103 protein-coding genes and 3 pseudogenes (2 of these 106 cut by a window edge) are annotated in these 110,844 nt (G+C 72.8%); 56 read left to right on the forward strand and 50 right to left on the reverse strand.

Annotation, left to right across the window (positions count from 1 at the left end; genetic code table 11):
• Both ACIGAQ_RS25145 and ACIGAQ_RS25150 read left to right on the forward strand, forming a co-directional pair.
• Positions 1 to 2,779, forward strand: the 3' portion of a protein-coding gene (locus tag ACIGAQ_RS25145) for a sarcosine oxidase subunit alpha family protein (RefSeq protein ID WP_399786317.1). It extends 56 nt beyond the left edge of the window; 2,779 of the gene's 2,835 nt are visible here — the last part of the coding sequence; its start codon lies beyond the left edge, outside the window; the stop codon is at positions 2,777 to 2,779.
• Complete coding sequence (locus tag ACIGAQ_RS25150; RefSeq protein ID WP_399786320.1) at positions 2,772 to 3,380, forward strand: sarcosine oxidase subunit gamma; 609 nt, start codon at positions 2,772 to 2,774, stop codon at positions 3,378 to 3,380. The genes ACIGAQ_RS25145 and ACIGAQ_RS25150 overlap by 8 nt, the downstream gene beginning before the upstream one ends.
• A gap of 36 nt (positions 3,381 to 3,416) precedes the next feature.
• On the opposite strand, the gene ACIGAQ_RS25155 is transcribed toward ACIGAQ_RS25150, so the two are convergent.
• Positions 3,417 to 4,079, reverse strand: coding sequence for a LysE family translocator (locus ACIGAQ_RS25155; protein ID WP_399786323.1), 663 nt, complete (start codon positions 4,077 to 4,079; stop codon positions 3,417 to 3,419).
• A 111-nt stretch (positions 4,080 to 4,190) separates the two neighbouring features.
• Here ACIGAQ_RS25155 and ACIGAQ_RS25160 point away from each other — a divergent pair, with 111 nt between their 5' ends.
• Positions 4,191 to 4,643: an Lrp/AsnC family transcriptional regulator gene (locus ACIGAQ_RS25160; protein WP_094054221.1), complete on the forward strand. Its 453-nt coding sequence runs from the start codon at positions 4,191 to 4,193 to the stop codon at positions 4,641 to 4,643.
• Positions 4,644 to 4,738: 95 nt separating this feature from the next.
• Positions 4,739 to 5,395 carry a DUF5701 family protein gene (locus tag ACIGAQ_RS25165; protein WP_399786326.1) on the forward strand — a complete coding sequence of 219 codons (657 nt, stop codon included), beginning with the start codon at positions 4,739 to 4,741 and terminating at the stop codon, positions 5,393 to 5,395.
• 54 nt (positions 5,396 to 5,449) lie between these two features.
• Here the strand turns inward: ACIGAQ_RS25165 and proP are convergent, their stop codons facing one another.
• Positions 5,450 to 6,946, reverse strand: a complete 1,497-nt coding sequence (gene proP, locus ACIGAQ_RS25170; RefSeq protein ID WP_399786329.1) for a glycine betaine/L-proline transporter ProP — start codon at positions 6,944 to 6,946, stop codon at positions 5,450 to 5,452.
• Between the two features lie 232 nt (positions 6,947 to 7,178).
• Between proP and ACIGAQ_RS25175 the strand changes: the two genes are divergently transcribed.
• Positions 7,179 to 8,693 carry an MFS transporter gene (locus tag ACIGAQ_RS25175; protein ID WP_399786332.1) on the forward strand — a complete coding sequence of 505 codons (1,515 nt, stop codon included), beginning with the start codon at positions 7,179 to 7,181 and terminating at the stop codon, positions 8,691 to 8,693.
• A gap of 4 nt (positions 8,694 to 8,697) precedes the next feature.
• Here the strand turns inward: ACIGAQ_RS25175 and ACIGAQ_RS25180 are convergent, their stop codons facing one another.
• On the reverse strand, positions 8,698 to 9,411 hold the full coding sequence (locus ACIGAQ_RS25180) for a hypothetical protein (RefSeq protein WP_399786335.1): 714 nt from the start codon (positions 9,409 to 9,411) through the stop codon (positions 8,698 to 8,700).
• A 193-nt stretch (positions 9,412 to 9,604) separates the two neighbouring features.
• Here ACIGAQ_RS25180 and ACIGAQ_RS25185 point away from each other — a divergent pair, with 193 nt between their 5' ends.
• Both ACIGAQ_RS25185 and ACIGAQ_RS25190 read left to right on the forward strand, forming a co-directional pair.
• Positions 9,605 to 10,072: a MarR family winged helix-turn-helix transcriptional regulator gene (locus tag ACIGAQ_RS25185; protein ID WP_399786338.1), complete on the forward strand. Its 468-nt coding sequence runs from the start codon at positions 9,605 to 9,607 to the stop codon at positions 10,070 to 10,072.
• 80 nt (positions 10,073 to 10,152) lie between these two features.
• The gene (locus ACIGAQ_RS25190; RefSeq protein ID WP_399786341.1) at positions 10,153 to 11,139 is read left to right on the forward strand and encodes a pirin family protein; all 987 of its coding nucleotides are present in this window, start codon (positions 10,153 to 10,155) and stop codon (positions 11,137 to 11,139) included.
• 40 nt (positions 11,140 to 11,179) lie between these two features.
• Here ACIGAQ_RS25190 and ACIGAQ_RS25195 read toward each other — a convergent pair whose 3' ends face one another.
• A complete protein-coding gene (locus tag ACIGAQ_RS25195) occupies positions 11,180 to 12,091 on the reverse strand; it encodes an NAD(P)-dependent oxidoreductase (protein ID WP_399787141.1) in 912 nt (303 codons plus the stop codon).
• 136 nt (positions 12,092 to 12,227) lie between these two features.
• Here ACIGAQ_RS25195 and ACIGAQ_RS25200 point away from each other — a divergent pair, with 136 nt between their 5' ends.
• Entirely contained in the window at positions 12,228 to 12,824 is a 597-nt protein-coding gene (locus ACIGAQ_RS25200; protein ID WP_311681994.1) for a TetR/AcrR family transcriptional regulator, read from the forward strand.
• Positions 12,825 to 12,887: 63 nt separating this feature from the next.
• On the opposite strand, the gene ACIGAQ_RS25205 is transcribed toward ACIGAQ_RS25200, so the two are convergent.
• The 3 genes from ACIGAQ_RS25205 to ACIGAQ_RS25215 form a co-directional block, all read right to left on the reverse strand.
• On the reverse strand, positions 12,888 to 15,383 hold the full coding sequence (locus ACIGAQ_RS25205) for a SpoIIE family protein phosphatase (RefSeq protein WP_399787143.1): 2,496 nt from the start codon (positions 15,381 to 15,383) through the stop codon (positions 12,888 to 12,890).
• Between the two features lie 103 nt (positions 15,384 to 15,486).
• Positions 15,487 to 19,755: a HAMP domain-containing protein gene (locus ACIGAQ_RS25210; protein WP_399786344.1), complete on the reverse strand. Its 4,269-nt coding sequence runs from the start codon at positions 19,753 to 19,755 to the stop codon at positions 15,487 to 15,489.
• A 288-nt stretch (positions 19,756 to 20,043) separates the two neighbouring features.
• Entirely contained in the window at positions 20,044 to 20,433 is a 390-nt protein-coding gene (locus tag ACIGAQ_RS25215) for a VOC family protein (RefSeq protein WP_362278837.1), read from the reverse strand.
• A 153-nt stretch (positions 20,434 to 20,586) separates the two neighbouring features.
• Here ACIGAQ_RS25215 and ACIGAQ_RS25220 point away from each other — a divergent pair, with 153 nt between their 5' ends.
• Complete coding sequence (locus tag ACIGAQ_RS25220) at positions 20,587 to 21,351, forward strand: VanZ family protein (RefSeq protein ID WP_399786347.1); 765 nt, start codon at positions 20,587 to 20,589, stop codon at positions 21,349 to 21,351.
• On the opposite strand, the gene ACIGAQ_RS25225 is transcribed toward ACIGAQ_RS25220, so the two are convergent.
• The 6 genes and pseudogenes from ACIGAQ_RS25225 to ACIGAQ_RS25250 form a co-directional block, all read right to left on the reverse strand.
• Complete coding sequence (locus ACIGAQ_RS25225; protein WP_399786350.1) at positions 21,264 to 22,121, reverse strand: hypothetical protein; 858 nt, start codon at positions 22,119 to 22,121, stop codon at positions 21,264 to 21,266. The genes ACIGAQ_RS25220 and ACIGAQ_RS25225 overlap by 88 nt on opposite strands.
• Before the next feature lie 302 nt (positions 22,122 to 22,423).
• A complete protein-coding gene (locus ACIGAQ_RS25230; protein WP_399786353.1) occupies positions 22,424 to 24,076 on the reverse strand; it encodes an MFS transporter in 1,653 nt (550 codons plus the stop codon).
• Positions 24,077 to 24,212: 136 nt separating this feature from the next.
• Positions 24,213 to 24,692, reverse strand: coding sequence for a MarR family winged helix-turn-helix transcriptional regulator (locus tag ACIGAQ_RS25235; protein ID WP_399786356.1), 480 nt, complete (start codon positions 24,690 to 24,692; stop codon positions 24,213 to 24,215).
• A 126-nt stretch (positions 24,693 to 24,818) separates the two neighbouring features.
• Positions 24,819 to 24,967: pseudogene (locus ACIGAQ_RS25240) on the reverse strand (dehydrogenase); the annotation flags it as partial.
• A gap of 63 nt (positions 24,968 to 25,030) precedes the next feature.
• Positions 25,031 to 25,753 (reverse strand): cation transporter, encoded by a 723-nt coding sequence (locus ACIGAQ_RS25245; RefSeq protein ID WP_399786359.1) that lies wholly within the window; start codon positions 25,751 to 25,753, stop codon positions 25,031 to 25,033.
• Complete coding sequence (locus ACIGAQ_RS25250) at positions 25,750 to 26,088, reverse strand: ArsR/SmtB family transcription factor (RefSeq protein WP_399786362.1); 339 nt, start codon at positions 26,086 to 26,088, stop codon at positions 25,750 to 25,752. The genes ACIGAQ_RS25245 and ACIGAQ_RS25250 overlap by 4 nt, the downstream gene beginning before the upstream one ends.
• A 247-nt stretch (positions 26,089 to 26,335) precedes the next feature.
• On the opposite strand from ACIGAQ_RS25250, the gene ACIGAQ_RS25255 reads away from it, so the two are divergent.
• Complete coding sequence (locus ACIGAQ_RS25255; protein WP_399787145.1) at positions 26,336 to 26,794, forward strand: SPW repeat protein; 459 nt, start codon at positions 26,336 to 26,338, stop codon at positions 26,792 to 26,794.
• Positions 26,795 to 26,861: 67 nt separating this feature from the next.
• Positions 26,862 to 27,104, forward strand: a complete 243-nt coding sequence (locus ACIGAQ_RS25260) for a hypothetical protein (protein WP_399786365.1) — start codon at positions 26,862 to 26,864, stop codon at positions 27,102 to 27,104.
• 185 nt (positions 27,105 to 27,289) lie between these two features.
• Here the strand turns inward: ACIGAQ_RS25260 and ACIGAQ_RS25265 are convergent, their stop codons facing one another.
• Complete coding sequence (locus tag ACIGAQ_RS25265) at positions 27,290 to 28,759, reverse strand: non-reducing end alpha-L-arabinofuranosidase family hydrolase (protein WP_311681983.1); 1,470 nt, start codon at positions 28,757 to 28,759, stop codon at positions 27,290 to 27,292.
• 417 nt (positions 28,760 to 29,176) lie between these two features.
• Here ACIGAQ_RS25265 and ACIGAQ_RS25270 point away from each other — a divergent pair, with 417 nt between their 5' ends.
• Positions 29,177 to 30,616, forward strand: a complete 1,440-nt coding sequence (locus ACIGAQ_RS25270) for an endo-1,4-beta-xylanase (RefSeq protein WP_399786369.1) — start codon at positions 29,177 to 29,179, stop codon at positions 30,614 to 30,616.
• A 31-nt stretch (positions 30,617 to 30,647) separates the two neighbouring features.
• Complete coding sequence (locus ACIGAQ_RS25275) at positions 30,648 to 31,976, forward strand: RICIN domain-containing protein (protein ID WP_399786372.1); 1,329 nt, start codon at positions 30,648 to 30,650, stop codon at positions 31,974 to 31,976.
• A 71-nt stretch (positions 31,977 to 32,047) separates the two neighbouring features.
• Here ACIGAQ_RS25275 and adh read toward each other — a convergent pair whose 3' ends face one another.
• Both adh and ACIGAQ_RS25285 read right to left on the reverse strand, forming a co-directional pair.
• Positions 32,048 to 33,565 carry an aldehyde dehydrogenase gene (gene adh, locus ACIGAQ_RS25280; RefSeq protein WP_399786375.1) on the reverse strand — a complete coding sequence of 506 codons (1,518 nt, stop codon included), beginning with the start codon at positions 33,563 to 33,565 and terminating at the stop codon, positions 32,048 to 32,050.
• 119 nt (positions 33,566 to 33,684) lie between these two features.
• Positions 33,685 to 34,911 (reverse strand): GAF domain-containing protein, encoded by a 1,227-nt coding sequence (locus tag ACIGAQ_RS25285; protein WP_399786378.1) that lies wholly within the window; start codon positions 34,909 to 34,911, stop codon positions 33,685 to 33,687.
• Between the two features lie 283 nt (positions 34,912 to 35,194).
• On the opposite strand from ACIGAQ_RS25285, the gene ACIGAQ_RS25290 reads away from it, so the two are divergent.
• On the forward strand, positions 35,195 to 35,491 hold the full coding sequence (locus ACIGAQ_RS25290; protein ID WP_399786381.1) for a hypothetical protein: 297 nt from the start codon (positions 35,195 to 35,197) through the stop codon (positions 35,489 to 35,491).
• Here the strand turns inward: ACIGAQ_RS25290 and ACIGAQ_RS25295 are convergent.
• On the reverse strand, positions 35,457 to 35,945 hold the full coding sequence (locus ACIGAQ_RS25295; protein ID WP_094054390.1) for a hypothetical protein: 489 nt from the start codon (positions 35,943 to 35,945) through the stop codon (positions 35,457 to 35,459). The two genes, ACIGAQ_RS25290 and ACIGAQ_RS25295, sit on opposite strands and share 35 nt — an antisense overlap.
• Before the next feature lie 269 nt (positions 35,946 to 36,214).
• Positions 36,215 to 36,598: a DUF5997 family protein gene (locus ACIGAQ_RS25300; RefSeq protein WP_311681975.1), complete on the reverse strand. Its 384-nt coding sequence runs from the start codon at positions 36,596 to 36,598 to the stop codon at positions 36,215 to 36,217.
• A gap of 58 nt (positions 36,599 to 36,656) precedes the next feature.
• On the opposite strand from ACIGAQ_RS25300, the gene ACIGAQ_RS25305 reads away from it, so the two are divergent.
• Entirely contained in the window at positions 36,657 to 37,472 is an 816-nt protein-coding gene (locus ACIGAQ_RS25305) for a LysR family transcriptional regulator substrate-binding protein (protein ID WP_399786384.1), read from the forward strand.
• A 266-nt stretch (positions 37,473 to 37,738) separates the two neighbouring features.
• Here ACIGAQ_RS25305 and ACIGAQ_RS25310 read toward each other — a convergent pair whose 3' ends face one another.
• The 3 genes from ACIGAQ_RS25310 to ACIGAQ_RS25320 all read right to left on the reverse strand — a co-directional run bounded on the left by ACIGAQ_RS25310 (position 37,739) and on the right by ACIGAQ_RS25320 (position 39,995).
• Positions 37,739 to 38,503: a DUF4142 domain-containing protein gene (locus tag ACIGAQ_RS25310; protein ID WP_311681972.1), complete on the reverse strand. Its 765-nt coding sequence runs from the start codon at positions 38,501 to 38,503 to the stop codon at positions 37,739 to 37,741.
• Between the two features lie 300 nt (positions 38,504 to 38,803).
• Positions 38,804 to 39,499, reverse strand: a complete 696-nt coding sequence (locus ACIGAQ_RS25315; protein WP_399786387.1) for an HAD family hydrolase — start codon at positions 39,497 to 39,499, stop codon at positions 38,804 to 38,806.
• Between the two features lie 19 nt (positions 39,500 to 39,518).
• Positions 39,519 to 39,995, reverse strand: coding sequence for an Lrp/AsnC family transcriptional regulator (locus ACIGAQ_RS25320; protein WP_362278852.1), 477 nt, complete (start codon positions 39,993 to 39,995; stop codon positions 39,519 to 39,521).
• 216 nt (positions 39,996 to 40,211) lie between these two features.
• Between ACIGAQ_RS25320 and ACIGAQ_RS25325 the strand changes: the two genes are divergently transcribed.
• A complete protein-coding gene (locus tag ACIGAQ_RS25325; RefSeq protein ID WP_399786391.1) occupies positions 40,212 to 41,702 on the forward strand; it encodes an FUSC family protein in 1,491 nt (496 codons plus the stop codon).
• Positions 41,703 to 42,000: 298 nt separating this feature from the next.
• Positions 42,001 to 43,026, forward strand: a complete 1,026-nt coding sequence (locus tag ACIGAQ_RS25330) for a lactonase family protein (RefSeq protein ID WP_399786394.1) — start codon at positions 42,001 to 42,003, stop codon at positions 43,024 to 43,026.
• A gap of 82 nt (positions 43,027 to 43,108) precedes the next feature.
• Here the strand turns inward: ACIGAQ_RS25330 and ACIGAQ_RS25335 are convergent, their stop codons facing one another.
• From ACIGAQ_RS25335 to ACIGAQ_RS25350, 4 genes are all read right to left on the reverse strand, one after another.
• Positions 43,109 to 44,032 (reverse strand): sirohydrochlorin chelatase, encoded by a 924-nt coding sequence (locus ACIGAQ_RS25335; RefSeq protein WP_399786397.1) that lies wholly within the window; start codon positions 44,030 to 44,032, stop codon positions 43,109 to 43,111.
• 110 nt (positions 44,033 to 44,142) lie between these two features.
• Positions 44,143 to 45,144, reverse strand: a complete 1,002-nt coding sequence (locus ACIGAQ_RS25340) for an N-acetylglucosamine kinase (protein ID WP_399786400.1) — start codon at positions 45,142 to 45,144, stop codon at positions 44,143 to 44,145.
• Entirely contained in the window at positions 45,141 to 45,818 is a 678-nt protein-coding gene (locus tag ACIGAQ_RS25345) for a uracil-DNA glycosylase (protein ID WP_311681964.1), read from the reverse strand. Before ACIGAQ_RS25345 ends, ACIGAQ_RS25340 begins: the two co-directional genes overlap by 4 nt.
• A gap of 87 nt (positions 45,819 to 45,905) precedes the next feature.
• Complete coding sequence (locus tag ACIGAQ_RS25350) at positions 45,906 to 47,063, reverse strand: WD40/YVTN/BNR-like repeat-containing protein (protein ID WP_399786403.1); 1,158 nt, start codon at positions 47,061 to 47,063, stop codon at positions 45,906 to 45,908.
• A gap of 177 nt (positions 47,064 to 47,240) precedes the next feature.
• On the opposite strand from ACIGAQ_RS25350, the gene ACIGAQ_RS25355 reads away from it, so the two are divergent.
• A complete protein-coding gene (locus tag ACIGAQ_RS25355; protein ID WP_399786406.1) occupies positions 47,241 to 47,834 on the forward strand; it encodes a hypothetical protein in 594 nt (197 codons plus the stop codon).
• A 98-nt stretch (positions 47,835 to 47,932) separates the two neighbouring features.
• The gene (locus ACIGAQ_RS25360) at positions 47,933 to 49,291 is read left to right on the forward strand and encodes a cytochrome P450 (protein WP_399786409.1); all 1,359 of its coding nucleotides are present in this window, start codon (positions 47,933 to 47,935) and stop codon (positions 49,289 to 49,291) included.
• A gap of 127 nt (positions 49,292 to 49,418) precedes the next feature.
• On the opposite strand, the gene ACIGAQ_RS25365 is transcribed toward ACIGAQ_RS25360, so the two are convergent.
• Together ACIGAQ_RS25365 and ACIGAQ_RS25370 are read right to left on the reverse strand one after the other, a co-directional pair.
• Positions 49,419 to 51,452 (reverse strand): HEAT repeat domain-containing protein, encoded by a 2,034-nt coding sequence (locus tag ACIGAQ_RS25365; protein WP_399786412.1) that lies wholly within the window; start codon positions 51,450 to 51,452, stop codon positions 49,419 to 49,421.
• A gap of 116 nt (positions 51,453 to 51,568) precedes the next feature.
• Positions 51,569 to 53,236, reverse strand: coding sequence for a DNA alkylation response protein (locus ACIGAQ_RS25370; protein WP_399786415.1), 1,668 nt, complete (start codon positions 53,234 to 53,236; stop codon positions 51,569 to 51,571).
• A 79-nt stretch (positions 53,237 to 53,315) separates the two neighbouring features.
• Here ACIGAQ_RS25370 and ACIGAQ_RS25375 point away from each other — a divergent pair, with 79 nt between their 5' ends.
• Positions 53,316 to 54,074, forward strand: coding sequence for a PaaX family transcriptional regulator C-terminal domain-containing protein (locus ACIGAQ_RS25375; RefSeq protein WP_399786418.1), 759 nt, complete (start codon positions 53,316 to 53,318; stop codon positions 54,072 to 54,074).
• A 72-nt stretch (positions 54,075 to 54,146) separates the two neighbouring features.
• Here ACIGAQ_RS25375 and ACIGAQ_RS25380 read toward each other — a convergent pair whose 3' ends face one another.
• Entirely contained in the window at positions 54,147 to 54,935 is a 789-nt protein-coding gene (locus ACIGAQ_RS25380; protein ID WP_311681956.1) for a pectate lyase, read from the reverse strand.
• Between the two features lie 316 nt (positions 54,936 to 55,251).
• Between ACIGAQ_RS25380 and ACIGAQ_RS25385 the strand changes: the two are divergent.
• Positions 55,252 to 55,563 (forward strand): annotated as a pseudogene (locus ACIGAQ_RS25385) (cellulose binding domain-containing protein); the annotation flags it as partial.
• 94 nt (positions 55,564 to 55,657) lie between these two features.
• On the opposite strand, the gene ACIGAQ_RS25390 reads toward ACIGAQ_RS25385, so the two are convergent.
• The gene (locus ACIGAQ_RS25390) at positions 55,658 to 56,737 is read right to left on the reverse strand and encodes an NADH:flavin oxidoreductase/NADH oxidase (protein ID WP_399786421.1); all 1,080 of its coding nucleotides are present in this window, start codon (positions 56,735 to 56,737) and stop codon (positions 55,658 to 55,660) included.
• Positions 56,738 to 56,826: 89 nt separating this feature from the next.
• Here ACIGAQ_RS25390 and ACIGAQ_RS25395 point away from each other — a divergent pair, with 89 nt between their 5' ends.
• Positions 56,827 to 57,207, forward strand: a complete 381-nt coding sequence (locus ACIGAQ_RS25395; protein WP_399786424.1) for an ArsR/SmtB family transcription factor — start codon at positions 56,827 to 56,829, stop codon at positions 57,205 to 57,207.
• 304 nt (positions 57,208 to 57,511) lie between these two features.
• Positions 57,512 to 57,970 (forward strand): DUF6214 family protein, encoded by a 459-nt coding sequence (locus ACIGAQ_RS25400; RefSeq protein WP_311681953.1) that lies wholly within the window; start codon positions 57,512 to 57,514, stop codon positions 57,968 to 57,970.
• Between the two features lie 68 nt (positions 57,971 to 58,038).
• Here the strand turns inward: ACIGAQ_RS25400 and ACIGAQ_RS25405 are convergent, their stop codons facing one another.
• The 4 genes from ACIGAQ_RS25405 to ACIGAQ_RS25420 all read right to left on the reverse strand — a co-directional run bounded on the left by ACIGAQ_RS25405 (position 58,039) and on the right by ACIGAQ_RS25420 (position 61,437).
• The gene (locus ACIGAQ_RS25405) at positions 58,039 to 58,797 is read right to left on the reverse strand and encodes a TetR/AcrR family transcriptional regulator (protein WP_399786428.1); all 759 of its coding nucleotides are present in this window, start codon (positions 58,795 to 58,797) and stop codon (positions 58,039 to 58,041) included.
• Between the two features lie 272 nt (positions 58,798 to 59,069).
• Entirely contained in the window at positions 59,070 to 59,765 is a 696-nt protein-coding gene (locus ACIGAQ_RS25410) for a phosphatase PAP2 family protein (protein WP_311681950.1), read from the reverse strand.
• 76 nt (positions 59,766 to 59,841) lie between these two features.
• The gene (locus ACIGAQ_RS25415; RefSeq protein WP_399786432.1) at positions 59,842 to 60,777 is read right to left on the reverse strand and encodes a M56 family metallopeptidase; all 936 of its coding nucleotides are present in this window, start codon (positions 60,775 to 60,777) and stop codon (positions 59,842 to 59,844) included.
• A gap of 99 nt (positions 60,778 to 60,876) precedes the next feature.
• Positions 60,877 to 61,437 (reverse strand): DUF5134 domain-containing protein, encoded by a 561-nt coding sequence (locus tag ACIGAQ_RS25420; RefSeq protein ID WP_399786435.1) that lies wholly within the window; start codon positions 61,435 to 61,437, stop codon positions 60,877 to 60,879.
• Positions 61,438 to 61,599: 162 nt separating this feature from the next.
• Between ACIGAQ_RS25420 and ACIGAQ_RS25425 the strand changes: the two genes are divergently transcribed.
• Positions 61,600 to 63,264 (forward strand): FUSC family protein, encoded by a 1,665-nt coding sequence (locus tag ACIGAQ_RS25425; protein WP_399786438.1) that lies wholly within the window; start codon positions 61,600 to 61,602, stop codon positions 63,262 to 63,264.
• Between the two features lie 281 nt (positions 63,265 to 63,545).
• Positions 63,546 to 64,136: a MarR family winged helix-turn-helix transcriptional regulator gene (locus tag ACIGAQ_RS25430; protein WP_399786441.1), complete on the forward strand. Its 591-nt coding sequence runs from the start codon at positions 63,546 to 63,548 to the stop codon at positions 64,134 to 64,136.
• A gap of 37 nt (positions 64,137 to 64,173) precedes the next feature.
• Here ACIGAQ_RS25430 and ACIGAQ_RS25435 read toward each other — a convergent pair whose 3' ends face one another.
• Entirely contained in the window at positions 64,174 to 64,935 is a 762-nt protein-coding gene (locus ACIGAQ_RS25435; protein ID WP_362278872.1) for a VOC family protein, read from the reverse strand.
• Between the two features lie 162 nt (positions 64,936 to 65,097).
• Between ACIGAQ_RS25435 and ACIGAQ_RS25440 the strand changes: the two are divergent.
• Positions 65,098 to 66,061: pseudogene (locus tag ACIGAQ_RS25440) on the forward strand (N-acetyltransferase).
• On the opposite strand, the gene ACIGAQ_RS25445 reads toward ACIGAQ_RS25440, so the two are convergent.
• Positions 66,043 to 66,435 carry a VOC family protein gene (locus ACIGAQ_RS25445; RefSeq protein WP_362278874.1) on the reverse strand — a complete coding sequence of 131 codons (393 nt, stop codon included), beginning with the start codon at positions 66,433 to 66,435 and terminating at the stop codon, positions 66,043 to 66,045. The pseudogene ACIGAQ_RS25440 and the gene ACIGAQ_RS25445 overlap by 19 nt on opposite strands.
• Before the next feature lie 71 nt (positions 66,436 to 66,506).
• On the opposite strand from ACIGAQ_RS25445, the gene ACIGAQ_RS25450 reads away from it, so the two are divergent.
• Positions 66,507 to 67,046 (forward strand): GNAT family N-acetyltransferase, encoded by a 540-nt coding sequence (locus ACIGAQ_RS25450; RefSeq protein ID WP_311681941.1) that lies wholly within the window; start codon positions 66,507 to 66,509, stop codon positions 67,044 to 67,046.
• 3 nt (positions 67,047 to 67,049) lie between these two features.
• On the opposite strand, the gene ACIGAQ_RS25455 is transcribed toward ACIGAQ_RS25450, so the two are convergent.
• Positions 67,050 to 67,733: a glycerophosphodiester phosphodiesterase family protein gene (locus ACIGAQ_RS25455; protein ID WP_311681940.1), complete on the reverse strand. Its 684-nt coding sequence runs from the start codon at positions 67,731 to 67,733 to the stop codon at positions 67,050 to 67,052.
• Positions 67,734 to 67,983: 250 nt separating this feature from the next.
• On the opposite strand from ACIGAQ_RS25455, the gene ACIGAQ_RS25460 reads away from it, so the two are divergent.
• The 3 genes from ACIGAQ_RS25460 to ACIGAQ_RS25470 are packed head-to-tail and all read left to right on the forward strand — an operon-like array spanning position 67,984 to position 71,239.
• Positions 67,984 to 69,381 carry a DUF6421 family protein gene (locus ACIGAQ_RS25460; protein ID WP_399786446.1) on the forward strand — a complete coding sequence of 466 codons (1,398 nt, stop codon included), beginning with the start codon at positions 67,984 to 67,986 and terminating at the stop codon, positions 69,379 to 69,381.
• A gap of 41 nt (positions 69,382 to 69,422) precedes the next feature.
• Complete coding sequence (locus tag ACIGAQ_RS25465; RefSeq protein WP_311682308.1) at positions 69,423 to 70,172, forward strand: SDR family oxidoreductase; 750 nt, start codon at positions 69,423 to 69,425, stop codon at positions 70,170 to 70,172.
• Complete coding sequence (locus ACIGAQ_RS25470) at positions 70,169 to 71,239, forward strand: low specificity L-threonine aldolase (protein ID WP_311682306.1); 1,071 nt, start codon at positions 70,169 to 70,171, stop codon at positions 71,237 to 71,239. Before ACIGAQ_RS25465 ends, ACIGAQ_RS25470 begins: the two co-directional genes overlap by 4 nt.
• Positions 71,240 to 71,262: 23 nt before the next feature.
• Here ACIGAQ_RS25470 and ACIGAQ_RS25475 read toward each other — a convergent pair whose 3' ends face one another.
• Positions 71,263 to 72,639: a hypothetical protein gene (locus ACIGAQ_RS25475; RefSeq protein WP_399786448.1), complete on the reverse strand. Its 1,377-nt coding sequence runs from the start codon at positions 72,637 to 72,639 to the stop codon at positions 71,263 to 71,265.
• A 175-nt stretch (positions 72,640 to 72,814) separates the two neighbouring features.
• On the opposite strand from ACIGAQ_RS25475, the gene ACIGAQ_RS25480 reads away from it, so the two are divergent.
• Together ACIGAQ_RS25480 and ACIGAQ_RS25485 are read left to right on the forward strand one after the other, a co-directional pair.
• Positions 72,815 to 73,387 (forward strand): transglutaminase domain-containing protein, encoded by a 573-nt coding sequence (locus ACIGAQ_RS25480; protein ID WP_399786451.1) that lies wholly within the window; start codon positions 72,815 to 72,817, stop codon positions 73,385 to 73,387.
• Between the two features lie 9 nt (positions 73,388 to 73,396).
• On the forward strand, positions 73,397 to 74,098 hold the full coding sequence (locus ACIGAQ_RS25485) for a B3/4 domain-containing protein (protein WP_399786454.1): 702 nt from the start codon (positions 73,397 to 73,399) through the stop codon (positions 74,096 to 74,098).
• A gap of 18 nt (positions 74,099 to 74,116) precedes the next feature.
• Here the strand turns inward: ACIGAQ_RS25485 and ACIGAQ_RS25490 are convergent, their stop codons facing one another.
• Positions 74,117 to 74,845, reverse strand: coding sequence for a lysophospholipid acyltransferase family protein (locus tag ACIGAQ_RS25490; protein ID WP_311681934.1), 729 nt, complete (start codon positions 74,843 to 74,845; stop codon positions 74,117 to 74,119).
• Positions 74,846 to 75,033: 188 nt separating this feature from the next.
• Positions 75,034 to 75,450, reverse strand: coding sequence for a DUF4395 domain-containing protein (locus ACIGAQ_RS25495; protein WP_311681933.1), 417 nt, complete (start codon positions 75,448 to 75,450; stop codon positions 75,034 to 75,036).
• A 78-nt stretch (positions 75,451 to 75,528) separates the two neighbouring features.
• On the opposite strand from ACIGAQ_RS25495, the gene ACIGAQ_RS25500 reads away from it, so the two are divergent.
• From ACIGAQ_RS25500 to ACIGAQ_RS25515, 4 genes are all read left to right on the forward strand, one after another.
• On the forward strand, positions 75,529 to 75,942 hold the full coding sequence (locus tag ACIGAQ_RS25500) for a thioredoxin family protein (RefSeq protein ID WP_399787148.1): 414 nt from the start codon (positions 75,529 to 75,531) through the stop codon (positions 75,940 to 75,942).
• A gap of 83 nt (positions 75,943 to 76,025) precedes the next feature.
• Positions 76,026 to 76,517, forward strand: a complete 492-nt coding sequence (locus tag ACIGAQ_RS25505) for a flavin reductase family protein (protein WP_399786458.1) — start codon at positions 76,026 to 76,028, stop codon at positions 76,515 to 76,517.
• Between the two features lie 218 nt (positions 76,518 to 76,735).
• Positions 76,736 to 77,524 (forward strand): electron transfer flavoprotein subunit beta/FixA family protein, encoded by a 789-nt coding sequence (locus ACIGAQ_RS25510; protein ID WP_362278880.1) that lies wholly within the window; start codon positions 76,736 to 76,738, stop codon positions 77,522 to 77,524.
• A gap of 52 nt (positions 77,525 to 77,576) precedes the next feature.
• Positions 77,577 to 78,539: an electron transfer flavoprotein subunit alpha/FixB family protein gene (locus ACIGAQ_RS25515; protein WP_311681931.1), complete on the forward strand. Its 963-nt coding sequence runs from the start codon at positions 77,577 to 77,579 to the stop codon at positions 78,537 to 78,539.
• Between the two features lie 56 nt (positions 78,540 to 78,595).
• Here the strand turns inward: ACIGAQ_RS25515 and ACIGAQ_RS25520 are convergent, their stop codons facing one another.
• Positions 78,596 to 79,501: an endonuclease/exonuclease/phosphatase family protein gene (locus ACIGAQ_RS25520; protein ID WP_399786461.1), complete on the reverse strand. Its 906-nt coding sequence runs from the start codon at positions 79,499 to 79,501 to the stop codon at positions 78,596 to 78,598.
• Between the two features lie 194 nt (positions 79,502 to 79,695).
• On the opposite strand from ACIGAQ_RS25520, the gene ACIGAQ_RS25525 reads away from it, so the two are divergent.
• Together ACIGAQ_RS25525 and ACIGAQ_RS25530 are read left to right on the forward strand one after the other, a co-directional pair.
• Positions 79,696 to 80,997: a DUF6986 family protein gene (locus ACIGAQ_RS25525; protein WP_399786464.1), complete on the forward strand. Its 1,302-nt coding sequence runs from the start codon at positions 79,696 to 79,698 to the stop codon at positions 80,995 to 80,997.
• 137 nt (positions 80,998 to 81,134) lie between these two features.
• Positions 81,135 to 82,964, forward strand: a complete 1,830-nt coding sequence (locus ACIGAQ_RS25530) for a serine/threonine-protein kinase (protein WP_399786466.1) — start codon at positions 81,135 to 81,137, stop codon at positions 82,962 to 82,964.
• Here the strand turns inward: ACIGAQ_RS25530 and ACIGAQ_RS25535 are convergent.
• Positions 82,910 to 83,725, reverse strand: coding sequence for a hypothetical protein (locus ACIGAQ_RS25535; protein ID WP_399786469.1), 816 nt, complete (start codon positions 83,723 to 83,725; stop codon positions 82,910 to 82,912). The two genes, ACIGAQ_RS25530 and ACIGAQ_RS25535, sit on opposite strands and share 55 nt — an antisense overlap.
• 7 nt (positions 83,726 to 83,732) lie before the next feature.
• Positions 83,733 to 84,797 (reverse strand): LacI family DNA-binding transcriptional regulator, encoded by a 1,065-nt coding sequence (locus tag ACIGAQ_RS25540; RefSeq protein ID WP_399786471.1) that lies wholly within the window; start codon positions 84,795 to 84,797, stop codon positions 83,733 to 83,735.
• Positions 84,798 to 84,992: 195 nt separating this feature from the next.
• On the opposite strand from ACIGAQ_RS25540, the gene ACIGAQ_RS25545 reads away from it, so the two are divergent.
• From ACIGAQ_RS25545 to ACIGAQ_RS25600, 12 genes are all read left to right on the forward strand, one after another.
• Positions 84,993 to 85,946 carry an ROK family protein gene (locus ACIGAQ_RS25545; RefSeq protein ID WP_399786474.1) on the forward strand — a complete coding sequence of 318 codons (954 nt, stop codon included), beginning with the start codon at positions 84,993 to 84,995 and terminating at the stop codon, positions 85,944 to 85,946.
• Positions 85,947 to 86,124: 178 nt separating this feature from the next.
• The gene (locus ACIGAQ_RS25550) at positions 86,125 to 86,571 is read left to right on the forward strand and encodes a helix-turn-helix transcriptional regulator (RefSeq protein ID WP_311681923.1); all 447 of its coding nucleotides are present in this window, start codon (positions 86,125 to 86,127) and stop codon (positions 86,569 to 86,571) included.
• Positions 86,572 to 86,581: 10 nt separating this feature from the next.
• On the forward strand, positions 86,582 to 86,998 hold the full coding sequence (locus tag ACIGAQ_RS25555; protein WP_311681921.1) for a VOC family protein: 417 nt from the start codon (positions 86,582 to 86,584) through the stop codon (positions 86,996 to 86,998).
• A 99-nt stretch (positions 86,999 to 87,097) separates the two neighbouring features.
• On the forward strand, positions 87,098 to 89,494 hold the full coding sequence (locus tag ACIGAQ_RS25560) for an ATP-binding cassette domain-containing protein (RefSeq protein WP_399786478.1): 2,397 nt from the start codon (positions 87,098 to 87,100) through the stop codon (positions 89,492 to 89,494).
• Positions 89,495 to 89,694: 200 nt separating this feature from the next.
• Entirely contained in the window at positions 89,695 to 89,931 is a 237-nt protein-coding gene (locus ACIGAQ_RS25565; RefSeq protein ID WP_311681919.1) for a hypothetical protein, read from the forward strand.
• A gap of 66 nt (positions 89,932 to 89,997) precedes the next feature.
• Entirely contained in the window at positions 89,998 to 90,198 is a 201-nt protein-coding gene (locus ACIGAQ_RS25570; RefSeq protein WP_094052079.1) for a hypothetical protein, read from the forward strand.
• A 143-nt stretch (positions 90,199 to 90,341) separates the two neighbouring features.
• On the forward strand, positions 90,342 to 91,385 hold the full coding sequence (locus ACIGAQ_RS25575) for an NUDIX domain-containing protein (RefSeq protein WP_362278888.1): 1,044 nt from the start codon (positions 90,342 to 90,344) through the stop codon (positions 91,383 to 91,385).
• Positions 91,386 to 91,685: 300 nt separating this feature from the next.
• A complete protein-coding gene (locus ACIGAQ_RS25580) occupies positions 91,686 to 92,717 on the forward strand; it encodes an ABC transporter permease (RefSeq protein ID WP_362278889.1) in 1,032 nt (343 codons plus the stop codon).
• A 76-nt stretch (positions 92,718 to 92,793) separates the two neighbouring features.
• Positions 92,794 to 94,479 (forward strand): ABC transporter substrate-binding protein, encoded by a 1,686-nt coding sequence (locus tag ACIGAQ_RS25585; protein WP_399786483.1) that lies wholly within the window; start codon positions 92,794 to 92,796, stop codon positions 94,477 to 94,479.
• 77 nt (positions 94,480 to 94,556) lie between these two features.
• Entirely contained in the window at positions 94,557 to 95,549 is a 993-nt protein-coding gene (locus ACIGAQ_RS25590; protein ID WP_362278891.1) for an ABC transporter permease, read from the forward strand.
• A gap of 27 nt (positions 95,550 to 95,576) precedes the next feature.
• The gene (locus tag ACIGAQ_RS25595) at positions 95,577 to 96,677 is read left to right on the forward strand and encodes an ABC transporter ATP-binding protein (RefSeq protein ID WP_399786486.1); all 1,101 of its coding nucleotides are present in this window, start codon (positions 95,577 to 95,579) and stop codon (positions 96,675 to 96,677) included.
• Between the two features lie 26 nt (positions 96,678 to 96,703).
• The gene (locus ACIGAQ_RS25600) at positions 96,704 to 97,789 is read left to right on the forward strand and encodes an ABC transporter ATP-binding protein (RefSeq protein WP_399786489.1); all 1,086 of its coding nucleotides are present in this window, start codon (positions 96,704 to 96,706) and stop codon (positions 97,787 to 97,789) included.
• Positions 97,790 to 97,797: 8 nt separating this feature from the next.
• Here ACIGAQ_RS25600 and ACIGAQ_RS25605 read toward each other — a convergent pair whose 3' ends face one another.
• Both ACIGAQ_RS25605 and ACIGAQ_RS25610 read right to left on the reverse strand, forming a co-directional pair.
• Positions 97,798 to 98,499: an MBL fold metallo-hydrolase gene (locus ACIGAQ_RS25605; RefSeq protein ID WP_362278894.1), complete on the reverse strand. Its 702-nt coding sequence runs from the start codon at positions 98,497 to 98,499 to the stop codon at positions 97,798 to 97,800.
• A gap of 61 nt (positions 98,500 to 98,560) precedes the next feature.
• A complete protein-coding gene (locus ACIGAQ_RS25610; protein ID WP_399786493.1) occupies positions 98,561 to 99,916 on the reverse strand; it encodes a dipeptidase in 1,356 nt (451 codons plus the stop codon).
• 134 nt (positions 99,917 to 100,050) lie between these two features.
• On the opposite strand from ACIGAQ_RS25610, the gene ACIGAQ_RS25615 reads away from it, so the two are divergent.
• Complete coding sequence (locus ACIGAQ_RS25615; RefSeq protein ID WP_311681906.1) at positions 100,051 to 101,292, forward strand: geranylgeranyl reductase family protein; 1,242 nt, start codon at positions 100,051 to 100,053, stop codon at positions 101,290 to 101,292.
• Here ACIGAQ_RS25615 and ACIGAQ_RS25620 read toward each other — a convergent pair.
• Positions 101,276 to 101,725, reverse strand: coding sequence for a nitroreductase family deazaflavin-dependent oxidoreductase (locus tag ACIGAQ_RS25620; protein WP_399786496.1), 450 nt, complete (start codon positions 101,723 to 101,725; stop codon positions 101,276 to 101,278). The two genes, ACIGAQ_RS25615 and ACIGAQ_RS25620, sit on opposite strands and share 17 nt — an antisense overlap.
• A gap of 150 nt (positions 101,726 to 101,875) precedes the next feature.
• On the opposite strand from ACIGAQ_RS25620, the gene ACIGAQ_RS25625 reads away from it, so the two are divergent.
• The 3 genes from ACIGAQ_RS25625 (at position 101,876) to ACIGAQ_RS25635 (ending at position 104,608) form a co-directional block, all read left to right on the forward strand.
• Positions 101,876 to 102,586 carry a TetR/AcrR family transcriptional regulator gene (locus tag ACIGAQ_RS25625; RefSeq protein ID WP_399786499.1) on the forward strand — a complete coding sequence of 237 codons (711 nt, stop codon included), beginning with the start codon at positions 101,876 to 101,878 and terminating at the stop codon, positions 102,584 to 102,586.
• Positions 102,587 to 102,686: 100 nt separating this feature from the next.
• Positions 102,687 to 103,946: a sensor histidine kinase gene (locus tag ACIGAQ_RS25630; RefSeq protein ID WP_311681903.1), complete on the forward strand. Its 1,260-nt coding sequence runs from the start codon at positions 102,687 to 102,689 to the stop codon at positions 103,944 to 103,946.
• The gene (locus tag ACIGAQ_RS25635; protein WP_311681902.1) at positions 103,943 to 104,608 is read left to right on the forward strand and encodes a response regulator transcription factor; all 666 of its coding nucleotides are present in this window, start codon (positions 103,943 to 103,945) and stop codon (positions 104,606 to 104,608) included. Before ACIGAQ_RS25630 ends, ACIGAQ_RS25635 begins: the two co-directional genes overlap by 4 nt.
• On the opposite strand, the gene ACIGAQ_RS25640 is transcribed toward ACIGAQ_RS25635, so the two are convergent.
• On the reverse strand, positions 104,569 to 104,853 hold the full coding sequence (locus ACIGAQ_RS25640) for a DUF6332 family protein (RefSeq protein ID WP_399786504.1): 285 nt from the start codon (positions 104,851 to 104,853) through the stop codon (positions 104,569 to 104,571). The genes ACIGAQ_RS25635 and ACIGAQ_RS25640 overlap by 40 nt on opposite strands.
• Positions 104,854 to 104,933: 80 nt before the next feature.
• On the reverse strand, positions 104,934 to 106,415 hold the full coding sequence (locus ACIGAQ_RS25645) for an MFS transporter (protein WP_399786507.1): 1,482 nt from the start codon (positions 106,413 to 106,415) through the stop codon (positions 104,934 to 104,936).
• A gap of 86 nt (positions 106,416 to 106,501) precedes the next feature.
• On the opposite strand from ACIGAQ_RS25645, the gene ACIGAQ_RS25650 reads away from it, so the two are divergent.
• Entirely contained in the window at positions 106,502 to 106,897 is a 396-nt protein-coding gene (locus ACIGAQ_RS25650; protein WP_311681897.1) for a MarR family transcriptional regulator, read from the forward strand.
• A gap of 51 nt (positions 106,898 to 106,948) precedes the next feature.
• Here the strand turns inward: ACIGAQ_RS25650 and ACIGAQ_RS25655 are convergent, their stop codons facing one another.
• From ACIGAQ_RS25655 to ACIGAQ_RS25665, 3 genes are all read right to left on the reverse strand, one after another.
• Positions 106,949 to 107,677, reverse strand: coding sequence for a maleylpyruvate isomerase family mycothiol-dependent enzyme (locus ACIGAQ_RS25655; protein WP_311681895.1), 729 nt, complete (start codon positions 107,675 to 107,677; stop codon positions 106,949 to 106,951).
• Positions 107,678 to 107,721: 44 nt separating this feature from the next.
• Positions 107,722 to 108,600: an SDR family oxidoreductase gene (locus ACIGAQ_RS25660; protein ID WP_311681892.1), complete on the reverse strand. Its 879-nt coding sequence runs from the start codon at positions 108,598 to 108,600 to the stop codon at positions 107,722 to 107,724.
• Between the two features lie 142 nt (positions 108,601 to 108,742).
• Positions 108,743 to 109,921, reverse strand: a complete 1,179-nt coding sequence (locus tag ACIGAQ_RS25665; RefSeq protein ID WP_399786513.1) for an MFS transporter — start codon at positions 109,919 to 109,921, stop codon at positions 108,743 to 108,745.
• 122 nt (positions 109,922 to 110,043) lie between these two features.
• Between ACIGAQ_RS25665 and ACIGAQ_RS25670 the strand changes: the two genes are divergently transcribed.
• On the forward strand, positions 110,044 to 110,844 hold the 5' portion of the coding sequence (locus tag ACIGAQ_RS25670; RefSeq protein WP_399786516.1) for a glutamate--cysteine ligase. Its footprint extends 678 nt past the window's final position; only the first 801 of its 1,479 coding nucleotides appear in the window; it begins with the start codon at positions 110,044 to 110,046; its stop codon lies off the right edge, out of view.

The following is a 110,844-nucleotide window of genomic DNA, read 5'->3' on the forward strand; positions in this document are numbered from 1 at the left end:
GCTGCGGTTCACCGTCGACGGACGGGAGCTGACCGGCCACCCCGGCGACACCGTCGCCTCCGCCCTGCTCGCCCACGGCCTCGCCGGGGCCGCTCCCTCCCTGTACCGCGGGCGCCCGCGCGGCATCGTCGCCGCGGGCGTCGAGGAACCCAACGCCCTGCTGCGACTCGACGGGCCGTGCGCGGAGAGCATGCTCCCGGCCACGACGGTCGAGCTGTACGACGGTCTGTCCGCCACCACCCTCTCCGGCCGGGGCCGGCTCGATCCGAGCCCCGACCCGGCCGTCCACGACAAGAAGTACGTCCACACCGACGTCCTGGTCGTGGGGGCCGGACCGGCCGGTCTTGCCGCCGCCGCCACGGCCGCCGGTTCCGGGGCCCGCGTGCTGCTCCTCGACGACCAGCCGGAGCCGGGCGGTGCGCTGCTGTCCGGCGGCCTCGACCGGGTCGCCGGGCTGCGCGCCGCGCTCGACGCCGCCGACGAGGCCGTCGTCCTGCCGCGCACCACGGCCTTCGGCTCGTACGACGACAACTACGTGCTGGCCCTCCAGCGGCGCACCGACCACCTGGGGCCGGCCGCCCCCGAGGGCGTCTCCCGCCAGCGGCTGTGGCACATCCGGGCCCGTCGGGTGGTGCTGGCCACCGGGGCGCACGAGCGGCCGCTGGTCTTCGCCGGCAACGACCGGCCCGGGGTGATGCTCGCCGGGGCCGTCCGCACCTACCTGGGCCGCTACGGCGTCGCGGCGGGTTCACGGGCCGTGGTCGGCACCACCGACGACAGCGCCTACGACACGGTCGCTGACCTGCATGCCGCCGGTGTGGCCGTGGCGGCGGTCGTGGACACGCGCGCCGAACGGTCCGCCCGGGCCGCCGAGGTCGCCGCCGCGACCGGCGTACGGATCCTCACCGCGAGCGCGGTCACCGGTACGGCCGGCGCGCCGCGGATCACCTCGGTCACGGTCCGCGGGATCGACGCGGACGGCGAACCCACGGGAGCACCCGAGTCGTTCGACTGCGACCTGCTCGCCGTCTCCGGCGGCTGGAACCCGGTGGTGCACCTGCACAGCCAGCGCCAGGGCCGGCTCCGCTGGGACGAGGACCTCGCCGCCTTCGTCCCCGACGGGACCGTCCGGGACCAGTGGATCGTGGGCGCGGCCAACGGGACGTACGACCTGGACGGCTGTCTGGCCGAAGGAGCCCGGGCCGGGGCGCTGGCCGCGGCGGAGGCCGGCTTCCCGGTGCCCGTGCCGCCACCGCCCGCCGCCCCGCCCACCGCTGCGACGCGCCCCCTGTGGCTCGTCCCCGGCACCGACGGCACCTGGGACACCCACTTCGTGGACCTCCAGCGTGACGTCACGGTCGCCGACGTGCGGCGGTCCACCGGTACCGGCATGCGCGGGGTCGAGCACGTCAAGCGCTACACCTCGCTCGGCACGGCCAACGACCAGGGAAAGACCTCCGGCGTCAACGCCATCGGAGTGATCGCGGGCATCCTCGGCGGTTCGCCCGGCGAGATCGGCACCACGGCCTACCGGGCGCCGTACACGCCGGTCGCCTTCGCCGCCCTGGCCGGGCGTGAGCGCGGTGAGCTGTTCGACCCGCAGCGGACGACCTCCCTGCATGCCTGGCACGTCGCGCACGGGGCGGTGTTCGAGAACGTGGGGCAGTGGAAGCGGCCCCGGTACTACCCCCGGCCCGGCGAGGACATGGACGCGGCGGTGGCCCGCGAGTGCCGCGCGGCGCGCGAGGGCGTGGCGTTCATGGACGCCTCCACCCTCGGCAAGATCGAGATCCGGGGCGCGGACGCGGGCGAGTTCCTCAACCGCGTCTACACCAACGCCTTCAAGAAGCTGAAGCCCGGCACGGCCCGCTACGGCGTGATGTGCAGGCCCGACGGCATGATCTTCGACGACGGCGTGACCCTGCGCCTCGACGACAACCGCTACTTCATGACCACCACCACCGGCAACGCCGCCGCGGTCCTGGACTGGCTGGAGGAGTGGCTGCAGACCGAGTGGCCCCACCTCGACGTGTACTGCACCTCGGTGACCGAGCAGTGGGCGACCATCGCGGTGGCGGGCCCGCGCTCGCGCCAGGTCCTCGCCCCGCTCGCACCGGAGCTGGACCTGTCGCCCGAGGCCTTCCCCTTCATGGCCTTCCGCGAGACCACCCTGGCAGGCGGCATCCCCGCCCGCGTCTGCCGCATCTCCTTCTCCGGTGAACTCGCCTACGAGATCAACGTCTCCGCCTGGTACGGCCAGGCCGTCTGGGAGCGGGTGCACGCGGCCGGGCAGCCGTACGGCATCACCCCCTACGGCACCGAGGCCATGCACGTGCTGCGGGCCGAGAAGGGCTACATCATCGTCGGGCAGGACACCGACGGCACGGTCACCCCGCAGGACGCGGGCATGTCCTGGGTGGTGTCGCAGCGCAAGGAGTTCATCGGCAGACGCTCCTTCTCCCGTGCCGACACCGCCCGTCCGGACCGCAAGCAACTGGTCGGCCTGCTGCCGGCCGACCGTGCGACCCGGCTGCCCGAGGGCACACAACTGGTCGCCCCGGACGTCTGCCTGGAGACGGTGCCCGTGCCGATGCTCGGGCACGTCACCTCCAGCTACCACTCCCCGGCCCTCGGCCGTCCCTTCGCCCTCGCGCTCGTCGCCGGCGGGCGGTCACGGATCGGCGAGACCCTGCTCGCCCCTGTGGGCGAGGACCTGGTGCCCGTCGAGGTGACCGACTGCGTCCTCTACGACCCGGAAGGGACCAAACGCGATGGCTGAGCCCATGACCGACGCACGGGTGAGCCCCCTGGCCCACCTGGCGGAGCGGATGCGCGCCGCCGCCGTCACCGGGCCGCGCGGCGTGTCCCTGACCGAACTGCCGTTCCACACCATGGTGAACCTGCGCGCCGACCCCGCCTCCGAAGCCGCCGAACGCCTGGCGAAGACCCTGGGTGCGCGGCTGCCGGACCACTGCGGGCACACCACCGCGTCCGGACGCCACACGCTGTTCTGGCTCGGCCCCGACGAGTGGCTGGTGCTGTCCCGGGCCGACGGGGCGGCCCTGACCGCCGAGTTGCGGGAGGCGCTCGGGCCGGACCCGGGGTCCGTCGTCGACGTCTCCGCGCACCGCACCACCCTGGAACTCGGCGGCCCGGCCGCCCGGCAGGTGCTGGAGAAGGGCTGCCCGCTGGACCTGCACCCCCGGGCCTTCGGTCCCGGCCGGGCGGTGTCGACCACGGTCGGCCAAGTCGCCGTGCTGCTCTGGCAGGTCGACGACCGGCCGGTCTACCGCCTGTTCCCGCGCTCCTCGTTCGCCGACCACCTGGGTCGCTGGCTCATCGACGCGATGGCCGAGTTCCGCGGGCCGCAGGTGCCGTGACCGGGGTGGTCGCGCCGCTCGGGCCGAGGCGGGGCGTCAGCCTGCCAAGCGCTCCACCAGCAGCAGACCGCCGATGACGATCATCAGCACACCGGAGGCCCGGGTGACCGCCCGGGCCACGGCCGGCCGGGCCCTCAGGACCGTGCGGGCCAGCACCCCGACCGCGAGGTAGACACCGGCGCAGGCGGTCATGTGCAGGGCGCCGAGCAGACCGGTCTGCGTGGCGACCGGCCAGCCGCCCTCCGGGTCGATGAACTGCGGGAACAGCGAGAAGTACAGCAGCAGTGCCTTGGGGTTCAGCCCGCTGGTCCCGGCGCCCTTGAGCATGACCCGCAGCCGCGAGGAGCCGTCGGCGCCCGCCCCGTGCCCGGCGCCCGCCCCGTGCCCGGCGCCCGTCTCGGCCCCGGCCGCCGTCAGCACGGTCGGCTGCCGCAGCGCGTCCCAGCCCAGCCACACCAGGTACCCGGCCCCCGCGACGGTCAGCGCGGTGAGCAGGGTCGCCGAGCTCGCCACCACCACGACCAGGCCCGCCACGGCGAGCACCGTGTAGCCCGCGTACCCGGCGATCAGCCCGGCGACCGCCGGGACGACCGACCGGTCCCTGAGCCCCGCCGTGATCGCGAAGGCCCAGTCCGCGCCGGGCGTGAACACCAGCAGCAGATCCATGGCCAGGAAGGCCGCCAGCGTCGTCGTGTCCATGAAGCGATCCCTCTCACGTGCCGTGGTGCGAGAGGAAGGCTAGATCGGATCGGTGCGAAGGTGTTCCCGGATTTACTCCATGATCGCGTCTTCTGGGGCAGAATCTTCGCCATGGATGCCCTCGACCGGAAAATTCTGACCGAGCTGCAGCGGGACGGCCGTCTGACCGTCACCGAGCTGGCCGCGCGCGTGCAGCTGAGCGTCTCCCCGTGCCACCGCCGACTGCGCGACCTCGAACGCGAGGGCGCGATCCGCGGGTACCGGGCGGTCGTGGACCCGGCCGCGGTGGGACTCCACTTCGAGGCCCTCGTCTTCGTCACCCTGCGCTGGGAGGACGCCGACACCGTCTCCGCGTTCGAGGAGGGCGTGGCGGCCGTCCCGCACGTGCTGCAGGCCCAGCGCCTGTTCGGCGACCCCGACTACCTGCTGCGCGTCGCCACCACCGACCTGGCCGCCTTCCAGCAGCTCTACGACCAGCGCCTCGCCCGGCTGCCCGGTGTGCAGCGCCTGAACTCCACGCTCGTCATGAAACACGTGGTGGACGACCGCCCGCTGCCCGAGTGACCGGACGCGGGCAGCGGTCGGCCCGGGCGGGAACGCCCCGAAGTGCCCGGTCGTTGCACAGGAGTTCGTCCGCGTCGCCGATCCGAGGGAGCATCGTGCCCGACACCCTGCCCGACCCGTCCACCGCCCTCCCCGCACTCCCGGCCCCGAGCGCGCAGGCCGAGCGGCTGATCGAGCTGGGGGTGCACGAGATCGCCGGGCTGTCCGCCGACGAGGTCCGTGCCGTCGCCGCCGGGGCCGGGGGAGAGGGCGCCCTGCTGGCCGTGCACCCGGACCGGGCACCGGCCTCGGCCCTCGCGCCGCTGCTGTGCCGCGACGGCAAGCCGGGCTTCGTCGTCGTCGACATGCCGGACGTCGACGACTTCACGCCCTGCGGCGTCGAGCTGCCCGACGCGCCGCTCTACGTTGTCGCAGGTGTCGACCGGGGCGACCGCATGGCCAACTGGAGCCCCGACGAGGCCCTGCCGGCGCTCACCGGCGAGGGCCGCACCCCGCTCGTCCTGACCGAGGGCATCCACTGGCTGCTCCAGCAGCCCGAGGCCCTGGAGCGCAACCGCTGCTTCATGACCATCGGCTCCCGGCTGCGCAAGGCCGACGGCACGCTGGACGCCCGTACGCCGGCGATCTGGATCAGCAACGGCACCGGCCGGGACGGCCGCGAGCGCCGCAACGCCCCCAAGGTCGGCTGGTGCTGGTGGAACAACCGCCACACCTGGCTCGGTTTCGCCTCGGCGACCCACCGCGGGGCGTAGCCGGCGGTCCCCGGGCGCCGCGGTGCCCGGGGACCACCCGCCGGGAAGCGGGGCTCAGAACCTGGGGCGCGGCGCCTGGGCCTCGACGAGTTCCGCGGCCTCCGCCTCCGTCTCGACGGACGGCGGGGAGCCGGCCAGGGGCTTGTTCGCGGTCTCCCGCATGCACAGGACGGCGATCACGCCGACGGCCGCCGCGCCGGTGGCGTAGTACGCCGGCATCAGGGTCGAGTCGAAGGCGCTGATCAGCGCCGTGATCACCAGGGGAGTCGTGCCGCCGAACACCGAGGTCGCCAGGTTGTAGGCCACCGACAGGGAGCCGTAGCGCACCTGGGTGGGGAAGATCGCCGGGAGCGCCGCCGACATCGTGCCGAGCATCGCCACCAGCGACAGCCCCATCAGCAGCAGCCCCAGAGAGATCAGCACGACGCTGCCCTGCCGGATCAGCAGGAACGCCGGCAGCGACAGGAAGAGGAAGCCCAGCATTCCCGTCATCAGCAGCGGCCTGCGCCCGAAACGGTCCGAGAGCCGCCCGACCCGGGTGATGACGCACATCTGCAGCACCATCACGAGCAGCAGGATCAGCAGCCCGTGGTTCGTGCCGTAGCCCAGCTCGTCGGACAGGTACGTCGGCATGTACGACAGCAGCATGTAGTCGGTGATGTTGTACGCCGCGACCAGCGCCAGGCACAGCAGCAACGGCCGCCAGTACCGGGTGAAGATCTTGCCGAGATCGGCCGCGGCCGAGGTCTCCACGGCCTCGGCGGCCTCGCTCGCCTGGACCTGGCTGCCCTCCAGCTTCCGGAACGCGGGCGTCTCGTCCAGCTTCAGCCGCAGATACAGCCCGATGAGACCCAGCGGTGCCGCGACCAGGAACGGGATCCGCCAGCCCCAGGAGAGCATCTGCTCGTCGCTGAGGAGGGTCTGCAGCACCACGACGAGACCGGAGGCCCCGACGTAGCCCGCGAGCGTGCCCAGCTCCAGGAAGCTGCCGAAGAAGCCGCGCCGCTTGTCCGGCGCGTACTCCGCGATGAAGGTGGAGGCGCCGCCGTACTCCCCGCCGGTCGAGAAGCCCTGCACCAGCCGGAAGAAGATCAGCAGGGCCGGGGCCCACAGGCCGATGACGGCGTGCGAAGGGATGACGCCGATGGCGAAGGTGCCCACGGCCATCATGATCATCGTCAGGGAGAGGATGCGCTTGCGGCCGACCTTGTCACCGAGCGGCCCGAAGACCATGCCGCCCAGCGGACGCACCAGGAAGGCAACCGCGAACGTCGCGAAGGAGCTCAGCAGCTGGGCGGTGTCGTTCCCGGACGGGAAGAAGACCTGCCCGATGGTCGAGGCCAGATAGCTGTAGATGCCGAAGTCGTACCACTCCATCGCGTTGCCCAGAGCGGCCGCCTTGGTGGCGCGCTTGACCGCCGCCTCGTCGGTCACCGTGATGTCGCTGCGGCGCAGCTTCGGGTGGCGTCGCTTCTCGATCGCCCGGAACAGCACCCGGTGCCGTCTCACCGCCGCCGGATCCGGCGATGCGTCGTTGTCGGGCGCCGCCATCGGTCGTTCCTTTCGCCGGGTGGTCCATTCCAAGCAGAACGCCTGCACAGATCTCGCGTCCTCAAACGACTCCCTTCGCGCGGCGTCCGGCCGATCACCGCGCGTGAGGAAGGGCGGCCACCGGGAGCACGGAGCGCCCGGCGCGGTCGCGGGCGGTCGCCCGGTCGTGTGTGCTGGTGCCCTGGTGGGGAACCTGGTTCGCCCGGGTCGGCCCTTGGCGGAAGGAGCTCATGTGACGGCATCGGCGCCGGGCGGCGGCAGCCAGGGCGCACCGGAGAGCGACCACGAACCGGATCCGCGCCGGTGGCGGGCTCTGTGGGTCACCCTGGTCGCCGGCTTCATGAGCCTGCTGGACGTGTCGATCGTGGCGGTGGCCCTGCCCACCATCCAGCGGGAGCTGCACGCCTCCGCCGCGCAGGTGCAGTGGGTGGTGTCCGGCTACGCCCTGAGCTTCGGGCTGGCCCTGGTCACCGCCGGCCGCCTCGGTGACGCCCTCGACCGGCGTCGCATCTTCCTGCTCGCCCTCAGCGGTTTCGTGCTGTTCAGCGCGGCCTGCGGAGCGGCCCCCAGCATCGCCCTGCTGGTGGCGGCCCGCCTCGCCCAGGGCCTGGCCGCCGGGTTCATGGCACCGCAGAACTCCGCGCTCATCCAGCAGATGTTCCGGGGTGCGGAGCGCGGACGCGCCTTCGGCTTCTTCGGTGCCACCGTCGGCATCTCCTCCGCGGTCGGCCCCCTCGCCGGCGGTCTGATCCTGGCGCTGGCCGACGGCCCCCAGGGCTGGCGGTGGATCTTCTACATCAACGTCCCCATCGGCATCCTCGCCGTGCTCCTGGGCCGTCGTCTGCTGCCCCGCACCCGGCGGTCGGGCCGGGAACACGTGGACCTGCCGGGCGTGCTGCTCCTCGGCCTGGGCGTCCTCGCGCTGATGTATCCGCTGGTGCAGGCCGAGGCCGGCGGTCTCACCCGCCTGTGGTGGCTGTTCCCGGCCGGCGCCGTCCTGCTCGTCGTCTTCACCCTGTGGCAGCGCCGGCTGCTGTCCCGGGGCACCCAGCCGCTGCTCGACCCGCGCCTGTTCACCGAGGTGCGGGGCTACGCCGTCGGCGCCGGCGTCGGCACCCTCTACTTCATCGGCTTCAGCGGCATCTGGCTGGTCTTCGCCCTCTTCTACCAGCACGGCCTCGGCTTCTCGCCGCTGCGGTCCGCCCTCGCCGTGACGCCGTTCGCCGTCGGCTCGGCCTGCGCGGCCGCCGTCTCCGGCCGGCTGGTGGACCGGCTCGGGCGGCTGCTGACCGTGGGCGGGCTCACGGGCGTGATCGTCGGGCTCGGCGGCACCGCGCTGCTGCTGCGCTTCGCGCCCCTGGACGTCGCGCCCTGGCTGACGGCACCGGCCCTGTTCCTCGGCGGTCTCGGCGGTGGGTGCGTGATCTCCCCGAACATCACCATGACCCTGCGGGACGTCCCCGTGCACATGGCCGGCGCGGCGGGCGGCGCGCTGCAGACCGGGCAGCGGCTGGGCGCCGCCGTGGGCACCGCCGCCCTGCCCGGCCTGTTCTACCTGGTGCTCGGCCACCGCGACGACGACTACCGCGGCGCCCTCTTCCTCGCCCTGGTCGCCGGCATCGTCGGCATGGCGGCGTCGCTCGCCCTGGCCGCGTTCGACTGGCGACGCGACCGGCGTGCCCGCCAGTCGCACCGCACCTGCCCGGACGACGTCGCCAACAGCCCGGTGCACGCCCGGCAGAGCTGAGCCGTCAGGCGTCGGCGGGGGCGGGGTCCGACAGCTCACCGCGCAGGGCGGCCAGGACGAAGGCCGTCATCGACGCCACGCCCAGCACGGCGAGCGGCCCCCAGATCGCCGGGATCGCCCAGAGCGGCCAGTCGTTGGCGGACCGCGCCCAGAGCGTCAGGATCGCCAGCACGCCCAGGACGGCACCGTGCCACCGCACCACCTGCCCCGCCGTCGCGTGCCGGCGGTCGCCGCGCCGGAACAGCGGCCACACCACGCCCACCAGTCCGGCCAGGCCGAACGAGAGACAGGCCAGCGCCCCGCCCAGCCGGTCCGCCGGCCACCCCACGGGCCCGTCGGCCGTCTGCTGACGCCGGCCCTCGGCGTCCCGGACCTCGACGAGCCGCCCGCGCCAGATCACCCCGACGACCCGCTCCCCGGGCGCCGCCTCGGACAGCACGGGCTCCGTGGTGGGGAACGTCACATGCCAGGCGGAGCCGGAGGGCGGCACCAGCACCGCCTCGGGGGACTCGTGGCGCTCCCCGCGGTTCAGCTCGGCCGAGCGCACCGTGAACTCCTGCTCCCACCGGCACTGGGCCGCCCGCGCCGGTGCCGCGTCACAGACCGGCGTCGCCTCGTACGCCCGCTCCCGCTCCAGCGCGCCGCGCACCTGGACGGCGGACACCACCCCGACGGCGAGTGCCACGGCCGAGAGCACCAGCCACACGACGGACCGCATCGCGCCGCTCCCCGACGATCTCACCGTTCCCCGCCCCTTCAGCCGCCGTCACCAGGTGAGGGTCAGTGAACCCCCGACCGGCAGATCGTGCCGACGATCGGCCCACCCGTCGAGCCGGGGCACCCGGTTCTGCCTCGCGCAGTGGATGATGCGTCGCAGTGGGTGATGTGTCAACCATGCGTAGACTGCGCCCATGGCAGAAGAACCGCGATGGCTGACGCCTGAGGAGCAGCGCGCCTGGCGGGGGTTCGTCCGGCTGCAGGAGCGGCTCATGGGGCGCCTCGGGCGGCTGTTGCAGTCCGAGTCGAACGTGTCGCCCGCCGACTTCGCGGTCCTGGTGCACCTGACGGACGCCCCGGACGGACGCCGCCGTCACCAGGACCTGGCCCGCGCCCTGGAGTGGGAGAAGAGCCGGATGTCCCACCACATCGCGCGCATGGCCGGGCGCGGCATGGTGGTGCGCGAGGAGTGCCCGGAGGACGGCCGCGGCGCGTTCGTGGTGATCACGGACGCCGGGCGGGCCGCGATCGAGGCGGCCGCCCCGCGCCACGTCGCCGCCGTGCGTGACCTGTTCGTCGACCACGTCACGCCGGCGGAGCTGCGGGTCCTGGCGGAGATCTCCGAGCGTGTGCTCGCCCGGATGGACGAGGACGGGCCCTGACGAGGGCCGCCGTGGCCGTCCACCCGCCCGCGTGACATAGTAGTTGATACGACAACTAGCACGGGTGAGGGGTGGTCCCGGTGAGCAACGTGGAAACCGCGCCGGAGGCGCTGGGCTGCGGCGCGACCGCGGACGGCGGGGCGGCCGCCGGGACGCCGCACGTCGAGGTGCTGTCCGCGCGGGAAGTGCCGCTGGGCGGCCCGCGGGCCCTGCCCGTGCGCCGGACGCTGCCCCAGCGGGCCAGGTCGCTGATCGGCGCCTGGTGCTTCGCCGACCACTACGGCCCGGTCGACGCCACCACGACCGGCATGGTCGTGCCCCCGCACCCGCACACCGGCCTGCAGACCGTGAGCTGGCTCTTCAGCGGGGAGATCGAGCACCGCGACAGTCTCGGCACCCACGCCCTGATCCGTCCCGGCGAGCTCAACCTGATGACCGGCGGACACGGCATCGCCCACTCGGAGGTCTCCACCCCGGCGGCGACCGTCCTGCACGGGGTCCAGCTGTGGGTGGCCCTGCCCGACGAACACCGCGACACCGCCCGGGACTTCCAGCACCACGTGCCCGAAGCCGTACGCGTCGACGGCGCCGTCATCAGCGTCTTCCTCGGCTCGCTCGCCGGCAGCACCTCCCCGGTGCGGACGTTCACGCCCCTGCTCGGCGCCGAGATCACCCTCGCACCGGGAGCGACGCTCACGCTTTCCGTGGACACCGCCTTCGAGCACGGCCTGCTCGTCGACAACGGGGACGTCCGCCTCCTCGGCACCCCCCTGAAGCCGGCCGAACTCGGCTACGTCCCCTGCGGATCCGGCACGCTGACACTCGCCAACGACTCCGACGCCCCCGCCCGGACGATCCTGCTCGGCGGACCTCCCTTCGAGGAGGAGATCGTCATGTGGTGGAACTTCATCGCCCGCTCGCACGAGGAGATCGCGCGGGCCCGCGAGGACTGGACGCGGGGCACGCGGTTCGGCGTCGTCCAGGGCTACGACGGCGACCCCCTCCCGGCACCCGCCCTGCCGAACATGCCGCTGAAGCCCCGGGGAAGGGCGCGCGCGGCCGGGTAGGCCACGGACCCGGCCGGGCCCGTGGCCCGGCGCGTCGGCGTCATCGCGGTCCGGGGGCCGGGGGAGGGGGCAGGACGGCGGCCGAAGCCGTGCGGGCCTCCAAGGCGTGCAGGACCGCCACCATGTCCTCGGCGCCGTGGCCGCGCGCGACGGTCTCCTCGAAGAGGACGTGGCAGAGGTCGAGAAGCGGAGACGCCAGGTCCGCCGCGCGGGCGGCCTCCGCGATCAGGCGGTTGTTCTTCAGCACGTCCGCGGCGGCCGCCTGGACGGTGAAGTCGCGCTCCAGCAGCTTCGGCGCCTTGACCCGGGAGACGGCACTGGCCATCGGCCCGGCGTCCAGCACGTCCCGGAGCAGCCGCTGGTCCAGGCCGTGCCGGTCCGCGAAGTGGAACGCCTCGGCGAGCCCCGTGACCAGGGTGATCAGGAACAGGTTCACGGAGAACTTCATCAGCAGCGCCCCGGGGACCGCCCCGCACCCGAACGTCTCCCGGCACATCGGGGCGAGCAGGGGCCGTACGGCCGCCACGGCGTCCTCGTCACCGGCGAGCATCCCCACCAGTTCGCCCCGTTCCGCCGGGACGCGTGATCCCGACACCGGAGCCTCGACGTAACGCCCGCCCGCGGCGCGGACGTCGTCCTGCAGGCCGCTGGAGTACTCCGCGGACGTGGTGCCCATGTGGACGACGGTGCGTCCGGCGATGCGCGCGGCGAACTCCGGGCCGCCCCGCCCCAGCACCGCGTCGACGGCGGCCTCGTCGGCCAGCATCAGGAACACCGTGCCGCACCGCCGGAAGACCTCGGCCGCGCTCGCGGCGACCTCACCGCCCGCGGCACGCACCGGTGCGCACCGCCCGGAGGTGCGGTTCCACACCAAAGGCCGGGAACCGGCACGGGCGAGATTGAGCGCCATGGGCTGCCCCATGACCCCCAGGCCGATGAAACCGACGTCCATGACGCACCGCCCTGTCCGGCCCTCGCGCGAGCCGTCCGCTCTGCCGTCCTCCGCTATGACAGCGGTCATAGTAGCCCTCGTCATGACGCCGGTCATAGAGTGACGGCGAAGCGGGCGGACGCGGTGGAGGTGCGCGATGGCGGTGGCCGAGCGGGGGCCGCGCGAGCGGATGGTGTTCAGCGCGGCCCAGCTGATCCGGCGCGACGGGGTCGTCTCCACCGGCCTGCGCGAGGTGGCCGTCGAGGCCGCCGCGCCGCGCGGGTCGCTCCAGCACTACTTCCCCGGCGGCAAGACACAGCTGGTCGACGAGGCCGTCGGCTGGGCGGGCCGCTACGCGTCGGGCCGGGTCGCGCGGTACCTGGCCGCGCTGCCCGAACCGACCCCGAGCGGGCTGTTCGCCGCCATGGTGCGGCAGTGGACCGACGAGTACGAGACCGCCGGTTTCGCGGGCGGCTGCCCGGTCGCGGCCGCCACGGTCGACTGCGCGGAATCGGCCCCCTCCACCCGGGAGGCGGCCTCCGCCGCGTTCACCGCCTGGACCTCGGCGACGGCCGGAGCCCTGGTCGAACTGGGCGTGCCCGGGGAACGCGCGGGGCAGCTCGCCACGCTCATGATCAGCGCCCTGGAGGGAGCGATCCTTCTCGCCCGGGCCGAGCGGGACGTCCGCGCCCTGACGACCGTCGCCCGCGAACTCGGCCCCCTGCTCGACGCGGCGGTGCGCACCGACGACTGACCGGCCGCGGCGGTGCGCACCGACGGCCGGCCTGCCGCGGCGCGCCCCGTCCCGGCACGGCGGTCAGCCCACCCGGATGCCCACGATGCAGGTGTCGTCGTCCGTGTCCGACTTGCTGTACGTCAGCAGGCGGTCCAGCTGCTGGTCGAGAGTGGTGGGCGCCGTGCGCGCGGTGGTCAGCAGCTGGGTCAGCGACTCCTCCACCGGCCGGTCACGGCGTTCGATCAGACCGTCGGTGTACATCAACAGCGTGTCCCCGGCGGCGAGCTGCATCTCCTTCTCCTCGTACGAGGCCTCGGGCACGGCACCGAGCAGCAGACCCCTGCCCAGCGGCAGCGGAGCCGCCTCCGCCTCCCGGACCAGGACCGGGGGCAGATGACCCGCCCGGGCCCAGCGCAGCGTCCGCCGCTCCGGGTCGTACAGCCCGCACACCGCCGTCGCCGTGACGGCGCCCGTCAGATGGTGCGCCACGATGTTGAGCCAGGACAGCAGCTGTCCGGGACCGGCTCCGGTCACCGCCAGACCGCGCAGCGCGTTGCGCAGCACCACCATGCTGGTCGCGGCCTCGATGCCGTGCCCGGCCACGTCCCCGACGCACAGCAGCACCATCCCGGACGGCAGGACGACCGCGTCGTACCAGTCGCCGCCCACCAGCTGCTCGGTCTCCGCCGGCCGGTAGCGCACCGCCACCTGGAGGCCGGCCACCTGCAACGGTGCCTGGGTCGGCGGCATGATGGCGTGCTGCAGCTGCAGGGTCAGCCGGTTGCGCTCGGTGGCCTGCTGCTCGGTGTGCGCCAGCTGGTCCCGGGTGGCGGCCAGCGCCACCTCCGTCCAGTGCTGTGCCGAGATGTCCTGGCAGGCGCCGCGCACCAGCAGCAGCCGGTCGTCGGTGTCGAGCACGGGCTCCGCGACGATCCGGATGTGCCGGGTCACCCCGTCCGGCCGTTGCAGCCGGAACGCAGCGGCCGCCGGCCGCCGGTGGTGCAGCAGGGTGCGCAGGAAACGGCGGATGGAGACACCGTCGTCCGGGTGCGCGTGGGCGGGCAGCTCCTCCAGCGGCACCGGCAGGCTCGACTGCGGGCGCCCGTAGAGATCGAACAGCTGCCCGTTCCAGGTGATCTCACCCGTCAGCACGTTCTCCTCGAACCCGCCGATCCGGCCGAGCCGCTGGGCGTTCTGCAGCAGGCTCGCCAGCCGCGCCGTCTCGTCCTCGATCCGCCAGATGAGGAGCACCGAGGTGCCGTGCCGGCTGATGCTGATGTCCGCCACCGCCGACAGCGGCACCTGGTCGACGAGCGCGGTGAGATTCATCCGCCGTGCCCGGAACGGCTCACCGGTGGCGTAGACGCGCTCGACGCGCTGGAACAGTTCGCTGTCACCGGCGGCCATCGGATAGGCCTCCAGCAGCAGCGCCCCGCTGACGACCGCCCGGGGCCGCCCGGCCGGGTCGAGGAAGCGGCTGTTGACGTGCTGGATGCGGAAGTCCACCAGATGCCCGTCGGCGTCCAGGTGCGGCACCAGGACCAGGGCGGGGTCGTGCAGCCCGTCGGCCAGGTCCATCAGCTCGGCGACGTCCGGCACGACCCGCGGCTCCTGCGCCCCGGTCGGCAGCGGCGTGTACATCTCCAGCGTGTGCGCGCACAGTTCGGCCAGCGCCTCCACCTGGCGCACGACCTGCGGGGGCTGCGGCTCCAGCGGAGCGGGCCAGGCGATCTCCAGCACCCCGTGGACACGCCCCCCGGTGCCGGCGGGCAGGGCGGCCCGGCCGCCGTCCGGGTGGTGGTGCAGCCCGATCGTGGGCAGCCCGGTCTCCTTCAGAGCGGTGATCCAGTGCCCGTCGCGCTCGACGAGACCCCGCCGCGCCACCGTCACCACGTCCGGCGGGACGTAGCGCCAGCGCGTGGCCTCGGCCGGGGAGAAGCCGGCGCTGCCCGCCAGGGTGAGCGAACCGTCCGGACCCGCGGCCCATATGGCCACGGCCACCGCGCCGAGGGGGCGCAGCGCCTGCTCCAGCAGGGCGTCGGCCACGGCCTGGGTGTCGTCCGCCGCCAGCACACCGCTCTCGGCGACGCGCAGCCGCACGGCCGCCGACTCGGCCTCCGCCTCGTCGGCGGCCTTGGTGGCGGCGAGGAACGCGTCGGTCACCTCGGACATCCGGTCCCGGGCGGCCTGGTTGATGACGTCGACGGCCAGTTCCAGAGGACTGACCTGGGCCTGTTCGGCCAGCTCGGACAGCTGGCGGGCGGCCTGGGCCGGCCCGCACTTCAGCCGCTCGACCAGGACGCCCTTGGCCAGCTCGATCAGGGCACGCCCCTCGGCCTCCGCCTGGGCGGCCCGGACCTCCCGGCTGAGCCGCTCCACGGTGGCCGCCAGCCGCCCCACCGGCGAGGCGGTCGAGACACCGCCGAGTTCCGCCAGCAGCGCCTCCGGGGACACCAGCTGCCCGTCGGCGACCACCCACTGCTCGTCGGACGCCCCGTCGGCGGAGTCGCGCTGCGGCTCGTCGGCCGGACGCTGCAGCTCATCGCCCTGACGCGGCTCGCGCGGCTGCTCGGACATGCTCACGGTCTCGATGCTCCTCGGCTTCAGCGCCCGGGGGCGCGGAACGGCTGGCCCTGCGGGGCGCCCGGCCCGCCGGTGTGCGGGTCGGGCGCCGGCGTGCTCACGAGGGCAGCCAGCGGCGGACGCAGGCCATGAGGTCGCGCGTGTCGACCGGCTTGGTGACGTAGTCGCTCGCACCCGAGGCGAGGCTCTTGTCCCGGTCGCCCGGCATGGCCTTCGCCGTGACGGCGATGATCGGCAGGTCCGCGTACTGCGGCATCTTGCGGATCTCCGCGGTCGCGGTGTAACCGTCCATCTCCGGCATCATCACATCCATCAGCACGATGGCGACGTCCGGGTTGTTCACGAGCGTCTCGATGCCCCGGCGCCCGTTCTCCGCGTGCAGGACCCGGAAGCCGTGCAGCTCCAGGATCCCGCTGAGGGCGAAGAGGTTGCGCGCGTCGTCGTCGACGACCAGCACCGTGCGGCCCGCCGAGGCGTCGTCGACCACCGGCGGCGTCAGCGCCTGCGTCTCCTCGGGCCGGACCAGGGACAGCACGTCCCCGGGCTCCTCGGCGGACAGGTGCAGGGCGATCCGTTCCCGCAGCTCGTCGAGGCTGGACAGCAGCTCCAGCGCCCCGCCCGCCGAGCGGGACAGCAGCGTCTCGTCCAGGGCGACGTCCGCGGGGTGGCTGCTGTGCACCAGCACCGGCACGCTCGTCAGCGCCGAGTCGCCCTCCAGGGCCTGGAGGAACCGGGACGCCTCGCCGTCGGCCATGCCGAGCTCCAGGACCACGCAGTGGCACGGGTCGGCCGCCAGGGCACCGGCCGCCTCCTGGGCGCCGACGGCGGTGATGACGTCGACCGCGGGCCGTCCGCCGTCGGACCGGGCGTGCGTCAGGTCGGCGACCACGCTCTCGGCGACGAGCGTGAGCAGACCACGCGGCCGCTCCTCCACGACGAGCAGCCGCCGGGGCCGCGGCCCGGGCCCGATCTGCGGCACGGGCGCCGACTGCGACACACCCTCCGGCAGGGCTTCGGCCGAGGACCGCTCCGGCGTCCTGCCGTGGTTGAGCAACTCCTCGAAGTCGGGGCGGGCCACCGGCAGGAACAGCGTGAACGTGCTGCCCTGCCCGGGCGTGCTGTCCACCGTGACGGCACCGCCGAGCAACTGGGCGATCTCCCGCGTGATGGACAGGCCGAGGCCGGTGCCGCCGTACTTGCGGCTCGTCGTGCCGTCCGCCTGCTGGAAGGCGCCGAAGATCGTCTCCAGGTTCTGCTCCGGGATGCCGATACCGGTGTCCTTCACCCGGAAGGCCACCACCGCACCGCCGCGGACCACGCCCTCGGGCACCTCGGCGTCCGCCGCGGGCTCGATGCTCAGCTCGACGCCGCCCTGCTCGGTGAACTTCACCGCGTTCGACAGCAGGTTGCGCAGCACCTGGCGCAGCCGGGAGTCGTCGGTGAGCAGGTCGCCCGGCGCGCCCGGCGCGGTCGTGATGGTGAAGTCCAGGCTCTTCTGGGTCGTCATGGGCCGGAAGGTGGCCTCGACGTACTCGATGAGCTGGCGCAGCGCCACCCGCTCGGGGGCGACGTCCATCTTCCCGGCCTCCACCTTGGACAGGTCGAGGATGTCGTTGATCAGCTGCAGCAGGTCCGAACCGGCGGAGTGGATGATCTGCGCGTACTCGACCTGCTTGGGCGTGAGGTTGCGGGACGGGTTCTGCGCCAGCAACTGGGCCAGGATCAACAGGCTGTTGAGCGGGGTGCGCAGCTCGTGGCTCATGTTGGCCAGGAACTCCGACTTGTACTTGGAGGCCAGCGACAGCTGCTGCGCGCGGGTCTCCAGCTCCTGGCGCGCCTGCTCGATCTGCAGGTTCTTCGCCTCGATGTCCCGGTTCTGCGCCACGAGCAGCGAGGCCTTCTCCTCCAGTTCCGCGTTGGAACGCTGGAGTTCCTCCTGCTGCACCTGCAGCTCGGTGGAGCGGGCCTGGAGCTCGACCGTGAGGCGCTGCGACTCGACGAGCAGCTCGTCGGTGCGGGCGTTGGCCACGATCGTGTTGAGGTTGACGCCCAGGGTCTCCATCAGCTGCGTGAGGAAGTCCCGGTGGATCTGGGTGAAGGCCGTGACCGACGCGAGTTCGATGACGCCGAGGACCTGGCCCTCCACCACGATCGGCAGCAGTACCAGCGCCGTCGGCACGACCTGGCCGAGCCCCGACGAGATGGTGACGTAGTCCGGCGGCAGTTCGTCCACGACGATGGTGCGCCGGCTGCGCGCGGCCTGGCCGACCAGGGTGCGGCCGAAGGCGATGCGGGTGGGCCGGGTGCTGTCCTCCGGGTAGCCGTAGGAGCCGACGAGCCGCAGCTCGGGCCCCTCGTCGCCGTCCTCCGCGAGGTAGAAGGCGCCGTACTGCGCCGACACCAGCGGGACCAGCTCGTCCATGATGAGCTCGGCGACCACCGGCAGGTCCCGGTGGCCCTGCATCAGGCCCGAGATCCGGGCGAGGTTGGTCTTGAGCCAGTCCTGCTCCTGGTTGGCCCGGGTGGTCTCGCGCAGGGACTCCACCATGGAGTTGATGTTGTCCTTGAGCTCGGCGACCTCGCCCGACGCCTCCACGTTGATCGACCGGGTCAGATCGCCCTCGGCGACCGCGCTGGTGACCTCGGCGATCGCCCGCACCTGCCGGGTCAGGTTCCCCGCCAGTTCGTTGACGTTCTCCGTCAGGCGCTTCCAGGTGCCCGAGACGCCCTCGACCTCGGCCTGACCGCCGAGACGGCCCTCGGTGCCGACCTCGCGGGCGACGCGGGTGACCTCGTCGGCGAAGGCGGACAGCTGGTCGACCATGGTGTTGATCGTCGTCTTGAGTTCGAGGATCTCGCCCCGGGCGTCCACGTCGATCTTCTTCGACAGGTCACCCCTGGCCACCGCGGTCGTCACCAGCGCGATGTTGCGCACCTGGCCGGTGAGGTTGTTGGCCATCGAGTTGACGTTGTCGGTGAGGTCCTTCCAGGTGCCGGCCACGTTCGGCACGTGCGCCTGGCCGCCCAGGCGCCCCTCGGTGCCGACCTCGCGGGCGACGCGGGTGACCTCGTCCGCGAAGGCCGACAGCGTGTCGACCATCGTGTTGATGACCTCGGCGAGCGCGGCCACCTCGCCCTTGGCCTCGACCGTGATGCGGCTGGAGAGGTCGCCGCGCGCCACGGCGGTGGCGACCTGGGCGATGGAGCGGACCTGGCCGGTCAGGTTGGAGGCCATCACGTTGACGTTGTCGGTGAGGTCCTTCCAGGTACCCGACACCCCGCGCACCTGGGCCTGGCCGCCGAGGCGTCCTTCGGTGCCGACCTCGCGGGCGACGCGGGTGACCTCGTCGGCGAAGGCGGAGAGCTGGTCGACCATCGTGTTGATGGTGGACTTGAGTTCCAGGATCTCGCCGCGCGCGTCGACGGTGATCTTCTGCGAGAGGTCGCCCTTGGCGACGGCGGTGGCGACCAGCGCGATGTTGCGGACCTGGCCGGTGAGGTTGCCGGCCATGAAGTTCACCGAGTCGGTCAGGTCGCGCCAGGTGCCCTTGACGCCCTTGACGTCCGCCTGGCCGCCGAGGCGCCCTTCGGTGCCGACCTCGCGGGCGACGCGTGTCACCTCGTCGGCGAAGGCGGAGAGCTGGTCGACCATCGTGTTGATGGTGGACTTCAGCTCCAGGATCTCCCCGCGCGCGTCGACGGTGATCTTCTGCGACAGGTCGCCCTCGGCGACGGCCGTGGTGACCTGGGCGATGGAGCGGACCTGGCTGGTGAGGTTGCCGGCCATGTGGTTCACGGAGTCGGTCAGGTCGCGCCAGACACCGGCCACGCCGGGCACCTGCGCCTGGCCGCCGAGGCGCCCCTCGCTGCCGACCTCGCGGGCGACGCGTGTCACCTCGTCGGCGAAGGCGGACAGCTGGTCGACCATCGTGTTGACGGTCTCCTTCAGCTGCAGGATCTCGCCGCGCGCGGGCACGTCGATCTTCTGCGACAGGTCGCCCTTGGCCACCGCCGTGGCCACCTGGGCGATGTCACGGACCTGCGTGGTCAGATTGCCCGCCATGGCGTTGACCGAGTCGGTCAGGTCGGCCCAGGTGCCCGAGACACCCGGCACCTCGGCCTGTCCGCCCAGCGTGCCCTCGGTGCCCACCTCACGGGCCACCCGGGTGACCTCGGAGGTGAACACGGACAGCTGGTCGACCATGCCGTTGAAGACCTTGGCGATGTCGCCCATGAGGCCGTCGGCGTCGTCGGGCAGCCGGGTACCGAAGTCCCCGTCCCGTACGGCGGTCAGGCCGGCCAGCAGCCGCCGCAGCTCCTGGTCGCCCGGCACCGCGTCGACGGCCCCGGCGCTCTCGCTGGTCATGCGCACCCTCGTTCCGCTCCCCAAGAGCCCCCGTGGCCGAGGACTCGGAACTCCCCGGACCGCGGCGGCGGCCCGGCTGTCGTGCATGCGTGTGTGCAGTCACGGATCTGCTCGATGAGAAATACGCCGCAGGCTAACCCACGTTTCGAGTCCCTCACAAAGCCTGCCCGGAACGGTCACCTCGGCACTCGCACACACCGAACCCGGCCGGGTCCCCACTTCGGCCCGGAACATGCATCATCCCCCGGACGGATTCTCCCGGGGGATGTCGCGTGGTGTCGAGGGCACTCAGTCGAGGCAGAACTCGTTGCCCTCGACGTCCTGCATCACCAGGCACGACTCGTTCTCCTCGTCGGCGGCCAGCAGCCGCACCCGAGTCGCGCCGAGCCCGACCAACCGGGCGCACTCGGCCTCGAGCGCGGCCACGCGCTCCTCCCCGACGAGTCCGGTGCCGACCCGGACGTCGAGGTGCACCCGGTTCTTGACGATCTTCCCTTCGGGCACCTGCTGGAAGTACAGACGAGGGCCCGCACCCGAGGGGTCGACACACGCGGACCACGACGTCGCACCCTCCGCCTGCGGCGGCAGGACGTACCCCAGCACCTCGCACCAGAAGCGAGCGACGCGCGCGGGTTCCGCGCAGTCGAAGGTGACCTGGAACTCCTTGATCGATGCCATCGGGTCAGCGTAGCAAGGGGGCACCGACGCTCAATTCCTTTATTGGGGGCGCTCGTTGCCGTGTTCTCGGCCGGCGGGCGTATCCCGGGCGTATCCCGGGCGTATCGAAAAACGGATACGCCGTCGCAACGGCCCCCCGTCTTCCCTGGGGGCATGAAATCCGACGCACCCCGGTCCGCCGCACTCCGCCGCACGCGCCAGGTGGTGGTCCCGGTCCTGGCGATCCTCGGCGTCGCGGGTGTCGCGTTCGTCCTGCGACGCCCGCTCCTCATGCCCGCTCCGGCGTGCATGGCCGGGCGGTGGCACGGCTGCTTCGACACGTTCAACGGTGTCCTGCTCATGACGCTGGTCGCGCTGCCGCTGTCGGCGCCGGTCGTCTGGGCGCTGGCCCGGCGCCGACGGGTCGCCGGCGCCGCCCTGCCGTGGCGGACCTCGCTGGCCGAGGTGGGCCTGGTGCACGGGACGGTGCCGTTCCTGTGGATGACCATGATGCCGGGCGGCGCCGACCCCGGCACCGTGCCCGCCCGGGTCAGCCTCGTGCCCTTGCGGGACCTCGTCACGATGGGCCCGCTCGGGATCGCGGGCAACCTGCTGATCTTCGCGGCGCTGGGGTTCTTCGCCCCGATGCGGTGGGCGGCCCTGGCGTCCGTGCCGCGGATCCTCGCGCTCGGCGCGGTCTGCTCGGCCCTGGTGGAGAGCGCCCAGTACGTGCTGCGGCTGGACCGTGTGTCCTCCGTGGACGACGTCCTCGTCAACGCCACCGGCGCCGCACTGGCCGCGCTGGCGTCGCGCCGCTGGTGGCGCCGGCCGGGACCGGGTGCCGAGGAGGTTCAGGGGGTGATCGGCAGGTCCTCGCGCGCTCGCTCCAGGTCGTCCTCCCAGATCCAGAGGCGGTGGTGGGGCGGCACGTCGTGGTAGCCGTACAGACCCACTTCGCGCAGCGTCCGCAGGTCCACGCACACCCTCTGGTAGGCCTGCCCGATGGTCTTGGCCGGATCGGTCACCTCTCGGGCGCCGAGTTTGATGCACGCCCGGTACTCGTACCCCAGCAGCAGGTCCTCCCCGAACTCCGCCCAGGCGCCCAGCTGTCGGGTCCAGGCCGCTTCGGCCTCGTCCAGCAGCAGGTTCAGGTCGGCGGCGGACGGCAGGGAGGGGTAGATGAGGAAGGTGGCCGCCCAGCCGAGAGCCACCATGTCCAGGTTGAACGTGCGCCGGCGCGGGTCGTCGCGCGGGGGCAGCGGATCGGCGGAACCGCCGGTGAACCAGGGCGCGGTGTACGCCAGGAGGCGTCCGTTGCTCTCGACGAGCTCGCCCGTGGCGATCACCGCCAGCTTGCGCTGCGATCCGTCGGGGCGGGTCAGCCGCGTGGTCACCATCTCCGCGTGCGCCTCGGCCGCCGCCTTGCCCGCGGCCTGGTGCCGCTGCGCGGCGTCGGGGGTGATCCGGGAGACGAGGTAGTCGCGCAGGTCCCGCGGCAGCGCGTCGTAGGTGCCGTCCAGCAACCGTGCGCGGGTGCGGTCCAGCGCGGCCTGGGCGGTGGCGGGGGCGCCGCCGAAATCGCTTTCCGGGGTGTCGATGGACACCATGCGGATCGCCATGGCGATGGTGGGGGTGTCGCCGTCGGTGACACTCAGGAATCTGTAGTCGTGGGCAGGCCGACTGGGGCCCACGAAGCCGAGGTCTGTCATCGTCTTGTTCCGGTCTCGATGGACTGCCCGGGTCACTTCCGAGGTCCCTTGCCGGTGCGCGATTCGGCGGTGGACGTGTTCTCGGCGGGAAAATCGACGACTTTCGCGATCAGCGGATACAACCAGTATGAGCCGCCGGTGAGATGAGCACCACCGGGCACCAGCGGCGGAGCCGTCCGCGCGGGGCGGCGCGCGGTCCGGGTTCCGCCCGCCCGGCGTGAAGACCGGTGCGGGCGGCACCCACGGAACTCATGGAGCCGAGCGGCCGACGGACCTCAGCCGGCCGGGCCAGCGGACGGAGCTCAGCCGGCCGGGCGTGCGGACGGAGTCGGCGGAGTCATGGAGGCCGGGCCGGCCGGGTCCGTCGCCGGCACGGCGCTCTCGTCGTGGCTGTCCGACCGGCCGCGCAGGCCCAGCGCCGCGAGGGCCGCGCCGACGAGGGCGAGGACGCCGGTGACGAGGACGGCGGCGTGGACGCCGTTCATGAAGGCGGTGTGGCTGCCCTCGGTCACGGCGGCCCTGAGCTGTGCCGGCATCGCGCCGGAGACCGGGGCGACGCCCATGGCGACCGCGTCCTTCGCCTCCTCCAGGCGTGCGACGGCCGCCTGCGGCACGCCCGCGTCGGTCAGCGCGCCGCCCAGCGTGGAGCCGACGCGGCTGCTGATGAGGGAGACGAGCACCGACGTGCCGAGCGCCCCGCCGACCTGGAGCGAGGTGGCCTGCAGACCGCCCGCGATCCCGCCGTCCTGGACGGGGGCGTTGCCGACGATCGCGTCGGAGGACGCCGACATCACCATGCCGACGCCGAGACCGAGCGCGACGAAGGGCGGCCACAGGGCGTGGTACGACGCGTCGGCGCTCCACGTCAGCATCGTGAACGCGGCACCGGCCTGGAGCACCATGCCCAGCGGCATCGTCAGGCGCGGCCCGAACCGCTCCGTGAGTTTCGCGCCGAGCGGCGAGGCCACCATGGACGCGAGACTCAGCGGCAGGGTGCGCACACCGGACTCGACCGGGGTGAAGCCGCGGACGTTCTGCAGGTACAGCATCACGAAGAAGATCACGCCGAGCAGGATGAAGAAGTTCAGCGCGGTGACGATCGTGCCGATCGTCAGGGCGGGGTTGCGGAACAGGCGCATCGGCAGGAGCGGGTGCGCGACGCGGGTCTCGAACCAGCCGAAGAGGGCGAGGACGACGAGGCCTCCGGCGATCGCGCCGAGCGTGCCGGCCGAAGTCCAGCCCCACGTCTCGCCCTTGACGACGCCGAAGACGACGGCGAGCAGTCCGAGGGCGAGCAGCACGACGCCCGGGACGTCGAACTTCTGGCCGGCGGCCGCCATGTTCCTGGACCGCGGCAGGACCATGAGACCGAAGACGAGGGCGATGACGCCGATGGGGGCGTTGATGTAGAAGACGGACTCCCAGTCGACGTGCTCGACGAGCAGGCCGCCGACGATGGGGCCGAGCGCGGTGGAGACGGACGAGATCATCGCCCAGATGCCGACCGCCATGCCGAACTTCCTCGGCGGGAACACGGCACGCAGCAGGGCGAGGGTGTTGGGCATGAGCATCGCGCCGAAGACGCCCTGGACGGCGCGGAAGGCGATGACGCCCTCGATCGACCCGGCGAGGCCGATCGCGACGGACGCGAGGGTGAACCCGACGACGCCGACGAGGTAGAGCGTGCGGCGCCCGAAGCGGTCGCCGAGCTTGCCGCCGAGGATGAGGGTGGCGGCGAGGGCGAGCAGATAGGAGTTGGTGACCCACTGCAGTTCGGCGGTGGTGGCGTTCAGATCGCGGGCGATCTCGGCGTTGGCGATCGAGACCACCGAACCGTCGAGGCCGACCATGAACAGGCCGAAGGCGACGGCGACGAGCGTCAGCCAGGGGTTGGCGCGCGGACCGCGCGGGCCGGATACGGGCGTGGGCGCTGCGAAGACAGCGGTGACAGACACGGGTGAGATGTCCTCGGGACGTGGGGCGCGCGGCGCGGGGCCGCGTGGTCAGGAGGGCGGGCTGCACACGGGGGCAGCACGCCGGGCCCCGCCGCGGCAGCGACGGAGGTGACGGGGAAGCGGCAAGCGGAACCGGTCAGACGGACCGGTCGCGCAGGGTCCGGGTGAGCGACCCGAGGGCGCCGAGGGCCGAGCCGAGGGCGTCCAGGTCGCCGTCGGTGAGGGTGCGCAGCGCGGAGGCGAGCTGTGCCGCCGCGATGGAGTGCACCTCGTCGATGCGCCGGCGCGCCAGCGCGGTGACGCGCAGATGCGCCACACGCTTGTCGGCGTCGTCCTGGTGCCGTTCCAGCAGACCCGCGTCGGTGAGGCGGGTGACCAGGGCGCTGACGTTGTTCGGCTTCATGCGCAGCGCGTCGGCGGCCCTCTGGACGGTGGCACCGTCGTGCTCGGCGACGTACTGCAGCAGGGCCAACTGCCGCTCGGGCAGCTTCGGATAGGGCAGGTCCCGGTCGATGAGCTGCTTGAGCTGCCGGTTCAGTGCGGGCAGGCGGACCACGAGGCCCGCGGCCACCTGGTCGACTCCCCGGCTCTCGCGAGCCTCACTGCTTCCGGTCACGCCGCCAAGTTACCTATGGAGAGAAACCTATGTCAACATACTGATCACGCGGCGCCGCGAAGACCTCCTGAGGATGCCCTCGGCGGAACTTGAGGCGCTTCTCGGCCAGGGCGTCGCGGACGTTTCCCGGACGTTGTCGCCGGCGATGCGCAGGGTGACGCCGGTGAGGTACATGTCCAGCAGGGGGAGTTCCCCGGGCGGAGTGGTTGCCCGCGGACCCCGTAGATGCCCTCGGGTGCAAGGCACTTGACCGCCGGGGCGAGCCGGTCGGCCCGGACCATCCGGTCGAACGCGCAGCGGCCCGGAGCGGTCGGTGCCGCCGCGCGTCCGCAGGCGGGTCAGTGGCAGCAGCCGCATCCCGGCGGGCAGTCGCCGCATGCGTCCGCCTCGGTGTCTTCGGCCCGCACCGCTGCGGCGACGGGTGCGCAGCAGCCCTCGCCCTGCCAGGCGTCGCGGCCTTCCTTGACGGCGATGGCGGCGATGACCAGGGCGGCGAGCGGGTCGGCCCAGGTCCACCCCAGAGTGGCGTTGAGGACCAGGCCGGCCAGCAGCACGGCCGACAGGTACGTGCACAACAGGGTCTGCTTCGAGTCGGCGACCGCTGAGGCGGAGCCGAGTTCGCGACCGGCGCGGCGCTGGGCGGCGGACAGGAAGGGCATGACCGCCAGCGACAGTGCGGCGATGACGATGCCGGGGACGGAGCGTTCGGCTTCGCCGGTGCCGGTGAGCGCCCGGACGGCGTCGACAACGACGTAGGCGGCGAGCACGAAGAAGGAGACGGCGATGATCCGCAGGGTGCGCTGCTCGCGCGCCTGGCGGACGTCGTGGTCGCGGGCGGTGAACTGCCAGGCGACCGCGGCGGCGGAGGACACCTCGATGACCGAGTCGAGACCGAAGCCGATCAGGGCGGTGGAGGAGGCGAGAGTGCCGGCGGTGATCGCGACGATCGCCTCGACCGCGTTGTAGGCGATGGTCGCGGCGACCAGCAGACGTATGCGGCGGGCGAGCGCCTCGCGGCGGATCGCGGACGGCCCGGGGGACAACGGAATCTGGGCGGTCATCGACAACAGCCCTTCGAGTCGGCGTCCGCACAGGTGCGGTCGGTCTCCACGGCCAGCACGGCGGTGCGCAGGTCGTCCAATGCGCGACCGAGGCGTTCGTCGGCGAGTGCGTAGCGGGTGCGCCGGCCGTCGGGCGTGGTGGCGACCAGCCCGCAGTCCCGCAGACACGCCAGATGGTTCGACAGTCGGGTGCGTGAGATCCCGAGGCCGTCGGCGAGGTCGGCCGGATAGGCGGGTGCCTCGCGCAGAGAGAGCAGGATGCGGCAGCGGATCGGGTCGGCCAGGGCGCGGCCGAAGCGGGCCAGCACCTCGATGTCGGAGGCAGTAGTCAGCACACCACGACTGTACACGCGATGCTGAATTCAGGAAGCCATGGATCGTGCTTGGGGCTCTGGCGCCTCGTCGCCCTTCCTCCGCGCGGATTCAGATACTCCTCGCAAACAGGAGTAAAGGGACCATAAACAGTCACCCGGTCGGGGTGGAACACCACGAACTCCTCGGGCTGACGGGGCACGCCTCGCCAACCGCGTACCAGCAGCGAATGAGGTATCAGCCATGTCCACCTCCGCTTCCCGGCCGTCCATGGAGACGCACCCGGACATCGTCGAAATGCGTGAGCGCCACGAGACGGCCGAGCGGGCGACCAGCACGCCCCAGGGGCAGGTCGTCGGAACGCTGGCCTTCCTCACCGGCATCTACCTGGCCGCTTCACCGTGGATCACCGGCTTCAACGGACTGTCGACGCTCGCCGTCACCAATCTGCTCGTCGGTATCGCCTACGCCCTGCTCATGAGTGGAGGCTTCGGCCGGGCGTACGAACGCACCCACAGCATGGCCTGGGGCGCCTGCGCCCTGGGCATCTGGACCATCGTCGCGCCGTGGGTGGTCGCAGGTGACGTCAGCACCACCAAGACGGTCGTCAACAACGTCATCACGGGCGCGATAGCCGCCCTGCTGGCCCTGGCCGCCAGTGCCGCCACCCGCGCCGCGGAGGCCGGCAGAGCGCGAGCGGGCATGACCGGATCACCGACCGGCACCTGACCCTTGCCGGCCGGCTCCCCGCGACCGGACTCGATATGAACCGGACTCGATATGAAAGGGATCAGACATGGCCGGCCATCAGGACCGCCACGAGGACGGCTACGACCGGGCCCGCGACCGAGGCGAGCCAGGATCGCACTCGGGTGCGGAAAGCCAGGCCCAGGACCGTTCCCTCCCGGGCACAGCGAGCAGCAAGGAGGGGTACCAACCGGAACGGGGCACGTCGGCGGGCAACCCTCTCGACGGCATCGAGACCGAGGAGGGCGCCGCCGCTGACGGCGGCGACGAGGAACCCACCGGCCACAGCTGAAAGCGTGCCGCCCCTCGGCCCCGACGCCGAGCAGGCGCCTCACGAGGAGACTTGGGCCGGTCGGACAGCTGACGCTCCGCCGGTTGGGCCTCCGGCGCGCACGTGCGACCACGTCGGCGTCCGGATCATCCGCCGGGCCCGCCATGCCGGCTCCCCCGTGGGGGAGCCGGCATGGTGTCGGACCGTCAGCGCTGCAGTGTCAGCAGACCCGGACGGTAGGGCAGGAGGCCGTAGTCGCCGCCCGAGTTGGGGCTGCGGCCCTGGTAGAGCAACTGCAGACGGCAGGGATCGACCGTCATGGTCTGGTCGGGGCTGGTGCGCAGCAGTTCGCCGTGGCTGATGTCGTTGGTCCACGTGGCGCCGCTGTTCGCCTTGCCGGCGAAGGGGTTGCTCTCGGTCGCGGCCTGGGGCGTCCACGAGCCGTTCAGGCTGGTGGCCGTGAACGAGCGGAAGTAGCGGTGGCCCTGGGCGCCGATCGCCTCGACGATCATGAGGTAGCGGTTCTGCCCCTGCAGCTTGTAGACCTGCGGGGCCTCGAACAGGTTGTTCGTCGTGTCGCTCATGACCACGGTGGAGGTCGAGCCGAAGCTCCCCGGGAAGTTCCCGATCGGCATGCTGGCCCGGTAGATCTTGCCGTTGTCACCGGCGAAGAACAGATACATGTTCGACCCGTCGGCGATGAGCGTCTGGTCGATGGGTCCGGTGCCGGAGCCGGAGATGCTTCCGGTGAAGAGCGGCTGCTCGGACGACCAGCCGTTCGGGTTGGTGGGATCGCTCGACGTCCGGTAGGAGAAGGCGGTCCTGCCCCACTGGTAGGCGAGCACCCAGATGTTCTTCGGCGCGAAGTAGAAGAGCGTCGGCGCGACGGTCGACGCCGACATCGCGTTCTGGCCGGCCGAGGCCATGTCCGACCAGTTGGTGAACGGGCTGAAGTTCATCGAACCCCAGCTCGTCCCCGTGTCGTGCGTCGTCGCGTAGACGAGCTGCTTGCCGTTGTAGGGGGCGACGGTGAAGTCCTTGAGGGAGACCCAGCCGGACCTGGGCTGAGCCAGCGCGCCCGTGGAGCTCCAGCGGTAGGTCGACGGGAGATCGCATGTTCCGGGGTTCCCGGCGCCGACCTTGACGAGCTGCCACTGCTGGTTGGCGCCGCCCCAGTCGTCGTACTGGACGATGTTGGCGTTGTCGGCGGTGGAGGCGCCCTGCACTTCGAGGGCCTTGTTGCTGTGGCGCGAAATGAGCCTCACGTGGCCGTCGGAACTGTCGGCCAGGCGCCACTGCTGGTTGGTGGCGTTCAGGTCGGCCCACTGGACGATCGCACCGCCGTTCGCGGTGGACCAGTTGTGGACGTCCAGCACCTTGCCGGAATGGCGGGACTTGATGCGGTAGTAGCCGCCCCCGGCGTCGACGAACTGCCACTGCTGCTGGGCCTGGTCGTTACGGGCCCACTGGGTGATGCGGGCGCCGTCGCCGGTGGCCATGTTGTACACGTCCAGGGCCTTGCCGCTGTTGCGATTGACCAGGACGTACGAGGCGTCGGGGTCCACGGTCGCCGCCGCGGCGGGCTGGGCGCCGAGGAAGGTCGCCACGAGCAGCAGGGGCGACAGGACGGCGAGTAAGCGTTTGAGACGGACCGGGGAAGGGTGGCGAAGCCACATCACAGGGCCTCCTTCGGGGCGGGGTGGGGGTGCCGCCGATGAACCGCGGAGCAGCCGAGCCGGTGGTAGCGGAGCTCGAAAGTTTCGAGGAGTTCCCGAATCTTCGTCGCCACAAGCTAGGAAGGTGGGACTCCCGGGTCAAGGGCTATTGCTGTTCTGGCCGCAAACAGTGGGTCATCGAATGTTTCGACGCCGAAACGGAAACTTTCCCCGTCCTGGAGTATTGACGAGTCACCGTCAAGCCCTCAATCATCCCTCTCTGAGCGACCGACCATAGTTCGAGATTTCGAACCACGTCGATCCTGAACGCATCGCCGTTCCGGTGAGGCCCGCACCGACGCATCCGTCCCGGTGGTAGCGGACGACGCTTTTCCCTGCGCTCCAGTCACTCGTGATCTCTACTTTGGAGGCACAGTCATGGGCTTGCACGCCCTTTCGGTACCCCTCGTCCGCCGGAAACTCCGCGGTCTGCTGCCGGCGCTGGTCGTCGGCGCCCTCGGTGCGGCCGGCGCACTGGCCGCACCGCCCGCCGCTCAGGCCGCGCCGTCCGCCGAGAGCACGCTCGGCGCCGCGGCGGCGCAGAGCGGCCGCTACTTCGGCACCGCCATCGCCTCGGGCAGGCTGGGCGACTCGACGTACACGACGATCGCCAACCGCGAGTTCAACTCGGTGACGGCCGAGAACGAGATGAAGATCGACGCCACGGAACCGCAGCGGGGACAGTTCAACTTCTCCGCCGGTGACCGCGTCTACAACTGGGCCGTGCAGAACGGCAAGCAGGTGCGCGGCCACACCCTGGCCTGGCACTCCCAGCAGCCCGGATGGATGCAGAACCTCAGCGGGAACGACCTGCGCCAGGCGATGATCGGCCACATCAACGGCGTGATGGGCCACTACAAGGGCAAGATCGCCCAGTGGGACGTCGTGAACGAGGCCTTCGCCGACGGCAGTTCGGGCGCCCGGCGCGACTCCAACCTGCAGCGCACCGGAAACGACTGGATCGAGGTCGCCTTCCGCACCGCGCGCGCCGCCGACCCGGCCGCCAAGCTCTGCTACAACGACTACAACGTCGAGAACTGGACCTGGGCCAAGACCCAGGCCATGTACAACATGGTCCGCGACTTCAAGCAGCGCGGCGTGCCGATCGACTGCGTGGGCTTCCAGTCGCACTTCAACAGCGGCAGCCCCTACAACAGCAACTTCCGCACCACCCTGCAGAACTTCGCCGCCCTCGGCGTCGACGTGGCCATCACCGAACTCGACATCCAGGGCGCCTCGTCCTCGACCTACGCCAGCGTGGTCAACGACTGCCTGGCCGTCCCGCGCTGCCTCGGCATCACCGTCTGGGGCGTGCGCGACAGCGACTCCTGGCGGCCGGAGCACACGCCGTTGCTGTTCAACAGCGACGGCAGCAAGAAGCCCGCCTACACCGCCGTCCTCAACGCGCTCAACGGCGGCACCACCACGCCCCCCACCGACGGCGGAACCATCAAGGGCGCCGGATCGGGCCGCTGCCTCGACGTGCCCAACTCCGCCACCGCCGACGGCACCCAAGTCCAGCTGTGGGACTGCCACGGCGGCACCAACCAGCAGTGGACGCTCACCACCGCCGGTGAACTCAGGGTCTACGGCAACAAATGCCTGGACGCCGCCGGCACCGGCAACGGCAGCAGGGTGCAGATCTACAGCTGCTGGGGCGGCGACAACCAGAAGTGGCGCCTGAACTCCGACGGAACCGTCGTCGGCGTCCAGTCCGGCCTCTGCCTCGACGCCGTCGGGAGCGGCACCGCCAACGGCACGCAGATCCAGCTCTACTCCTGCTCGAACGGCAGCAACCAGCGCTGGACCCGCGCCTGACACGGCCGGTCCACCCACGGAAGGAGCATCGATGTCCTGGTGGTCCCGGATCGCCGCCGTGGTGGCGGCGACCCTCGCGATCGGTACGCTCACCGCGGTGAACCCGGCGCCCGCCGAGGCGGCGACGGTGGACACCAGCGCCTGGTACGTCCTGGTCAATCGCAACAGCGGCAAGGCGCTGGAGGTCTCCGGCGCGTCCACCACCGACGGCGCGCGGCTCGGCCAGTGGACGCGCGGCGACGGGGCCCACCAGCAGTGGCAGTTCGTGGACTCCGGCGGCGGCTTCTACCGCCTCAAGGCCCGGCACTCGGGCAAGGTGCTCGACGTGGCCGGTGCCTCCACCGCCGACGGCGCCACGGTCCAGCAGTGGGCCGACCACAACGGGAACAATCAGCAGTTCCGCCTGGCCGACTCCGACGCGGGCCACGTCCGGCTGATCAACCGCACCAGCGGCAAGGCGGTGGAGGTGCAGGGCGGCTCCACCGCCGACGGCGGCAACGTCGTGCAGTACACCGACTGGGGCGGCGCCAACCAGCAGTGGCAGATGGTCAAGCTGTCGGCCGGGGGCGCAAGCGGATGCGGCAGCGCCCCGGCCCTGACGAGCGGTACCCACACCATCCAGAGCGGCGGCAAGAGCCGCAGCTTCATCCTCAGGGTTCCGGCCAACTACGACAGCAACCGCCCCTACCGGCTGATCTTCGCCTTCCACTGGCGGGGCGGTACCGCCGGCGACGTCGCCTCCGGCGGCACGAGCGGCAGCGCCTGGTCCTACTACGGCCAGCAGGAACAGTCGGCCAACAGCGCCATCCTCGTCGCCCCCCAGGGCCTCGGCAACGGCTGGGCCAACACGGGCGGCGAGGACGTCACCTTCGTCGACGACATGATCCGGCGCATCGAGAGCGGCCTCTGTGTGAACCCGGCCCAGCGGTTCGCCACGGGCTTCAGCTGGGGCGGCGGCATGAGCTACGCCCTCGCCTGCAGCCGGGCGCACGTCTTCCGGGCCGTCGCGGTCATCTCCGGCGCCCAGATCAGCGGATGCAGCGGTGGCACCCAGCCCATCGCCTACTTCGGGATCCACGGCACCGGCGACTCCGTCCTCGGCATCGCGCAGGGACGGTCCCTGCGCGACAAGTTCGTCGCCAACAACGGCTGCACCCCGCAGAACCCGCGGGAGCCCGCGGCCGGCAGCCGCACGCACATCACCACCGCCTACGCGGGCTGCCGTGCCGGGTACCCGGTCCAGTGGGCCGCGTTCGACGGCGGTCACATCCCCGGCCCGGTCGACGGCTCCTCCGGCGAGAGCGGCGTGACGACCTGGACCAAGGCAGAGATCTGGAGGTTCTTCGCACAGTTCCAGTGACACCCTCCCCGCACCGCGGAGGGGAGCCGGGATCACCCCCGGCCCCCCTCCGTGGACGGCTGTCCGAACCCCTAGAAGAAGCCCAGCTTCTTCGCCGAGTACGACACCAGCAGGTTCTTCGTCTGCTGGTAGTGGTCGAGCATCATCTTGTGCGTCTCGCGGCCGATGCCCGACTTCTTGTAGCCGCCGAACGCCGCGTGGGCCGGGTAGGCGTGGTAGCAGTTGGTCCACACGCGGCCCGCCTTGATCTCGCGGCCCAGGCGGTACGCCGTGTTGCCGTCGCGGGTCCACACGCCCGCGCCGAGGCCGTACAGCGTGTCGTTGGCGATCTTCAGGGCCTCGTCGACCGAGTCGTAGGTGGTGACCGAGACGACCGGGCCGAAGATCTCCTCCTGGAAGATCCGCATGTCGTTGGTGCCGCGGAAGATGGTCGGCTCGATGTAGTAGCCGCCCTCCAGACCGGGAACCGTCCGGGAGGTGCCGCCCGTGACGACCTCGGCGCCCTCCTTCCGGCCGATGTCGAGGTAGGAGAGGATCTTCTCGTACTGGTCGTTGCTCGCCTGCGCGCCGATCATCGTGGCCGGGTCCAGCGGGTCGCCGCCGACGATGGCCTGCGTGCGCTCCACGCAGCGGGCCATGAACTCGTCGTAGATCGACGAGGGGATCAGGGCGCGGGACGGGCAGGTGCAGACCTCGCCCTGGTTGAGGGCGAACATCACGAAGCCCTCGACGGCCTTGTCGAGGAAGTCGTCGTCGGCGGCCATCACGTCGGGCAGGAAGATGTTCGGGCTCTTGCCGCCCAGTTCCAGCGTGACCGGGATGATGTTCTCGCTCGCGTACTGCATGATCAGGCGGCCGGTCGTGGTCTCGCCGGTGAACGCCACCTTCGCCACGCGCGGGCTGGAGGCCAGCGGCTTGCCCGCCTCCACGCCGAACCCGTTGACCACGTTCAGCACGCCGGGCGGGAGCAGGTCGGCGATCAGGTCGACGACGAAGAGCAGGCTCGCCGGGGTCTGCTCGGCCGGCTTGATGACCACGCAGTTGCCGGCGGCCAGCGCGGGGGCCAGCTTCCAGGCGGCCATCAGGATCGGGAAGTTCCACGGGATGATCTGGCCGACCACGCCCAGCGGCTCGTGGAAGTGGTAGGCGACGGTGTCGGCGTCGATCTCCGCGATGCTGCCCTCCTGCGCGCGGACCACGCCGGCGAAGTACCGGAAGTGGTCCACGGCCAGCGGGATGTCCGCGGCCAGCGTCTCGCGGACCGGCTTGCCGTTCTCCCAGGTCTCGGCGACCGCGATCTTCTCCAGGTGCTGCTCGATGCGGTCCGCGATCCGGTTGAGGACGTTGGCGCGTTCCGTGGTGGAGGTGCGGCCCCACGCGTGGGCCGCCCGGTGCGCCGCGTCCAGGGCGAGGTCGACGTCGGCCGTGGAGGAGCGGGCCACCTCGCAGAAGACCTTGCCGGTCACGGGGGTCGGGTTCTCGAAGTAGCGGCCCTCGACGGGGGCCACCCAGTCGCCGTCGATGAAGTTGTCGTAGCGCCGGGCGAAGTCGACGATGCTGCCGTCGGTTCCTGGCTGCGCGTACACCATGGCGGCTCTCCTCGGGACAGGGCGGGTGACGGTCACGCCGTCGTGACGCCCCTCACTGTGCTCGCGGCAGGTTGGCGCAAGGTTGGCGCCGCGGCGGACCGTCCGCCTGCGCGGCGTCGTCAGTCGCGCAGTGCCGTCGTCAGCCGCCCCGCGGCGATCGCCCTGCGGGTGTCCTCCGGGTCCAGCAGCCGCAGCGCGTGCTCGTGGATCTCCGCGTCGTACGGCGCCCGTTCTCCGTAGCGCAGGGCGTGTTCCGGACGCGCGCTCGCCAGCACGGCCTCCCGTACGGCCACGTCGAGACGCGTGCGCCACTCCTCGATGCCGGGGGCCTCGGAGCGGGGGAGCAGCGGGCCGCCGTACAGCCGCAGGGCGGTGTCCGTGTCGCCCTGTTCCAGCGCGCGCAGCACGTCCACGGCGTCGCAGGACACGGAGGCGGTGAGGGCGTAACGGCGGGGCGAGACACCGCCGTTGAGCGCACGGCGCAGGTGGGAGACCTCCGCCTTGAAGGTGGACGCGGTCACCGGCCGGTCGCCGTACAGTGCGGCGCGCAGCCGCTCCGGCGAGAAGCCGTCGGGTTCCAGCGCCAGCAGGGTGAGGATCTCCAACTGGCGAGGTCGCAAGGGCAGTTGACGGCCCCCGCGCTCGGCCTGCTCGGCGCCCAGGCAGGTGAGCCGCACCTGCCCCGCACGGGAGACCGCCTCCGGGCCGAGGCGGGCCTCGATCGTGGACACCAGCGTCCGTACCGTCGACATGGCCAGCGGGTGCGAGCGGTCCCAGGTCGTGGACAGGTCCAGGACGCCGAGGACGCGGCCGTCCGGACCGTGCACCGGAGCGCAGTAGCAGACCCAGCCGTGCAGCGCCGACACCAGGTGCTCGGCCGAGAAGACCGAGCTGGGGCGGCCGGTGCGCAGGGCGAGGGAGAGGGCGTTGGTCCCCATGGCCTGCTCGTCCCAGCGGCCGCCCGGCGCGAAGTTGACGCGCTCGGCGCGGCGGCGCATGGTCGCCCCGCCGCAGGTCCACAGGATGGTGCCGGACTCGTCCGTGACGGCCGTGACGAACCCGGCGTCCTCGGCGATGCTGCGCAGTTCGCCGGCGAGCGCCGACACCGGCCGGTACAGCGGTGAGGACCTCCACCGCTGGTGCACCGGGCCGCCGTCGGCGGCCGGGGCGCTGTCCCGGCCGGGATCCACGCTGCTCAGCGAACGCGCCCAGGACTCGGTCACCTCGTGGCGCAGCGCCGCCGTGCCGCCCGGCCGGGCGCCCGGGGCGCTCAGCCGCGGCACCCAGCGTGACCACTCGTGCTCCAGCACGGCCCTGCGCTGTTGGAGGTCAGGGCGCTGTGACATGGCCTCTCCCTGCCGTCGTACCGGTTTGCGGCGTGAGGTCATAGTTACCGGATGCGCCCGGCCCGGTCGAGGAGCCCGACGCCGCCGGAAGAGGCCGCTCCGCAGGGGCGGTGGCTCGAAAGTGACCGAACGGCCGGGAATCGCCCCCGCTCTGAACGGGCGACCGCCTGACTGGATGTTTGTCCGGTGCCCGCGTGCCGCCGTACGGGTGACGGGTTCACTCGACCCGACGGACGGCGTCCCACCCGCGTACCACCGGCGCGCGGCGGCCCGTTGCCCAGGCATGGACAGCACTGACACGGCGCGGCGCCTTTCCCACGACGACGCCACGCCCCGTCCGTACGCCGAGATCACCAGCGCCTACGCGGGCCATCCGCCGATCTACGCGGCCCTCGTCGCCGAGTGGGAGGCCAGAGGCCACGCGGTGCCGGAGCACCGCGACGGCCAGTGGGTCTCCTTCGCCGCGCCGACCGAGAGCGAGACCTGGACCGCCGTCCCCTCGTGGACGTCCGGCCCGCACATGGGCCCGATCGCCGCGGCCCGTCTCACCAGCCGTCCGGTACCACCGGTTCCGCGCTGACCGGTGCCAGCACGGCGAGGGTGCCGGTGGCCTCGCGCAGGGCCGACTCCAGATCGCCGGGCGCGTGCAGCGCACCGGTGCCGTCCGGCGGGACGAGCCACTCCAGGCGGCCGGCGGGCCGGTACGGCGGCGGCACGGCGACCCAGGACCCCCGGCCGAGGTGCCGGACCCCGAACCCCACCCACTCGCTGACCGGATCCGGCGGCAGGAAGAACCCCACTCTGCGCGCGGCCGAGTCCACCAGGGTGGGGCCCGGCACCCGCAACGGGTCACGCCACAGCAGGTCCAGCGCGAGCAGGCCGAGCCGGTCGGGCACGCTGAGCACGTCCCAGTACCGCCCGGCCTCCACGAGCGCCGTGCCCGTGCCGTAGTCCCACTCGCGCTTGCACTCCTGGGGGTCCGTCGCGGCCGCGGCGAGCCACTCCACGGCTTGCTTCCACATGACGCTCTGCATGGCCACCCCAGGCACAGTCGGCGACGCCGCGGTGGCGCGCGCGGGACACGGGCCGGTGACCCGCGGGTCCCGCGTGCCGCCCGGCCAGAGCCATGGTCGTAGATATTTCTACGGGCTGGAAGGGGTGGCGCGGTCTGGCGTTTGTGCCGGCCCGTCCCGGTCGAAAGGGGGCAGGCGACGGCGCCGGTCCGAAAGCTCCCGGTCGACTCCGGGCGCGTCCGGCGCTCTCACCGCGGGCGGGGCTTCTCGGTGTCACACCGAGGGCGAGGTCACTCGGTGCCTTCGGCGTGCTTCTTCTTGATGCGGGCGGCCTCCTTGCGGACCTCGGCCTGGGTGGCGCGCTCCCGCACGAGCCACTCGGGGCTCTCCTGCTTCAGCGTCTCGATCTGTTCGGTGGTGAGGGCCTCGGTGACACCCCCGCGGGCCAGGCCCGCGATGGAGACGCCCAGCTTCGCGGCGACCACGGGGCGGGGGTGCGGGCCGTTGCGCCGCAGGTCCTGCAGCCACTGCGGCGGGTTCGCCTGGAGCTCGTTCAGCTCGGCGCGTGAGACGACACCCTCCCGGAAATCGGCGGGGGTGGCCTCGAGGTACACACCCAGTTTCTTCGCCGCGGTGGCGGGCTTCATCGTCTGGGTGCTCTGGTGCGACGTCATGGCATCCAGCGTATCGAGCGTGTGCGCGAGCCCTGACCACGGCCGGTAACCTGGCCAGGTGACAGGCTCGGAAGTTCCCTCCTCGTTCCGGCTCGTGTACGTCCCCGGGGTGATGCCCGACAAGTGGGTGCGCGTCTGGAGCGAGCGGCATCCCGACGTCCCGCTGACCCTCACGCAGGTGCCCCCCGCGGCCACGGCCGAGCAGCTGCGCGGCGGCGAGGCCGACGCGGGACTGGTCCGGCTGCCCGTGGACCGTACGGTCTTCAGCGCGATCCCCCTCTACACCGAGCAGACGGTCGTCGTCGTCCCCAAGGACCACCTGGTCACGGCGGCCGACGAGGTGACGCCGGAGGATCTGTCCGACGACATCGTGCTCCACCCCCTGGACGACGTCCTGGACTGGGAGCAGGGGCTCCCCGGGCGGCCCGCGTTCGAACGCCCCGCCACGACGGCCGACGCGGTCGAGCTGGTCGCGGCGGGCATCGGCGTCCTGGTCGTTCCGCTGTCGCTGGCGCGGCTCCACCACCGCAAGGACCTCACGCACCGGCCCCTCAAGGACGCCCCCGAGTCGAGCGTCGCCCTCGCCTGGCCCGAGGACGCGACGACCGACCGGGTGGAGGACTTCATCGGCATCGTCCGCGGCCGCACGGTCAACAGCACCCGGGGCCGTGCGCAGCCTCCGGCGGACAAGCCGGGGCGCACCGACAAGGACGGCGCGCGGCGCAAGCCGGCGACGGCCGGTAGACCCGGCGCCGGCCGACGCGGCGGCGCATCGGGCGGAGCCGCCAGGAGCGGCGGCAAGGGCGGGGGCAGGAGCGGCGGCAAGGGCGGGGGGAAGAGCGGCGGAAAGCGCGGCCGTCCGCGCCGTCCGTAGCCCTCACGCCCCGGGGCCCAGGCGGGCGCGCGGCCGGGCTCCTGGGGCCGGGGCTCCCGCGGGCAGGCGGGCGGACTCACGGGTTCGGGCTCAGCGATCAGGCGGGCGGGCTGACGGGTTCGAAGCCCAGCGGGCACGCGGCCGGACTCACCGGTTCGGGGCTCCGCGGGCATGTGGTCGAACCCGGGGGTTCGGGACTCCGGCGGGCACGCGGTCGGGACCGCGTGCCTCTCAGCTCAGGTGCCGTCGGACGGTGTCGCTGCCGCTCATCCCGCCGAAGGCGAGGGCTGGGGCTGTGCGAAGGACGGGTTGGGGGCGACCGTCTGGAAGTCCTTCAGGTCCTCGGGGACCGGCAGCACCCGGACCGGCGCGCCGGCTGCCGGAGGCGGCGGCGTGGTCTGGTCCTGGGGGAGCTTCGCCGGGGCGGTGATCTGGAAGGCGACCTGCTCGTGATTGACCAGGCCCGTCTTCTCCAGGATCGTGATGTGGTCCAGCACGGTGTCGTTGGTCTGGTCGGCCAGTTCCCGCACGAGGGTGTTCCGGGTCGTCGCCCGGATCTTGGCGATGGTCGGGAAGATGCTCCCGTGCGCCACGCGCATGATGGTCACCGCCGTCGAGTCGAACTCCTTGCCGGTGGCGCCTTCCGCCGTCGCCACGAACTGCTGCTGCTGCGGCGACGGCTCGTTCGGAAGGGTGATGCCCAGGTCCGTGCCGAGCTTGCGGCACGACGCGTCCAGGCGGCCGTGTCCCACGAGCAGGTGCTTGGCGACCTCCTTCATCGCCGGCGTCGTGCCCTTGGTCATCGCCATCTGTCCGAGCGGGTACTCCCACAGGCCCGCCGCGCGCACACGGACCACGAAGTCCCGGTCGGCCTCGGTCAGCGGCCCCCATTGGGTGTTGGCGATGATGCGGTCCTGGCCGGAAGCCGCGTTCTGCACGCCCAGCATGCTGGGGTAGGCGAGCGCGGAGAGCGTAAGGATCAACGCACCGCCCACGAACGCGGTTCCTGCCGTGCTGCGCGAGATGCGCATCGTGCCTCCTGGGATATGAACGGCCCAACACCCAGAGGTACGGACGCCGGAAGCGAAACAATCACTCCCGCCGCAAAAAAGTTCGTGTGACGTCCGCGACTCGGCGTCGCGCGACGCACGGCGCCCGGGTCCCGGACCCGGCGCTCAGGCCGCGTAGGAGGCAGCGGCCGCCGTCCGCACCACCCGGTCGCCGTCCACCCTGGTCAGCAGCCCGGCCACCACCGGCTCCGCGCGCCGGAAGAGTTCCTCCACGGGTCCACGGGGCTCGTCGCGGTCGACGTGCGGTCGGGAGGGGCGAGTTCAGGAACGACCGGCCGTGCCCGCCAGCCAGTCGTACGCGGACCGGGCCGTGAACTCGGCCTGGCCGCCCCGCAGCAGCAGACCCGCGGTGGCGAACTCCGGTGCGTCGGCCTGCGCCGGGACGTAGGGGATCGCGATGCACCGCATCCCCGCGGCGTGCGCCGCCGCGGCGCCCGGGGCGGCGTCCTCCAGCACCACGCACTCGGCCGGGGACGCGCCCAGCCGGCGGGCCGCCTCCAGGAAGACGTCGGGGGCCGGTTTGCCGTGCGCGACCTCGTCGGCGGAGACCACGGTGTGCAGATGCGCGTCCAGGCCCGTTCCGGAGAGCACCGCCGCGATGGCCTCCGGGGACGAGCCCGAGGCCACGGCCATGGGCACGCCCTCGGCCGCCAGCAGTTCGACGAACGCGCGCATCTCCGGGTAGGCGCGCGAGGCGCTGCGGGCCAGTTCCAGGTAGCGGCGGTTCTTCGCGGCGAGCAGTTCGTCCACCGTGGCGGGCAGGCCGTAGCGCTCCTTCCAGTCCGCGACCGTCTCCTGGGTGCTGATGCCGACGTACCGCTCGTGGTCCGCCCAGGTGAAGTCCGGGACACCGTACGCGGCGAGGGTCTGCCGGCCCGCCTCGAAGTAGTGGGGCTCGCTGTCCACGAGTGTTCCGTCGAGATCGAAGATGACCGATGTTCCGCGGAGCTTGCTCATGCCGTCATGCTCTCAAAGATCATCGGCGGGTCGACCGCCCGATCGACTCCACCAGCGGCAGCAGCCGGTGGGGCACCCGCTCGCGCAGCGCGACCTCGGTGCGGGTGCGCACGACGCCCGGCATGCTGATCAACTTCTGGACGACGTCCTCCAGATGCGCGTTGTCCCGGGCCACGACCCGGGCCAGCAGGTCGCCGCCACCGGTGATGGAGAACGCCTCGACGATCTCCGGCACCGCGGCGAGCGCGTCACCCACCTCGTCCAGATGCCCCTGCGTGACCTCGATGTGCACGAACGCGAGCACCGGGTGCCCGAGCGCGGCGGGGGAGAGGGCCGGCGCCGTCCCGGTGATCACGCCGTCGCGCTCCAGCCGGTCGAGTCGCGCCTGCAGCGTGCCCCGGGCGACGCCGAGGATCCGGGCGTACTCGCGCACGCTCGTGCGCGGCTGCTCCAGCAGCAGCCGCAGGATGCGGGTGTCGAGCTCGTCCACGGGCATGCCACGCCCTCCTCGTCCGTCGGCCGCTCGGCGGTCCGTTGGCTCTGCGGCGGCGGCGCTCCGGCCGCCGACGCTGTACCAATGGCCCAGTCTAGAAGGTGCCTGTTGAGCCAGTGGTGCCCGAGGTGCTGATATGGAGGCGTCGATGGCGCTGCGGACCCCGCGGCGCCTTTTTCATGCTCATTCCCGATCCATGCGCGAAGGGGGCGGTAGGCGGTGCTGAAGAGGGTGTTCACGGCTCCGGATCCGGGGCGGACGCGGTTGCGGTTCGCCCTGCGCGCCGTGCTCGGCATCACGCTGGCGGTCGCGTTCTGCGGTCTCGCCGGGCACTCCCTCATCGGGGCCGTCACCGGTGGTCTCGCCGCCCTGCTGGCCCTGTTCACCGTCACCGACGCCACGGTCCGCGGCCAGGCGGTCACCACCGCGCTGCTGCCCGCCGTCGGCCTGCCCGTGCTCACCGCCGCGGCCGAACTCCACGACCACCCGGTGGCCCGCGACCTCACCTTCCTCGTCGTGGTCGGCGCGGGCGTGTACGCGCGCCGCTGGGGGCCGCGCGGTCACAGCCTCGGCGTGTTGGCGTTCATGACCTTCTTCGTGGCGCAGTTCCTGCACGCCACCGCCGGCCAGCTGCCCGAACTGTACGCCGCGGTCCTGCTGTCCGTCCTGGCCGCCGCTGGGGTGCGGTTCGGCCTGTGGTGCTACGAGCGCCGCCTGCCCCCGCCCGCCGTACCCGCCCCGCCGGGCGGCACCGGCCTCGCCCGGGTGACCACCCGGCAGGCGATCCAGGCGACCGCCGGAGCGGGCTTCGCGCTCGTCGTCGGCCAGCTGCTGTCCGGCCAGCGCTGGTACTGGGCCGTCGGCGCCACCTGGTGGATCTTCGTCAACACCACCTCGCGCGGCGAGACCCTGGTGCGCGGCTTCCGCCGGCTGCTCGGCACGGTCATCGGCATCGCCCTCGGCCTGCTCGTGGCCCTGCCCGTGCACGGCGACCCGGCCCTCACGGCCGCTCTCGCCGCCCTCTGCGTCTTCGGCATCTTCTACACCGCGGCCGTCTCCTACACCTGGATGATGCTCTGGGTGACCCTGCTGGCCGGGCTGCTCTACGGCCTTCTCGGCGTGCTCAGCCCCGGGCTGCTCGCGCTGCGGCTGGCCGAGACCGGCGTCGGGGCGCTCGGCGCCGCGCTGGCCGTCGTCCTCGTCCTTCCCGTCACGACCCACAGCATCACCGACGCCTGGATCCGGCGGGCCCTGCGCTGCGTGCACGCCTGTGCCGTCGAGACGGCCCGGCGGCTGGCCGGCGCGCCGGACGCCGATCCGACCCCGCGCGTGGCCGAGCTGGAGCAGCTCCTCGCCCGGGTGCGGCTCTCGGTCGCCCCGCTGGTGCACCCGCTCAACCCGATGCTCGGCCGCAAGCGCCGGGCCCGGCACGTCCTGGATCTCCTCGACGACTGCGCCCGGGAGATCCGCGGCCTGGTCGCCGTCGCCGCCGACCCGGAGGCCTCGCACGACGCCCGCCTGGCCACGGCCTGCCGGCGCGTGGAGGCGGCGGTCGAGGCCCTCACCGAGGGCCGGGACATCGCCGTCCACGTGGACGGCTCGCCCGTCACGGAACCCGCGCTGGCCCACCTGCACGGTCTGGAACGCGCCCTGGCGGAACTCGCCCGTCCGCTGCGCACGCCGCCGGGCTCGCCCCTGGTGGGCGCCTGAGCCGCGGGCCGACGCCCTCGGCCCATCACCGGCCTCCGACCCCGCGCCCCGCCAAAGGCCGCCGGGCGGCTCCGTGCACCGTCGCTGGTCCGGTCCCTTGAACCGCAGGCCGGTCCGTCGAACAGACCATTGAGACGTCGGTGGTCCGTACAGACGCCGGCTGATCCATGGAGAACGTCCGTCGATCGGCCCGTCCGCCGATCGGACCCCCGCGCCCTTGACCCGTTGGTCTAGACCGCGCATGATCGGCTGCGCGGTCCACCGGGACGGCGCGGTACACGGGCGAGAGGGGTCAGCGGTGGCGGACGGCGGTCGGCAGCGGGCGTTCATCGGATCGTTCACGGCGGCCGGCGGCCCCGGCATCGTGACCGCGGGAGTGGACAGCGCCGGCGCGCTGACCGTGCTCGGCACCCTCGACGACGTCCCCGACCCCTCGTACCTGGCCCTCTCACCCGACGGGCGAACCCTGTACGCGGTCAGCGAGGCCACCCGGGGCGCGGTGGCCGCCTACCGCGTGAGCGGGGACCACCCGGAGCCGGCCGGTCCGCCCGTGCCGGTCGACGGCAGCGGGCCCACGCACCTCGGCCTGTTCGACGGACACGTCCTCACCGCCAACTACGGCTCCGGCAGCGTCACCGCGGTACCCCTGCGCCCCGACGGCACGCTCGCAAGGTCCGCCTCCGGCGTGCTCCGCCACACCGGCGCGGGCCCCTGCACCCCGCGCCAGCAGGGCCCGCACGCCCACCAGGTGCAATCCGACCCGAGCGGCCGCTGGGCCGTCAGCGTCGACCTGGGCACCGACTCGGTGCGCGTGTGCACCCTGACGGACGGTGCCCTCGCCCTGCACCGGGAGACCGCCCTGCGGCCCGGCTCGGGGCCCCGTCACCTGGCCTTCCATCCGGACGGCACGCGCGCCTACGTCGTCAACGAACTCAGCCCCTCCGTCACCGCCTGCCGCTGGGACCCGGCCGACGGCCTGCTGACCCCGCTGAGCGAGATCCCCGTCCTGCCCGGCGCCCCGGCCGGCGACGCCTACCCCTCGGGCATCGCCGTCTCGGCCGACGGCCGCTTCGTGTGGACCGCCACGCGCGGCGAGGACGTGCTGTCCGTGCTCGCGGTCGAGGGCGAGACGCTGCGGCTCGTCACGACGGTCCCCTGCGGCGGCCACTGGCCCCGCGCCCTCACCGCGGCAGACGGCCACCTGTACGTCGCGAACGAGCGCTCGGGCGACGTGACCTGGTTCGCTGTGGACCCGGCCACCGGGATCCCGCGACGAGGCGGCTCGATCGACGTGCCGGCGGCGTCCTGCGTGGTCCTCGGCTGACGCGCCCCGGCGACCGGCACCCGGCCCCGACGACGAAGGCCCGCTCCGAGCCGGAGCGGGCCTTTTCGGTCGTACCGGAGCGTCAGCGCACCGGGGCGCCCTGCGGCTGCTGCGGCGAGATGCCCAGCGCCGTCGTGTACTTCGCCAGGGCCAGCTTGCCGATGGCCGGGTACGCCCCGAGCGGCTCGGCGGCGGAGCACTGCGCCTCCTTCGCGGCCTCCTCGACCAGCACGGGCTCGATCTCCGGGCCGATCAGATACGGCGCGAGGGCCAGCTGCTGCGAGCCCGAGGAGCGCAGCTGCTCGGCGACGGAGGCGATGGAACCCTCCTGGTCCAGGGCCGCCGCCATCACCGGCACGGCGAGGCGCGCTGCGAGCAGCATGCCGGTGATCCCGGCCGCCTGCACGGCCTCGTCACCGCCCACGGAGGCGAGGATGATGCCGTCCGCCGCGGTCGCCACCGTGAACAGCCGGGCGCGGTCGGCGCGGGCCAGACCGGCCTCGGACAGCCGCACGTGCAGCGCCTCGGCGAGCAGCGGGTGCGGGCCGAGGACATCCGTCAGCTCGGCGGCGACACGGCTCTCCATCAGGGCCTGGCGGACCTGGCGCAGCAGCGCGCCGTCCGGGCCGGCGAGCAGCGGCACGACGACGGCGACGGGGCCGTCGGGCTGCTTCACGTCCATGCCCGCGGCGCGCGCCTGCTCGTAACGGGCCGTGCGCTCCTCGGCGGTGTGCACGAGCACGGTCTGCAGCGTGGGGAACTCGGCGTCGTCGCCGTCGAGGTACCCGATCCGGGCGTCGAGGCCGGTGAGCTCGGAGCGGGCGATGCTCACGACCTCCTCGGCGAGGCTGCGCGTGGCGCTACTGGGCGTCCCCGGCACGGCGAGGACGAGCGCGGGCGCACCCTCGGGAGCGACCAGCGGCTCGGGACGGCGGTGCCGTCCGGGCTGGCGGGGGCGCGGCATTCGTACGGGCAGGCCATCCGCGGGCCCAGTGGGGGAACTCATGGCGCCGCATGTTACTGGTTTCCTGGGCTCCCCTGTTCGGGGAGGGTGCAGGTGAGCGGTATCCGTCCCGTTTTGTCTGATGAGTTCCGCACGCTTCGGGCGGGATCGGATCAATCACCCGATCCATCACCCGACCGGGTCGTCACGGTGAGCATCGCCGCGTCACCCGGCAGGGTGAGCGGGCCGGTGCTCAGCTCGCCGGCCATGCGCACCGCTCCGTCCAGCGGATCGCCCGCGGCCGGCACGCGCCGCACCCCCGGGAGCCGCTTCGCCAACTCCTCGTCCAGCGGGCCGAGGAGCGGCTCGCCCATCCTGAACAGGCCGCCGGTGACGGCCACCCGTGCCGCACCGCCCGCAGGACACACGGCCGCGGCCGACTCGGCGATGTGCATCGCGGCCTCGCGCAGGATGTGCGCCGCGACCGGATCCCCGTCCGCGCAGGCCGCCGCGACCCGGGGCGCGAACGACGCCAGCACGGCGGGACGGTCCGGCCGCGGATACAGCGCCCCGGGCAGCCCGGTGACGGTCCCGAACTGCTCCTCGGCATCCGCCAGCAAGCGGCCCGAGCCGCCCGCCCGCCCGTCATGGGCCCGCAGCGCCGCCTCCAGACCGGCCCGTCCGATCCAGGCGCCGCCGCCGCAGTCGCCCAGCAGATGACCCCAGCCGTCCGCACGGCGCCAGCCGGTCAGGTCCGTGCCGATCGCGATCAGGCCCGTGCCACCGGCGACCACCGCACCCGGCCGTGACCCGAGGGCCCCCACGTACGCGGTCACGGCGTCGGCCGCCAGCGCGACGGTCCGCACGCCCAGCTCCCCGGCCAGGGCGCCCGGCAGCTCGGCGCGCAGCGCGTCACCGAGGGTCGCGAGACCGGCCGCGCCGACGACGGCCGCCGTCAGGCGCACCGGGCCGGTCTCGGCGGTCAGGGCCCGCACCAGCGGCAGCAGTTGCGCCATGAAATGGCCGGGGTCGATGCCCCGCTCACCCGTGCGCACCGGCTCCCCGGAGGCGCACCGCGCCAGCGGGCCGCGTTCGGCGGTCCCGACCACCACCCGCAGACCGGACCCGCCGGAGTCCACCGCGAGGAACCCGGGAGTCTCCGGCGCCCCCGTCACGGCAGACGCCAGTCCACCGGTTGGCCGCCCTGGCGGATCAGCAGGTCGTTGGCCCGGCTGAACGGACGCGAGCCGAAGAAACCGCGGTCGGCGGACATGGGGGAGGGGTGGGCGGACTCCACCGAGGGCAACTCGCCGAGGAGCGGGCGCAGATTGCGCGCGTCACGCCCCCACAGGATGGACACCAGCGGCTTGCCGCGCCCGGCCAGGGCCCGGATCGCCTGCTCGGTGACCTCCTCCCAGCCCTTGCCCCGGTGCGCGGCGGGCTTGCGCGGGGCGGTGGTCAGCGCCCTGTTGAGCAGCAGCACGCCCTGCCGTGTCCACGGCGTCAGGTCACCGCTGGACGGCTGGGGCACGCCCAGGTCGGACTGCAGCTCCCGGAAGATGTTGATGAGGCTGCCGGGCAGCGGCCGTACCTCGGGGGCGACCGAGAACGACAGTCCCACCGCGTGCCCCGGGGTGGGATACGGGTCCTGACCGACGATCAGGACCCGTACGTCGTCGAAGGGCTGCTGGAAGGCCCGCAGGACGTTCGGCCCGGCCGGGAGGTAGGTGCGTCCCGCGGCGATCTCCGCGCGCAGGAAGTCCCCCATCGCGGCGACGCGTTCGGTCACCGGTTCCAGGGCCTTCGCCCAGCCCGCTTCGACGATTTCATGCAGAGGTCGTGGTGCCACGGGCGTCACCCTACTGCCGTACGGGCAGCGGCGATCAACCGGTGGCCGGAGCCTGCGCGTAACCGCGTCCCCCGCCTCATCCGCGCCTCACCCGACGACCGCGGCCCGGACACACAGCACGTCCGGCAGGTGCGAGGCGAGCTGCTGCCAGCTGTCGCCGTCGTCCGCCGACGCGAACACCTCGCCGTTGCGGTTGCCGAAGTAGACGCCCGCCGGGTCCGCGTCGTCCGTGCACATCGCGTCGCGCAGCACCGTGCCGTAATGGTCCTCCCGGGGCAGGCCCGCCGAGAGGGGCTCCCAGCTCTTGCCGGCGTCCGCCGTGCGGAAGACCCGGCAGCGGTGGTCGGCCGGGACGCGGTCGGCGTCGGCGTTGATCGGGAAGACGTACGCCGTGTCGCCGCGGTGCGGATGCGCGGCCGCGGCGAAGCCGAACGTGGAGGGCAGGCCCTCGCCGATGTCCGTCCAGTGGGCGCCCGCGTCGTCGCTGCGGTACACGCCCCAGTGGTTCTGCAGGTACAGCCGGTCCGGGTCGGCCGCGTCCCGGGCGACCTTGTGCACGCACTGGCCGAACTCCGGGTTCGGGTCGGGCAGGAACACCGCCGAGACGCCCGAGTTGGAGGGCGTCCAGCTCGCGCCCCCGTCCAGCGTCCGGAACACGCCGGCCGTCGAGACGGCGACCGTCACCGCCCGCGGGTCGCGCGCGTCGGTGAGCACCGTGTGCAGTCCCTCACCGCCGCCGCCCGGCATCCACTTCGACCGTGTCGGGTGCTCCCACAGGGGGCGGACGAGCTCGAACGTCTCCCCTCGGTCCTCCGAGCGGTACAGCGCGGCCGGTTCCGTCCCCGCGTACACCACGTCCGGCTCGGCGGCGGCCGGGTGCAGCTGCCACACCCGCTCCAGGGACGCCCCGGTGTCCTTGGGGAACTTCACGGCCGGGCGGGCCGGCTCGGTCCAGGTCCGTCCGAGGTCGTCGGAGTGGAACACCGACGGGCCCCAGTGGGAGCTGTCGCCGCCGGCCAGCAGCCGCGGGGTCGCGGAGCGGGTGTCGAGGGCGACCGAGTACACGGCCTGCGCGTTGAAGTAGGGACTCTCGTCGAACTCCCAGGCCCCACCGCCTCGCCGGCGCCCGATGAACAGGCCTTTGCGCGTGCCCACGGCGAGCAGTACCTCGGTCATGCCGATCACCTCCGCGGCGTCACCCTTGACGCCTTCTTCTCGGACACCGGCCAGTCTGCACCCCACCACTGACAGTCACCCCCGCACCGCGCTCCGGTGCAGGTCAGAGCGGTGTCGCCAGTCGTCGTGGCGGGCCCGGACGAGGGCGCGGAGGCCAGTGCGAGGCAGGCGCGGTGAGCATCCGGGGGGCCGCTTGCGTATGGGGAGGGCGGCGATGGTCCCGCAAGGGTGAGGAGGAGGCCTTCGATGGCGTCACGCGGTCCGCGGGGTCATCGGGTGTGGCTGTGGCGCTGGCGGCCCAACCCGCTCAGGCGCCGCGCCGACCGGATCGAGGCCTGGGTGGTGCTGGGGATGTGGACGCTCGCGGTGCTCGTCGGGGTGCCGGCCGGCACGGCGGTGAACCGGTCGGTCGAGGACGCGCTGGCCCGGGAGCGGGCCACGTGGCGCCCCCTGGTGGGACGTGTCGCCGAGCGGGCCCCCGGCCCGCCCACCGAGGGCGGCGCCGCCTCCCGAGCCGACCAGGTGTGGGCGAGGGCCACGTGGACCGCCGCGGACGGATCCGCCCGCTCCGGGCAGCTCCGGGTCCCGGCGGGCAGCCCCGCCGGAACCCCGGTCACGGTGTGGACGGACCCCGAGGGAGGCCAGGTGACCCGGCCCATGACCCCCTCCCAGGCCCGCGTACGGGCCGGCCTCCTCGGCGGCGCGGCGGGCCTCGCCGCCGCCGTCGTCCCCCTCGCCGCCGGCCGCGCCCTCCGCACCCGCCTGGAGCGCCACCGCATCGACCGGTGGGACACCGAATGGTCCCGCTTCGGCCCCCTGTGGGGACGGACGACGGGCTGAGACCCGGCACGCGAGGCCGACACCACCGCCAGCCACACGCATGCCGCCCCGCCCGGGACGGGCAGTGATCAAGGGCCATTCTCGTGAAGGGACTGACCGTGAACGTCACTGCGTCTCCCCCCATACCCCGGGCGGCGGGTTCCCTGCCGCTCGTGGGTCACGCGATACCGCTCCTGCGTGACAACCTCGCATTCATCGCCTCGCTCCGCCGCACCTACGGCCCCGTCGTCGAGATCGCGCTGCAACCGGGCACCCGCACCGTCATCGTCCAGGACCCCGTCCTCATCCAGGCCATGCTCAAGGACAAGACCCTCGACAAGGGCCGCTTCTTCGAGAAGATGGGCCAGCTGCTGGGCGACTCGGTGGTCACCGCGGCAGGCGAGGAGCACACCGCCAAGCGGCGCCAGCTGCAACCCGCCTTCGCCCGCGGCGAGATCGCCCGCTACGTCGACCTCATGCGCGACGAGGTCCACACGGCCGTCGACGGCTGGGTGCCCGGCCGGACCCTCGACGTGCGCGAGGTGATGGTCGAGCTCTCCCTGGACATGCTCGCGCGGACCGTGTTCTCCGGCAGCCTCGACGACACGACGTTCCGCAGACTGCGCCACGACCTGTCCGTGGTCATGAACGGCGTCGGCGCCCGCGTCATGCTGCCCGACTGGGTCGAACGGCTGCCGCTGCCCTTCAACCGCCGCTTCGACCGCGCACGGGACGCCGTACGGGCCACCGTCCACCGCGCCGTCGACGACCTCCAAGCCGCCGGGCACGACACCGGCGACATGCTCTCCCTGCTGCTGCGTGCGCAGGACGAGGCGACCGGCCGGCCGCTGACCGCGCACCAGATCTGCTCCGAGATTCTCACCCTGGCCGTCGCCGGCACCGAGACCACGGCCTCCGTGCTGTCCTGGGCGCTGTACGAACTCGCCCGCCACCCCGACGTCGAGGCCCGCGTCCTCGCCGAACTCGACGACGTCCTCGGCGACCGGCCGGTGACCTTCGAGGACATCACCCGCCTTCCGTACCTGGGGCGCGTCATCACCGAGGTGACCCGCCTCCACCACACCGGCTGGCTGGTGACGCGCCGCACCACGGTGGAGACCCGCCTCGGCGCGTGGACCCTGCCGGCCGGCACCGAGCTGGCGTACTGCCAGCACGCGCTGCACCGCGATCCCGCGCTCTTCCCGGACCCGCTGCACTTCGACCCCGACCGGTGGCTGGACAGCGCGCAGCAGCCTCCGGCAGGGGCGTTCCTGCCCTTCGGCGCGGGCAAGCACAGGTGCATCGGGGACCGGTTCGCACTGACCGAGCTGATCACGGCCATCGCGACGATCGCCAGGCGGGTGCGGCTCGACCTCACGCGTGACGAGACGGTTCGCCCGGTGGCGCGGGCCACCGTGCGTCCGCGCACGCTGCTGATGACCGTGAGGCCGAGAAGGCGGGACGTCCGGGACGTGTGAGTGCCCGCGTCCGTGAGGCGCCGCCCGGCTCCGGCCCGGGCGGCGAGGCGGCGGGCGGTGCCCGGGCGGCGAGGCCGTGGGCGGTGCCCGGCAACGGGGTCCCGGTGCGATGACCGGCCGGGGCGCGCTACGGCACGAGGCCGCCGCGGCCCGGCAGCGCACCGGCCAGTGCCTCCCGGCACAGCCGGATCAGCGCCAGGTCCGCCCGGATGCCCTGCCCACCCGCGTCGGCCCGGTGCCGTCGTGGGGAAGCGAGTTCGGCGCGCAGCAGGTCGTGCAGGGAGGTGCCCGCCGGGCCGAGGGCCGCCACGCACCCGGCGATCGCCGCCCTCGTGCGGGGCTCCTCCGCCCAGGCCGACCGGAGGACCGAGGAGACCGGTTCACCGTCGCCCGTCACCCGCCACACCGCGCACACGGCCGACACCCGCTCCACAGTCTCCGCGGAGCCGGTGAGGGGGAGCAGCCCGGGCAGGGCCGGGGCGGCCGCCGGGCCCAGCCGTGCCAAGACGTCCGCCGCCGCCGCGCGGCGCTGCGGGCCGCTCCCGGTGTCCGTCAACGCCCGTAGCAGGGCGGGCAGTACGGCGCCCGGCTCGCCCGTGACCGACCACAGGGCCTCCGCCGCGGTGACGGCGCAGTCGGTGTCCAGCAGGGCGCGCAGCTCCGGTACCGCCTCCTGCGCGGCCGTACCGAACGCGGCCAGGGCACGGACCGCCGCCTCCACGACGGGCCCGCCCGGCCCGTCGGGCGTGCCCCGCAGCAGCCGCAGCACCGACGGCACGGACGCGGTGTCGCCGAGGGCCGCGAGCGCCGTCACCAGGGGCACGGCCCGCTGCCGGGCACCGGGGCCGTCGAGCGGCACGCGCGCGAGGTGCCGCCGCAACGCCGGGGCCAGCGGGGCGGCGGCCTGCCCCAGGCCGGGTATCACCAGCCCCAGGTCGTCCGGTACGACCGGCCCCGCCAGCACCTCGGCCAGCACCGGGACGGCCCGTGCGTCCCCGGTCCCGGCCAGGGCACGCAGGGGACCGCCCAGGGCCGGTACACCCCGCCGCCCGTACCGGACGCGCCACTCGGGTCGCTGCCGCACCAGGGCGTGCAGCGGCCCTGCGGCAGGCGCGGCCAGCTCGGACAGCTCCAGCAGGACGGCGACCGCCGCGTCGTGCAGCCGACCCTCCTCCGCCCCCACCTGCGCCCCGATGAGGACGACCGGCTCCGGGTGGGCGCCCCGCCGCTCGCGGAACAGCCCGGCCGCCATCCACACGGCGTTGCACCGGTCCAGGGGATCCGGGCTGGTCAACTGCCCGCACAGCAGCGCCACCCGGTCGGCCACCCGGTCGCCGAGCCCGTGGTGCAGGGTCCGCAGCAGCCGGGAGCCCTCCTCGTCCGACGGCCGCAGCCGCCGCAGCCGCACGGCGAGGGTGTCCGCGCCGGAACAGCCGGAGGGGCGGCCGGCGCGGGTGCGCTGCGTGGACCGGTCCCTGAGCAGCCGGACGACCGTCGGCACGAGATCCTCCGGCAGCTCCCGGGGAGCGCAGGCGGCCAGCTGGCCCACCGCGGCGAGCCGCAGCCCCGGACCGTACGGTGGCCCGCTCAGCTCGGTCAGCACCCGCACCGCCCCGGCGGCACGCGGATCGCCGACGGCGCCGTACCACCGCGCGAACAGGCCGAGGGCCTCGGCCAGGCCGACCAGCACCCGGTCGTCCCGCTCCACCGCGATCCGCTCCCGCAGCAGCGCGAGGGCGCGGGCCGGCGGGACCACGTACCGCACGAGTGCGGGCAGGACCGCCCGGCGCACCCTCGGGTCGGCGTCACCGGCCAGCCGGACGAACACCTCGGCACGGGCCCGCAACGCGGCACGCACCCGGTCGGTGAGACCGGGGGAGGCGCCGTCGGCCCCTCCGATGCTCACCAGCAGCTCCACGACCCCCGCCCGGTCCCGCACGTCCTCACGGACGGCGAGCGCCAGGAGGAACGGCACACAGGCGAGCGTCGCGTCGTACACGTCCCCCCGGTGGTGCACGGCGCCGTACATCCCGTCGAGCGCGGTCTCCCGCTCGGCCGGGTCGGCGGAGGCCAGCCCCCGCAGTAATCCGGGCACGTCCTCCGCGCTGCCGTCCGCATGGCGCAGCGAGGCCCAGTCGACCTCGTCGATCCCCCTGAACACCTTGTCCTCCCCAGGCGAAGTGCCAACTGACGGGGAGTCTGCACCACGGCACCGACAACGAAGCGGAATCGGGCGATGACGGTGCGCGAACTGTGCGGGGGTTGGCCGATCGCCGCTCAGTCGCGGCCGGGCAGCGCCCGTCGCACGATCGCGTCGAGGTCCGCCGCCCCGGGCAGCGTTCCGAACGCATGGCCCCAGTCGCCCCCGAGCCGGGTCGCGCAGAACGCGTCGGCGACCGCGGGCGGGGCGTGCCGGACGAGGAGGGACGCCTGGAGCGTCAGCGCCATGTCCTCCACGAGACGCCGGGCCGTCGTCTGCGACGCACCGGACAGCCGGTCCTTCAGCCGCGCCACGGCCGTGTCCAGCCGCGCGTCCGCGCCCCGGGCGAGCGCGAACTCGCCGAACAGCGCCTCGGCCGTGCCGGGTTCACGGCTCAGGGCCCGCAGCACGTCGAGCGCGTTGACGTTCCCGGAGCCCTCCCAGATCGACAGCAGGGGAGCCTCCCGGTAGTGCCGGGGCATGCCCGAGTCCTCGACGTAGCCGTTGCCGCCGAGGCACTCCAGGGCCTCCGCCGTGAAGGCCGGGCCGCGCTTGGTCACCCAGTACTTGCCGACGGCCGTGGCGATCCGGCGGAACGCGGCCTCACCCTCGTCCCCGCGGATCGCCCGGTCCGCCGCCCCGGCCAGCCGCAGCGTGAGCGTCGTGGCGGCCTCGGACTCCAGCGCGAGATCGGCCAGAACGTTGCGCATCAGCGGCTGGTCCACGAGCCGCGCGCCGAACGCGCTGCGGTGCCGCGCGTGGTGCCCGGCCTCGACGAGGGACTTGCGCATCAGCGCGGCCGACATCATCACGCAGTCCAGCCGCGTGCAGTTGACCATCTCGATGATGGTCTTCACGCCCTGCCCCTCGGGGCCGACCAGCCATGCGACGGTCCCGTCGAACTCCGGCTCCGCGGAGGCGTTGGAGCGGTTGCCGAGCTTGTCCTTCAGCCGCTGGATGCGGAAGGTGTTGCGGACGCCGTCGGGCAGCACGCGCGGGACCAGGAAGCAGGACAGCCCGCCCGGGGCCTGGGCCAGCACGAGGAACACGTCGCACATCGGCGCCGAGGTGAACCACTTGTGCCCGCGCAGCGTGTACACGCCCGGCTCGGCCGTGGGCGTGGCCGCCGTGGTGTTCGTGCGGACGTCGGATCCGCCCTGCTTCTCGGTCATCCCCATGCCCGCCAGCAGTCCGCGCTTGTCCGTCGGCACGCGCAGGCCCGGGTCGTACTCCCGGCTCGTCAGCAGCGGTTCGTAGACCTTCGCCAGCTCCGGCTGCCGCCGCAGCGCGGGGACGGCCGCATAGGTCATCGACGTCGGGCAGCCATGCCCCGCCTCGGTGTGCCCCCACACCAGTCCGCCGGCGGTGCGTGCGACATGGGCGCCGGGCCGTGCGTCGCCCCAGGGCGACGCCGCCAGCCCTTCGGTGACGGCGGTGCGCATCAGGTGGTGCCAGCTCGGGTGGAACTCGACCTCGTCGACCCGGTTGCCGTACCGGTCGTGCGTGCGCAGTTCCGGCTCGTGCCGGTTGGCCAGGTCGGCCCACTCCTGCGCCTGGGCGCTGCCGGCCTGCCGGCCGAGCCGCCGCAGTTCCTCCTCCGCCCAGCCGGCGCCCTCCCGCCGCAGCCCTTCCAGCAGGGGCGTGTCGTCGGAGGCGTCGTACGGGGTGAGGGGCGGGGCCTGGTTGGTGACGTCGTGCGTGGCGACCGGGCGGTGCGGCCACTGTTCGTCCGGTGTCGAGACCATGCCCCGAGTGTTGCACTGCCGCTGCGGCCGCAGCAATAGTGCAACATCAGGGGAAGGCGGCCGCGTACAGTACGGGACCATGCCGATGAACGACCCGGCGCGGCCCGGCGCGCTCGACCTGCGTCCGCTGTCCGCGCGGTCGGTGGTGCTGAGCCTGCTGCTCGGCACGCATCCCCCCGAGCTGCCGGTGCGGGAACTCGTGCGGCTGGTGGAGGGTTTCGGCGTCGGCGGCTCCACGCTGCGGGCGGCGCTCAGTCGCATGGTGGCGGCCGGAGACCTGCGGCGCACGGACGCCGGCTACCGCCTCAGCGACCGGCTGCTGGAGCGCCAGCGGCGTCAGGACGACGCCGTGCACCCGCGCACGCGCGCGTGGGACGGCGACTGGGAGATGGTCGTGATCACCGCGACCGGCCGCGGCCCCGCCGAACGCGCCGAGCTGCGGACCCGGCTGGCCGGCCTGCGGCTCGCCGAACTCCGCGAGGGCGTCTGGCTCCGGCCGGCCAACCTCACCCGAGCGTTCCCCGGCGACCTGGACCGGATCGCCGAGCACTGCACGGCCCGCCCCCGCCGCCCCGCGCGCGAACTGGCCGGCTCCCTGTGGCCGCTGGACGACTGGTCCGCCACGGCCCGGGCGCTGCTCGCGCACATCGCCCGTGCGCCCCGTCCGGCCGACCGGCTCACCGCCTACGCGGCCGTCGTGCGGCACCTCCTGGCCGATCCGGTCCTGCCGCAGGCCCTGGTACCGGCCGACTGGCCCGGCGCCGACCTGCGCGCCGCCTACGCCGCCTACCGGGCGGAGCTGGCCGGACAGGCGCACGCGCGCGTGCGCGGCACATGACGCGGACGGCCGTGCGCGGCGCCCGCCGGGGCACCGCGCACGGCCGCGTTCACCGTGGGGGGAGGTTCGGGACTACCTGTAGGTGATGTCCGAGGCGGAGTAGAGGCAGTTCGTGCTGTCGGGACCCGTCCCGACGGCGGTGTTGTTGTTGTACTTCTGGCAGGGGACGACCTTGCGGCTCGCGTCGTTGCGGATGGTGATGCCGCGCAGCGTCGCCACGTCGTTGCGGTTGACGTTGATGCCGACGAGCCGCGCGGTGCTGCCCGTGCCGGTCACGTCGATGGTGTTGAGGTTGACCTTGCGGGTGTACTGCGTGGAGCAGTCGCCGCAGGAGCGGTAGAGCGTCTTGAACTCCTGCACGGCGAAGTTCGAGATGTTGAGCGTGCCGCCGCCGTTGTGCTGGAAGACCTTGTCCGCCGCCTTCTTCGCGCCGCCGCCGATCACGTGGTACGTGGCGCCGGTGCCGCCGCGGAAGGTGGCGGCGTCCTCGCCGACGTCCTCCCACCAGACGTTCTGCAGCGTGCAGCTGCCCTCGCAGTGGATGCCGTCGGCCGCCGGGGCGCCGAGGATGACGTTCTTCAGCACCGCGCCGTCGGAGAGCCGGAAGATCGGGTCCTGGCCCTCCTCCTGGCCGTCGCCGGCCAGGTCGCCGGTGCCGTAGTACCGCTTCATCCCGTAGTCCTTCGTGCCGGACACCGAGATGGTGGCTGAGGTCCCCTGGCTGCCGCTCGGCGTCGGCCAGGTGGCGGCGCTCGCCGTGGGTGCATTGGTGGTCATGATCATGCCAACCGACAGGCCGAGTGTGGCCAGCGCGCCGGTCAGTGCGCGCCTGCGGGGGCGCGGTGGTGTCGCAGAAGTCATGTCCCGAGTCCTTCTGTCCGTTCGAGCGATGGGGGGATGTCTCTTCGGCTGTGGGGATCGTTGGAGGTCATGTACATGAACGACATTCATGTTCTGGCTCGATGCGAGTGTGGAGGGCGCCTGTGGGTCACACTGCTGAACGGAACGTAGAGGGCAAGCGCTTTCTAGTCAACGCCTCGCGTAGTAAGTATTCAGCCGGGCTGGTCGGGGAGGCTTCGGTGTGGGAGCGCTTCCATGAGGGCCATGTACATCGGGCCGACCGCTGCGGTCGGCCATCAGCCTCCGGGGCGTCGGCCACCACCTCCACGCCCACGGCATGGCGTCCCGCGTGCTGACCTTCTTCGGCCTGGACGCCCCGGGCCCGGCGCCCCAGCCGCCGCCCGGTACCTGCAAGGTGACGGCCTCGGTGCACGCCTGGAACACGGGTCTGACCGTCGCCGTGACCCTCACCGACACCGGCACGACCACGGTCGAGGGCTGGAAACTCGGCTTCACGCTGCCCGGCGGGCAGACGATCACGGGCGGCTGGGGCGCCGCGTACGCCCCGGCCCCCGGACCGGTCACCGCGGCGAGCGTGCCGTACAACGGCACGCTCCCGCCGAGCGCGAGCGTGAGCGTCGGCTATCAGGCCCCCCACGCCGGAGACAGCGCCGGTCTGGCCGCGTTCACGCGCGAGGGAAGGGCGTGCACGGCCGGTCGACGGCGCTGCCGGGCGGGCCGGATCAGACCGAACGGTGGTACTGGTCCGGCACGTGCACCTCGCCGCCGAGTTCACGCGCCGCGTGCCGGGCCCACGAGGGGTTGCGCAGCAGCTCGCGGCCCAGCAGCACCGCGTCGGCCTCGCCGTTGGCCAGGATCTTCTCGGCCTGCTCGGCGTCGGTGATCAGTCCCACCGCGGCCACCGCCAGGTCCGTCTCGTTCTTCACCCGGGCCGCGAACGGCACCTGGTAGCCGGGGCCGGTCGGGATGCGGACGCCGGAGGCGTTGCCGCCGGTGGAGACGTCCAGCAGGTCCACGCCGTGGGCCCGCAGCTCACCCGCGAAGCGCACGGTGTCGTCCGGGGTCCAGCCGCCCTCGTCGAGCCAGTCGGTCGCGGAGATGCGGAAGAACAGAGGCTTGTCGTCCGGCCACACCTCCCGCACGGCGTCGACGACCTCCAGCGCGAACCGGGTGCGGTTCTCGTACGAACCGCCGTAGGCGTCGGTGCGGTGGTTGGAGTGCGGGGAGAGGAACTCGTTGATCAGGTAGCCGTGGGCGCCGTGGATCTCGGCGATCTCGAAGCCGGCGGCGAGCGCGCGCCGGGCCGCGGCCGCGAACTGCTCCACGACGTCCTTGATGCCGTCCACGCTCAGCTCGGCCGGCGCCGGATGCCTGTCGTCGAACGCGATCGGGCTCGGGGCGACGGATGTCCAGCCGTGGGCGTCGGGACCGACCGGCCCGCCGCCCTTCCAGGGCCGGTCGGTCGAGGCCTTGCGTCCGGCGTGGGCCAGCTGGACGGCGGGGACCGTGCCCTGCTCCGTGAGGAAGCGGGTGATCCGGCGGAACGCCTCGACCTGCGTGTCGTTCCAGATGCCCAGGTCGTAGGGGGAGATGCGGCCCTCGGGGGACACCGCGGTGGCCTCGACGATGATCAGGCCCGTGCCGCCGGCCGCGCGGGCGGCGTAGTGGGCGAAGTGCCAGTCCGTGGGGGCACCGGCCTCCGGGCCCTCCGGTGCGGCCGAGTACTGGCACATCGGGGGCATCCACACGCGGTTGGGGATCGTCACATCGCGCAGGGTGCAGGGCTCGAAGAGCGCGGTCACGGCGGACTCCATTCGTCACGGGGCCGGGGTCGACTCGTACGATAGGCATCGTAGTACGGGAGATGTCAAACTACGAGGGTTCTCGTACTATGAGGGCCCCGAAGGAAGTGGAGCCCGCCGTGACGTCGCCCGTCGTCAGTAGTCGTGATCTGCCGCATCCCGTGCGGGACGAGATTCGCCTGGAGGGGTTGCTGCACGCGCTCAGTGATCCGATGCGGCTGCGGATCGTGCGGGAACTCGCCGCCACGAGCGGGGAGTTGTCCTGCTCCGACTTCGAGCTGCCGGTCACCAAGTCGACCACCACGCACCACTTCCGGGTGCTGCGCGAGAGCGGGGTGATCCGGCAGGTGTACCGCGGGACGGCCAAGATGAACGGGCTGCGACGGGACGACCTGGACGAACTGTTCCCCGGGCTGCTGGACGCGCTGCTCGACGCGGCGGGGCGGCAGGCCGTCCGCGTGGGCGGCTGAACCGGATCGGGCCGTGACCGGTCGCGGCGCGTCGCGCGGTCCAACAGGGGTCGCCGGTCGGGGAGTTAGACCACTCTCCGCCCCAGGGAGACGCCCGGTTCCGCGTCGGCCCGCCCGCTTCTGGAGGGATGCCGGGAGAGCGCTGACGCCTCCGCATCGCCCGGGCGGGCTCCGCTGACAGGGTGCTGTGCTCCGCCCGGGGCGCGTGTCCGATCTGTATGGAATGTGATCATGCGGTTTCGTTCCCTATGTGCTGGAAGCATCCTTTCTTCATCTTTCTGATCGCTCTCCGGTGGACGGCGCGGTGTCCGTGCGGCCCGCGTGGGAGGTGCGGGAGAACGAGGACGCCACGCGGTGGTTCGAGTACCGGGTGGTCTTCCCGGACGGCGCCCGCGTCGACGCGCTGGCCGTCCTGGCCGGCGGACGCCTCGGCGTGGAGGAGGTGCGCGCTCAGCCCGCGCTGTCCCTCGACGACCTGAGCGTGCTCGCCGACTGGATCGAGGAGGCACTGGCCGAGGCGTGCGGTGCCGGTCCGGCGCCGGAAGGGTGCGGCGGCCGGGGACGGCGGGCCCGGCCCGCCTGGCCGCGCGGCGCGGAGGGGCGGCGGCGGGTGGCGCAGGAGTACCGCGCGGCCCAGCGGGACGGCGCCGACCCGGTCCTCGCGGTGATGTCCGCGACGGGCCACAGCCGCCGCACCTCCCTGAGACTGATCGGCCAGGCCCGCGAGGCGGGCCTGCTGTCGCCTCGCCGCGGGCGGGGATGAGGAGCGCGCCGGGCCCAGCAGGCGCAGGACGCTACAGCGTGCCGGGTCCGGGTCCGGGTGCGCAGGGGCTACAACGTGCCGGGTCCAGGTCCGGGTCCGGGTGCGGGTTCGGGTGTGGTGTCGCAGGCTGTGCCGGGGTCGGCGTCCGTCCCCGTGTCGGGACCGGTGTCCGCCCCCGCCCCGGTCGCGAAGAAGCGTGACAGGTCCGAGTCGTCCGTCCCGCCCCGTGTCGCGGTGTCCGGGGGGACGCCCATCTCCCAGTCCAGGCGGTAGCGCTTGAACAGCTCGGCCCGCAGGACCGGCACCGGCATCGGCACCCCCGGCACCAGGGCCGCGTAGACCGCGCCCATCAGCAGGGCGCGCAGCATCGGGTAGTCGCTGTCGACGTCCCGCGAGCCGTGCCGGGCGACCGTGTCCCGCAGCAGTTCGGCCAGGCGGCGCTGCTCCGGGCAGGGCACGAAGCCCTCGGCCTGGAGCAGTCCGGCCATGTGCTGCCGCATCAGCACGGGCCGGTCCCGGGCCAGGCCCAGGATCGCGTCGATGGCCCGGGCCATCCGCTCCCCGCCGTCCTCGGTGCGCGGCTCGCGCTCCAGCGCCTCCTCCAACGTGCGGTGCATCAGCCGGTGCACGGCGGACTGCACGAGCTGGCGTTTGCCCGGGAAGTAGTACGAGACCAGACCGCGCGCCGACCCGGCTCGATCGGCGATGTCGCCGAGCGTCGTCGCCTCGAAGCCCCGCTCGCCGACCAGCTCGACCGCCGCCTGCAGAAGCCGCTCCTTCGAACGCCTCCGCAACTCTTCATTGACCGAGGCGCTGCGCGGGCTCATGCTGAAACTCCTGCGTTGACTGGCTGCCAGCCAACTATACTCAGGACGTCCGGTCCGGCCCGCTGTGGCCGGTGCCGGTGATGCCGTCTGCCTCGGGCGACGCGGGGGATCGTCCGAGGCGGGCGAGCAGACGATCACGTGGTCGCCTGGGGCTACTGCCCGCAGCGCGGGACCGGGCTCACACCCGCGCCGCCACGAGGAAGTCCCCGGACGCAGCGAGCGCGCAGAACAAGCCGGATCCCACGTCACGTCACGAAGGCCGGGCGACGCCCCTACGAGGCCCCGGCGTCGGCCCGGTCGCGCGGCAGCCGGCGCTCGTGCACCCACACCGCCAGGGCCACCACCAGCGCGCCCAGCAGCCAGCCGCCCACCACGTCCGACGGCCAGTGCACGCCCAGCCACACGCGGGTCAGCCCGACGCCGACCACGGAGACGACCGCCACGGCCACGGCCGTACGCCACACGGCGGGGCCGACACCGTGCCGGTGCAGCAGCCACAGCAGCAGGCCGCACACGACGGTGGCGGTCATGGCGTGGCCCGACGGGAAAGCGGAATAGTGAGCCGTGTCCACGGGGTCGGGCCACACCGGCCGAGGACGGTCCACCGCCGCCTTCAGGCCCTGCTGCACCAGCGACCCGAGGGCGACGGCCAGCCCCAGCCACAACGCCGTCCAGCGCGCCGCGAGCCGTACCACCAGCCACACCACGACGACCGCGCAGAGCAGCCGCATCGTCCACGGGTCCCACACCCAGTCCGTCAGGATGCGGCACGCCTGAGTGAGGCCGGGTTCGTCGACCGCCCAGCGGTGAGTGGTTCGGGAGATGTCCCCGTCCGCGCCGATCAAGGGGCTCCATCTGACCGCGACGAGGGTCAGCAGCAGGACCGAGCACGTGGCCAGGACACCGGCGAGACCGGCGGCGGCGCGCTGCTCCGGACGGGAGGGGGGTGCGACGGACGGGGAGTGCATGAGGCGATCCTTGCCGAACCGGGGGTAGGGATCCAGTACGGGGCGATCTCCGGCCCGGTACCGACGGATCCGCCCGTCATCCCAGTGCCCGCAGCCCCGGAACGAATGCCACCAGCACCGGCACCACCGGCACCAGCGAGGCCGCCGCCGTCAGGCGCAGACGCCGGGCCGGGGTCAGCCGGTCCGGGGGAGTGAGCAACCGGTGCACCCGCGCCGGGACATGCGCCTGCGGCGTCGGGCACGGCCCGAACACGCCCCGGGGCTCGTTGAGTTCCACCAGCGCCAGGGCCGTCGTCAGCCGGCCGAAGCGGCGGGAGGCCGTGTCGTCGGCGGCGAGTTCGACCAGCCGGTGCATCTCGTCGCGGAACGCGGCGAACACCGGCACCTGCGGGAATCCGCCCGCGAGAGCGGAGGAGCAGTTGAGCAGCCAGTCGTGGCGGGCCCGCGCGTGACCCTGCTCGTGCGCCAGCACGGCGTCCAGCTGCCGGCCCTTCAGGCGGCGCAACGCGGCGGTGGTCACGACCAGTTGGGGCGGGGTGCCGGGCAGCCACCAGGCGTCGGGCCGCTCGCTCTCCAGGACGACGAGCCGGCCGGACACGGCCACCTCGCCCGGCAGCAGCGGCGCCCGGACCAGCAGGTCGGCGCGCCGGCGGCGGCGCCGGGCCCGGGCCCGGCCGATCTCACGGACCAGCATCGCAGCGCTCCACAGCGCGCCGCAGGCCAGAGTCACCGCGGTGGTCGCCGCCCAGGGGCCCGCCGTGCCCAGCGCGTAGGCCTCGACGACCCCGTTCGGTGCCGTCGCGAAGACGTGCCCGCCGACCGCGTGCCAGGCCGCCGCCGCGCTGAGCGTCATCGACAGGGCGCAGCACACCAGGACGGCGGCCACCACGCACTGCCACATCCACAGCGCCACGACCGGCTCCCGGTCCGGCCAGTCCGCCCGGGCGAGCAGCCGGGGTCCGGCCACCGCGGTCAGGGCGCCGAGCAGCAGCAGCGCGGCGGGGAGCATCATGGGACGCAGCCTATGAGCGCGGCCCCGTCCAGGGGTACGTCTCGCGGTGGCAAAGTGACGCAGGCAACGGATTCCGCACCCCGTGTCCCGGGGCGCCGCTCACAGCGTCAGCAGCATCGCCACCATCGCGATCCCCATGGCCAGCCGGCAGGCCCGGGCCAGCTCCGGACGATCGCCCCAGCCCGGGGCGCCACCGCCGGTGGACCCGCCCCCGGCCAGCGCCCCCACCGGCACCAGCCGGACACCGCTCAGCAGCACGTACCCGGCGAAGTAGAGCAGCAGCCCCCCGGTCAGCAGCGGGATCCCCGATGCGCCCCGCCCATGGGCGTGGGCGGGGGAGCCGGCCATGACGACCGACATGTAGACCATCGCGGCGGCACCCACCAGGTGGTGCAGGTGGTGGGCGTCCGAGCGGGCCGCCCACAGGGCGTGCAGCCCCGCCGCGCCGAACACGACCGCGTAGACGGGCCAGGCCCAGGACGGCGGCGTGAACACCGCCGCGGGCACCGCCATCCCGGCCATCCCGAAGCCCATCAGCGCCTCGCCGCCCGCGGCGCGCCGCTGCTCCCCGCCACCGCTGCGCATCCGCACCAGGCAGTAGGCGCCGGTCACGGCGCAGAGCGCCACCAGCAGCCAGCCGGACGAAGCCGGTCCGTGCACGCGTACCTCCCCCTTCGACCGTCGGTCATTCGATGCCCGGGCGGTGCGGCGCGCACGCGAGCGCAAGGGTGTACACGGGGAGCATCCGGCGGAGCACACCAGGTGAGGAGGCGGGTTCCGGGATGTGCTTTACGAGTAAAATACCTGTTAATCTTGTCCGTCATGAGCAGTGTGCCCCCCACTCCCGCCTCCCCGCCGGCCCGGCGCCTTCCGCTGGCCGGCGTGCTGCGCCTCGGCCGGCCCTCGGACATCTGGTTCAAGCCCGCGCTGAGCGTCGTCGCGGCGATCGCCCCGCCCAACCTCACCCTGCTCGCGCTCGGCCGCCTCGATCTCGCGATGTACGCCATGGCCGGGTCCCTGTGCGCGCTGTACACCCACAACCGGCCCTACGCCGCCCGTGCCCGGGCCCTGCTGGGGGTGGTGCTCGGCATGCTCGGCGGGCTCGCCGTCGCCCTCGTCGCGGCCTCGCTGACCGGCAGCGCCGCCGTCCTGGTCACCGTCGGGGCCCTGCTCGCCGCCGCCCAGAAGGTGCTGTGCGACGCCACCCGGATCGGCCCGCCCGGAAACGTCGTCCTGACCTTCGTCAGCTCGGCCTCACTGTTCGTGCCGCAGACCCTCGACCGGGTCCCGGGTCATCTGGCACTCGCGGCCGCGACCGGTGCCTGGGCCTGGCTGGTCTGCATGGCGCCCGCGCTCGTCCGCCCGCACGGCCCGGAGCGCCGTGCCACCGCGAGCGCGCTGCGGGCCGCCGCCGTGTACGCCGACACGGGCGGGGCGGGGGAGGGACACGCCCGGGCCCGGGCCGCGGGCTACGCCGCCGTGCAGGCCGCCTGGCAGTCACTGCTGTCGACCCGCGCGCCGTCCCGGACCCGGCGCGCCCTCGAACGGCTCGTGGTGCGGGCCGAGGTGGCCCTCGCCGCGCCGGCGGACGCGGACGCCGGTCGGCTGCGCGCGTGGGCCCGTGCGCTGCGCTCCACCGGGCCCGTCCCGCCGGCCGGGCTGCCGCCGGCGGCGGCGGACGAACTGCTCGGTGTGGCCTCGGCCCGCTCCCTCCGGGCCCGGCTCGGTCCGCTGACCCCGCTCGCGGCGCGCACCGCGCTGGGCTGCGCGCTCGCCGGGTACGCCTCCCTCGCGCTCGGCATCGGCCGCCCGTACTGGGCCCTGGTCACGGCCGCCTCGCTCTACCAGGCCAATATCGCCCTGACCTGGAGCCGGGCCGTCCAGCGAGTCGTGGGCAACGTCCTCGGGGTGCTCGCCTTCGCGGCCGTCGTGCCGCTCGCCCACCTGGGGCAGGCCGCCCTCGTGCTGTGCTGCGTGGCGTTCAGCTTCGGCGCGGAGGCGCTGATCAGCCGCAACTACTGGCTCGGCAGCGTGTGCGTGACGCCCATGGCCCTGCTCATCACCGAGTTCGCCGGACGACAGCAGCCCGGCGCGCTCATGACCGAGCGGGTCGTGGACACCGTCGTCGGGGCACTGGTCGGCTTCGCCGCCGCCCTGGTGGTCACCGACCGGCGGGTGGGCGACCGGGTGGAACACGCCCTGACGGGCGCCGACCGGGCCCGCGAGCACGCGGCCCGGCTGCTGGCCGGCCCGCACCCCGGGGCGGCGGCCCTCGAATCCGCCCGGCGGGGGCTCGCCGTGGCCCTGGCCGATCTGCGGGCCGCCGCCGACGCCGCGGCCGGGGAATGGGGGCAGCGCGCGCTGCCCCAGGAGCGGGTCGTGCTCGCCGAGCAGTCCGGACACCGTACGCTCGCCGCTACGGCACGACGCCAGGGGCTGCTCCCGGACCACGGTCCGGACACGGAGACGGAGGACGCACGGCCATGACGCCGACGGAAGGACCATCCCCCACGGGTCCCGGCCCGCACTCGGCGAGGGGAGCCGCGCGGACGGGCAAGGACCGGCCCACCACCGCGCCCGGAACCACCCGCCCGGACGCACGGACGCCCGGCGGCCTCCACCCGACGGACGAGACCCGGACGTCCCCGCCGACCCGTGGTGAGGCTCCTCCACCCGGAGGGGACGACGGTCCCCGGGCGGGTGATGCCGAGGTTCCGCCAGGTGAGGAAGGCCCCACCGCGGACGCGGCTCACGCGGCCGGAGCGGACGTGGGGGCAGGACGGCCCGGGGATGGCGACGGTGACGGTGGGGCCGCCCAGGAGCCCGGCTTCGAGGCCGGGGTGTCCGGGGCGCGGCGGAGCGACACCGTCTCCGCCGTCGTGCGGCAGTGGCGGGCCGTGCACCCCGGTCTCGACACCGGGCCGATGGAGATCATCGGGCGGATCAACCGCTGTGCCGCCCTGCTGCAGCAGGCCGAGGACGCCCCCCTGCGCCGGGCCGGACTGAGCCGCCCCGAGTTCGATCTGCTCGGCGCGCTGCGCCGCACCGGGCACGAGCTGACGCCCGGGGAACTGGCCCGCGAGACCTTCTCCTCGGGCGCCGCCGTCACCAAGCGGCTCAAGCAGCTGACGGAGCGCGGCCTGGTGGAACGCCGCGGCGACACGCGTGACCGCAGGGTCGCCCACCTGCGCCTCACCGACGCCGGCCGCGACCTCGTCGACGGCATCCTGCCGGCCCAGCTCGCCTACGAGACGGCCGTCCTGTCCGGCCTGGACGGCCCCGAGCAGGGCGAACTGTCCGCGCTGCTGGGCGAGTTGCTCGCCCAACTGGAAGGCAGGCTGGGCGCGCTGCGGGCGTGAGAGGCCGGCCCGCCGACGCAGTGGCCACCCGGCCGGCTCAGAACCCGTCCCCGGCGCGGTAGACCCCGAACATCGCGCCCTGCGGATCCCTCAGCACCGCGATGCGGGGCCCGTCGGGCACGGACGTCGGCACCATCAGCACGGTCCCGTGCCGCTGCACGACCGCGGTCGTCGCGTCCACGTCCGTCACGGCGAAGTACGGCAGCCAGTGCGCCGGCACCTCCGGCGGGAACTTGTCGTCCATCGTCACCATGCCGCCGAAGTCCGCCCCGCCGACGCCCCACTGCGTGTAGCGCTCCCCGGCCGCGACCGTCCACCCGAACACCCGCGTGTAGAAGGCCACGGCCTGCTCCGGGTCCCGGGTGAACAGCTCCACCCAGCCCAGCGCGCCCGGCGCGTTGAACAGTCCGGCGCCCGGGAAGGTCCCCGCCTGCCACAGCTGGAACACGGCACCGCCCGGATCGGCGGCCACCACGAAACGGCCCACGTCGAACACGTCGGTGGGGCCGAGCAGTACCGCCCCGCCCGCCTCCGTCACCGCACGGGCGGCGGCGTCCGCGTCGGCCACCGCGAACGACACGTTCCAGGCGACCGGCTGCGACGGCTGGTACAGCGGGGCCAGCGCGGCCACCGCGTCGTCGCCGAGGTGGGCGACGGTGTAACCGCCCGCCTCCTGACGCGGGTCCGTCTCGGGCCGCCAGCCGAACAGCCGCGTGTAGAACCGCCGCGCGGCCTCCAGGTCGCTGGTGCCCAGCTCCGTCCAGCAGGGCCCGCCGTTCACCGGTGCGTCGAGCTTCATGGCGTTCCTTCCGCAGGGACCCCCCGAAGCACGCTAAGCCGCAGCGGCCGCCTGCTGCCATCCGGGAAAACCCGGTGGTGTGCCGCACGGCGCCCGGCGTACCCTCGCCGCGTACCGCACGCGTGGCGGCCACCGGCTCCTTCACCCTGCCCGGAGGTACCCATGCCCGCGCCCGAGGTGCGCCCCTTCCGCCGAGCCGACCGCGACCAGCTCACCGACCTGGTGAACCTGCACGTGGCGGCCGTCGTCCCCGGCGTCTCCGTCTCCGTGAACACCGTCCTCGGCGACCTGGAACGGCAGCCCGGCGAGTTCGTCACCGACCCGTGGGTGGCCGAGCGGGCCACGCTCGTCGCCGAGCACCGCGCGCACGTCGTCGCCGCCGCCCATCTGCTGCGCTACCGCGCCGACGCCGGGGTCGGTGAGGACCACCGGGGAGCGGCGGAGATCAACTGGTTCGTGCACCGTCCGGCGGCGCCCCTCTGGCCGGAATCGGAACGGGCCGCCGATCTGCTGATGCGGGCCTGCCTGGAGCGGTTCGGCCGCTGGCACGCCCGTGTCCGGTACGCCGACGGCTCCCTGCCCGCCCCGCTGGTCTACGGACTGCCCCGCAACTGGCCCCACACCCGGGCCCTGTACGAACGGGCGGGTTTCCGGCACGTCGGCGAGACCGAGGTCATCCTGATCGCCCGGGTGGCCGACCTGCCCGCGCCGGCGGCCCGCCCCGGCGTCACGGTGGAGCGCACGCTCGGGGAGTGCGGCACCCGCTTCACGGCCCGGGCCGTGAGGCACCCGCTTCACGGCCCGGGCCGGCCGCAGGGCGCTGGGCTTCGTGGAGATCGACACGGCTCTGGCCAGGCCCGAACGCCATGCCCGGGCGGCGGGCCTCGCCGACATCGGCAACCTGTGCACCGCACCGTCCGAGGCCGGCACCGGCCTGGAGCACTGGCTGCTGGCCCGGGCCGCCGACTGGCTGCGCCTGTGCGGTGTGGACCGGCTCGTCGCCTACGAACGGGCCGGCGACAGCGCCGCCGTCGAGCTGCTCACCGGTGCGGGCTTCGCGGAGCTGACCCGCACGGACCGGGGCTGGGTGCACCGCCCCGGGCCGCCTCAGATGCCCGGGCGGTAGCGGATCGGGTGCTCGGCCGGGACCTCCACGAGCACGATCGGCGTGCCGTCCGGGTCCGCGATCCACATCTCGACCAGCCCCCAGGGCTCCGTCACCGGCGGTCGCACGATCTCCACGCCCTTGGCCCGCAGCTCGTCCCGCGCCGCCGTCACGTCGTCGACCTGCAGCCACAGCCGCACGGCGGGCGCGGGCGGGGTCTCGGACCGCCCCGAGACCTCCAGGAAGCCGCCGCCCAGGAAGTAGACCGTGCCGCGCTCGGGCCCGGTGCCGAACTCCCGGTAGACGGCGAGCCCGAGCTGCTCACCGTAGAAGGCCCGCGACTTCTCGGGGTCGGTGGGGCGGATCAGGATCCGGCTGCTCAGTACCTGCACCATGCACCGGAGCCTAGCGGCAGGGTTACGCTCGTCCCTGCCCGAGCCGCGCCCAGACACGGAGACGTACGCCCATGGACACCCTTGCCACCGGACTGACCTTCCGCGACGCCACCGACGCCGACGTGGACGAACTGGTCGCGCTGATCGAGTCGGCGTACCGGGGCGAGGCCAGCCGGGCCGGGTGGACCACCGAGGCGGACATCCTGGACGGGCAGCGCACCGACCCGGAGGGGGTGCGGGCCGTCATCAAGGCGGCGGACAGCCGGCTGCTGACCGTGGAGCGGGAGGGTCGGATCGTCGCCTGCTGCCAGCTGGAGCACCGGGGTGACCACGCCTACTTCGGGATGTTCTCGGTCAGCCCCTCGCTCCAGGGCGCGGGCCTCGGCAAGGTGATCATCGCCGAGGCGGAGCGGCAGGCCCGCGCGACCTGGGGCGTGACGGAGATGCACATGACCGTGATCTCCGTCCGGGACGACCTCATCGCCTGGTACGAGCGGCGCGGCTACCGCCGTACGGGCCGGATGACCCCCTTCCCGTACGGCGACGAACGCTTCGGCATCCCGCTCCGCGACGACCTGCAGTTCGAGCTGCTGGTCAAGGAGCTGGGCTAGCCGTCAGGCCGTGAAGCGGCCCGTGCGCTTGATGTCCGGGTGGTCGGTGGTGGCGCCGTCCAGGCCGAACGCCCGGACCAGACGCAGATGGTCCTGCGTGTTCACCACCCAGCCGATGATCCTCAGGTCGGCCGCGCGGGCGCGCTCGACGATCTCCAGGGTGAGCCGGCGGATGTTCAGGCAGACGGTCTCGGCACCGGCCGCGACGGCGCGGTCCACCACGTCCGTGCCGTAGCGGCTGGCGACCAGTGCGGTGCGCACGCCCGGTACCAGTGGCTTGATCTCGGCGATCGCCTCGTCGTGGAACGAGGACACCTCCACCCGTCCGGCCAGACCTCGCTCGTTCATCACCCGGGCCAGCGCCCGCGCCGCCTGCGCGTCCTTGATCTCGGCCTGGAGCGGTGCCCGGACCGCCTCCAGGACCTCCTCGAAGACCGGCACCCGCTCGCCCCGCCCCGCGTCCAGGGCCCGCAGCTCGGCGAGGGTCTTCTCGGCGATCGGCCCGGTGCCGTCGGTCGTGCGGTCCACGTCCGTGTCGTGCATGACGACGAGCGCGCCGTCCTTGCTGAGGTGCAGATCGAGTTCGATGGCGTCGAGGCCCGCCTCCTGGGCCGCGACGAAGGACCTGAGGGTGTTCTCGGGCTCCACGCCCATGACTCCGCGGTGACCGATGGTGAGGAAGTTCAAAGCGCGACTCTCTTCCGTCGACAGGCGGCAGTGAGGGCCGGCAGGGCCCATCCGACGGTATCGCCTGCGCCCGCCCCTTGCGGAGAGTGAGGACATGGTCAGCGCGCGTGCGGGCGCAAGCGTGACCGACAGGAAAAAGTGCGGTGCAGGCCGGGGTGAGGCAGGATAATTTCCCGCGTTCGCCCTTGCTGGGAGGAACCTCGTGTGTATACGGTCTGCATACGTGAGATTCTCCCGTGGAGGATGGGACATGACGGAAATTCTTGTGCAGATGGGTTCGGAGGACGGGGTTCCTCCCGTGGCCAGGGTGGTGGAGCATCCGGCATGGCCCGTGCTCAAGGATGCCGTGGAGCGGATCCGGCCATGGCAGTCCAAGGACGGGTCGATCGACTTCGACGCCGAGGGCGCGCCCGACCCCGCCGACGCCGAGCTCGCCGTCCGGCAGGTCGTGGACGCGGTCGAGGAGCTCTCCCCGCTGCTCCCGCACGACCAGGCGTACCACGAGGCCCTGGCGAAGGACCTGACCCGCTGGGCCGACAGCGGCTTCCAGGTGCCCGACTTCCTGGACTCGCTGCTCGCCTTCCAGCCGGCGCAGGACCGCCGGGACGGCCTGCAGCACCTGGTCGTCTTCCCGATGTACACGCAGAACGGCAACCCCGACCGCAACCTCGAAGCGGTCGTGCTGCGCATGGTCTGGCCGGACTGGCTGGCCGAACTGGAGCGCACCCGCTACGACAACCCGCTGTTCTGCGGCATCACGTTCGAGGACTTCACGTCCGGCTACGACACGAACTCGGCCGTGCTGTTCCCGGAGACCATCGCCGTGCGCGAGGCGCCGGAGCGGTTCACCTGGGGCGGCATCTTCTGCGACCGCGAGGCCGCCCGCTTCCGCCGCGTGACCGACGCCGCCGTCGACATCCTGGGCCTGGGGCTGCCCGAGGACGTCGCCGCGATGGTCCACGACCAGAAGCGCTGCGAGGAGGCGTTCGTCCTGTGGGACATGGTCCACGACCGCACCCACAGCCACGGCGACCTGCCGTTCGACCCGTTCATGATCAAGCAGCGCCAGCCGTTCTGGATGTACGGCCTGGAGGAGCTGCGCTGCGACCTCACCGCCTTCAAGGAGGCCGTGAAGCTCGCGGGCGAGGGCGTGCCGCAGGCCCGTGACGTCCAGGTCGCGGTCCTGTTCGACCGCATGTTCCGCTTCCCGGTCACCGGCGAGCGCGTACGCAACTACGACGGCCTCGGTGGTCAGCTCCTCTTCGCCTACCTGCACAAGCACGACGTCATCCGGTGGACCGACAACAGGCTCTCCATCGACTGGGAGCGCGCCCCGCAGGTCACCAACCAGCTGTGCGGCGAGATCGAGCAGCTGTACCGCGACGGCATCGACCGGCCCAAGCTCGTCCACTGGTTCGCCGGGTACGAGCTCGTCTCCACCTACCTCTCCCCGCACCCCGGCTCCAAGTGGGCCAAGGGCCCCGACGCCCTGGACCTGACGCAGCCGCCGCGCAAGCTCGTCGATGACGTGCTTCCGGACGAGTTTCCGCTGAGCATGTTCTATGAGGCACTGTCCAAGAAGCTGAAGCATGTGATCGCCTCCACCAAGGGCATCACGGCGGACGGCGCCGAGCGGATCGCCGCGTGAGCGATCGGCGTACCGAGAACACTGCTCAGGAGGCGAAGAACATGGCGGGGAACGGGGCGCTCAGCGGTGCGGTGATCGCGGTGGCCGGTGCGGGCGGACCGGCGGGCCGGGCGGCGCTGCTCAGGCTGGCCGAGGCGGGAGCGACCGTCATCGGCTCGGACAACGACCCGGAGCGGCTGGCGGAGGCGGTGGACGCGGCGAGCTACGCGACCGGCGGCGCCACCGTCACCGGCGACACGGTCGACCTGCTCGACCTGCAGGCCACCCGCGACTGGGCCGGCCGCATCGAGAAGGACTTCGGCCGGGTCGACGGCCTGGTCCATCTCGTCGGCGGCTGGCGCGGCAGCGAGACCTTCACCAGGACCAGCCTGGACGACTGGGACTTCCTGGAGATGCTGCTGGTGCGCACGGTGCAGCACACCTCCCTCGCCTTCCACGAGGCGCTGCAGCGCAGCGACCGCGGCCGGTACGTGCTGATCAGCGCGGCCGGTGCCAGCAAGCCCACCGCGGGCAACGCCGCGTACGCCGCCGGCAAGGCGGCCGCCGAGGCGTGGACGCTGGCCATGGCCGACTACTTCCGCAAGGCCGGGGGCCCCGAGGGCGCGACGTCGGCGGCTGCGATCCTGGTGGTGAAGGCACTGGTGCACGACGCGATGCGCGCCGAACGCCCCAACGCGAAGTTCGCGGGCTTCACCGACGTCAAGGACCTGGCCGAGGCCATCACCGAAGTCTGGGAGAAGCCCGCCGCCGAAGTGAACGGAAAACGTCTGTGGCTCACCGAGAAGCCGTGAACCCGCCGAAGACCGACGCCCGCCGCCATCACGACCCCGACGTCCGCGGTTTCGCCAGCGACAACTACGCCGGCGCCCACCCGGAGGTGCTCGCCGCCCTGGCCCTGGCCAACGGCGGGCACCAGGTCGCCTACGGCGAGGACGCCTACACCGAGAACCTGCAGCGCGTCGTCCGCAGCCACTTCGGGGCCACGGCCGAGGCGTTCCCGGTCTTCAACGGCACCGGCGCCAACGTCGTCGCGCTCCAGGCGGTCACCGACCGCTGGGGCGCGGTGATCTGCGCCGAGAGCGCGCACATCAACGTCGACGAGTGCGGCGCGCCGGAGCGGGTCGGCGGGCTGAAGCTGCTCACCGTCCCGACGCCCGACGGCAAGCTCACGCCGGAGCTGATCGACCGGCAGGCCTACGGCTGGGACGACGAGCACCGGGCGATGCCGCAGGTCGTCTCGATCACCCAGGCCACCGAACTGGGCACGGTCTACACGCCGGACGAGATACGCGCCCTGTGCGAACACGCCCACGCACACGGCATGAGGGTGCACCTGGACGGCTCCCGGCTGGCCAACGCCGCCGCCACCCTGGACGTGCCGATGCGGACGCTCACGGAGGTCGCCGGCGTCGACCTCCTGTCCCTGGGCGGCACGAAGAACGGCGCCCTCTTCGGCGAGGCCGTGGTCGTCCTCAACCAGGACGCCGTCCGCCACATGAAGCATCTGCGCAAGCTCTCCATGCAGCTCGCCTCGAAGATGCGGTTCGTGTCCGTGCAATTGGAGGCCCTGCTCGCCCGGGACCTGTGGCTGCGCAACGCCCGGCACGCCAACGAGATGGCCCAGCGCCTCGCCGAGGGCGTGCGGTCCGTGCACGGGGTGGAGATCCTCTACCCGGTGCAGGCCAACGCGGTCTTCGCTCGCCTGCCCCACGACGTGAGCGAGCGCCTGCAGAAGCGCTTCCGCTTCTACTTCTGGGACGAGGCCGCGGGCGACGTCCGCTGGATGTGCGCCTACGACACCACCGAGGAGGACGTGGACGCGTTCCTCGCGGCGCTGAAGGAGGAGATGGCCCGCTAGGGCCATCTCCCCGGCGGGCATCGTCAGTTGACGACGATCCGCGTGCTGTTGTTGCGCAGGTTCGGGTCGAACTTCCGGATGCTCAGCTCCGAGTCGTCGTTGAGGGTCTCCACGGTGGTGTGCGCCCCGCGCACCACCCGGTCGATCCGCAGCGGGATCTCGAAGGTGAAGGACGCCTTGTCGTGCAGGTAGATCGGCGTCCGGCAGTAGTGGACGACGGGGGACGTGCCGTCGTCCTCCGCCGTCCAGCACCGGTCCTCCGGCAGGGTGCCCACCGTGGTCCCCTCCGGTGCCCGGAACCGCACGGTGGCCACGGAGGCCCCCGCGCCCAGGGACGCCACCCAGGCGGGGCCGCGGTTGTGGACGGTGACCTCGGCGGTCACGGTGTCACCCACGGCCCCGCGCACCCTGCTGCCGGTGAGCTTCAGGTCGGCGGTGTTGCGGGCGTCGAGGATGACGGCCTGGTAGTTGTCCTGCGGGTCGATGTCGGGCTCCGGTGCCGCCGCCGTCCGGGTCGTCACGGGCCGCAGGTCCAGCTCGGGGCCCGTGCCCCGGGTCCACGTCCACTCGCCACGGGCCTCCGCCAGCGCCTCGTCCGAGTACGGCTGGACGGACTGGTCGAACCGTTCGTACATCGCCTTGCGCCCGACGCCCAGAGGGGTCGTCATCGCGTACCGCTCGCCGGGCGCCACCGCCTCGTCCAGCACGCACAGGGCTCCCGTACCGGTCGCGTGGTCCCGGTACTCGCAGTTCGCGTGCCGTTCCTCGAAGCGCAGCCCGTAGGAGGCGCTGATCCACATCAGGGTGCGCTCGGCGGTGCGGTTGCCGGTGTTGGACACCGTCGCCGGCACGCTCGTCTCGGTGCCGGGCCTCAGGTCGCGCTGGTAGGGAGCCTGGCTGAGCCCCAGGTCCGGCCCGTTGCCCAGGCCGACCCGGGTCTCGGCGGTGTGGGAGGTGAACTCCCCGGCGGTGGCCGAGTAGCGCACGTATCCGGAGGCGCCGAGGTCCGCGCCGGGCAGAGCCCGGAGGCCGAACGTGGCGGCCGGTACGGTGTCCGTCCCGTCCGGCATCCCGGGGAAGGCGCAGACCGCCCTGACCTCCGACTCGGGCGCGCACTGGTCCGGCCAGGACACCCGGGCGAAGGCGGCGACCTCGCTCACGTCGACGGTCAGCTGCCCGGCCGGCACCTCGCCGTCCGCCACATCGCGGCTGATCGTGACCTCCATGGTGCGCTCGCGGGCGCTGCCGTCCGGCTCCGCGCCGGGAAGCACCGTCTCGTACGGTGCGCCGATCCACAGCTGGTTGTCCATGGCGTGCGCGGGCGCGCCCCCGATCCCCGCGGCCGCGAGGGCACCGCAGGTGACCGCGGCTCCCACCAGACGTCGTATCCGCTGCCTCATGTTTCCCCCTCCTCGTCACCGTTCCGTGGACCCCAGACCGGCGAGGCCGGGGAAGGGTTGCGGTGGGGACGGAGGGTTGCGGCGGTGTTCAGCCGTTCTTGCGGGACATGCATACGTATGCGGTTCAGCGTAAAGTGATTGACTGACCTCGTCTTGCTCCCTACGCTCTGCTCGCATGCAGCCGATCCAGGAAAACCCGGACCTCTCCGCCTACTTGGCCGCTGACGAGGTGATCGACCATCATCACCCGCGTGTGCGCGACACGGCGGCACGGCTAGCCGAGGGAGTAGCGGACTCGTATGAGTATGCGCGCGCAGCCTTCGAGTTCGTGCGGGACGGCATCGCGCACTCGCAGGACTCCGGTGACCTCCGCGTCACCTGGCGGGCCTCCGACGTCCTGGAGCAGCGCACCGGCATCTGCTACGCCAAGGCGCACGCCCTGGCCGCGCTGCTGCGGGCCGAGGACATCCCGACCGCGCTGTGCTATCAGAAGTTCGACGAGGTGCACGGACTGGTGGCCGTGCGGTTCAACGGAGCCTGGCACCGGCAGGATCCCCGGGGCAACAAGCCGGGCGTGGACGCGCAGTTCTCCCTGGACGGCGAGCGGCTCGCCTACGTGCCCGATCCCGCGTCCAATGAACTGGACTATCCGGTCCTGTATGCTGCACCGCACCCGGCTGTGCTGGACGCTCTGCGAGCGGCACCCGACCGGCCGCACCTCTGGCAGACGCTCCCCACCGCACTCTGAGGCCCGACCATGACGCTCACGCTCACCGTGTCCGACGACGTCCGCGCTCTCGCGCCCGGTTTCACCCATGTCGCGATCGAGGCGCACGGCCTGGTCAACGGGCCGAGCACCGACGCCAGTGCGGATCTGCTGGACGACGCCGCCCGCCGGCTCGCCGCCCGGCTGGACGGACGCGCCCCGCACGAGGACCCGCACATGGCGGCTTGGCGCGCGGCCTACACGGCCTTCGGCTCGAAGCCGTCCCGCACCCGCAACTCCGCGGAGGCCCTGGCCAGGAGGGCCCTCACCGATGCCGGGCTGCCCCGTATCAACCTGCTCGTCGACCTCTACAACGCGATCAGCGTCGCCCATCTGATCCCGGTCGGCGGTGAGGACCTCGACCGCATCCAGGGCGGCATGCGCCTGGTGCGGGCCACGGGAACGGAGGACTTCGTCACCGTCGCCGGGGGAGAAAAGACCGTCGAGCACCCCGACGCGGGCGAAGTGGTGTGGTGCGACGACGCGGGCGTGACCTGCCGCCGCTGGAACTGGCGCCAGGGGCCGCGCACCCGGCTCGCCGAGCGGACGACCTCGGGCATCTTCCTGCTGGAGAGCATGACCCCGATGCCGGTCGCCGAGGTGGAGGAGGCCGCGGCGGAACTCGCCGAACTGCTGCGGAAGTTCAGTCCGGGCGCGGACGTCGACGTGCGTGCCCCGTGGTCCGCCGCCTGAGCCTCGGGCACCCGGGCGTCAGTGCGCCTCGGCCGCCCGCACCTGCTCCGGCGTCGGGGCCGTACCACCGAGGTGAGCCGGCATCCACCAGGTGTCGTCCGGACCCTTGGGGCGCACGGGGTAGGCACGCTGGGCGGCCTCCAGGAGCTCCTGGACGCGCTCGCGCAGCTGGCGCGTGAGGGCGCCCGCGTACTTGTCGCGGGAGGCCTCGATGGCCTCGCCGACCCGGATCGTGATGGGCGTGTGGCTGCGCTTGAAGTTGCGCGGGTGGCCCTTGGTCCACAGTCGCTGCGTGCCCCACACCGCCATCGGGATCAGCGGGACGCCGGCCTCCTGTGCCAGGCGCGCGGCGCCCGACTTGAAGCTCTTCAGCGTGAAGGACTGCGAGATCGTGGCCTCCGGGAAGACGCCGACGATCTCGCCCGACCGCAGCGAGTCCAGGGCGTGCGCGTAGGCCGCCTCGCCCTGCTCGCGGTCCACGGGGATGTGCTTCATCCCGCGCATCAGCGGACCGGAGATCCGGTGCCGGAAGACGGACTCCTTCGCCATGAAGCGCACGAGACGTTTCTGCGGCAGCGCCGCCAGGCCGTTGAAGACGAAGTCCAGATAACTGATGTGGTTGCTCACCAGTACGGCGCCGCCCGAGCGCGGGATGTTCTCCGAACCCTGACAGTCGATCTTGAGGTCCCACACCTTGAACAGCGTGCGGGCGAAGCCGACGACGGGACGGTAGACGAGCTCTGCCATGGGCGGTTCGGACCCTTCCTGCTCTGCCTGGGAAGGGATTCCCAGCGGACAAGTTACGCAGCCGTAGGTCTACGGCTTGTCGCAGATGGTGCCCCAAGAACGGCCGGGTAGCCAGTCTTCGTGCCCGCGTGCGAAGAGATTCTCGTCACGTCGCCATCGGACTCCCACCTCGTGCTTTTACGTCCGCATTACTCCGCACGCACCGTCGCGCGCCGCACGAGCAGGTACAACTCGCAGCCCAGGCAGTACCCGAATGCCACGTTCAGGAACGCCGCCGCGAGCGCCGCGCCGGTCGCGGCGAGACCGAGCCACTCCGGCCCCAGGGTGTAGCCGACGAGTCCGAGCCCGGCGAAGAGCAGCCCCACCGCCTGGGCGAAGCGCGGCGGTTCGGGCGCCTCGAACGCCGTCGGCCGCCCGAGCCGCGGCCGGACGACCCGGGCGAACAGCCATCCGTACGGCGACCGGCGCACCCCGCCCGCCGCACCCAGCAGGAACGCCAGCGCCTGCCAGGCCAGCAGCCACGCGCTCCCGGTGATCAGCACGACCGCCAGCACGACGGTGGTGACGGCCGCCCCGAAACGCGGTCCTCTCGCATCGATGTCCATGGGAACCAAGCATTCCGCAGCCCGGTGCCGTTGCGGGCCCGGGAATCTTTGCGGTCTCGTGAACGCTTGCAGCAGGTGATGACCGGACTGGTGGTGTGCGTGGCGGTGCTCGCGGCGGCGAGCGCCTTCGGAGTGCTGCACAAGCGGCGGAGCGGGAGAGTGCGGGTGCGCGGGCGGGACGACGGCATACGGGTCGGTGCGGCGGACCTGGGGGAGGCACTCGGCGAGAGGGCCACGCTCGTGCAGTTCTCCAGCGCGTTCTGCGCGCCCTGCCGGGCGACCCGGCGGGTGCTCGGCGAGGTCGCCGGCCTGGTCCCGGGCGTGACCCACGTCGAGATCGACGCCGAGGCGCACCTGGACCTCGTCCGGCGGCTGGACATCCTCAAGACCCCGACGGTGCTGGTGCTGGACGCAGAGGGCCGCGTGGTGCGGCGGGCCGTCGGGCAGCCGCGCAAGGCCGACGTGATCGCCGCCCTGGGGGAGGCGGTGTGAGGGACGCGACCCCGTCGGTGAGTCATCTCCCACATCACGGGCCGAACTTGACTGCGCCCACCCTTTATCGTCAGCCTGACCGCATGCCTGCGGACCTCCTCACCACGAGCGACCTCCTGCGTTCGGTCTTCCGGCGGCACGCGGCGGGCGTCGCGGTCGTCACGGCCCGTGGCGACGCCGGTCCGGTGGGCTTCACCGCCACGTCCCTCGCCTCCGTCTCCGCCGACCCGCCCCTGCTCTCCTTCGGCGTCGGCACCGGCGCCTCCAGCTGGCCCGCGCTGGCCGGGGCCGACCACGTCGGCGTCCACGTCCTGGGCGAGCACCAGCAGGAGCTGGCCGCCACCTTCGCCCGCAGCGGAGCCGACCGCTTCGGCGCGCCCACCGCCTGGCGGGAAGGGCCCGAGGGCGTCCCCGTGCTGGACGGCGTGCTCGCCTGGCTGGTCGGCCGGGTCGTGGCCCGCGTGCCGGCCGGGGACCACCGCATCGTCATCGCCGAGGTCGTGCACGGCGACCCCACCGGCACCGGCCGTCCCCTCCTCTACCACCAGGGCCGTTTCCGGCGCCTGGGCGACTGAGCCGGGCGCACCCGGGGCTGCGTGACCGTCGAGTTCCGGTTACGCTGCGTTGCGAAGGTCACAGTTCAAAGCGCTTGCTTAGCGGGAACGAACTCTGTGTACTGACGAGTAATATTTCGCTCGGAGCGCGGGTCGCCCCGACCGGGATCGGCCGCTTGTGGCGCCTATGCTGCCTGCAAGAGGCAGCCGAGAAATGACGATGCAGTAGGAGAGCCGGCGTGAGCTTGAGGATCGTTGTCACTGTGAAGTACGTGCCCGACGCCACTGGCGACCGGCACTTCGCCGATGACCTGACCGTCGACCGGGACGACGTGGACGGTCTGCTCTCCGAGCTCGACGAGTACGCGGTCGAGCAGGCGCTGCAGATCTCCGAGAACTCCGACGACGACGTGGAGATCACCGTCCTGACGGTGGGCCCCGAGGACGCCAAGGACGCCCTGCGCAAGGCGCTGTCCATGGGCGCGGACAAGGCCATCCACGTCGAGGACGACGACATCCACGGCACCGACGCCATCGGCACCTCCCTGATCCTGGCCAAGGCGATCGAGAAGGCCGGCTACGACCTGGTCATCTCCGGCATGGCCTCCACCGACGGCACCATGGGCGTCGTCCCCGCGCTGCTCGCCGAGCGCCTGGGCGTCCCGCAGGTCACCCTGCTCTCCGAGGTCTCGGTCGAGGACGGCACGGTCAAGGGCCGCCGCGACGGCGACGCCGCCTCCGAGAACCTGGAGGCCTCCCTGCCGGCGGTCGTCTCCGTGACCGACCAGTCGGGCGAGGCGCGCTACCCGTCCTTCAAGGGCATCATGGCGGCCAAGAAGAAGCCGGTGGAGTCCTGGGACCTGTCCGACCTCGACATCGAGGCGGAGGAGGTCGGCCTGGAAGGCGCCTACACGGTCGTCGACGGCGCGACCGAGCGCCCGGCCCGCACCGCGGGCACGATCGTCAAGGACGAGGGCGAGGGCGGCAAGCAGCTCGCTGAGTTCCTCGCGGGCCAGAAGTTCATCTGAGCCCGACCGCCGACCGTCCCTCATCTTTCGCAAGCAGGAGAGAAGAAGTCCCATGGCTGAAGTTCTCGTCTACGTCGACCACGTGGACGGCGCCGTCCGCAAGCCCACCCTGGAGCTGCTGACCCTGGCCCGCCGCATCGGCGAGCCCGTCGCCGTCGCGCTGGGCAACGGCGCCGGTGACACCGCCGCCGCCCTCGCCGAGCACGGCGCGGTCAAGGTCCTCACGCACGAGGCCGCCGAGTACGCCGACTACCTGGTCGTGCCGAAGGTCGACGCCCTCCAGGCCGCGCACGAGGCCGTCTCCCCGGCCGCCGTGCTGGTGCCGTCCTCCGCCGAGGGCAAGGAGATCGCCGCCCGCCTGGCGCTGCGCCTGGGCTCCGGCATCATCACCGACGCCGTCGACCTGGAGGCCGGCGACGAGGGCCCGGTGGCCACCCAGTCGGTGTTCGCCGCGTCCTTCACCACCAAGTCCCGCGTCTCCAAGGGCACCCCGGTCATCACGGTCAAGCCCAACAGCGCCGCCGTGGAGGCCGCCCCGGCCGCCGGTACGGTCGAGGCGCTGAGCGTGTCCTTCTCCGCCCAGGCCACCGGCACCAAGGTCACCGGCCGCACGCCGCGTGAGTCCACGGGCCGCCCGGAGCTGACCGAGGCCGCGATCGTGGTCTCCGGCGGCCGTGGTGTCAACGGCGCGGAGAACTTCGCGATCATCGAGGCCCTCGCCGACTCGCTCGGCGCCGCCGTCGGTGCCTCGCGTGCCGCGGTGGACGCGGGCTGGTACCCGCACACCAACCAGGTCGGCCAGACCGGCAAGTCCGTGTCGCCGCAGCTGTACATCGCCTCCGGCATCTCCGGCGCGATCCAGCACCGCGCCGGCATGCAGACCTCGAAGACGATCGTGGCGATCAACAAGGACGCCGAGGCCCCGATCTTCGACCTCGTCGACTACGGCGTCGTCGGCGACCTCTTCGACGTCGTCCCCGCCCTGACCGAGGAGATCAAGGCCCGCAAGGGCTGATCGAGACCGGCTGCGTCGAGGCCCCCGTGACCGGGCACGGTCACGGGGGCCTCGTGTCATCCCAGCGTCATCGAGGCCTGCACCGGCAGATGGTCGCTCGGGTACGTCCCGTCCAGGCTGAAGGTGTTCATCCGGGCCCAGTGCGTGGTCACCCCGGGGGTGGTGAGGATCCAGTCGATGCGCCGCCCGCCGGGCCGGGGCTGCCGGTAGCCGTGGTGCGTCCCGTACGCCGGGCCCCGCGAGGCCGCCGCCTCCCAGGCGTCCACCAGCCCGATGTCCAGCATGAGGTCGTACACCCGGTTGTCGTGGGCGGCCGCGTTGAAGTCGCCGGTGACGACGACCGGCAACGACCGGTCCCATCCGCTGATCGTCGCGCCGATGAGCTCCGCGGAGCGTTCCCGGGCGTACTGGCTGACACTGTCCAGGTGGGTGTTGAGGACGTAGAACTCCATTCCCTCCCGGGCGAGATCGGCGAACCGGACCCAGGTCACCATGCGCAGCCAGTCCGCTCCCCAGGTGTTCGAGGCGATCACGTACGGAGTGTCGGACAGCCAGAAGTGATCGAACTCGATCGGTACGAGTCTGCGCGTGTCGTAGAAGACCGCCATGAACTCGTCTTTGCTGCCGCCGGCGCGTCCGACGCCGATCCAGTCGTAGTGCTCGCCCAGGTCCGTCCGGATCGCGCGCACCTGCCGGTAGAGCCCTTCCTGGGTGCCGATCACGTGCGGTCGCTCGCGGCGCAGCAGTTCCCGCATCACCGGCCGGCGCACGGACCAGCGCGGTGTCTCGTCGACGACGGTCCCGAAGCGCACGTTGAACGTCATGACGTTCAGGGCGCCCGCGTGCTCGCCGGCGGTGGCGGGCTGCGTGGGGCCCGCGGTGGTGAGCAGCGGTCCTGCGACGGCGGCGGCGGCCGCCGCCTTGAGTCCGTGGCGGCGCGTCACTCCGGCCTCGTTCGGCACATGATCTCCCTCCCCTTGCACGGCAGGATGAAGCCTGCCTGGTGAATACGGAAGAGGAGGCGGAGTCTGCAGGGACCGCCGGGCGAAGAGGGGGAACTCGTCGGCAGGACGGTGTTGACCAGGCCGAAGGTCGGCCGATAACTTCGCTCTACGGATTGTTGATTCCGTACAGCGGAAAACAGGAGGGTCTCGGAATGGGTCACGGCCAGCAGGAGAAGGTGGCGACGAGCCTCGCGGGTGCCGTCAGCGAGGAGATCAGCGCCTCCCTCGCCCCGGTCGACGCCGAACTGGAGCGCCGCTACCCCGGAGACCCCGGCACCCGCCAGCCCGTCCACACCGTCTACGTGCCCGGCGACGTCTTCGCCGCCGGCACCGTCCGCTCCTGGGGCGACCGGGCCCTCGCCGCCCTCGACGAGCATGCCCCGGACGCCGCCTCCTTCGCCGCCGTCCTCGGCCTGCCCGAGGAGCTCGCCGAACCCGTCCACGCGCGCGTGCGGGCCAAGCTGGAGCGCGAACCGATCGAGGACCTGCGCGTCGACTTCGAGGACGGCTACGGCAACCGCCCCGACGCCGAGGAGGACGAGGCCGCCGCCCGCGCCGCCCGGATCATCGCCGAGGCGTACGCCGAGGGCACCGCCGCCCCCTACATGGGCATCCGCATGAAGTGCATGGAAGCGCCCGTGCGCGCCCGGGGCATCCGCACCCTCGACATCTTCCTCACCGGCCTGATGGAGTCCGGCGGCCTGCCCGCCGGGCTGGTCCTCACCCTGCCGAAGGTGACCTACGCCGAGCAGGTCACCGCCATGGCCCGGCTGCTGGACGCCTTCGAGAAGGCGCACGGCCTGGAGCCCGGCCGGATCGGCTTCGAGATCCAGATCGAGACCAGCCAGTCCATCCTCGCCGCCGACGGCACCGCGACCGTCGCCCGCATGATCCAGGCCGCCGAGGGCCGCGCCACCGGACTGCACTACGGCACCTTCGACTACAGCGCCTGCCTCGGCGTCTCCGCCGCCCACCAGGCGAGCGACCACCCCGCGGCCGACCACGCCAAGGCCGTCATGCAGGTCGCCGCGGCCGGCACGGGCGTACGGGTCTGCGACGGCTCCACCAACGTCCTGCCCGTCGGCCCCACCGAGAAGGTCCACGCCGCCTGGCGCCTGCACTACGGCCTCACCCGCCGCGCCCTGGCCCGGGCCTACTACCAGGGCTGGGACATGCACCCCGGTCACATCCCGACCCGCTACGCGGCCGTCTTCGCCTTCTACCGCGAGGGCTTCGAGCAGGCCGCCGCCCGCCTCGCCCGCTACGCCAACCGCACCGAAGGCGACGTCATGGACGAACCCGCCACCGCCAAGGCCCTCGGCGGCTACCTGCTGCGCGGCCTGGACTGCGGCGCCCTCGACATCGGCGAGGTCGCCCGGCTCACCGGTCTGACCCGGGCCGATCTGGAGAGCTTCGCCGCGCCCCGGCGCGGCGACCTGACGGCGTCCGCCTGAGGGAACGGCGGGGCGGTGGGTACCGGCCTTGTCACAGCCCTCACCACGGGCTGTCGCCGTCACCGCCGCCCCGTAGTCTGTACGCCACATACGGACGTGTCGGTGGATCCGGTGGGGTCACGGGGAACGGGGCAGCGGTGTCAACGGGGGAGTACGGGCAGGCGGACGGGACCGGCCGGCTGCTGGCGGGCAGGTACCGCGTCGCCGCCCAGCTGGGGCGCGGCGGCATGGGCGTCGTCTGGAAGGCCGTCGACGAGGTCCTCGGCCGCGAGGTCGCCGTCAAGGAACTGCGCACCTACACCGACGCCGCCGGCCCCGAACTGGCCGGACTGCACCTGCGGATGCAGCGCGAGGCGCGCGCGGCGGCCCGGGTCCGCCACCCCGGCGTCGTCTCCGTGCACGACATCGCCGAGGTCGACGGCCGTCCCCTCATCGTCATGGAACTGGTCGACGGCCCCTCCCTGGACGACGTCCTGCGCGACCGCGGCACGCTCGACCCGCAGGAGGCCGCCGGGATCGGCGCCAAGGTCATGGAGGCGCTGGCCGCCGCCCACCGGGTGGGCGTCCTGCACCGGGACGTGAAGCCCGGCAACATCCTGCTCGACCGCTCGGGCCGGGTCGTCCTCACGGACTTCGGCATCGCCACCATGGACGACCCGGGCGACGGTTCGGCCACGCACCTCACCCGCAGCGGCGAACTCGTCGGTTCCCTCGACTACCTGGCCCCCGAGCGGGCCCAGGGCGCCGACCCGGGCCCCGCCTCCGACATCTGGGCCCTGGGCGCCACGCTGTACGCGGCCGTCGAGGGCGCCTCGCCCTTCCGCCGCACCTCCACGTTCTCCACGCTCACCGCGATCGTCAGCGAGCCGCTGCCCGAGCCCCGCCGCGCCGGCCCGCTCGCCCCGGTCCTGCAACGCCTGATGGACAAGCGTCCCGAGGCCCGCCCGGAAGCCGGCCAGGCCCGCGAACTGCTGCTGGCGGTGGCCGAGGGGGGCGGCACCGACACGCCCACCTCGACCCTGCGCGGCCCGGCGGGTCCGCCCCCGCGCCCGGAGACGGAGCGCAGCGTGCCGTCGGTGCCGCCGGGCTTCGGACCGCCGGAGCGGCTCCCCCTGCCGCAGGACACCGCAGGGCCGCTCGAACCCCAGGGCACACCCGGATTCGGCCCGGCCGCCGCCTTCGGCGCGGCCGCGGGGACGAGCGTGACGCAGCAGGGCGGCGGACCGGGCGCCGGGGCCCCGACAGGGCCCATGACCCCACCCGCGTCCCGCCCCAAGAAGACCCGCGCTCTCCTCGCCGCCGCGGCCGTCACCGCCGTCCTCGCCGCCGCGGGCACCACGGTCGCCCTGCTCGGGAACGACGACGGCTCGGCACCGGACGCCCGGACCGGCGCCACCGGCGCCGCGGCCTCCGGACCCGGGCGCACCGACGACGGCTCGAACGCCCCGAGGCCCACGCGGCAGGGCGACGAGAAGGACGACGGCAAGGACCGGAAACCCTCCGCGAAGCCGGGGGACGACAAGCCCGAGCCCTCCGGCCGGCCCTCCACCTCGGCCCCCGCCAAGTCCTCCGCGGGCGGCACGAGCGGCGGCGCCGACGGCGGCACGTCCACGGGCACCTCGGGCGGCGGCACCGACGGCGGCACGACCAGCGGCGGTACGACCGGGGGCACGAGCACCCCGGCCCCCGCCTGCCACGCCATCGGCGGCGGCAAGTACAACTGCCAGGTCTGGAAGACCGCCGACTCCTACACGGCCTCCGGCACCAAGGTCGGCATCCTCAACGCGGGCACCAACTACTTCTACTGCCAGCAGAACCTGGGCCGCCGCGAGACGTACGGCGAGTGGACCAACGTCTGGTGGGCGAAGACCGACGACGACAGCGGCAACACGGACGTGTGGGTCAGCGACGTCTATGTCAAGGGCGGTGACAACGACGGGCCCGTCCCGGGGCTCCCGCTCTGCTGACGGCGTGCCGAGGCCGCCGCGTACCGCTCGAGGCCGCAGGCCGTCACCAGCTTCTCCTCGGCGAACAGCCGCGTGCCCCGCTCGCACAGCCGTCGGTCGGCGCGGGCCCGTGCGCAGAACTCCTCGGGCACGACGCCGAACAGCTCCCGCAGGCGCGGCAGCGCGACGAGCAGTTCGGTGAGCAGTTCGCGCTGACCCGGGTGGATGCGCGGCGCGCCCGTGCCGTCGTGCAGGACGCCGTGCCGGTTGACGTAGGCGTACGCGCCGGGCAGCCGTGTCCCGTCGGCGAGGTCGATCCGTACGTCCGGCGCGGGCAGCCAGGCCCGGTCGAAGTTGCCGCCCGGCACCGGCGCACCCTCGCTCGCGTCGATCACCGCGAGCTGCTCGGCGTCCAGCCAGAGCACGAACAGCGCGCGCACGGCGTCCGGGGCGGCGATCGGAGAGGCCGACACGTACCCCATGCGGCTCACGTGCGCGGAGACACCGGCGTCGACGCCGGTCACCCGGGCCCGCACCATCGGCAGGGGCGTGCCGACCCCGAACTCCCGCATCTTGTGCCGCAATTGGCCCGGGGAGCCGTTGGAGCCGATGGCGAGGACGGGCGTGCGGTCGTCATACACCAGCCGCTCGGGCGGCAGGAAGTGGTCCCCGTCGAGGATCCCCGAACCGGCGGGCCACGCGCCCGGATACAGCAGGGGGTGCTCGCGTGGCGCCTCGGCGAGGCCGAGGGCTCGCAGCGTCCGTTCCACGGGGCGGTTCATGGGCCGCTCAGTCCGCCGGGGGGATCTCGCCGGAACCACGGGTGATCAGCCGGGTCGGCAGCTCGATGCGCTCGGGAGTGGCCGGACCGCCGTCCAGCTGCCGGAAGAGACGTTCCGCCGCGGTGCGGCCGAGGTCCGCCGCGTCCTGGGCGACGACCGTGACGCCCGGCTGCAGCAGGTCGGCCAGCTCGATGTCGTCGAAGCCGACGAGGGCGACCGGCCGGGTCTGCTCGGCCAGCACCCGGATCACGGTGACCGTCACCCGGTTGTTGCCCGTGAAGATCGCGGTGACCGGGTCGGGGCCCGACAGCATCTCCTCGGCGGCCCTGCGCACCCGCTCGGGGTCGGTGACGCCGAGGGACATCCAGGAGTCCGCCACCGGTATCCCCGCGTCCTCCATCGCGGCCCGGTAGCCGCGCAGCCGCTCGGCGGCGGTGTGGATGCGGGGCATGTCGCCGATGAAACCGATCCGGCGGTGCCCGTGCGCGATGAGGTGGGCCACGCCGTCGCGGGCGCCGCCGAAGTTGTCCGACAACACCACGTCGGCGTCGATGTGCCCGGCCGGCCGGTCCACGAACACCGTGGCGACGCCCGCCTTGAGCTCCGGCTCCAGATACCGGTGGTCGTCCCCGGCCGGGATGACCACCAGACCGTCCACCCGCCGCGCGCACAGGGCCAGCACCAGTTCCTGCTCGCGCTCCGGGTCCTCCGCGCTGGAGCCGTTGATCAGCAGGGCGCCGTGCGCGCGGGCCACCTCCTCGACCGACCGGCTCAGCGGCCCGTAGAACGGGTCCGCGAGGTCCTCCAGGACCAGGCCGATGCTTGCCGTGCGGCCCTTGCGCAGCACCCGCGCGCTGTCGTTGCGGCGGAAACCGAGCGCGTCGATCGCCTCCTGGACCCGCCGCTCCGTCTCCGGCGTGACCCCCGGCTCGCCGTTCACGACCCGTGAGACCGTCTTGAGGCCGACCCCGGCACGGGCGGCGACGTCCTTCATCGTCGGACGGTTGCCGTAGCGCGTTGCGGATCGGAGGTGGGTCTGGGGCACGGTGCGGTGTCCTGTCCTGTCGTCCACGGGGATGCGTCGGTCCTGGGTTTGTATGAGGATGTGGCGTCGAGCATAGAGCCTGGACAACGTTGTCAGGCTCGGGGGAGACTGTCCACCGCAAACTCCGGACCGGCGCACCTACGCGGGACCGGTCCGCGGTTTGCCCTGCCCGATGGCTTTTCACGGCGTTTTTCTCATGGTTGACGGGGAGATCCGACACTGATGCACACCGACCTCGTGGCCGCGCTCGACATCGGCGGCACCAAGATCGCCGGCGCCCTGGTGGACGGCGGGGGCCTGATCCTGGCCCGCGCCCAGCGGCCGACGCCCGCCCGGGAGGACGGCGACACCGTGATGCGGGCGGTGGAGCAGGTGCTCGGCGAGCTGGCCGCGTCGCCCCTGTGGCAGCGGGTCACGGCCGTCGGGATCGGCAGCGCGGGACCCGTGGACGCCTCGGCCGGGACGGTCAGCCCGGTGAACGTGCCCGGCTGGCGCGACTACCCGCTCGTCGCTCGGGTCCGGGCCGCGGCCGGAGACCTGCCCGTGGAGCTCATCGGCGACGGCGTGGCGATCACGGCGGCCGAACACTGGCAGGGCGCCGCCCGCGGCCACGACAACGCGCTGTGCATGGTGGTCTCGACGGGGGTCGGCGGCGGCCTGGTGCTCGGCGGACGGCTGCACCCCGGGCCCACCGGCAACGCCGGGCACATCGGCCACATCAGCGTCGATCTCGACGGCGACCTGTGCCCCTGCGGTTCGCGCGGCTGCGTGGAGCGCATCGCCAGCGGCCCCAACATCGCCCGGCGCGCCCTGGAGAACGGGTGGCGACCCGGCCCGGACGGCGACACCAGTGCCGCCGCGGTGGCCGCGGCGGCCCGCGCCGGCGACCCGGTCGCCGTCGCCTCCTTCGAGCGGGCCGCCCAGGCCCTGGCCGCCGGGATCGCCGCCACCGCCACCCTCGTGGAGATCGACGTCGTCGTCATCGGCGGGGGAGTGGGCAAGGCGGGCGACGTCCTGTTCACGCCCCTGCGCAAGGCCCTGCGCGCCTACGCGACCCTGTCCTTCGTCCAGCACCTCACGGTCGCGCCCGCCCAGATGGGCACGGACGCGGGCCTGGTGGGCGCGGCGGCGGCAGCCCTGACCCGTCGGACGGACGCGGCGGCCGCGGGCGTCTGAGAGCCGGCAGGAACGTTCAGGCAGCGGGGTGGGCCCGCTCCGCCGGAGGCGGTCCCCGTGCGGGTGGCGTGACCTCCGGCGGGGGCGGGCTCTGTGCGGGTGGCGTGGCGTCCGGCGGGGGGTGGGCTCTGTGCCGGAAATCGACCGCATGTCCGTGTGATGTGGCACGATCGCGCCTGTGAGCAGCAGCAGACCCGCCTCGGCGCAGCGGCTGAGCGATCTCGCCCGGCTGCGCCGGGTCAAGGACCGGATCGACCGGGAGTACGCGCAGCCGCTGGACGTGGAGGCACTGGCACGGGGGGTGCACATGTCGGCGGGCCATCTCAGCCGTGCGTTCCGTCAGGCGTACGGCGAGTCGCCGTACAGCTACCTGATGACGCGCCGCATCGAGCGCGCGATGGCGCTGCTGCGCCGCGGCGACCTCAGCGTCACCGAGGTGTGCTTCGAGGTCGGATGCTCGTCGCTGGGCACCTTCAGCACCCGCTTCACCGAGCTCGTCGGCATGCCCCCCAGCGCCTACCGGCGGGAGGCGGCGCGCGCGACGGCCGGGATCCCCTCGTGCGTCGCCAAGCAGGTCACCAGACCGGTCAGGAATCGAGAAGCGCCCACCGCGGGCCGAAACTAGCGTGAGGGCCATGGACCTCAACATTCACGCCAGCTTCCTGCCGCACGACGACCCGGACGCCGCCCTGGCGTTCTACCGCGACACCCTCGGCTTCGAAGTCCGGGGCGACGTCGGGTACGAGGGCATGCGCTGGATCACGGTCGGCCCCGCCGGCCAGCCCGGCACCAGCATCGTGCTGCACCCGCCGGCCGCCGACCCGGGCGTCACCGAGGACGAGCGCCGCACCATCACCGAGATGATGGCCAAGGGCACCTACGCCAGCATCGTCCTGTCGACCACCGACGTCGACGGCGTCTTCGACCGGCTGCAGGCGAGCGACGCCGAAGTGGTGCAGGAGCCGGTGGACCAGCCCTACGGCGTCCGCGACTGCGCCTTCCGCGACCCCGCGGGCAACATGGTCCGCATCCAGCAGCTCAAGGGCCAGTAGCAGCCCACCAGCCCCCACCCCCGCGCCGCACCCGTCCGGGTCCGGCGCGGGGACGAGATCGTCCGAGCGCGGCAGCCCCGCCCGACAGATGGAGCCACCATGAGCAAGGCCACGACGACGGACGGACGGTCGCCCGGGCCGCACCTCGCCGACAGCCATGACGTGATCCGCGTGCACGGCGCACGCGAGAACAACCTCAAGGACGTCAGCATCGAGATCCCGAAGCGCCGGCTGACGGTCTTCACCGGTGTCTCCGGCTCGGGCAAGAGCTCACTGGTGTTCGACACGATCGCGGCGGAGTCGCAGCGGCTGATCAACGAGACCTACAGCGCCTTCCTCCAGGGCTTCATGCCCAACCGGGCCCGGCCCGAGGTCGACGTGCTGGACGGCCTGACCACCGCGATCGCCGTCGACCAGCAGCGCATGGGCGGTGATCCCCGCTCCACGGTCGGTACCGCCACCGACGCCAACGCCATGCTGCGCATCCTCTTCAGCCGGCTCGCCGAGCCGCACATCGGCCCGCCCAGCGCGTACTCCTTCAACACCGCGTCCGTCAGCGCGTCCGGCGGCATCCGCGTCGACCGCGGCGCCGAGAAGACCAAGACGGTCAAGGCGACCTTCTCCCGCACCGGCGGCATGTGCACCCGCTGCGAGGGCCGCGGCAAGGTCTCCGACATCGACCTCACCCAGCTCTACGACGACACCAAGTCGATCGCCGAGGGCGCCTTCACCATCCCCGGCTGGAAGTCCGACAACGTCTGGACCGTCGGCCTCTACGCCCAGTCCGGCTTCCTCGACCCGAACAAGCCGATCCGCAGGTTCACCAAGAAGGAGATGCAGGACTTCCTCTACGGCGAGCCGACCAAGGTCAAGGTCAACGGCGTCAACCTCACCTACGAGGGCCTGATCCCCAAGATCCAGAAGTCGTTCCTGTCCAAGGACAAGGAGGCGATGCAGCCGCACATCCGGGCGTTCGTGGAGCGGGCGGTCACCTTCACCACCTGCCCCGAGTGCGACGGCACCCGGCTGGCCGAGGCGGCGCGCACGTCCAGGATCGGCAAGGTCAGCATCGCCGACGCCTGCGCCATGGAGATCAGGGACCTGGCCGAGTGGGTGCGGAGCCTGGACGAGCCGTCGGTGACACCGCTGCTCACCGCGTTGCAGGGCACCCTCGACTCGTTCGTGGAGATCGGCCTGGGCTACCTCTCGCTCGACCGGCCGGCGGGCACGCTCTCCGGCGGCGAGGCGCAGCGCGTGAAGATGATCCGCCACCTCGGGTCCTCCCTCACGGACGTCACCTACGTCTTCGACGAGCCCACCATCGGCCTGCACCCGCACGACATCCAGCGGATGAACGACCTGCTGCTGCGGCTGCGGGACAAGGGCAACACCGTCCTGGTCGTGGAGCACAAGCCGGAGGCCATCGCGATCGCCGACCACGTCGTCGACCTGGGCCCGGGGGCCGGGACGGCCGGCGGCACCGTCTGTTTCGAGGGCACGGTCGAGGGGCTGCGGGCCGCCGACACCGTCACCGGCCGGCACCTCGACGACCGGGCGAGACTCAAGGAGACGGTCCGCGAGGCCACCGGCGCGCTGGAGATCCGGGGCGCCTCGGCCAACAACCTGCGTGACGTCGACGTCGACATCCCCCTCGGGGTGCTCACCGTGGTCACCGGGGTGGCCGGCTCCGGCAAGAGCTCGCTCCTGCACGGCTCCATCCCGTCCGACGCGGGCGTGATCTCCGTGGACCAGAGCCCGATCAAGGGCTCGCGGCGCAGCAACCCGGCGACGTACACCGGGCTCCTCGACCCGATCCGCAAGGCCTTCGCCAAGGTCAACGGCGTGAAGCCGGCCCTGTTCAGCGCCAACTCCGAGGGCGCCTGCCCGGCCTGCAACGGCGCCGGCGTCATCTACGTGGACCTGGGCATGATGGCCGGCGTCGACACGCCCTGCGAGGACTGCGAGGGCAAGCGGTTCCAGGCCTCGGTGCTGGAGTACCACCTCGGCGGCCGTGACATCAGCGAGGTGCTCGCGATGTCGGTGACCGAGGCGGAGGAGTTCTTCGGGACCGGCGAGGCCCGTACACCGGCCGCGCACCGGATCCTGGAGCGGCTCGCCGACGTCGGGCTCGGCTACCTCACCCTCGGCCAGCCGCTGACCACGCTGTCCGGCGGCGAGCGGCAGCGGCTGAAGCTGGCCACGCACATGGCCGACAAGGGCGGGATCTACGTCCTCGACGAGCCGACCACCGGCCTCCACCTCGCGGACGTGGAGCAGCTGCTCGGCCTGCTCGACCGGCTCGTCGACTCCGGCAAGTCCGTGATCGTGATCGAGCACCACCAGGCGGTAATGGCGCACGCCGACTGGATCATCGACCTCGGCCCCGGGGCCGGTCACGACGGCGGCCGCGTCGTCTTCGAGGGGACCCCGGCCGCCCTGGTCGCGGACCGCTCCACGCTGACGGGACAGCACCTGGCGGCGTACGTGGGCGCCTGACGGGGCGCCCGCGGCGGCCGCTTCAAGGGGGGCCGGGGGCGCCCCGCCGGGGACGTCCCGCAGGGGCGTGTCCGCCGGGGCCGTCCGAAGCCCCGGTCCGGCCGGCCGGCCCCGCGAAGCCGCCGCGGCCTCGCGGGACCGGTCGGCCGAACGGACCCCTCCGGGGAGCGCACGGCGGCGCCCCCGCTCAGGCTGGTGCCATGGCGTCCGTGAAACCCGTCGTGGTCTACCCGCCCGCCGCGGACGGCGGCCGGCGGGTCCGTGTGGACGACCAGTTCCTCGGCATCGCCTACGGGCTGCTGGACATCGCCGAGTTCCTGCGGCGCGCGGGCATCGAGGACGCCGACGAGGCGTACGTGGCCGCGTCGGGGCTGATCGAGTGGCGCGGCGGCGGCCCGGACAGCTGGGGCGAGGACTCCGCGGGCGGCCTCGCCTGAACCCGTGGTTCGCCCGGTCGTACGCGCCCGCGTGACCCCGGAGCGGTTCCGGCCGTTGTGCCCGGCATGAAGAAGCGCAGCATGCTCGCCATCGCCTCCCTCGCCACCGGCTTCGTCGTCGCGGCGGTCACCCCGTCCCACGCCCTCACGGAGAACCTGGGCACTCTCAGCGTGGACGACACCCTCAAGACGCTCGACGAGACCGTCGCCAAGGACAGCCTGTCCCTGGACCGGGAGGACGGCAGCGAGAAGAACGAGAAGGGCTGACGAACCGCCCGGCCCGGCCCACGGCGCCGGCGCACCCGCACGCGGGGGCGCCGGCGCCGTCGTCATGCGCCCTCAACTGGGGCTGGTTTCCGTGGCAGGGTGGAGCGGGCAAGCCTCAGGGGGCCAACAGAAGAGGGGGACCTGTGACCGTCGTCTGGATCAACGGCGCGTTCGGTGCGGGGAAGACCACCACCGCACAGGAACTGATCGAACTGATCCCGAACAGCACGCTCTTCGACCCCGAGGTCATCGGCGGAGCGCTCCGGCACCTGCTGCCGCCGAAACACCTCGCCGAGGTCGGCGACTTCCAGGACCTGCCGATCTGGCGCCGGCTCGTGATCGACACCGCCGCCGCGATGCTCGCCGAGCTCGGCGGGACCCTCGTGGTCCCCATGACCCTGCTGCGCCAGGAGTACCGGGACGAGATCTTCGGCGGCCTGGCCGCGCGCAGGATCGCCGTCAGCCACATCCTGCTCGCCCCGGCCGAAACGATACTGCGGGAGCGCATGGCGGGCCGTGAGGTGCCGCCCGACCTGCCCGACGGCGAGATGCGAATACGCCAGTGGTCCTCCGACCACATCGAGCCCTACCGCGCCGCCCTCGCCTCCTGGCTCACCGCCGACGCCCACCCCGTCGACACCAGCGACCTCACCCCGTACCAGGCCGCCGCCCGCATCGCCGAGGCCCTGAACAGCGGCTCCGTGCCCGTCTGCGACATCGTCCAGACACCCGAGCCCACCGCCGAGACACTCGCCGCCGGTGTGCTCCTCTTCGACGAACAGGACCGCGTGCTGCTCGTCGACCCCACCTACAAGGCCGGCTGGGAGTTCCCCGGCGGTGTGGTCGAGCCCGGTGAGGCACCCGCCCGCGCCGGGATGCGCGAGGTCGCCGAGGAGACCGGCATCCGCCTCGACGAGGTGCCCGGCCTGCTCGTCGTCGACTGGGAACGCCCCGTGCCCCCCGCCTTCGGCGGACTGCGCCTCCTCTTCGACGGCGGCCGACTCGACTCCGCGGAGGCCGGAGAACTGCTGCTGCCCGGCCCGGAGCTGCGCGGCTGGCGGTTCGTCACCGAGGAGGAGGCCGCCGACCTGCTGCCGCCCGTGCGCTACGAGCGGCTGCGCTGGGCCCTGCGGGCACGTGAGCGCGGCGCGGCGTTCTACCTGGAGGCCGGAGTCCCCGTCGGCTGACCCCGCGTCCCCCGCCCTTTACCCGGCCCGGGGGATTCCGAGGGAAAAGCAAGAGAAAACGCCGGCGGAGCCACTCCTAAGCGATTCCCAAGGAATCTCCCGCACTTCCTCACGCCGCGGGTAATCACCTTCCCCGCTCGCGTCAACACTTTTCCAGAACCGCAAACAATCCCTTTTCCGGCCCCTGCGCGGCTTGACCGGACTCGCGCCGCATTGCGAAAGTCCGCAGAGTCTCACGGCGGAAGTTTCCACCGCCACCCAATTTCCTTGCCCCAGGGGCAGATCCGGGATGTCCGTACGATGACCACGCACTACCAGCCGGTCGACACCGGCGACGGCACCGCGCCGCCGGCCGAGCCGTCGACGCAGGACCCCAGAGCCGGCGGCCCGGTCGTCGCCGGCCGCTCACCGGCCCGCATGGCCTGGCGGCGCATCAGGCGGGACAAGGTCACCCTGGCCGCCCTGGTGGCCACCCTCCTGTTCATCTCCGTCGCCCTGCTCGCGCCGGTCCTCACCGCGGTGTCCGGCTGGGGACCGATCACCCCCGACAACAAGGCGATCAACCCGGACACGGGCAACTTCCCCTACGGCTCCCTGGGCGGCATCAGCGCCGGCCATCTGCTCGGCGTCGAACCGGGCACGGGCTACGACCTGTTCGCCCGGGTCGTCTACGGCCTGCGCACCTCCCTGTACGTGGGATTCGCCTCCGCCGTGCTGTCCACCGCCGTCGGAGTCGTGGCCGGACTCGCGGCCGGCTACTTCGGCGGTTGGGTCGACTCGCTGCTGTCGCGGGTCATGGACGTCATGCTGGCGTTCCCGCAGCTGCTGTTCATCATCGCCCTCACCCCGGTGATCCAGAACGCCCTGCAGACCGACAGCCACGGCGGCACCGACGAGAACCTCCGCCTGCTCGTGCTGGTCCTGAACATCGCCGTCTTCGCCTGGGCGTACACCGCCCGGCTGGTGCGCGGACAGGTGCTGTCCCTGCGGGAGCGGGAGTTCGTCGACGCGGCCCGGCTGATGAGCGCCGGCCGGCGGCACATCCTCTTCCGGCAGCTGCTGCCCAACCTGTGGGCGCCGGTCCTGATCTCCTTCGCGCTCGCCGTCCCGCAGAACATCACCACCGAGGCGGCCCTGTCGTACCTGGGCGTCGGTGTCATCCCGCCCAACCCCGACTGGGGATCGCTGCTGTCGGACGCCTCCCAGTTCTTCCTCCAGGACCCGATGTACCTCTTCGTGCCCGGCGTCCTGCTCCTGCTGCTGGTCCTGGCGCTCAACCTCCTCGGGGACGGCGTCCGGGACGCCCTGGATCCCCGCGCCCGGCGCGGCTGACAAGCCACCCCCCGAGTTCCGGCCCGGCGGTCCCACACACAGGCGCCGTGCCCGTACTGAGAACGGAGTTTCCTCAATGACGCGCACCCCGCGCACCCCGCGCAGATCGCGCACGGTCGCCCTCACGGCCTCCGCCGTGCTGATCGCCCTGGGAGCCACCGCATGCGGAGGGTCCTCCGGCACCAGTGGCAGCGGCGCTCCCGGCAAGGGAGGCACCCTGACCATCCTGGACAAGGCGGACTTCGACCACCTCGACCCCCAGCGCGTCTACACGACCGAGGGTTCGAGCATGGACGAGGAGATCGTCCGCACCCTCACCGGCTGGGACGAGACGGGCTCCACCCCGAAGCTGGTCGGCGACCTCGCCACCGACACCGGAACGCCCTCCCACGGCGCCACCGTCTGGACCTTCCACCTCCGGCACGGCGTCAAGTACCAGGACGGCATCGAGGTCACCGCACCTGACGTCAAGTACGGCGTCGAGCGGTTCTTCTCCTCCGACATCAACGGCGGCCCGCCCTACGCCGCCCAATGGCTCGTCGGCGGCGCCGGCTACAAGGGCCCGTACCAGGGCAAGGAGCTCGGCTCCATCACGACGCCGGACAAGTACACGATCGTCTTCCACCTCGACCAGCCGGTGGCCGACTTCAACGAGACCACCGCGATGCCCGGCTGGTCCGCCGTGCCCAAGGCGCACGACACCGGCTCCACGTACGACACCAAGGTCTGGTCCGACGGGCCGTACATGATCAAGTCGTACACCAAGAACAAGGAACTCGTCCTCACCCGCAACACCCACTGGTCCCGGTCGACCGACCCGATCCGGCAGCAGAACGTCGACGAGATGGACGTGAGGTTCGGCCAGGACGAGTCGGCCATCGACCAGCAGATCAAGGCCGACGCGGGCACCGCCCGGACGTCGATCCAGCAGTGGCCGATCGCGGGCTCCGACCTGGCCCAGCTCGCCGGCGACCCGGCTCTGAAGAGCCGTTACTACAAGATTCCCGCACCCGGCATCAACTACCTCGCCATCAACACCACCCGCGTGAAGGACCTGAAGGTCCGCCAGGCCATCGAGTACGCCATCGACAAGACCACGGTCCGCGGCGCCTTCGGCGGTTCGGCCTACGGCGACTACGCCACGACCATGCTGAGCCCCGGCATCGGCGGCTACCGCAAGTTCAACCTGTACAGCACCAACCCGGCCGGCAACCTCGCCAAGGCCAGGGACCTGATGAAGCAGGCCGGCAACCCCAGGCCGACCATGTCCATCGCCGTGGAGAACACCCCCACCCAGGAGCACTTCGCCGACGCCGTGAAGACCGCGCTGGAACGCATCGGCATCCACGTCAACATCTCCCCGATCGACGCGGCCAACTACTTCAGCACCGTCAACAACACCAAGAACCAGTACGACCTGACCTGGGGCGACTGGATCGCCGACTGGCCGAACGCCTCCACGGTGCTGCCCACCCTCTTCGACGGCCGGCTGATCAAGAAGAACCCGCAGGCCAACCAGGACCTGTCCTATCTGGACGACCCGAAGGTCAACGCGCTGATCGACCAGGCGGCCAGGATGACCGACGTCAAGCAGCGCAACGCCGCCTACGGGCGGATGGACCAGCAGATCCTCAAGGACGCCGCCGTGGTCCCGCTGACGTACATGAACTTCAGCGACATGTCCGGCTCCGGGGTCGGCGGGGTCATCCCCGACACGATCCTGGCCGAGCCGAGCCTGGTCCACGTCTACGTCAAGCACTGACGGACGTCACTCCTTCGCACCCCGCCGGCGGCCCGGCCGCCGGCGGGCCTCCCCCTCACGTCAGGTCCCGGCACCCCATGCTTCGTTACCTCGTCAGACGCCTTCTGGCAGCGGCCCTGATCATGCTGGTGATCACCACGATCACGTTCTTCATCTTCTTCGCGCTGCCCTCCGACCCCGCGCTCCTGGCCTGCGGAAAGACCTGCTCCCCGTCCCGTCTCGCGGAGATCAGGCACTCGCTGGGCCTGGACCGGAGCTATCTCACCCAGTACGGGGAGTTCCTCAAGGGGCTGTTCGCCGGCCGCGACTTCGGCGACCAGAGCGTGCGGATCCACTGCGGAGCGCCCTGCCTCGGCGTCTCCTTCCAGACCGACACCCCCGTCCTGACCACCCTGCTGTCGGACTTCCCCGCCGACCTCTCCCTCGGTCTCGGCGCCGCCGTGGTCTTCCTGGTCCTCGGCGTCGGCCTAGGCACCGTCGCTGCGGTGCGCCGGGGCAGGGCGGCGGACAAGGCGGCGGTCGGACTGGCCCTGTTCGGCGTGTCGGTGCAGATCTACTTCATCGGCCTGCTCCTGCTGTACCTCTTCGTCGACAAGTTCCAGATCCTGCCGACCTCCGGCTACACCCCGATCACCGAGGACCCGGCCGGCTGGTTCCAGGGGCTGATCCTGCCCTGGACCACCCTGGTCATCGTCTACCTCGCGATGTACACCCGGCTCACCCGCTCCTCCATGCTGGAGGTCCTCGCCGAGGACTACCTGCGCACCGCCCGGGCCAAGGGCCTGCCCGCCACCACCGTCGTCCTCAAACACGGCCTGCGCGCCGCCGTCACCCCCATCATCACCATCTTCGGCATGGACGTCGGCTCCCTGATCGGCGGCTCCGCGGTCATCACCGAGTCGGTGTTCGGCATCAACGGCATCGGCAAGCTCGCGGTCGACTCCGTGCAGAACTCCGACCTGCCCGTCATCCTCGGCACCACCCTCTTCGCCGCGACGTTCGTCGTCCTCGCCAACGTCGTCGTCGACCTGGTGTACGGCCTCGTCGACCCGCGCGTGCGCCTCGCCTGAGCCCTTCCCCCGTCCTTAGGAACACCCGTGTCCGTTCAGACCTCACCGCATCCCGCCGGCCTCGCGCCCGAACCGGCGCCCTTCCTCGACGTACGCGACCTGCGGGTGCACTTCCCGACCGAGGACGGCCTCGTCAGGTCCGTCGACGGCGTCTCCTTCACCCTGGACAAGGGCCGCACCCTCGGCATCGTCGGCGAGTCCGGTTCCGGCAAGTCGGTCACGTCGCTGGCCCTGCTCGGCCTGCACAAGGGCACCCGTGCCCAGGTCAGCGGCGAGATCTGGCTGGAGGGCAGGGAACTCGTCGCCCTGCCCGAGTCCGAGATGCGCGAGCTGCGCGGTCGCACCGTCTCCATGATCTTCCAGGACCCGCTCTCCGCGCTGCACCCCTTCTTCACCGTCGGCTCCCAGATCGCCGAGGCCTACCGGGTGCACCACAAGGTCCCCAAGAAGGAGGCCCGGGACCGCGCGGTGGAGATGCTCAAGCGGGTCGGCATCCCGCAGCCCGAGCGCCGGGCCGGTGACTATCCCCACCAGTTCTCCGGCGGCATGCGCCAGCGCGCCATGATCGCCATGTCCCTGGTCTGCGACCCCGCCCTGCTCATCGCCGACGAACCCACCACCGCCCTGGACGTCACCGTCCAGGCACAGATCCTCGACCTCATCGGCGATCTGCAGGAGGAGTTCGGCTCCGCCGTCGTCATCATCACCCACGACCTCGGCGTGGTCTCCGACGTCGCCGACGACATCCTGGTGATGTACGGCGGCCGCCGCATCGAGTACGGCACCACCCGCGACGTCCTCAAGAACCCTCAGCACCCCTATACCTGGGGCCTGTTGCAGTCGATGCCGCACCTCACCGGCGACGTCGGCGAACGCCTCGACCCGATCCCCGGCACCCCGCCCAGCCTGATCAACCTGCCCGGCGGCTGCGCCTTCCACCCGCGCTGCGCCTACAAGGGCTGGGTCCCCGACGGGCGGTGCACCCGGGAGCGGCCCGAACTGCGTCTGCTCACCGGCAGCGAACGGCACCTCGCCGCCTGCCACCTGACCGACGAGGCCAAACAGGAGATCCGCGGCGGCGGCACCGACCCGGGCGACCACGCCGCGACCGCACGGAGCGCGCCGTGACGGCGGCGGACGAAAGGGAGCAAGCCGTGAGCACGACCCAGCCCGTGACCGGGCGGACCACCGATCAGCCCGCCGGGGAGAGCCTCCTGGAAGTGCGCGGACTGCAGAAGCACTTCCCCCTGCGGCAGGGCATCGTCTTCCAGCGGCAGGTCGGGGCCGTCCGCGCCGTCGACGGCATCGACTTCTCCGTCGGGCCCGGCGAGTCCCTCGGCCTGGTCGGCGAGTCCGGATGCGGCAAGTCCACCACGGGCCGCCTGATCACCCGCCTGCTCGAACCCACCGGCGGCTCCGTCCTGTTCGACGGCGAGGACATCACGCACCGGCCACCCGCACGGATGCGGGAAGCCCGCCGCAACCTCCAGATGATCTTCCAGGACCCGTACTCCTCGCTGAACCCCCGGCACACCGTCGGCACCATCATCGAGACGCCGATGCGGCTCAACGGCATCAACCCGCCCCAGGGACACAAGAAACGCGTCCAGGAACTGCTGGAGACGGTCGGCCTCAACCCCGAGCACTACAACCGCTACCCCAACGAGTTCTCCGGCGGCCAGCGCCAGCGCATCGGCATCGCCCGCGCCCTGGCACTGCGGCCCAAGCTGATCGTCGCCGACGAACCCGTCTCCGCGCTCGACGTCTCCATCCAGGCCCAGGTCGTCAACCTGCTCCAGGACCTGCAGCGGGAGTTCGGCATCGCCTTCGTCTTCATCGCCCACGACCTCGCCGTCGTACGGCACTTCTCCGAACGCGTCGCCGTGATGTACCTGGGCAAGATCGTCGAGGTCGCCGGCCGGGAGTCCCTCTACACCCGTCCCCGGCACCCCTACACCCACGCCCTGCTGTCCGCGGTGCCCGACGCCGATCCGGACGCCACCGAGCGGCGCGAGCGCATCCGGCTGGCCGGGGACGTGCCCTCGCCCATCGACCCGCCCTCCGGTTGCCGGTTCCGCACCCGCTGCTGGAAGGCCCGGGACAGGTGCGCCACTGAGGAACCGCCGCTCGCGCGCGCCGAGGGCAGCCCGGCCGGGCACCTCACCGCCTGCCACTTCCCCGAGGAGCCGACGGTCGCGGCCCGCGAGGAGGACATCGTCCTGGATCCGGCGCTCGGGTAGCGGCCCGGCTATCCCCGGGCCGCGTTCCGCAGCGCTCGGGAGACGTGTGCCGTCACCGGGTCCCCGTGGCCGAAGCACGCCATGCCCGGGTCCAGCTCCGCCAGCCGTACGCAGGCGGCGAGGACCCGGTCCCGGTCGAGGTTGAACACCCCGGGGATCACCGAGCCGTCCACCGGAGACGCCGCCACCGTGTCCCCCGTGAACAGCACGCCGTACCGCGGCAGATGGAGCGCGACGCTGCCGTGCGTGTGCCCGGGCACGTGCACCACGTGCGCCCCGCCGCCGACGTCCAGCACCTCGCCGCCGGCCAGTTCCGTGACCTCGGCGGGCCGGGCGAAGTCCCCGGCGGGCAGAAGCCGCACCGCCTGTTCGTGCAGCGGACGCTCCCAGTCCTCGAACACCGGCTCCGGGCCGGGGGCGTCACCCCGTACGAACGGCGCGTCCAGCCGGTGCGCCAGCACCTCGGCACCGCTGAGCGCGGCCAGTTCGGCCGCCCCGCCCACGTGGTCCTCGTGGAAGTGCGTGAGCACGATCCGCCGCACGGCCCGGGGGTCCGAACCCAGCGCGGTCACCGCCTCGGCGATCAGGGCCCCGGAACCCGCCGGACCGGCGTCGACCAGCGTCCACTCGTCCCCGTCACGCCAGAGATAGGCCTGCCCGACGGGGAAGCGCAGCAGGCGCAGACGCGGCAACAGCTCGATGACGTCCATGGGGCGACCGTAGAGAAGGCCCCCGTCCGGAGACGAGGGCCTTCTGCCGAGGGCAGAGCCGTCAGCTCGCCGCGTAGTTGCGCAGGAACAGCGCCTCCGCCACCGACAGCCGCTCCAGCTCCTCGGGCGACACGCTCTCGTTGACCGCGTGGATCTGCGCCTCCGGCTCACTCAGCCCGATGAGCAGGATCTCCGCCCGCGGGTAGAGCGCCGCGAGCGTGTTGCACAGCGGAATGGAGCCGCCCTGACCCGCGTACTGCATCTCCTGACCCGGGTACGCCACCGCCATCGCGTCCGCCATCGCCTGGTACGCCGGGCTGGTGGTGTCGGCGCGGAAGGCCTGGCCCTGGCCGATCTGCTCGGTGCGCACCCGGGCGCCCCACGGCGTGTGCGCCTCCAGGTGCGCCTGGAGCAGCTTCGTCGCCTCCGCCGCGTCCACGCCCGGCGGCACGCGCAGGCTGACCAGGGCGCGGGCGCTCGCCTGCACCGACGGGGTGGCGCCGACCACGGGCGGGCAGTCGATGCCGAGCACCGTCACGGCCGGCCGCGCCCAGATGCGGTCCGCGACCGTACCGGACCCGATCAGCTCCACGCCGTCCAGCACCTTGGCGTCCCGGCGGAACTGCTCCTCGTCGTACTGCAGACCGTCCCAGGACGTGTCCGGCATCAGTCCGTCGACGGTCGTCGAGCCGTCCTCGGCGCGCAGCGAGTCCAGCGCGCGGATCAGCGCGGCCAGCGCGTCGGGCGCGGCCCCGCCGAACTGGCCCGAGTGCAGATTGCCCGCGAGCGTGTCCACGCTCACCCGCACCAGCGTCATGCCCCGCAGGGTGGAGGTGACCGTCGGCAGGCCGACCCGGAAGTTGCCCGCGTCGCCGATGACGATCGTGTCGGCCTCCAGCAGCTCCGGATGCGCCTCGGCGTACCGCTCCAGGCCGCCCGTGCCCATCTCCTCCGAGCCCTCGGCGATCACCTTCACGTGCACCGGGACGCCGCCGTTCGCCTTCAGCGCGCGCAGCGCCAGGAGGTGCATGATCACACCGCCCTTGCAGTCGGCGGCCCCCCGCCCGTACCAGCGGCCGTCCCGCTCGGTCAGTTCGAACGGCGGGGTCGTCCAGCCGGCCTCGTCCAGCGGCGGCTGCACGTCGTAGTGCGCGTACAGCAGGACCGTCTTCGCTCCGGCCGGCCCGGGCAGGTAACCGTAGACCGACTGCGTGCCGTCCGGGGTGTCCAGCAGCGCCACGTCCTGGAAGCCCTCGGCGGAGAGCGCGTCCGCGATCCAGCGCGCGGCGCCCTCGCTCTCGCTGCGCGGGAACTGGTCGAAGTCCGCCACCGACCGGAAGGCCACCAGTGCGGCGAGCTCCTCCTTCGCCCGGGGCATCAGCGAGGCGACGGTCCCGGCGACCGGATGCGACGACATGGGCACGCTCCTTGTGGGTGCGACGTTGTAGCGGTGAGTGCTGTAGATCCTCCCACAGCGGTCCGTGACCAGGTCCGCCGTAGGATGCGGGAGACAGCAGCAGCGGGCGGCTTGATCGGGAGCAGTAGACCATCGTGAGCAGCGAGAACTCTTCGGCGGACGACGTGCGGCAGGTGTGGGACGTCGTCGTGGTGGGCGCGGGACCCGCGGGCGCTTCGGCCGCGTACGCGGCGGCGGTCGCCGGGAGACGCGTGCTGTTGCTGGAGAAGGCCGAGCTGCCGCGGTACAAGACGTGCGGCGGCGGCATCATCGGCCCCTCGCGCGACGCGCTGCCGCCCGGCTTCGAGCTGCCGCTCAAGGACCGGGTGCACGCGGTGACGTTCTCCAACAACGGCCGCTTCACGCGCACGCGGCGCTCCCGGCAGATGCTGTTCGGGCTGATCAACCGGCCCGAGTTCGACCAGCAGCTCGTCGAGCACGCGCAGAAGGCCGGTGCCGAGCTGCGGACGGGCGTCACGGTCCAGCGGGTCGAGCAGCACGGCTCGGCGGTGCCGGACCGGCGCACGGTCGCGGTCGTCCTCCAGGGCGGCGAGGTCGTGCTGGCGCGGGCCGTGGTCGGGGCCGACGGCAGCGCCAGCCGCATAGGGGCCCACGTCGGCGTCAAGGTCGACCAGGTGGATCTCGGCCTGGAGGCGGAGATCCCGGTACCGGACACGGTCGCCGAGGACTGGAAGGGACGGGTGCTCATCGACTGGGGCCCGATGCCCGGCAGTTACGGCTGGGTCTTCCCCAAGGGCGACACCCTCACGGTCGGGGTGATCTCGGCGCGCGGCGAGGGAGCCGCGACCAAGCGGTACCTGGAGGAGTTCATCGGGCGGCTCGGCCTCGCCGGCTTCGAACCGAGCATCTCTTCCGGGCACCTGACCCGCTGCCGGGCCGAGGACTCGCCGCTCTCCCGCGGACGGGTGCTGGTGTGCGGTGACGCGGCGGGACTGCTGGAGCCGTGGACCCGCGAGGGCATCTCCTTCGCGCTGCGCTCCGGCCGCCTGGCGGGGGAGTGGGCGGTGCGCATCGCCGAGGCGCACGACGCCGTGGACACGCGCCGGCAGGCCCTGAACTACGCCTTCGCGGTCAAGGCCGGTCTCGGCGTCGAAATGAGCGTCGGCAGGCGGCTGCTGACGGTGTTCGAGCGCCGTCCCGGACTGTTCCACGCGGTCCTGACGGGATTCCGCCCGGCCTGGAAGGCGTTCAAGGAGATCACCCAGGGTTCGACGTCGCTGGGCGAGATCGTCCGCACGCATCCGCTGGCCCAGCGGGCGCTGAGCGCGATGGACCGGCGACCGGCGGCGGGCGGCGAGGTCAGCGCGCCGGAGTGATCTCGAAGACCGGGTGGTCGGGGGCGATCCGGTGCAGCTCGGCCTCCGGGGAGCCGGGGCCGACGCCGTTGAAGAACACCCCGACCTCGGCCTTCCAGCGCTTGAGGTAGGCGCGCAGGATCGGCGCCTTGTCGGCGTCGGGCACCTCGGTCGCGGTGAACGGGTCCACGTTCTTGCCGAGGTGCAGTTCGCCGCCGCCCGCCGCGCGCATGTTGTGCGTCCACTGGACGTGACCGCGGGGCGCGACGAGGTACCGCCGGCCGTCCAGGGTCAGCACGTTGACCGGGGTGGCGCGCCACTGGCCGCTCTTGCGGCCGCGGACGGCGAGGACCCGGGAGCCCCAGACGCTGATGCCGCGGCGGGTCAGCCAGGCGACCAGGCGGTTGAAGACGTTCCGGGTGAACCAGCCGGGCTTCTTGACGTGTGCGGACATGGGTCCCCCTGAGTGTGAGGGGAGCGGTGCTCTCTTTTGTGAGCACTGCTCTCGCTGAGTGGGCCCAGTCTGCACGAGACCGCTGCCGCAAAGCAAGAGCAGTGCTCTCGTTTGTGTGCACCGCTCTCCTTCCGTGGCAGACTGCCCCGCATGAGCACCGCACACGGCGCCCGTGCCCGGGCCAGGATCGAAGTCACCGCGGCCATCAAGGACGAGGCGCGCAGACAGCTCGCGGCTGAGGGCGCCGCCCGGCTCTCCCTGCGGGCCGTGGCCCGCGAACTCGGCATGGCCTCCTCCGCGCTGTACCGCTACTTCCCCAGCCGTGACGACCTGCTGACCGCCCTCATCATCGACGCCTACGACTCCCTCGGCGAGCGGGCGGAGGCGGCCCACGCGGAGGTCGCCGGCGCCGGCCCCGCCCGGCGCTGGACCGCCGTGTGCGAGGCGGTGCGCGAGTGGGCCCTCGCCCACCCGCACGAGTACGCGCTCGTCTACGGCTCGCCCGTCCCCGGCTACACCGCCCCCCGGACCACCGTCCCCGCGGCCGCCCGCGTCGGCCTGCTGCTCATCGGCATCGCCCGCGACGCCCACCGGGGTCTCGGCCTGGCCCGGCCCGCCCTGCCGGCCGAGCTGCGCCCGGAGGCCGAGCGCATGGCCGCCGATCTCGCGCCGGACCTCCCGCCGGAGACCGTGACGGCCCTCGTCGCCGCCTGGGCCCAGCTGTTCGGGCTGGTCGGCTTCGAGGTGTTCGGCCAGTTCAACCGGCTGGTGGAGGACCGGGCGGCGTTCTTCCGCAACGCGGCGGGGCAACTCGCCCACGGGGTGGGTCTGGTGTATCCGCAGCGGGGTCCGGCCGCGTAGCGCCCGGCGCCCGGCCGGACTGCGTACTTCCCGGGGAGTACCCGTGATCACCCCTGCGCGGGGGACGCCGGCCCGGGCGGTGGCGTCTAGCGTGGCCGGTATGGACGAGCAGCGTGTGCGGGGCGGTCCGCCGCAGTGGTGGCGGCACGGGCCGCCCTGGTGGGACCGGTGGGCGGACGGGGAGCGTGCGCCCCGGTGGCCCTGGCGGTCCACCGCCGCCGTCACCGTCTTCGTGCTGGCCGGCTCGGCCTTCGCAGCGCACGGGCAGGAAGGCGAGCGGGCCGCGCTGGACCCCTTCGCGCGGGTGCTGCTGGTGGTGGCCGCGGGCCTGCTGCTGTGGCGGAAGCGGTATCCGGTCGCCGTGGTGTTCGGCACCGCCGGTGCCGTCGTGGTCTACCTCGGGGCCGGGTATCCCTACGGGCCGGTGCTCCTCACCGTCGCGTTCGCGTGCTTCAGCGCCATCGTCGCCGGGCACCGCCGGGCGGCCTGGGCGGCGATGGGGACGCTGTGGGCCGGGCACGTGCTCGTGGCGCACTGGCTGTACCAGTGGCTGCCGCCGTCGGGTGACTCCCCGGCCCCCTGGAGCGCCGAACTCGTCGTCGCCACGTGGGTGGTCGCGATCACGGCGGTGGCGGAGCTGTTCCGGGTGCGGCGCGAGCAGTGGGCGCGCGAACGGGCCGAACGGGCCGAGGCCGCGCGGCGGCGGGCGGACGAGGAGCGGCTGCGGATCGCCCGGGAGCTGCACGACGTCCTGGCCCACAGCATCTCCGTCATCAACGTGCAGGCGGGCGTCGGTCTCGCGCTGCTGGACAGCGACCCGGAGCAGGCCCGCTCGGCGCTGACCACGATCAAGGCCAAGAGCAAGGAGGCGCTCGGCGAGGTGCGGCAGGTGCTCGACACGCTGCGCGCGCCCGGTGCCGCGCCGCGCACTCCGGCGCCCGGCCTCGACCGGCTGCCCGAGCTGGTGGAGCAGGCGGCGAGCGCGGGCCTGACCGTCACGGTGGAGGGGACACCACCCGACCTCGCGCCCGGCACCGACCTCGCCGCGTTCCGCATCCTCCAGGAGGCCCTGACGAACGTCGTACGGCACTCCGGTTCACGCGACGCGCGCGTGCGCCTCGCGCACGACGCGGACGTACTGCGCCTGCGGGTGGACGACGACGGGCCCGCGACCGGCGCCGAGGCCGGCGGCAGCGGCAACGGGCTGGCCGGCATGCGTGAGCGTGCCGCCGCGCTGGGCGGCACGATCGAGGCGGGACCCCGCCCGGACGGCGGGTTCCGGGTGCTCGCCGTACTGCCGCTCAAGGTGTCCACCGGAGGCCGGCCCGCCCCCGGAACCACGTCAGGAGGACGACGGTGATCCGTGTACTGCTCGCCGACGACCAGTCATTGGTCAGGGCCGGGTTCCGGGCGCTGCTCGACGCACAGCCGGACATCGAGGTCGCCGCGGAGGCCGCCGACGGGGAGGAGGCCGTACGGCGGATCCGTGAACTGCGTCCGGACGTCGTCCTGATGGACATCCGCATGCCCGGACTCGACGGGCTGGCCGCGACCCGGCGGGTCACCGGGGACCCGGCCCTGCGGGACGTGAAGGTCGTCATGCTGACCACCTTCGAACTGGACGAGTACGTCTTCGAGGCGATCCGCTCGGGCGCCTCGGGCTTCCTGGTCAAGGACACCGAGCCGGACGAACTCCTGCGCGCCGTCAGGGCGGTGGTCGCGGGTGACGCGCTGCTCTCGCCGGGCGTGACGCGCCGTCTGATCGCCGAGTTCGCGGCCCGCTCCAAGGAACCCGCGGCGGCCGACGCCCTGGGCCGGCTCACCGAGCGGGAGCGGGAGGTGATGGCCCTGGTCGGGATCGGCCTGTCCAACGAGGAGATCGCCCGCCGCCTGGTGGTCAGCCCGCTCACCGCGAAGACCCACGTCAGCCGCACGATGGTGAAGCTCGGCGCCCGCGACCGGGCCCAACTGGTGGTGCTGGCCTACGAGTCCGGGTTGGTGCGGCCGGGCTGGCTGGGCTGATCCGCCGCCCGGAACCGCAGGAGCACACCGGCGACCCGGGCGACGAAGAGCACGGCCGCCAGCACCAGCCCGGCCCGCACCAGGAGCAGCTCCGCCGTGCCGGAAAGGTGGAACAGCAGCGCGGGCCCGGCCACGGCCCCGAAGACGACCGCCGCGGCGAAGGCGGCACTGCACAGCGCGTATCCGATCTCGACGGTGATCGCATCGCGCTCCGCCTGCGTGCGCCGTCCCCCGTGAGCAGTCATACGGCGAGTCAAACAGGCGTGTGCCCGGTGGGCAAGGCAGCCCGCCGGGCACACGCCGCGAGGCGGCCCCCCGGATCGCGCTAGTCGCGTACGGCGACGCGCTCCGCCTCCTTCGGGGTGGACACGGCGACCACCACGGACGGCCGGTCGCGGCGGGTCCGCAGACCGGTGAGGGTGATCAGCAGACCGGCGAGGGCGATGAGCGTGACGACCACCAGACCGGGCCGGTAGCTGTCGAGGACCGCCTGCGGGGAGGCGCCCTCGCCCGCGGGGGAGTTCACCGTCACCACCGCCGTCACCACGGCCAGGAAGATCGCGCCGCCCACCTGCACCGAGGTGTTGAGCAGCCCGGAGACCATGCCCTGCTCGTGGTCGTCGACGCCGTTGGTGGCCTGGATGTTGAGCGACGGGAAGACCAAGGCGCAGGCGGCGCCGATCAGCAGCATGCTGGGCAGGATCACCGCGGCGTACACCGGGTCGAGGTCGACGCGCAGGAACAGCGCGTATCCGACGACCATGAGCGCGAAGCCGGCCGCGATCAGCCGTGGGGTGCCGAACCGGTCCACGATCGCGCCCACCTTCGTCGAGGACGCCGCCACCAGCGCGCCCGCGGGCAGGAAGGCGAGGGCGGTGTGCAGCGCCGACCAGCCCAGCAGGGACTGCATGTAGAGCGTCGCGAGGAACTGGAAGCCCACATAGGAGCCGAAGAAGGTCATCGCGCCGAGCTGGGCGCGGATCTGGCTGCCGGAGCGCAGCACGCCCAGCCGGATCAGCGGACCGGCCGAGCGCCGCTCGACCAGGACGAACGCGGTCAGCAGCACGGCCACGGCGAGGAAGGACAGCAGGGTGCGGGCCGACGCCCAGCCGGCCTCCGGTGCCTGGACGACGGTGAAGACCAGCAGCAGCATCGAGGCGGTGCCGAGGACGGCGCCGGGGATGTCGTAGCCGTCGTGGTCCTTCTCCCGTTCGCTGCGCGGCAGCAGCTTCAGGCCGGCGGCGAGCGCGAGCAGGGCGATGGGCGCGGGCAGCAGCATGGTGAGGCGCCAACTGGCCTCGGTGAGCAGGCCGGACAGGACCAGGCCCATGGAGAAGCCGGTGGCCGCGCAGGTGGTGTAGATGGCGAGCGCCCGGTTGCGCAGCGGGCCCTCGGGGAACGTCGTGGTGATGATGGACAGGCCGGCGGGGGCGGTGAAGGCCGCGCTCAGGCCCTTGATGAAGCGGCTGGCGATGAGCAGCGGGCCGGAGTCGACGAGACCGCCGAGCAGCGAGGCCAGCGCGAAGACGCCCAGGGCCACCAGGAAGACCTGGCGCCGGCCCAGCAGATCGGCCGTGCGTCCGCCGAGGAGCAGCAGGCCGCCGTAGCCGAGGATGTAGCCGCTGACGATCCATTGCAGCGCGGAGGTCGACAGGCCGAGGTCGGCGCCGATGGACGGCAGCGCGACGCCGACCATCGACACGTCCAGGGCGTCCAGGAACATCGCGGCGCAGAGCACCAGCAGGGTGCCCCAGAGCCGGGGGGTCCAACGTCCGTCGGACGTCGGGGTGGTGAGCGGAGAGGTCATGCCGGACACGCTACATGCGCATGCATGGAATGCAAGTGCATTTAATTCGGATGCAATAAATCGGGTTCTCTGTTACGGTGCCGCGCATGGCGGTGACGCAGGCCGAACAGGCGCTCGTGGAACAGTGGCGCGACATCCTGGCGCTGCACGCGCGCACCCAGTGCGAGCTGGACCGCGCGTTGCACGGCCACGGCCTGTGCGCCAGCGACTTCGAGGTGCTGGACGTCCTCGCCCGCCGCCGGACGCAGAGGGGCGGGGCGGCCTACCGGGTGCAGGAGATCGCCGAGCGGGTGCACCTGAGCCAGAGCGCGCTCTCGCGGCTGGTCGCCCGGCTGGAGAAGGACGGGCTCGTCGAGCGCTGCATGTGTCCCGAGGACCGGCGCGGCGTACGGGTCTCCCTCACGGCCGAAGGGCGTGCGCTGCACGGCGAGGTACTGCCGGTGCAGCGCGCGGTGCTGGCGCGGATGCTCACGGACGGCTGAGCCCGGACGGCACGCCGGACCGGACCGGCCCGGCCATCGAATGCGGGCCGGTCAGATCGCCGACGTCTCCCGCCACAGATCGGCGAGCGCCGGGTCGCCGGTGACCGACGGCAGGGGAGCCCGGTTCCACAGGGCCAGGTACAACTGCGCGGCCGGGCCGGACAGTTCGCATTCGGCCTCCCCGGACGCGCCCCGCTCGGTCACGGGCGGCTCCGGGGACAGGCGTACGGTCCATACCGCGTCGGTGTCGTCCGTGCGCACGCGCAGCACGCGCGGCTCGGGGGTGCGCACCCGGCTGCGGGGCCGGGCGTGGAAGCCGCGCAGCAGTTCGTCGATGCCGTCGGTCGCGAACAGGGGGGAGACGGCGGTGGGTTCGCCGCCGCGCGCGGACTCCGCGTCGAAGCGGTGCACGGTCGTCTCGTGCGCCTGCCGCCGGGTCCAGAAGGCCAGCGGGGACGGCGCGGGCAGGAAGGCCCAGCAGTCCAGGTCGGCCGGGGCGCTCGCCAGGGCGTCGACGAGACGGCGGTGGCTGTCGCGGTACCAGGCCACCAGCTCCGCCCCGTCGGGACCGGTCGGTTCGGTCAGGGGCAGGCGCTCGGTGTGCCGCTCGACGAGGTACGAAGCGGCCCAGCGATGCACCGCCCCCGTGTGCCGCAGCAGATCGCCCACCTGCCACCGGGGGCAGGTGGGCACCTTGGCGTCCGTCCCGGCCTGCTCGGCGGCCGCGGCCAGCAGCTCGCCCTCGGTCCTGAGCGCTCGGAGGAACTCGGCGGTCTCCATGGGGGCGAGTCTGCCGCACGGGGTACGCGCCCCGCGCCGGGTTTTTACGGCAGCGGGGTGCCGCCCGTGGCGTTGACGATCTCGGCGGTGATGTACGAGGCCTCCTGCGAGGCCAGGAAGACGTACGCCGGAGCCATCTCGGCCGGCTGAGCGGGCCGTCCGATGGGCGCCTGCTTGCCGAAGGTCTGCGTGTCCGGCAGCGTCGCCGGGATCAGCGGCGTCCACACCGGGCCCGGCGCCACGGCGTTGACGCGCACGCCCCGGTCGATCACCATCTGCGCGAGGCCCTGGGTGAACGTGACGATGGCGCCCTTGGTCATCGCGTAGTCCAGCAGGTGCGGACTGGGCTTGTAGGCCTGCACGGACGTGGAGTTGATGATGCTGCCGCCCTCCGGGATGTGCGGCAGGGCCATCTTGCACAGCCAGAACATGCCGTACAGGTTGGTGCGCAGCACGCGGTCGAACTGCTCGGTGGAGATGGCCTCGATGCCGTCGGGCTGCGACATCTGGTACGCCGCGTTGTTCACCAGGACGTCGATCCGGCCGAACTCCTCCACGGCCCGGTCGATCAGGGCGCGGCAGTTGTCCTCCTCGCGGATGTCGCAGGCGACGGGCACGGCACGCCGTCCGGCCTCCTGGACCAGCCGGACGGTCTCGGCGGCGTCGTCCTTCTCGTCGTCGAGGTGGGTGAAGAGCACGTCGGCGCCCTCGCGGGCGAACGCCAGGGCGACCGCACGGCCGATCCCGGAGTCCCCGCCGGTGATCACGGCCTTGCGTCCGTCGAGCCGGCCGCTGCCGCGGTACGACTCCTCACCGTGGTCCGGGGGCGGGTCCATAGGCCCCGTCCAGCCGGGGTGCGGCTGGTCCTGGGAGGGAAACTCCGGGTTGGGGTGCTGCTCGCCGGGGTGCTGCTGTTCGGTCACGGGTCTTCCTCCTGGTGATGACGTACGGCCCGGTGATCACATCGGGCCTGGCCACGGGTACCCAGGATCGCGACGGTGCCGATCTCTTCACGGGCAGGAAGTCCGAGCGGGTCCGCCGTTCACCCGGACGGCGGCACGCGGATCATCCGCCGGCCCGGCCGGCGGGCCGCGCGACCAGCGCCCCGACCGCCGCCGCCACCGCGGCCAGCAGCGCCACGCTGGTCAGCGCGGCCGGCAGTGTGAACCAGTCCGCCATGAAGCCGATCGCGGGCGGGCCGAGGAGCATCCCCCCGTAGCCCAGCGTGGAGGCCGTGGCGACTCCGCTCGGGCCGGCCAGGGCCCCCGCCCGCTCGACCGCCACGGGGAAGAGGTTCGCGAGGCCCAGGCCCGTGACCGCGTAGCCGAGCAGCGCCGCCCACAGCGAGGGCGCCAGAGCGCCCAGCAGCATGCCCGCCGCCGCGGTGGTGCCGCCGGCGACGACGGTCCGGGTCCGCCCCAGGCGTTCCAGCAGGGTCGTGCCGGTCAGCCGCCCGACCGTCATGGCGAGCGCGAAGCAGGAGTAGCCGGCGGCCGCGGCACCGGCGGAGGCGCGCAGGTCCTGTTCCAGATGCAGGGCGCCCCAGTCGGCCAGCGCCCCCTCGCCGTACGCGGTGCACCCGGCGATCAGGCCGAAGACGAGCACCAGGACCCGCGTGCGGCCGTCCGGGCGGCGCGGGGCGGTGTCCCCGGGGCGCTCCCGCTCCGGAGGTGCCGGCGGCTCGTGCCGCAGCAGCGTGGGGCCCGCGGCCGCGGTCACCACCAGCCCGACGACCGTGAGCAGCAGCAGGTGCCGGGTGGGGGAGAGGGACCCGGCGACCAGCCCGCCCAGCCCCGCGCCGATCATGCCGCCCAGGCTGAACGCGGCGTGGAAGCTCGGCATGATCGGCCGCCGCAGCGCGGCCACCAGCTCGACGGCGGCGCTGTTGAAGGCGACGTTGATCCCGCCGTACGCGGCACCGAAGAGCAGCAGGACGAGCCCGAGCGCGAGGGCCGAACGGGTGAGCGGCGGCAGGGCGACGCTGAGCGAGAGCAGGACCGCGCAGACGACGGTGACCCGGTGGTTGCCGTAGCGGCGGCACAGCCGCCCGGTGAGGGTCATGGTGACGACGGCCCCCGCGGAGACGCCCAGCAGGGTGAGGCCGAGGGCACTGGCGGAGGCGTTCGTCTGTTCCTTGATCGCGGGGATCCGGACGACCCAGCCGGCGAAGACGAAGCCGTCCAGGGCGAAGAAGACGGTGAGGACGGCGCGGAGCCGGGTGAGGGAGTCGCCGTTGCCCGGCACGGCACTGTGCGTTCGGGATTTGTTTATCTGCGGCACAAACTCAGGCTAGGTGGGTGCGGCCCCGGGGACAAGGTGCGAGGCTTGGACGGTACGCATCCGCCGAAGGAGCTCCGGAGGGCACGATGGGACGTGACGTGCCGGCCCTCGTGTTCACACGAGAGGACCGCCGCCGGTACCGGGAGAAGATGCACACCGACCTCGAGGTGCTGGCGCGGATGCTGCGCGAGTCCGGCTTCGAGAGCGAGCGTCCCCGGGTCGGCCTGGAGATCGAGCTCAATCTCGTGGACGACCACGGGCTGCCGGCGATGCGCAACACCGACGTGCTGCGGGCGATCGCCGACCCGGCCTGGTCCAGCGAGCTGGGCCGCTTCAACCTGGAGATCAACATCCCGCCCCGGGAGCTGACGACGGGCGGCCCCGGCGACTGGGAGCAGGCGATCCGCGACGCCCTCAACCATGCCGAGGACCGCGCCGCGGCCGTGGGAGCCCACCTGATCATGGTGGGCATCCTGCCCACCCTGGGGGAGTCCGACGTGAGCGAGGCGGCCCTCTCCGGGGACCCCCGCTACCGGCTGCTCAACGAGCAGATCTTCGCAGCGCGCGGCGAGGACCTGCGGATCACGGTCGACGGGGTGGAGCGCCTGTCGACGTACGCCGACACCATCACCCCCGAGGCTGCCTGCACCAGCACCCAGTTCCACCTCCAGGTCGCCCCCCGGGAGTTCCCGCACTACTGGAACGCCGCCCAGGCCATCGCGGGCGTGCAGATCGCCCTCGCCGCCAACTCGCCCTTCCTGTTCGGCAAGGAGCTGTGGCGCGAGACGCGCATCCCCCTGTTCGAGCAGGCCACCGACACCCGTCCCGAGGAGATCAAGGCACAGGGAGTGCGGCCCCGGGTGTGGTTCGGGGAGCGCTGGATCACC

This window comes from Streptomyces sp. NPDC085932 (assembly GCF_044540525.1).
GTDB lineage: Bacteria > Actinomycetota > Actinomycetes > Streptomycetales > Streptomycetaceae > Streptomyces > Streptomyces levis.

Excerpts from the sequence above, each read along its gene's own strand:
- ACIGAQ_RS25445 (WP_362278874.1), bottom strand. The coding sequence starts at position 66,435 with ATGGTGCAGGTACTGAGCAGCCGGATCCTGATCCGCCCCACCGACCCC.
- ACIGAQ_RS25525 (WP_399786464.1), top strand. The coding sequence starts at position 79,696 with ATGGGTCACGGCCAGCAGGAGAAGGTGGCGACGAGCCTCGCGGGTGCC.
- ACIGAQ_RS25475 (WP_399786448.1), bottom strand. The coding sequence starts at position 72,639 with ATGAGGCAGCGGATACGACGTCTGGTGGGAGCCGCGGTCACCTGCGGT.
- ACIGAQ_RS25465 (WP_311682308.1), top strand. The coding sequence starts at position 69,423 with ATGGCGGGGAACGGGGCGCTCAGCGGTGCGGTGATCGCGGTGGCCGGT.
- ACIGAQ_RS25590 (WP_362278891.1), top strand. The coding sequence starts at position 94,557 with ATGCTTCGTTACCTCGTCAGACGCCTTCTGGCAGCGGCCCTGATCATG.
- ACIGAQ_RS25295 (WP_094054390.1), bottom strand. The coding sequence starts at position 35,945 with ATGCAGAGCGTCATGTGGAAGCAAGCCGTGGAGTGGCTCGCCGCGGCC.
- ACIGAQ_RS25505 (WP_399786458.1), top strand. The coding sequence starts at position 76,026 with ATGCCTGCGGACCTCCTCACCACGAGCGACCTCCTGCGTTCGGTCTTC.
- ACIGAQ_RS25335 (WP_399786397.1), bottom strand. The coding sequence starts at position 44,032 with ATGAGTTCCCCCACTGGGCCCGCGGATGGCCTGCCCGTACGAATGCCG.
- ACIGAQ_RS25640 (WP_399786504.1), bottom strand. The coding sequence starts at position 104,853 with ATGACTGCTCACGGGGGACGGCGCACGCAGGCGGAGCGCGATGCGATC.
- ACIGAQ_RS25585 (WP_399786483.1), top strand. The coding sequence starts at position 92,794 with ATGACGCGCACCCCGCGCACCCCGCGCAGATCGCGCACGGTCGCCCTC.
- ACIGAQ_RS25560 (WP_399786478.1), top strand. The coding sequence starts at position 87,098 with ATGAGCAAGGCCACGACGACGGACGGACGGTCGCCCGGGCCGCACCTC.
- ACIGAQ_RS25300 (WP_311681975.1), bottom strand. The coding sequence starts at position 36,598 with ATGACGTCGCACCAGAGCACCCAGACGATGAAGCCCGCCACCGCGGCG.
- ACIGAQ_RS25315 (WP_399786387.1), bottom strand. The coding sequence starts at position 39,499 with ATGAGCAAGCTCCGCGGAACATCGGTCATCTTCGATCTCGACGGAACA.
- ACIGAQ_RS25370 (WP_399786415.1), bottom strand. The coding sequence starts at position 53,236 with ATGGTCTCGACACCGGACGAACAGTGGCCGCACCGCCCGGTCGCCACG.
- ACIGAQ_RS25580 (WP_362278889.1), top strand. The coding sequence starts at position 91,686 with ATGACCACGCACTACCAGCCGGTCGACACCGGCGACGGCACCGCGCCG.
- ACIGAQ_RS25415 (WP_399786432.1), bottom strand. The coding sequence starts at position 60,777 with ATGATGCTCCCCGCCGCGCTGCTGCTGCTCGGCGCCCTGACCGCGGTG.
- ACIGAQ_RS25555 (WP_311681921.1), top strand. The coding sequence starts at position 86,582 with ATGGACCTCAACATTCACGCCAGCTTCCTGCCGCACGACGACCCGGAC.
- ACIGAQ_RS25655 (WP_311681895.1), bottom strand. The coding sequence starts at position 107,677 with ATGGAGACCGCCGAGTTCCTCCGAGCGCTCAGGACCGAGGGCGAGCTG.
- ACIGAQ_RS25610 (WP_399786493.1), bottom strand. The coding sequence starts at position 99,916 with ATGTCGTCGCATCCGGTCGCCGGGACCGTCGCCTCGCTGATGCCCCGG.
- ACIGAQ_RS25265 (WP_311681983.1), bottom strand. The coding sequence starts at position 28,759 with ATGTGGCTTCGCCACCCTTCCCCGGTCCGTCTCAAACGCTTACTCGCC.
- ACIGAQ_RS25435 (WP_362278872.1), bottom strand. The coding sequence starts at position 64,935 with ATGAAGCTCGACGCACCGGTGAACGGCGGGCCCTGCTGGACGGAGCTG.
- ACIGAQ_RS25150 (WP_399786320.1), top strand. The coding sequence starts at position 2,772 with ATGGCTGAGCCCATGACCGACGCACGGGTGAGCCCCCTGGCCCACCTG.
- ACIGAQ_RS25220 (WP_399786347.1), top strand. The coding sequence starts at position 20,587 with ATGAAATCCGACGCACCCCGGTCCGCCGCACTCCGCCGCACGCGCCAG.
- ACIGAQ_RS25290 (WP_399786381.1), top strand. The coding sequence starts at position 35,195 with ATGGACAGCACTGACACGGCGCGGCGCCTTTCCCACGACGACGCCACG.
- ACIGAQ_RS25205 (WP_399787143.1), bottom strand. The coding sequence starts at position 15,383 with ATGTCCGAGCAGCCGCGCGAGCCGCGTCAGGGCGATGAGCTGCAGCGT.
- ACIGAQ_RS25155 (WP_399786323.1), bottom strand. The coding sequence starts at position 4,079 with ATGGACACGACGACGCTGGCGGCCTTCCTGGCCATGGATCTGCTGCTG.
- ACIGAQ_RS25565 (WP_311681919.1), top strand. The coding sequence starts at position 89,695 with ATGGCGTCCGTGAAACCCGTCGTGGTCTACCCGCCCGCCGCGGACGGC.
- ACIGAQ_RS25355 (WP_399786406.1), top strand. The coding sequence starts at position 47,241 with ATGGCGTCACGCGGTCCGCGGGGTCATCGGGTGTGGCTGTGGCGCTGG.
- ACIGAQ_RS25380 (WP_311681956.1), bottom strand. The coding sequence starts at position 54,935 with ATGACTTCTGCGACACCACCGCGCCCCCGCAGGCGCGCACTGACCGGC.
- ACIGAQ_RS25200 (WP_311681994.1), top strand. The coding sequence starts at position 12,228 with ATGGCGGTGGCCGAGCGGGGGCCGCGCGAGCGGATGGTGTTCAGCGCG.
- ACIGAQ_RS25275 (WP_399786372.1), top strand. The coding sequence starts at position 30,648 with ATGTCCTGGTGGTCCCGGATCGCCGCCGTGGTGGCGGCGACCCTCGCG.
- ACIGAQ_RS25500 (WP_399787148.1), top strand. The coding sequence starts at position 75,529 with ATGACCGGACTGGTGGTGTGCGTGGCGGTGCTCGCGGCGGCGAGCGCC.
- ACIGAQ_RS25210 (WP_399786344.1), bottom strand. The coding sequence starts at position 19,755 with ATGACCAGCGAGAGCGCCGGGGCCGTCGACGCGGTGCCGGGCGACCAG.
- ACIGAQ_RS25225 (WP_399786350.1), bottom strand. The coding sequence starts at position 22,121 with ATGACAGACCTCGGCTTCGTGGGCCCCAGTCGGCCTGCCCACGACTAC.
- ACIGAQ_RS25485 (WP_399786454.1), top strand. The coding sequence starts at position 73,397 with ATGACGCTCACGCTCACCGTGTCCGACGACGTCCGCGCTCTCGCGCCC.
- adh (WP_399786375.1), bottom strand. The coding sequence starts at position 33,565 with ATGGTGTACGCGCAGCCAGGAACCGACGGCAGCATCGTCGACTTCGCC.
- ACIGAQ_RS25490 (WP_311681934.1), bottom strand. The coding sequence starts at position 74,845 with ATGGCAGAGCTCGTCTACCGTCCCGTCGTCGGCTTCGCCCGCACGCTG.
- ACIGAQ_RS25495 (WP_311681933.1), bottom strand. The coding sequence starts at position 75,450 with ATGGACATCGATGCGAGAGGACCGCGTTTCGGGGCGGCCGTCACCACC.
- ACIGAQ_RS25405 (WP_399786428.1), bottom strand. The coding sequence starts at position 58,797 with ATGAGCCCGCGCAGCGCCTCGGTCAATGAAGAGTTGCGGAGGCGTTCG.
- ACIGAQ_RS25195 (WP_399787141.1), bottom strand. The coding sequence starts at position 12,091 with ATGGACGTCGGTTTCATCGGCCTGGGGGTCATGGGGCAGCCCATGGCG.
- ACIGAQ_RS25545 (WP_399786474.1), top strand. The coding sequence starts at position 84,993 with ATGCACACCGACCTCGTGGCCGCGCTCGACATCGGCGGCACCAAGATC.
- ACIGAQ_RS25450 (WP_311681941.1), top strand. The coding sequence starts at position 66,507 with ATGGACACCCTTGCCACCGGACTGACCTTCCGCGACGCCACCGACGCC.
- ACIGAQ_RS25460 (WP_399786446.1), top strand. The coding sequence starts at position 67,984 with ATGACGGAAATTCTTGTGCAGATGGGTTCGGAGGACGGGGTTCCTCCC.
- ACIGAQ_RS25515 (WP_311681931.1), top strand. The coding sequence starts at position 77,577 with ATGGCTGAAGTTCTCGTCTACGTCGACCACGTGGACGGCGCCGTCCGC.
- ACIGAQ_RS25260 (WP_399786365.1), top strand. The coding sequence starts at position 26,862 with ATGGCCGGCCATCAGGACCGCCACGAGGACGGCTACGACCGGGCCCGC.
- proP (WP_399786329.1), bottom strand. The coding sequence starts at position 6,946 with ATGGCGGCGCCCGACAACGACGCATCGCCGGATCCGGCGGCGGTGAGA.
- ACIGAQ_RS25375 (WP_399786418.1), top strand. The coding sequence starts at position 53,316 with ATGCCGATGAACGACCCGGCGCGGCCCGGCGCGCTCGACCTGCGTCCG.
- ACIGAQ_RS25180 (WP_399786335.1), bottom strand. The coding sequence starts at position 9,411 with ATGCGGTCCGTCGTGTGGCTGGTGCTCTCGGCCGTGGCACTCGCCGTC.
- ACIGAQ_RS25650 (WP_311681897.1), top strand. The coding sequence starts at position 106,502 with ATGGCGGTGACGCAGGCCGAACAGGCGCTCGTGGAACAGTGGCGCGAC.
- ACIGAQ_RS25395 (WP_399786424.1), top strand. The coding sequence starts at position 56,827 with ATGAGGGCCCCGAAGGAAGTGGAGCCCGCCGTGACGTCGCCCGTCGTC.
- ACIGAQ_RS25570 (WP_094052079.1), top strand. The coding sequence starts at position 89,998 with ATGAAGAAGCGCAGCATGCTCGCCATCGCCTCCCTCGCCACCGGCTTC.
- ACIGAQ_RS25605 (WP_362278894.1), bottom strand. The coding sequence starts at position 98,499 with ATGGACGTCATCGAGCTGTTGCCGCGTCTGCGCCTGCTGCGCTTCCCC.
- ACIGAQ_RS25625 (WP_399786499.1), top strand. The coding sequence starts at position 101,876 with ATGAGCACCGCACACGGCGCCCGTGCCCGGGCCAGGATCGAAGTCACC.
- ACIGAQ_RS25215 (WP_362278837.1), bottom strand. The coding sequence starts at position 20,433 with ATGGCATCGATCAAGGAGTTCCAGGTCACCTTCGACTGCGCGGAACCC.
- ACIGAQ_RS25285 (WP_399786378.1), bottom strand. The coding sequence starts at position 34,911 with ATGTCACAGCGCCCTGACCTCCAACAGCGCAGGGCCGTGCTGGAGCAC.
- ACIGAQ_RS25245 (WP_399786359.1), bottom strand. The coding sequence starts at position 25,753 with ATGACCGCCCAGATTCCGTTGTCCCCCGGGCCGTCCGCGATCCGCCGC.
- ACIGAQ_RS25535 (WP_399786469.1), bottom strand. The coding sequence starts at position 83,725 with ATGAACCGCCCCGTGGAACGGACGCTGCGAGCCCTCGGCCTCGCCGAG.
- ACIGAQ_RS25185 (WP_399786338.1), top strand. The coding sequence starts at position 9,605 with ATGGCAGAAGAACCGCGATGGCTGACGCCTGAGGAGCAGCGCGCCTGG.
- ACIGAQ_RS25160 (WP_094054221.1), top strand. The coding sequence starts at position 4,191 with ATGGATGCCCTCGACCGGAAAATTCTGACCGAGCTGCAGCGGGACGGC.
- ACIGAQ_RS25480 (WP_399786451.1), top strand. The coding sequence starts at position 72,815 with ATGCAGCCGATCCAGGAAAACCCGGACCTCTCCGCCTACTTGGCCGCT.
- ACIGAQ_RS25255 (WP_399787145.1), top strand. The coding sequence starts at position 26,336 with ATGGAGACGCACCCGGACATCGTCGAAATGCGTGAGCGCCACGAGACG.
- ACIGAQ_RS25270 (WP_399786369.1), top strand. The coding sequence starts at position 29,177 with ATGGGCTTGCACGCCCTTTCGGTACCCCTCGTCCGCCGGAAACTCCGC.
- ACIGAQ_RS25320 (WP_362278852.1), bottom strand. The coding sequence starts at position 39,995 with ATGCCCGTGGACGAGCTCGACACCCGCATCCTGCGGCTGCTGCTGGAG.
- ACIGAQ_RS25310 (WP_311681972.1), bottom strand. The coding sequence starts at position 38,503 with ATGCGCATCTCGCGCAGCACGGCAGGAACCGCGTTCGTGGGCGGTGCG.
- ACIGAQ_RS25645 (WP_399786507.1), bottom strand. The coding sequence starts at position 106,415 with ATGACCTCTCCGCTCACCACCCCGACGTCCGACGGACGTTGGACCCCC.
- ACIGAQ_RS25410 (WP_311681950.1), bottom strand. The coding sequence starts at position 59,765 with ATGCACTCCCCGTCCGTCGCACCCCCCTCCCGTCCGGAGCAGCGCGCC.
- ACIGAQ_RS25620 (WP_399786496.1), bottom strand. The coding sequence starts at position 101,725 with ATGTCCGCACACGTCAAGAAGCCCGGCTGGTTCACCCGGAACGTCTTC.
- ACIGAQ_RS25630 (WP_311681903.1), top strand. The coding sequence starts at position 102,687 with ATGGACGAGCAGCGTGTGCGGGGCGGTCCGCCGCAGTGGTGGCGGCAC.
- ACIGAQ_RS25425 (WP_399786438.1), top strand. The coding sequence starts at position 61,600 with ATGAGCAGTGTGCCCCCCACTCCCGCCTCCCCGCCGGCCCGGCGCCTT.